General features: G+C 61.3%; 106 protein-coding genes and 3 tRNA genes (2 of these 109 only partly in view). 33 read left to right on the top strand and 76 right to left on the bottom strand.

The annotated features are described in order from the left end of the window. From HDEN_RS17340 to HDEN_RS17180, 33 genes are all read right to left on the bottom strand, one after another. A protein-coding gene (locus tag HDEN_RS17340; RefSeq protein ID WP_013217450.1) for an aminoglycoside phosphotransferase family protein crosses the window boundary here: on the bottom strand, positions 1–515 show its 5' portion. Its footprint begins 310 nt before the window's first position; only the first 515 of its 825 coding nucleotides appear in the window; it begins with the start codon at positions 513–515; the stop codon falls past the left edge of the window. A gap of 31 nt (positions 516–546) precedes the next feature. After that, the gene (gene truB / locus HDEN_RS17335) at positions 547–1,467 is read right to left on the bottom strand and encodes a tRNA pseudouridine(55) synthase TruB (protein ID WP_013217449.1); all 921 of its coding nucleotides are present in this window, start codon (positions 1,465–1,467) and stop codon (positions 547–549) included. A 5-nt stretch (positions 1,468–1,472) separates the two neighbouring features. Beyond that, positions 1,473–1,871, bottom strand: coding sequence for a 30S ribosome-binding factor RbfA (gene rbfA, locus HDEN_RS17330; protein WP_013217448.1), 399 nt, complete (start codon positions 1,869–1,871; stop codon positions 1,473–1,475). Between the two features lie 14 nt (positions 1,872–1,885). Continuing rightward, complete coding sequence (locus HDEN_RS17325) at positions 1,886–2,428, bottom strand: YcxB family protein (protein ID WP_013217447.1); 543 nt, start codon at positions 2,426–2,428, stop codon at positions 1,886–1,888. 152 nt (positions 2,429–2,580) lie between these two features. Next, on the bottom strand, positions 2,581–5,307 hold the full coding sequence (infB, locus tag HDEN_RS17320) for a translation initiation factor IF-2 (protein WP_013217446.1): 2,727 nt from the start codon (positions 5,305–5,307) through the stop codon (positions 2,581–2,583). Positions 5,308–5,318: 11 nt separating this feature from the next. Next, on the bottom strand, positions 5,319–5,999 hold the full coding sequence (locus tag HDEN_RS17315) for an RNA-binding protein (RefSeq protein ID WP_041921719.1): 681 nt from the start codon (positions 5,997–5,999) through the stop codon (positions 5,319–5,321). Between the two features lie 32 nt (positions 6,000–6,031). Continuing rightward, positions 6,032–7,663, bottom strand: a complete 1,632-nt coding sequence (gene nusA, locus HDEN_RS17310; RefSeq protein ID WP_013217444.1) for a transcription termination factor NusA — start codon at positions 7,661–7,663, stop codon at positions 6,032–6,034. A gap of 4 nt (positions 7,664–7,667) precedes the next feature. Beyond that, positions 7,668–8,309, bottom strand: coding sequence for a ribosome maturation factor RimP (gene rimP / locus HDEN_RS17305; protein ID WP_013217443.1), 642 nt, complete (start codon positions 8,307–8,309; stop codon positions 7,668–7,670). 126 nt (positions 8,310–8,435) lie between these two features. Next, the gene (gene trmB, locus HDEN_RS17300; protein WP_013217442.1) at positions 8,436–9,227 is read right to left on the bottom strand and encodes a tRNA (guanosine(46)-N7)-methyltransferase TrmB; all 792 of its coding nucleotides are present in this window, start codon (positions 9,225–9,227) and stop codon (positions 8,436–8,438) included. A gap of 84 nt (positions 9,228–9,311) precedes the next feature. After that, positions 9,312–10,529: a methionine adenosyltransferase gene (gene metK, locus HDEN_RS17295; protein ID WP_041921718.1), complete on the bottom strand. Its 1,218-nt coding sequence runs from the start codon at positions 10,527–10,529 to the stop codon at positions 9,312–9,314. A gap of 201 nt (positions 10,530–10,730) precedes the next feature. Further along, positions 10,731–11,195, bottom strand: coding sequence for a helix-turn-helix domain-containing protein (locus HDEN_RS17290; protein ID WP_013217440.1), 465 nt, complete (start codon positions 11,193–11,195; stop codon positions 10,731–10,733). A 111-nt stretch (positions 11,196–11,306) separates the two neighbouring features. Next, positions 11,307–12,950, bottom strand: a complete 1,644-nt coding sequence (lnt, locus tag HDEN_RS17285) for an apolipoprotein N-acyltransferase (RefSeq protein ID WP_013217439.1) — start codon at positions 12,948–12,950, stop codon at positions 11,307–11,309. After that, positions 12,950–13,975, bottom strand: coding sequence for a hemolysin family protein (locus HDEN_RS17280; RefSeq protein ID WP_244465977.1), 1,026 nt, complete (start codon positions 13,973–13,975; stop codon positions 12,950–12,952). Before HDEN_RS17280 ends, lnt begins: the two co-directional genes overlap by 1 nt. Positions 13,976–13,996: 21 nt before the next feature. Continuing rightward, the gene (gene ybeY, locus HDEN_RS17275; protein ID WP_013217437.1) at positions 13,997–14,512 is read right to left on the bottom strand and encodes an rRNA maturation RNase YbeY; all 516 of its coding nucleotides are present in this window, start codon (positions 14,510–14,512) and stop codon (positions 13,997–13,999) included. Continuing rightward, positions 14,512–15,513 (bottom strand): PhoH family protein, encoded by a 1,002-nt coding sequence (locus HDEN_RS17270; protein ID WP_013217436.1) that lies wholly within the window; start codon positions 15,511–15,513, stop codon positions 14,512–14,514. The genes ybeY and HDEN_RS17270 overlap by 1 nt, the downstream gene beginning before the upstream one ends. A gap of 125 nt (positions 15,514–15,638) precedes the next feature. Then, positions 15,639–16,988, bottom strand: a complete 1,350-nt coding sequence (gene miaB / locus HDEN_RS17265; protein WP_013217435.1) for a tRNA (N6-isopentenyl adenosine(37)-C2)-methylthiotransferase MiaB — start codon at positions 16,986–16,988, stop codon at positions 15,639–15,641. Positions 16,989–17,059: 71 nt separating this feature from the next. Beyond that, on the bottom strand, positions 17,060–17,941 hold the full coding sequence (olsA, locus tag HDEN_RS17260; RefSeq protein ID WP_245256678.1) for a lyso-ornithine lipid O-acyltransferase: 882 nt from the start codon (positions 17,939–17,941) through the stop codon (positions 17,060–17,062). Positions 17,942–17,946: 5 nt separating this feature from the next. Next, the gene (locus tag HDEN_RS17255; protein WP_013217433.1) at positions 17,947–18,405 is read right to left on the bottom strand and encodes a Fur family transcriptional regulator; all 459 of its coding nucleotides are present in this window, start codon (positions 18,403–18,405) and stop codon (positions 17,947–17,949) included. Between the two features lie 113 nt (positions 18,406–18,518). Continuing rightward, the gene (gene rimI, locus HDEN_RS17250) at positions 18,519–19,007 is read right to left on the bottom strand and encodes a ribosomal protein S18-alanine N-acetyltransferase (RefSeq protein ID WP_013217432.1); all 489 of its coding nucleotides are present in this window, start codon (positions 19,005–19,007) and stop codon (positions 18,519–18,521) included. Next, positions 19,004–19,702 (bottom strand): tRNA (adenosine(37)-N6)-threonylcarbamoyltransferase complex dimerization subunit type 1 TsaB, encoded by a 699-nt coding sequence (tsaB, locus tag HDEN_RS17245; protein WP_013217431.1) that lies wholly within the window; start codon positions 19,700–19,702, stop codon positions 19,004–19,006. Before tsaB ends, rimI begins: the two co-directional genes overlap by 4 nt. 11 nt (positions 19,703–19,713) lie before the next feature. Beyond that, entirely contained in the window at positions 19,714–20,304 is a 591-nt protein-coding gene (locus tag HDEN_RS17240) for a malonic semialdehyde reductase (RefSeq protein ID WP_013217430.1), read from the bottom strand. 74 nt (positions 20,305–20,378) lie between these two features. Beyond that, positions 20,379–20,933, bottom strand: a complete 555-nt coding sequence (locus tag HDEN_RS17235; RefSeq protein ID WP_013217429.1) for a NifU family protein — start codon at positions 20,931–20,933, stop codon at positions 20,379–20,381. A gap of 145 nt (positions 20,934–21,078) precedes the next feature. After that, positions 21,079–21,645 carry a universal stress protein gene (locus HDEN_RS17230; protein WP_013217428.1) on the bottom strand — a complete coding sequence of 189 codons (567 nt, stop codon included), beginning with the start codon at positions 21,643–21,645 and terminating at the stop codon, positions 21,079–21,081. Further along, complete coding sequence (gene trpS, locus HDEN_RS17225) at positions 21,645–22,682, bottom strand: tryptophan--tRNA ligase (RefSeq protein WP_013217427.1); 1,038 nt, start codon at positions 22,680–22,682, stop codon at positions 21,645–21,647. Before trpS ends, HDEN_RS17230 begins: the two co-directional genes overlap by 1 nt. 69 nt (positions 22,683–22,751) lie before the next feature. After that, positions 22,752–24,338, bottom strand: a complete 1,587-nt coding sequence (murJ, locus tag HDEN_RS17220) for a murein biosynthesis integral membrane protein MurJ (protein WP_013217426.1) — start codon at positions 24,336–24,338, stop codon at positions 22,752–22,754. A 102-nt stretch (positions 24,339–24,440) separates the two neighbouring features. Next, the gene (locus tag HDEN_RS17215; RefSeq protein ID WP_013217425.1) at positions 24,441–27,239 is read right to left on the bottom strand and encodes a [protein-PII] uridylyltransferase; all 2,799 of its coding nucleotides are present in this window, start codon (positions 27,237–27,239) and stop codon (positions 24,441–24,443) included. Continuing rightward, on the bottom strand, positions 27,236–30,076 hold the full coding sequence (gene mutS / locus HDEN_RS17210) for a DNA mismatch repair protein MutS (protein WP_013217424.1): 2,841 nt from the start codon (positions 30,074–30,076) through the stop codon (positions 27,236–27,238). The genes HDEN_RS17215 and mutS overlap by 4 nt, the downstream gene beginning before the upstream one ends. A gap of 246 nt (positions 30,077–30,322) precedes the next feature. Beyond that, positions 30,323–31,291 carry a l-ornithine N(alpha)-acyltransferase gene (gene olsB / locus HDEN_RS17205; RefSeq protein WP_013217423.1) on the bottom strand — a complete coding sequence of 323 codons (969 nt, stop codon included), beginning with the start codon at positions 31,289–31,291 and terminating at the stop codon, positions 30,323–30,325. 79 nt (positions 31,292–31,370) lie between these two features. Further along, positions 31,371–33,326 (bottom strand): PAS domain-containing hybrid sensor histidine kinase/response regulator, encoded by a 1,956-nt coding sequence (locus HDEN_RS17200; RefSeq protein ID WP_013217422.1) that lies wholly within the window; start codon positions 33,324–33,326, stop codon positions 31,371–31,373. A 158-nt stretch (positions 33,327–33,484) separates the two neighbouring features. Then, a complete protein-coding gene (locus HDEN_RS17195; RefSeq protein ID WP_013217421.1) occupies positions 33,485–33,712 on the bottom strand; it encodes a Trm112 family protein in 228 nt (75 codons plus the stop codon). A gap of 29 nt (positions 33,713–33,741) precedes the next feature. Beyond that, positions 33,742–34,425 carry an LON peptidase substrate-binding domain-containing protein gene (locus HDEN_RS17190; protein WP_041922131.1) on the bottom strand — a complete coding sequence of 228 codons (684 nt, stop codon included), beginning with the start codon at positions 34,423–34,425 and terminating at the stop codon, positions 33,742–33,744. A gap of 29 nt (positions 34,426–34,454) precedes the next feature. Next, positions 34,455–35,369 carry a thioredoxin gene (gene trxA / locus HDEN_RS17185; protein WP_013217419.1) on the bottom strand — a complete coding sequence of 305 codons (915 nt, stop codon included), beginning with the start codon at positions 35,367–35,369 and terminating at the stop codon, positions 34,455–34,457. A gap of 5 nt (positions 35,370–35,374) precedes the next feature. Next, on the bottom strand, positions 35,375–35,890 hold the full coding sequence (locus HDEN_RS17180; protein ID WP_041921716.1) for a prolyl-tRNA synthetase associated domain-containing protein: 516 nt from the start codon (positions 35,888–35,890) through the stop codon (positions 35,375–35,377). Positions 35,891–36,046: 156 nt separating this feature from the next. Here HDEN_RS17180 and HDEN_RS17175 point away from each other — a divergent pair. From HDEN_RS17175 to HDEN_RS17140, 8 genes are all read left to right on the top strand, one after another. Next, positions 36,047–36,121 (top strand) — tRNA-Gly (locus tag HDEN_RS17175). 302 nt (positions 36,122–36,423) lie between these two features. Next, a complete protein-coding gene (locus HDEN_RS17170) occupies positions 36,424–36,825 on the top strand; it encodes a hypothetical protein (protein ID WP_013217417.1) in 402 nt (133 codons plus the stop codon). 131 nt (positions 36,826–36,956) lie between these two features. Further along, positions 36,957–37,295, top strand: a complete 339-nt coding sequence (locus tag HDEN_RS17165) for a hypothetical protein (RefSeq protein WP_013217416.1) — start codon at positions 36,957–36,959, stop codon at positions 37,293–37,295. A 175-nt stretch (positions 37,296–37,470) separates the two neighbouring features. Beyond that, positions 37,471–37,683: a hypothetical protein gene (locus HDEN_RS17160; RefSeq protein WP_013217415.1), complete on the top strand. Its 213-nt coding sequence runs from the start codon at positions 37,471–37,473 to the stop codon at positions 37,681–37,683. 602 nt (positions 37,684–38,285) lie between these two features. Beyond that, positions 38,286–38,906, top strand: coding sequence for a LemA family protein (locus HDEN_RS17155; RefSeq protein WP_013217414.1), 621 nt, complete (start codon positions 38,286–38,288; stop codon positions 38,904–38,906). A gap of 36 nt (positions 38,907–38,942) precedes the next feature. Next, positions 38,943–39,785 (top strand): TPM domain-containing protein, encoded by an 843-nt coding sequence (locus HDEN_RS17150; protein ID WP_013217413.1) that lies wholly within the window; start codon positions 38,943–38,945, stop codon positions 39,783–39,785. Positions 39,786–39,787: 2 nt separating this feature from the next. After that, entirely contained in the window at positions 39,788–40,441 is a 654-nt protein-coding gene (locus HDEN_RS17145) for a TPM domain-containing protein (protein WP_245256677.1), read from the top strand. Positions 40,442–40,503: 62 nt separating this feature from the next. After that, on the top strand, positions 40,504–41,964 hold the full coding sequence (locus HDEN_RS17140) for an MFS transporter (RefSeq protein ID WP_013217411.1): 1,461 nt from the start codon (positions 40,504–40,506) through the stop codon (positions 41,962–41,964). 252 nt (positions 41,965–42,216) lie between these two features. On the opposite strand, the gene purH is transcribed toward HDEN_RS17140, so the two are convergent. From purH to htpX, 4 genes are all read right to left on the bottom strand, one after another. After that, positions 42,217–43,800 (bottom strand): bifunctional phosphoribosylaminoimidazolecarboxamide formyltransferase/IMP cyclohydrolase, encoded by a 1,584-nt coding sequence (gene purH, locus HDEN_RS17135; protein ID WP_013217410.1) that lies wholly within the window; start codon positions 43,798–43,800, stop codon positions 42,217–42,219. A gap of 122 nt (positions 43,801–43,922) precedes the next feature. Beyond that, complete coding sequence (locus tag HDEN_RS17130; RefSeq protein WP_013217409.1) at positions 43,923–45,620, bottom strand: heparinase II/III family protein; 1,698 nt, start codon at positions 45,618–45,620, stop codon at positions 43,923–43,925. Positions 45,621–45,701: 81 nt separating this feature from the next. Then, positions 45,702–47,108 (bottom strand): 16S rRNA (cytosine(967)-C(5))-methyltransferase RsmB, encoded by a 1,407-nt coding sequence (rsmB, locus tag HDEN_RS17125; RefSeq protein ID WP_013217408.1) that lies wholly within the window; start codon positions 47,106–47,108, stop codon positions 45,702–45,704. Position 47,109: 1 nt separating this feature from the next. Then, the gene (gene htpX / locus HDEN_RS17120; RefSeq protein WP_245256809.1) at positions 47,110–48,102 is read right to left on the bottom strand and encodes a zinc metalloprotease HtpX; all 993 of its coding nucleotides are present in this window, start codon (positions 48,100–48,102) and stop codon (positions 47,110–47,112) included. 133 nt (positions 48,103–48,235) lie between these two features. Here htpX and HDEN_RS17115 point away from each other — a divergent pair, with 133 nt between their 5' ends. Then, positions 48,236–48,457 (top strand): DUF1674 domain-containing protein, encoded by a 222-nt coding sequence (locus HDEN_RS17115; RefSeq protein WP_013217406.1) that lies wholly within the window; start codon positions 48,236–48,238, stop codon positions 48,455–48,457. On the opposite strand, the gene acs is transcribed toward HDEN_RS17115, so the two are convergent. From acs to tsaD, 5 genes are all read right to left on the bottom strand, one after another. Then, positions 48,454–50,403: an acetate--CoA ligase gene (acs, locus tag HDEN_RS17110; RefSeq protein ID WP_013217405.1), complete on the bottom strand. Its 1,950-nt coding sequence runs from the start codon at positions 50,401–50,403 to the stop codon at positions 48,454–48,456. The genes HDEN_RS17115 and acs overlap by 4 nt on opposite strands. Positions 50,404–50,515: 112 nt before the next feature. After that, positions 50,516–51,238: a class I SAM-dependent methyltransferase gene (locus HDEN_RS17105; RefSeq protein WP_210160332.1), complete on the bottom strand. Its 723-nt coding sequence runs from the start codon at positions 51,236–51,238 to the stop codon at positions 50,516–50,518. Beyond that, positions 51,184–51,621 (bottom strand): EVE domain-containing protein, encoded by a 438-nt coding sequence (locus tag HDEN_RS17100; protein ID WP_013217403.1) that lies wholly within the window; start codon positions 51,619–51,621, stop codon positions 51,184–51,186. The genes HDEN_RS17105 and HDEN_RS17100 overlap by 55 nt, the downstream gene beginning before the upstream one ends. 249 nt (positions 51,622–51,870) lie before the next feature. Further along, positions 51,871–52,866 carry an NAD(P)H-dependent glycerol-3-phosphate dehydrogenase gene (locus HDEN_RS17095; protein WP_041922129.1) on the bottom strand — a complete coding sequence of 332 codons (996 nt, stop codon included), beginning with the start codon at positions 52,864–52,866 and terminating at the stop codon, positions 51,871–51,873. Positions 52,867–52,929: 63 nt separating this feature from the next. Further along, positions 52,930–54,033: a tRNA (adenosine(37)-N6)-threonylcarbamoyltransferase complex transferase subunit TsaD gene (tsaD, locus tag HDEN_RS17090; RefSeq protein ID WP_013217401.1), complete on the bottom strand. Its 1,104-nt coding sequence runs from the start codon at positions 54,031–54,033 to the stop codon at positions 52,930–52,932. 111 nt (positions 54,034–54,144) lie between these two features. Between tsaD and hemC the strand changes: the two genes are divergently transcribed. The 7 genes from hemC (at position 54,145) to HDEN_RS18075 (ending at position 61,495) form a co-directional block, all read left to right on the top strand. Continuing rightward, positions 54,145–55,077 carry a hydroxymethylbilane synthase gene (gene hemC / locus HDEN_RS17085; protein WP_013217400.1) on the top strand — a complete coding sequence of 311 codons (933 nt, stop codon included), beginning with the start codon at positions 54,145–54,147 and terminating at the stop codon, positions 55,075–55,077. Further along, the gene (locus tag HDEN_RS17080; RefSeq protein WP_013217399.1) at positions 55,077–55,817 is read left to right on the top strand and encodes a uroporphyrinogen-III synthase; all 741 of its coding nucleotides are present in this window, start codon (positions 55,077–55,079) and stop codon (positions 55,815–55,817) included. Before hemC ends, HDEN_RS17080 begins: the two co-directional genes overlap by 1 nt. Positions 55,818–55,938: 121 nt before the next feature. Then, positions 55,939–57,663: a COG4223 family protein gene (locus tag HDEN_RS17075; protein WP_013217398.1), complete on the top strand. Its 1,725-nt coding sequence runs from the start codon at positions 55,939–55,941 to the stop codon at positions 57,661–57,663. A gap of 20 nt (positions 57,664–57,683) precedes the next feature. Then, positions 57,684–59,417, top strand: a complete 1,734-nt coding sequence (locus tag HDEN_RS17070; protein WP_013217397.1) for a heme biosynthesis protein HemY — start codon at positions 57,684–57,686, stop codon at positions 59,415–59,417. Between the two features lie 150 nt (positions 59,418–59,567). Further along, positions 59,568–59,643: transfer RNA gene (locus HDEN_RS17065), tRNA-Thr, on the top strand. Between the two features lie 473 nt (positions 59,644–60,116). Further along, positions 60,117–60,506: a TIR domain-containing protein gene (locus tag HDEN_RS17060; protein ID WP_013217396.1), complete on the top strand. Its 390-nt coding sequence runs from the start codon at positions 60,117–60,119 to the stop codon at positions 60,504–60,506. Further along, a complete protein-coding gene (locus HDEN_RS18075; RefSeq protein ID WP_013217395.1) occupies positions 60,506–61,495 on the top strand; it encodes a caspase family protein in 990 nt (329 codons plus the stop codon). Before HDEN_RS17060 ends, HDEN_RS18075 begins: the two co-directional genes overlap by 1 nt. 540 nt (positions 61,496–62,035) lie before the next feature. Here the strand turns inward: HDEN_RS18075 and HDEN_RS17050 are convergent. The 4 genes from HDEN_RS17050 to HDEN_RS17035 form a co-directional block, all read right to left on the bottom strand. Further along, positions 62,036–62,386: a hypothetical protein gene (locus HDEN_RS17050; protein ID WP_013217394.1), complete on the bottom strand. Its 351-nt coding sequence runs from the start codon at positions 62,384–62,386 to the stop codon at positions 62,036–62,038. 74 nt (positions 62,387–62,460) lie between these two features. Next, complete coding sequence (locus HDEN_RS17045; RefSeq protein ID WP_013217393.1) at positions 62,461–63,678, bottom strand: efflux RND transporter periplasmic adaptor subunit; 1,218 nt, start codon at positions 63,676–63,678, stop codon at positions 62,461–62,463. Continuing rightward, positions 63,668–66,850, bottom strand: a complete 3,183-nt coding sequence (locus tag HDEN_RS17040) for an efflux RND transporter permease subunit (protein WP_013217392.1) — start codon at positions 66,848–66,850, stop codon at positions 63,668–63,670. The genes HDEN_RS17045 and HDEN_RS17040 overlap by 11 nt, the downstream gene beginning before the upstream one ends. A gap of 265 nt (positions 66,851–67,115) precedes the next feature. Continuing rightward, positions 67,116–69,419 carry an ABC transporter substrate-binding protein gene (locus HDEN_RS17035; RefSeq protein ID WP_013217391.1) on the bottom strand — a complete coding sequence of 768 codons (2,304 nt, stop codon included), beginning with the start codon at positions 69,417–69,419 and terminating at the stop codon, positions 67,116–67,118. 276 nt (positions 69,420–69,695) lie between these two features. On the opposite strand from HDEN_RS17035, the gene HDEN_RS17030 reads away from it, so the two are divergent. Continuing rightward, positions 69,696–70,586 (top strand): SDR family NAD(P)-dependent oxidoreductase, encoded by an 891-nt coding sequence (locus tag HDEN_RS17030; RefSeq protein WP_041921713.1) that lies wholly within the window; start codon positions 69,696–69,698, stop codon positions 70,584–70,586. A 328-nt stretch (positions 70,587–70,914) separates the two neighbouring features. Beyond that, a complete protein-coding gene (locus tag HDEN_RS17025; RefSeq protein ID WP_013217389.1) occupies positions 70,915–72,027 on the top strand; it encodes a beta-ketoacyl-ACP synthase III in 1,113 nt (370 codons plus the stop codon). Between the two features lie 15 nt (positions 72,028–72,042). Here the strand turns inward: HDEN_RS17025 and HDEN_RS17020 are convergent, their stop codons facing one another. Together HDEN_RS17020 and HDEN_RS17015 are read right to left on the bottom strand one after the other, a co-directional pair. Next, complete coding sequence (locus HDEN_RS17020) at positions 72,043–73,911, bottom strand: PAS domain S-box protein (protein ID WP_013217388.1); 1,869 nt, start codon at positions 73,909–73,911, stop codon at positions 72,043–72,045. Positions 73,912–74,017: 106 nt separating this feature from the next. Next, complete coding sequence (locus HDEN_RS17015; RefSeq protein WP_013217387.1) at positions 74,018–74,725, bottom strand: DUF1345 domain-containing protein; 708 nt, start codon at positions 74,723–74,725, stop codon at positions 74,018–74,020. 245 nt (positions 74,726–74,970) lie between these two features. On the opposite strand from HDEN_RS17015, the gene HDEN_RS17010 reads away from it, so the two are divergent. Continuing rightward, positions 74,971–75,384 (top strand): response regulator, encoded by a 414-nt coding sequence (locus HDEN_RS17010; RefSeq protein ID WP_013217386.1) that lies wholly within the window; start codon positions 74,971–74,973, stop codon positions 75,382–75,384. A 39-nt stretch (positions 75,385–75,423) separates the two neighbouring features. On the opposite strand, the gene HDEN_RS17005 is transcribed toward HDEN_RS17010, so the two are convergent. Both HDEN_RS17005 and HDEN_RS17000 read right to left on the bottom strand, forming a co-directional pair. Continuing rightward, positions 75,424–76,083, bottom strand: coding sequence for a response regulator (locus HDEN_RS17005; protein WP_013217385.1), 660 nt, complete (start codon positions 76,081–76,083; stop codon positions 75,424–75,426). Between the two features lie 17 nt (positions 76,084–76,100). Continuing rightward, positions 76,101–78,449: a hybrid sensor histidine kinase/response regulator gene (locus HDEN_RS17000; RefSeq protein ID WP_041922126.1), complete on the bottom strand. Its 2,349-nt coding sequence runs from the start codon at positions 78,447–78,449 to the stop codon at positions 76,101–76,103. A 289-nt stretch (positions 78,450–78,738) separates the two neighbouring features. Here HDEN_RS17000 and HDEN_RS16995 point away from each other — a divergent pair, with 289 nt between their 5' ends. Next, a complete protein-coding gene (locus HDEN_RS16995; RefSeq protein ID WP_041921711.1) occupies positions 78,739–79,068 on the top strand; it encodes a helix-turn-helix domain-containing protein in 330 nt (109 codons plus the stop codon). A 159-nt stretch (positions 79,069–79,227) separates the two neighbouring features. Here HDEN_RS16995 and HDEN_RS16990 read toward each other — a convergent pair whose 3' ends face one another. Continuing rightward, on the bottom strand, positions 79,228–79,446 hold the full coding sequence (locus HDEN_RS16990) for a hypothetical protein (protein ID WP_013217383.1): 219 nt from the start codon (positions 79,444–79,446) through the stop codon (positions 79,228–79,230). A gap of 379 nt (positions 79,447–79,825) precedes the next feature. Between HDEN_RS16990 and HDEN_RS16985 the strand changes: the two genes are divergently transcribed. Then, the gene (locus HDEN_RS16985) at positions 79,826–80,269 is read left to right on the top strand and encodes a hypothetical protein (protein ID WP_013217382.1); all 444 of its coding nucleotides are present in this window, start codon (positions 79,826–79,828) and stop codon (positions 80,267–80,269) included. A gap of 92 nt (positions 80,270–80,361) precedes the next feature. Here the strand turns inward: HDEN_RS16985 and HDEN_RS16980 are convergent, their stop codons facing one another. The 4 genes from HDEN_RS16980 to HDEN_RS16965 form a co-directional block, all read right to left on the bottom strand. After that, positions 80,362–80,643, bottom strand: a complete 282-nt coding sequence (locus tag HDEN_RS16980) for a hypothetical protein (protein WP_013217381.1) — start codon at positions 80,641–80,643, stop codon at positions 80,362–80,364. A 185-nt stretch (positions 80,644–80,828) separates the two neighbouring features. After that, a complete protein-coding gene (locus tag HDEN_RS16975) occupies positions 80,829–81,866 on the bottom strand; it encodes a cysteine synthase A (protein ID WP_013217380.1) in 1,038 nt (345 codons plus the stop codon). Between the two features lie 104 nt (positions 81,867–81,970). Further along, the gene (locus HDEN_RS16970; protein WP_013217379.1) at positions 81,971–82,837 is read right to left on the bottom strand and encodes a sulfurtransferase; all 867 of its coding nucleotides are present in this window, start codon (positions 82,835–82,837) and stop codon (positions 81,971–81,973) included. 334 nt (positions 82,838–83,171) lie between these two features. Continuing rightward, complete coding sequence (locus HDEN_RS16965) at positions 83,172–83,609, bottom strand: DUF411 domain-containing protein (protein ID WP_013217378.1); 438 nt, start codon at positions 83,607–83,609, stop codon at positions 83,172–83,174. 698 nt (positions 83,610–84,307) lie between these two features. Here HDEN_RS16965 and HDEN_RS16960 point away from each other — a divergent pair. Next, positions 84,308–84,853 carry a PIN domain-containing protein gene (locus tag HDEN_RS16960; protein ID WP_049775356.1) on the top strand — a complete coding sequence of 182 codons (546 nt, stop codon included), beginning with the start codon at positions 84,308–84,310 and terminating at the stop codon, positions 84,851–84,853. Between the two features lie 428 nt (positions 84,854–85,281). On the opposite strand, the gene HDEN_RS16955 is transcribed toward HDEN_RS16960, so the two are convergent. The 3 genes from HDEN_RS16955 to HDEN_RS16945 all read right to left on the bottom strand — a co-directional run bounded on the left by HDEN_RS16955 (position 85,282) and on the right by HDEN_RS16945 (position 88,530). After that, positions 85,282–85,358: transfer RNA gene (locus tag HDEN_RS16955), tRNA-Arg, on the bottom strand. A gap of 169 nt (positions 85,359–85,527) precedes the next feature. Beyond that, positions 85,528–87,063 (bottom strand): sensor histidine kinase, encoded by a 1,536-nt coding sequence (locus HDEN_RS16950; protein WP_013217377.1) that lies wholly within the window; start codon positions 87,061–87,063, stop codon positions 85,528–85,530. Positions 87,064–87,075: 12 nt separating this feature from the next. Further along, complete coding sequence (locus HDEN_RS16945; protein WP_013217376.1) at positions 87,076–88,530, bottom strand: dihydrolipoyl dehydrogenase family protein; 1,455 nt, start codon at positions 88,528–88,530, stop codon at positions 87,076–87,078. Positions 88,531–88,875: 345 nt separating this feature from the next. Between HDEN_RS16945 and rpmH the strand changes: the two genes are divergently transcribed. The 4 genes from rpmH (at position 88,876) to yihA (ending at position 92,300) form a co-directional block, all read left to right on the top strand. Then, positions 88,876–89,010, top strand: a complete 135-nt coding sequence (gene rpmH, locus HDEN_RS18070) for a 50S ribosomal protein L34 (protein WP_081446250.1) — start codon at positions 88,876–88,878, stop codon at positions 89,008–89,010. 227 nt (positions 89,011–89,237) lie between these two features. Beyond that, complete coding sequence (rnpA, locus tag HDEN_RS16935) at positions 89,238–89,633, top strand: ribonuclease P protein component (RefSeq protein ID WP_245256675.1); 396 nt, start codon at positions 89,238–89,240, stop codon at positions 89,631–89,633. A 92-nt stretch (positions 89,634–89,725) separates the two neighbouring features. Beyond that, positions 89,726–91,600 (top strand): membrane protein insertase YidC, encoded by a 1,875-nt coding sequence (gene yidC, locus HDEN_RS16930; protein ID WP_013217374.1) that lies wholly within the window; start codon positions 89,726–89,728, stop codon positions 91,598–91,600. Between the two features lie 34 nt (positions 91,601–91,634). Further along, on the top strand, positions 91,635–92,300 hold the full coding sequence (gene yihA, locus HDEN_RS16925; protein ID WP_013217373.1) for a ribosome biogenesis GTP-binding protein YihA/YsxC: 666 nt from the start codon (positions 91,635–91,637) through the stop codon (positions 92,298–92,300). 29 nt (positions 92,301–92,329) lie between these two features. Here yihA and HDEN_RS16920 read toward each other — a convergent pair whose 3' ends face one another. Next, a complete protein-coding gene (locus tag HDEN_RS16920) occupies positions 92,330–94,183 on the bottom strand; it encodes a Clp protease N-terminal domain-containing protein (protein ID WP_013217372.1) in 1,854 nt (617 codons plus the stop codon). A 260-nt stretch (positions 94,184–94,443) separates the two neighbouring features. Here HDEN_RS16920 and argB point away from each other — a divergent pair, with 260 nt between their 5' ends. Further along, positions 94,444–95,397 (top strand): acetylglutamate kinase, encoded by a 954-nt coding sequence (gene argB, locus HDEN_RS16915; RefSeq protein WP_013217371.1) that lies wholly within the window; start codon positions 94,444–94,446, stop codon positions 95,395–95,397. Then, positions 95,397–96,155 (top strand): pyrimidine 5'-nucleotidase, encoded by a 759-nt coding sequence (locus HDEN_RS16910; RefSeq protein WP_013217370.1) that lies wholly within the window; start codon positions 95,397–95,399, stop codon positions 96,153–96,155. The genes argB and HDEN_RS16910 overlap by 1 nt, the downstream gene beginning before the upstream one ends. On the opposite strand, the gene HDEN_RS16905 is transcribed toward HDEN_RS16910, so the two are convergent. Continuing rightward, positions 96,139–96,897 (bottom strand): SDR family oxidoreductase, encoded by a 759-nt coding sequence (locus HDEN_RS16905; RefSeq protein WP_013217369.1) that lies wholly within the window; start codon positions 96,895–96,897, stop codon positions 96,139–96,141. The two genes, HDEN_RS16910 and HDEN_RS16905, sit on opposite strands and share 17 nt — an antisense overlap. 121 nt (positions 96,898–97,018) lie before the next feature. Between HDEN_RS16905 and HDEN_RS16900 the strand changes: the two genes are divergently transcribed. Next, entirely contained in the window at positions 97,019–97,822 is an 804-nt protein-coding gene (locus HDEN_RS16900; RefSeq protein WP_013217368.1) for a zinc ribbon domain-containing protein, read from the top strand. A 6-nt stretch (positions 97,823–97,828) separates the two neighbouring features. On the opposite strand, the gene HDEN_RS16895 is transcribed toward HDEN_RS16900, so the two are convergent. From HDEN_RS16895 to HDEN_RS16875, 5 genes are all read right to left on the bottom strand, one after another. After that, positions 97,829–98,758, bottom strand: a complete 930-nt coding sequence (locus HDEN_RS16895) for a 3-hydroxybutyryl-CoA dehydrogenase (RefSeq protein ID WP_013217367.1) — start codon at positions 98,756–98,758, stop codon at positions 97,829–97,831. Between the two features lie 36 nt (positions 98,759–98,794). Continuing rightward, complete coding sequence (locus tag HDEN_RS16890; protein WP_013217366.1) at positions 98,795–99,739, bottom strand: electron transfer flavoprotein subunit alpha/FixB family protein; 945 nt, start codon at positions 99,737–99,739, stop codon at positions 98,795–98,797. After that, positions 99,739–100,494 carry an electron transfer flavoprotein subunit beta/FixA family protein gene (locus HDEN_RS16885; RefSeq protein WP_013217365.1) on the bottom strand — a complete coding sequence of 252 codons (756 nt, stop codon included), beginning with the start codon at positions 100,492–100,494 and terminating at the stop codon, positions 99,739–99,741. The genes HDEN_RS16890 and HDEN_RS16885 overlap by 1 nt, the downstream gene beginning before the upstream one ends. A gap of 268 nt (positions 100,495–100,762) precedes the next feature. Beyond that, positions 100,763–101,344, bottom strand: coding sequence for a cob(I)yrinic acid a,c-diamide adenosyltransferase (locus HDEN_RS16880; RefSeq protein ID WP_013217364.1), 582 nt, complete (start codon positions 101,342–101,344; stop codon positions 100,763–100,765). Positions 101,345–101,417: 73 nt separating this feature from the next. Further along, positions 101,418–101,606 (bottom strand): twin transmembrane helix small protein, encoded by a 189-nt coding sequence (locus tag HDEN_RS16875; RefSeq protein WP_013217363.1) that lies wholly within the window; start codon positions 101,604–101,606, stop codon positions 101,418–101,420. Between the two features lie 350 nt (positions 101,607–101,956). On the opposite strand from HDEN_RS16875, the gene HDEN_RS16870 reads away from it, so the two are divergent. The 4 genes from HDEN_RS16870 to HDEN_RS16855 all read left to right on the top strand — a co-directional run bounded on the left by HDEN_RS16870 (position 101,957) and on the right by HDEN_RS16855 (position 106,193). Beyond that, positions 101,957–103,438, top strand: coding sequence for a murein hydrolase activator EnvC family protein (locus HDEN_RS16870; RefSeq protein ID WP_245256674.1), 1,482 nt, complete (start codon positions 101,957–101,959; stop codon positions 103,436–103,438). Continuing rightward, positions 103,438–104,868 carry a S41 family peptidase gene (locus HDEN_RS16865; RefSeq protein WP_013217361.1) on the top strand — a complete coding sequence of 477 codons (1,431 nt, stop codon included), beginning with the start codon at positions 103,438–103,440 and terminating at the stop codon, positions 104,866–104,868. Before HDEN_RS16870 ends, HDEN_RS16865 begins: the two co-directional genes overlap by 1 nt. A gap of 86 nt (positions 104,869–104,954) precedes the next feature. After that, entirely contained in the window at positions 104,955–105,488 is a 534-nt protein-coding gene (locus HDEN_RS16860; protein ID WP_013217360.1) for an RNA pyrophosphohydrolase, read from the top strand. Between the two features lie 183 nt (positions 105,489–105,671). Next, complete coding sequence (locus HDEN_RS16855; RefSeq protein WP_013217359.1) at positions 105,672–106,193, top strand: RNA pyrophosphohydrolase; 522 nt, start codon at positions 105,672–105,674, stop codon at positions 106,191–106,193. Positions 106,194–106,275: 82 nt separating this feature from the next. On the opposite strand, the gene HDEN_RS16850 is transcribed toward HDEN_RS16855, so the two are convergent. From HDEN_RS16850 to gluQRS, 11 genes are all read right to left on the bottom strand, one after another. Next, on the bottom strand, positions 106,276–106,674 hold the full coding sequence (locus HDEN_RS16850) for a F0F1 ATP synthase subunit epsilon (protein WP_013217358.1): 399 nt from the start codon (positions 106,672–106,674) through the stop codon (positions 106,276–106,278). 53 nt (positions 106,675–106,727) lie between these two features. Further along, positions 106,728–107,000 carry a hypothetical protein gene (locus HDEN_RS16845; RefSeq protein WP_013217357.1) on the bottom strand — a complete coding sequence of 91 codons (273 nt, stop codon included), beginning with the start codon at positions 106,998–107,000 and terminating at the stop codon, positions 106,728–106,730. A gap of 59 nt (positions 107,001–107,059) precedes the next feature. Beyond that, positions 107,060–108,493: a F0F1 ATP synthase subunit beta gene (atpD, locus tag HDEN_RS16840; protein WP_013217356.1), complete on the bottom strand. Its 1,434-nt coding sequence runs from the start codon at positions 108,491–108,493 to the stop codon at positions 107,060–107,062. A gap of 22 nt (positions 108,494–108,515) precedes the next feature. Beyond that, positions 108,516–108,920 carry an organic hydroperoxide resistance protein gene (locus tag HDEN_RS16835; RefSeq protein ID WP_013217355.1) on the bottom strand — a complete coding sequence of 135 codons (405 nt, stop codon included), beginning with the start codon at positions 108,918–108,920 and terminating at the stop codon, positions 108,516–108,518. A 16-nt stretch (positions 108,921–108,936) separates the two neighbouring features. Beyond that, complete coding sequence (locus HDEN_RS16830) at positions 108,937–109,827, bottom strand: F0F1 ATP synthase subunit gamma (RefSeq protein WP_013217354.1); 891 nt, start codon at positions 109,825–109,827, stop codon at positions 108,937–108,939. Positions 109,828–109,853: 26 nt separating this feature from the next. Further along, entirely contained in the window at positions 109,854–111,383 is a 1,530-nt protein-coding gene (gene atpA / locus HDEN_RS16825; protein WP_013217353.1) for a F0F1 ATP synthase subunit alpha, read from the bottom strand. Positions 111,384–111,510: 127 nt separating this feature from the next. Next, complete coding sequence (locus tag HDEN_RS16820; RefSeq protein ID WP_041922118.1) at positions 111,511–112,074, bottom strand: F0F1 ATP synthase subunit delta; 564 nt, start codon at positions 112,072–112,074, stop codon at positions 111,511–111,513. A gap of 453 nt (positions 112,075–112,527) precedes the next feature. Further along, positions 112,528–112,917, bottom strand: a complete 390-nt coding sequence (locus HDEN_RS16815; protein WP_013217351.1) for a YraN family protein — start codon at positions 112,915–112,917, stop codon at positions 112,528–112,530. Next, positions 112,914–113,855 (bottom strand): 16S rRNA (cytidine(1402)-2'-O)-methyltransferase, encoded by a 942-nt coding sequence (rsmI, locus tag HDEN_RS16810; RefSeq protein ID WP_013217350.1) that lies wholly within the window; start codon positions 113,853–113,855, stop codon positions 112,914–112,916. The genes HDEN_RS16815 and rsmI overlap by 4 nt, the downstream gene beginning before the upstream one ends. 102 nt (positions 113,856–113,957) lie before the next feature. After that, positions 113,958–114,359, bottom strand: coding sequence for a hypothetical protein (locus HDEN_RS16805; RefSeq protein WP_013217349.1), 402 nt, complete (start codon positions 114,357–114,359; stop codon positions 113,958–113,960). 292 nt (positions 114,360–114,651) lie between these two features. Then, positions 114,652–115,343 carry the 3' portion of a tRNA glutamyl-Q(34) synthetase GluQRS gene (gene gluQRS, locus HDEN_RS16800; protein WP_013217348.1) on the bottom strand. 172 nt of this gene lie beyond the right edge of the window, so only the last 692 of its 864 coding nucleotides appear in the window; its start codon lies beyond the right edge, outside the window; its stop codon occupies positions 114,652–114,654.

The raw sequence follows: 115,343 nt of genomic DNA, 5'->3' as shown, positions 1-115,343 counted from the left end.
TCGAGAACATTCTCGTGGTGGACGTCGCCATGCAGCGCCACGACGTCTTGCGGCTCGGCCAGTAGCTTTCGCGCCATTGCCGCCGAACGTGCGAGCTGATCGGTGAGGTGAGCAGAGGCAAGAAGCGGCTCGAACCATTCTTGCAACGACGTCAGCTGCGGCGCAGGCGCACGGCGCGACGCATGGAGTTCGGCAATCACGTCACAGAGAATGCGCGTAGCTTCGACGTCTTGCTCGCCTTGTGACATCGCGAGAAGGCTTCGCGCACCCGTCGCACGTTCGAGCAGGAGAGCCTTGTCATCGGCTGCAAAAACGCGCGCCGCACCTTGACCTTGCCACCAGAGCATCAACGCCGCGCCTTCGGCCGCCTCCGCCGTCAACGCGACGCGCAGCATTGCCGGATGATCACGGTGACGAACCGGAAGCAGCTTCGCGGTGCGCGTTAAAATCCCGGCGCCGTCCGGAGCAAGGTCCCATTCATGGAGATAATGCTGGAGGTCCGCATCTCCGCACAAACCAGGCAATCTCCTTTGGGGCGAGGATTATTCAGCCGAGATTAAACACGCGCGTCGGATGCAGCGCGCCTTTGGCAAGTTCACCGAGCGCGATCAGACGCCCTTTGGACGTTGCATAAGCCGGTCCCGAAAGGATCGGTGCGTCCCGTCCCCGGATCAACACCGTCTGCCCGCGTGCGAGACTTGCCGCGTCGCTTTGCGACACGAGCAGCTCCGGCAAATCGGCGAGCGCCGCTTCGACGGGTTGCAGAAAGCGCAACAACTGCTCGGGATCGTTTGCATCCGATGCCGCCTTCAAATCATCCATCGCAACCGCGATGGCTTCGTCGAACGGACCGACCTGCGTTCGCCGCAAAGCGATGACGTGACCGTAGCAGCCGAGCAGACGGCCCATGTCGCGCGCCAGCGCACGCACATACGTTCCCTTGCCGCAACGCGCCTCGAACACGCTCGTCGCCGCATCCGGCATATCGACGAGTTGCAGACTATCGATGAAAACCGGACGCGCATTGAGCACGACCGTTTCGCCGTCACGCGCGAGATCGTAAGCCCGCGCTCCGTCGACCTTGATCGCCGAATAGGCCGGCGGCACCTGCATGATCTCGCCGTGAAACTGCGGCAGCAATGCTTCGATGCTTGCCCGATCCGGACGCTGATCGCTGGTGTTCGCAATCGCGCCTTCGGTATCGTCCGTTTCGGTTTCAGCGCCCCAGCGCACCGTGAAGCGATACGCCTTCTCGCCATCGACCGCGAACGAAACGGTCTTCGTCGCCTCCCCGAGTGCGATCGGCAGAATGCCTGTGGCCAGCGGATCGAGCGTTCCCGAATGCCCTGCCTTCTGCGCATTGAAAACGCGCCGGACGATGCCGACGGCCTGCGTCGACGTCATGTTCTGAGGCTTGTCGAGCACCAGCCAGCCATGAACCGGTGATCCCTTTTTGCGGCGTCCCATCGATCTTATTTCCCCGTATCCCGTCGTACTTTTTCGCTATCGAGCAACCGGTCGATGCGCGTTGCCTCTTCGAACGTCTCGTCCTCGCGAAATCTGAGATCCGGCGCGTACCGAAGATTGAGCGTATGCGCGACCTCGGCGCGAATGTATTTCTTGTTGCGCGTCAGCGCCTCGATCACCGGCTTCACGTCGTTGCCGCCGAGCGGCATCACGTACACGGTTGCGAGTTTCAGATCAGGCGACAGCCGCACTTCCGGAATCGTGATGACGTGCGAGGCGAGCACGTCGTCGTGAATTTCGCCGCGCGACAGCATCTCGGCAATCTTGTGCCGGATGAGTTCGCCGACACGCAGCATGCGCTGCGACGGCGCTTTCGACGGAAGGGTTTTGTGTTTTGATCGCATGGCCAGATCCTTCTTCAAGCCTCGGCGCCGCGAGACAACCGCTCGGATAAATCGGCGAAGGCAGTCTTGTCGTCGCGCGATGCGAACGCCCTGAGCGGCACGATGAGCGCCGTTCGCGGCGTCAGACATAAAAAAACGTGATCCGCTGTCTCGATCACTTTCGCGATGAGAGCCCAGCCGAAATCTCGAACAGAAGCGCCGTTCGTGACCCGAAGTCCCGCTTCTGACACATCGATCCCGGTCTCGTCGGACGGCAGCTTTGCGCGCGCGATGCGCCAGTTCGTGCGCAGCGTCAACACCAGCGTAATCATGGCGTACGCTATGACCGCTGCCGCGACGACCAGCACGATATGGCGGTAGTCCGCCAATGATTGCGGAACAAGTGCGCCGAGTTCATCCTCGAACGCTCCAAGCGCGGCGCCCAAGACGAAAAACACGGCAAAAAACGCGAGCACGCTCCCTCGCGAAAACTCGCGCGGCAAGTTTTCGTACGCCGCGATATCAGCGCGCGTCAGCCGGAACGATAATTTGAGGGGTAACTCGATCGCTTCTGTCATCTTCCGACCGCCGCGGACTTGAACCACGCTCGGCCTCTTATCTCAGATCATACAAACTTCGGCGCGAATAGGCGACCGGCCGCTTCGCAAGCGACGCCCTCGCTGGGCAGGCCCGTGCGTTTCACAACGCACGGAATAGCCCGCGTGAGCGACTACAAACTTCTAGCGATCGTTTCGACCTGGAAGCACTCGATCTGATCGCCTTCGCGAATGTCCTGATAGTTCGCGAACGACATGCCGCATTCCTGGCCCGCGACGACTTCTTTCACGTCGTCCTTGAAGCGCTTCAGGATTGCAAGCGTGCCCTCGTGAATGACGACATTGTCGCGCAGCAGACGAACCTTGGCGCCGCGTTCGACCTTGCCCTCGGTGACCTGGCAGCCCGCGACCTTGCCGACCTTCGAAATGTTGAAGACCTGCTTGATGGACGCGTAGCCGAGGAACACCTCGCGCTTCGTCGGAGCGAGAAGACCCGACATCGCCGCTTTCACTTCATCGACGAGATCGTAGATGATGTTGTAGTACCGGATTTCGATGCCCTGGTTATCGGCCGCCTGTTTCGCCTGTGCATTGGCGCGGACGTTGAAGCCGATGACGACGGCCTTCGATGCCGCCGCAAGAGCGATATCCGACTCGGTGATGCCACCGACGCCCGAATGCACGAGGCGCGCTTCGACTTCGTCGTTGCCGACCTTGCGCAGCGCTCCCGCGATCGCTTCGACCGAACCCTGCACGTCGCCCTTGACGACAAGCGGGAATTCCTTGCGCTCGGCGTCCTTGAGCTGCTGCATCATCTGCTCGAGCGTGCTCTTCGAGCCCGCTGAACCCAGCGTCTCGCGGCGCTTGCGGACGCGATAATCCGTCAGCTCGCGCGCACGCGCTTCGTTCTCGACGACGGCGAATTGATCACCCGCTTCCGGAGCGGCGTCGAAGCCCAGCACCTCGACCGGCACCGACGGCCCGGCCGTATCGATGTTCGCGCCGTGATCGTCGAGCAGCGCTCTGACGCGGCCCCAAGCCGTACCGGCGACGATGATGTCGCCGACATGCAGCGTGCCGCGCTGAACGAGAACCGTGCCGACGGGACCACGTCCGCGCTCGAGCTTCGCTTCGATGACGATACCTTCGGCGGTGCGCGCCGCGTTCGCCTTGAGGTCGAGGATTTCGGCCTGCAGGTGAATGGCTTCTAGCAGCTTATCGAGGTTCGTCCGCTTCAGCGCCGACACCGGCACTTCGAGCGTTTCGCCACCCATGCTTTCGACAACGATTTCCTGCGAGAGGAGATCGGTACGCACGCGATTAGGATCGGCCTGCGGCTTGTCGATCTTGTTGATCGCAACGATGATCGGAACCTTCGCGGCCTTGGCGTGATTGATCGCCTCGACCGTCTGCGGCATGACGCCGTCGTCGGCCGCAACGACCAGAACGACGATGTCCGTCACCTTGGCGCCGCGCGCACGCATGGCGGTGAACGCTTCGTGGCCCGGCGTATCGATGAACGTGATCTTGTCGCCGTTCGAGGCTTTGACCTGATACGCGCCGATATGCTGCGTGATGCCGCCGGCTTCGCCCGCAACGACGTTTGCGGACCGGATCGCATCGAGCAGCGACGTCTTGCCGTGGTCGACGTGACCCATGATCGTGACGACGGGAGCACGCGACTCGAGCGCCGCATCGTCGGCATCGACATCGCCGACGAAACCGATTTCGACGTCGGCTTCCGAAACGCGCTTCGACGTATGGCCGAATTCCTGCACGATGAGTTCCGCCGTGTCGGCATCGAGCACGTCGGTAATTTTATGCATCGCGCCTTGCTGCATCAAATACTTGATGAGATCGACGGCGCGCTCCGCCATGCGGTTCGACAGTTCCTGGATCGTGATCGCTTCCGGAATGACGACCTCGCGAGCGATTTTCTCGCGCGGCTGCTGAATGCCCATGGCCTTCAGCTTTTCCTTCTCGCGCTTACGCTTCAGCGAGGCGAGCGAGCGAACCTGAGCTTCACGATCGAAGTTCGTGATCGTCAGCTTCTGGCGCTGGCGGCCATCGTCATTCGTCTTGACGGCAGGACGCGGCACCTTGGCGCCGCCGGGACCGCGCTTGCGGCTATCGTCTTCTTCCACCTGTTCGCGGGCGGCAACCACGGGCCGCGCCGGACGAACCGGCTTCTCGATCGTCGTCGCATCGGCGGGAGCCGCACCGCGGCGCGGTGGCACCGGCAGTTCGATCTCGCGCGGGCGTCCGGCCTCACGCGGCATGTAGGCCGTGTTGCCGGTCGGGCGAGCGCCCTGTCTTTGATAAGGCGGACGGCCGCCATCGCGCGACGACGGCGAATTGTTGTCACGACGCTCACGCGGCGCGGGAGGTGTCGTCTCGCGAGCGACAGGCGCAGGCGAAGCTTCAGCCGGCTTCGTTGCAGCAGGCGGCGCAGCAGCGGGCGGAGCGCTCTGTACTGGCGCTTCTTCGACGCGCGGCTCGGGCTCGGGCGGACGCACCGGTTCGAAACGAACGGGCTCTGCTTCGACACGCGTCGTGCTTTCCGCACGCGCAGCAGCGAGTGCGCGTTCGCGTGCCGCGCGCTCTTCGGTCGAAAGTGTGCGTGCCTGCGCTGGATTTGATGCTTGCTGTCGCGGCGCCGGAGCGGACGGCGCTCTTACCGGAGGCGGAGGTGCTTCAGCCGGCGCCGGACCCGGCGCAGCTTCACCTTCAGGCCCGGATCCGAAGCGCCGCGTCTTCTTCTTCTCGACGACGACAGACTTCGATCGCCCGTGGCTGAAGTTCTGCCGCACATGCCCAGACTCGACCGTTCGCTGCAGCGACAGCGGCTTGCGCGCTCCAACGCGAATGGTCTTATCGGTCTGGTCGTTCGAATCCGTCATGCGTTATCCGTTCAGCCTTCGCTTTGCGTTTCAGAAAATCCATTGCCGGTCTCTGTCGCCGAGGACCGGTAACGCGTCAGGCGCTCCGCTTCCTCGAGAAACCGATCCGACAGGCCTCCGGGTGTGAGGGCAGCATGTACCACACTTCCGCGGCCAATAGCCAAGCTCATTTGATCGATCGTCAGAACATCGACAATCGCTGCAGTGAGCCCCCGAGAACCTTGAATAGCCTTAAATTTCCGGTCGATCTTGGACCGCCCGTCTGCCGACGCCTCTGCCCCGTGCAGCACCACAGCCACAGGTCCCTTGTCCAAAGCCGCCGAGACTTTCTCGAAGCCCGACACCGCCAAACCCGCCTTATTTGCGAGCGAAAGCGTGCCCATGAGGCGCTTAACCATCAGGCCATCGACACGCTCGGCGAGGTCAGATGAAGCCTCGGCACGCGTCTTCAGGCTCTTCGCGAACGTATTGGCTTTGACGGCTTTTTCAACAAGCCGACGGTCGCAGCCGACCCAGACGCCGCGCCCGGGCAAGCGGCGTTCGAGATCGGGGACGACGGTGCTGTCAGGCGACAGCACGAACCGGATCAGAAAGCGCGGATCAAGGCTTTGCCGCGAGACGGCGCACATGCGCTCGGATCCGGTGGCGTTGTCGCCCCGGTCCGACGCTGGCTGGTCTTGCCGCTCTACCATCACGCGCGCTGTCTGCTCCTCCGAACATTCCCTTAGCCCTGAGAGCCGGCGTCTTCCGACGCGGCTTCAGGTTCGCCTTCCGCAGGCTTCTGCAGGTCTTCCGCCTTGATCCAGCCGGCATGAACGCGCGCCGCCATGATCATGTTCTCGACGTCGGTTCGCGACAGCTCGAAGCCATCGAGGAAGCCCTTGTGCTTGACGGGCTCGGTGTCCTTGTCCTTCTTGCGATCCGTCCAGCCGACGAGTTCGTCGGTTGCGCAGTCCGCGAAATCTTCGACGGTCTTGATGCCGTTCTCGCCGAGCGCCACCATCATCGCGGTGTTGATGCCGGGGATTTCCGCGAGCTCGTCCGCAACGCCGAGTTCGCGACGCTTCGCATCGCGCTCCGCTTCCTGCTGCTCGATGAATTCGCGTGCGCGGATCTGGATCTGCTCCGCCGTACCTTCGTCAAAACCTTCGATGTGGGCGATCTCCGAAATATCGACATAAGCAACTTCTTCGACGCTCGCGAAGCCTTCCGTCACCAGAAGCTGCGCGATGACTTCGTCGACGTCGAGCGCATCCATGAGAAGCTGCGTGCGTTCCGCGAATTCCTTCTGACGCCGCTCGCTCTCTTCCTGTTCCGTCAGGATGTCGATGTCCCAGCCCGTGAGCTGCGACGCAAGCCGCACGTTCTGGCCACGACGCCCGATCGCAAGCGATAGCTGCGCTTCCGGAACGACGACCTCGATGCGGTTGGAATCTTCGTCGAGGACGACCTTGGTGACTTCAGCAGGCGCCAGCGCGTTGACGATGAAGCTCGCCGCATCCGGGTTCCACTGGATGATGTCAACCTTCTCGCCCTGCAGCTCGTTGACGACCGCCTGCACGCGCGCGCCGCGCATACCGACGCAAGCGCCGACCGGATCGATCGATGAATCCTTCGAAATCACCGCGATTTTCGCGCGGCTTCCCGGATCGCGTGCGACCGACTTGATTTCGACGACGCCGTCGTAAATTTCCGGCACTTCCGCGCGGAACAGCGACGACATGAATTCCGGACGCGCACGCGTCAGGAAAATCTGCGGGCCGCGCTGCTCGCGACGCACGTCATAGATGAAAGCACGGATGCGATCGCCGAGACGGACGTTCTCGCGCGGGATCATTTCATCGCGGCGGATGATGCCTTCGGCGCGGCCGAGATCGACGATGACGTTGCCATATTCGACGCGTTTAACAGTGCCGTTCGTGGTGTCGCCGACGCGATCCTTGTACTCGGCGAACTGCCGGTCACGCTCGGCCTCGCGCACCTTCTGCACGATGACCTGCTTGGCGTTCTGCGCGGCGACGCGGCCGAACTCCAGCGGCGGCAGAGTCTCGGCGATCATGTCGCCGGCTTTGGCTTCCGGGTTGCGCTTCTTCGCGTCTTCGACCGTGATCTGCGTTGCATCGTTCTCGACGGCTTCGACAACGGCGAGCACGCGCGTCAGCTTCGCTTCGCCCGTCTTCGGATCGATCTCGCAGCGGATATCGTTCTCCGCGCCATAGCGCGACTTGGCGGCTTTCTGGATGGCATCTTCCATCGCCTCGATGACGATCTTCTTGTCGATCGTCTTCTCGCGCGCGACAGCGTCGGCAATTTGCAAAAGCTCAAGCCGGTTGGCGCTGATGCCTGCCATGGCCATGGGATCAATCCTCCAGATCGTCTTCGTCGAGTTCGGCGCCGTCGCCGGGCCGGTCAGAGTGTCGTTTCTTGGCGCGGGCGAGCGCTTCGCGGATGAGTTCATCCGTCAGCACCAGCCGCGCATCCGAGATCAAATGCACCGGCAGCCCGAGATGCTGGATGCCGTGCTCGCCCGTATCGGCTTCGATGCGAACTTCGCCATCCTCGAAGCCTTCGAGCATACCTTTGAATTTTCTGCGTCCGCCGACCGCTTCGGTCAATTCGATCTTGGCTTCGTGACCGGACCAGTCTTCGAAATCGCTCGGCCGAACGAGCGGACGATCGATACCGGGCGATGAGACTTCCAGGCGATAGGCACCCGAAACGGGATCGGCGACATCGAGCACCGGCGAAACCTGCTTCGAGATCGTCTCGCAGTCGTCAACGGTGATCGAGCCGTCGGGGCGCTCCGCCATCAACTGCACGATCTTGTCGGCCGTCGCACCGCCGCCCTGCACTTTCACGCGCACCAGGCGGAAGCCCAGATCTTCGAGCACCGGTTCGACGATTGCGGCGACCTCGGCTGCAACGCCCGTTTCGCGCAGAAAACGGCGCGTATCAGGGCCGCTGTCTTCAAGCGGTGCGTTGCTGGCGATCGGGTCTTGCAATGGCGATCCTGAGCTAAAGTTCGTTTGGAGCGGGCCCGGAGGTCCACTCTCAATTTGATCATCGAGTTATTGGAATGACTGCTAGATAGGCGAAGTCGAGCCAACGCGCAAGGCTCTCGAACGCCCTCAGGCCCTCAAAAAGCGGAAATAATAGCGTCGCCGCCCGGCCTCGGCGGCCTTGGATTCGTATTTGGTTTCGACCCAGTCGGCGGGTTGCACGCGCCAATCGTCGGGTCCTTCGGCCTGCCAAATAAAGCGCGGTTCATGCTGGAAAGCCTCGAGCATCGTCCGCGCATAATCGCCGATATCTGTCGCGATCCGAAGCTCGGCATTGGACTTCAGCACCCGCGCCAGCAGATCGAGCAACGAAGAATTAACCAGCCGCCGCTTTCGGTGCTTCCGCTTCGGCCACGGGTCCGGAAACAGAACGAACGCACGATCGAGCGAGCCCGGCGCCAGTTGACGCAGCACGTCGCGCACGTCGCCCATGTGAACGCGGATGTTTTTGAGGCCGTCGTCCTCGATGGCTGTCAGCACCTTGATGACGCCATCCTCATACGGCTCGCAGCCGATGAGCAGAGCCTGCGGATTGCGCCGCGCCTGCTCCAGCAAATGCTCGCCGCCGCCGAAGCCGATCTCGAGCCATGTATGAACTGCCTCGGGTAATGCCTGCGGATCGACAGCGACGCGCGGAAGCACGTCACGCAACAGCGCCGCCTGACGCGCGCTCGGCTTTCGCCCCCGGCGCCGCCCGTAGGATCGAAGCTCACGCTCGTGATCGTCGTTTTCGTCAACGTCGCCAGTCACGACCTGCGCCACCATTCCACCCACGTCATGGCCGCCCTTGAGGCGGCCATCCAGGGTTAAGTTATGAACGTTATCGCCTTGGCTCTGGATGGCCGGGCCACGCCCAGCCATGGAGTGAGGTCAATAGATCGACTGAGAACCAAGAAAAACGGCCGCTTTCGCAGCCGTTTCCGTTAAGCGAACTTACCGATGTCCTTAGCCGACGGCCTTGGCGATCTTCGGCGCGAGGTCGGTGCGCTCCCACGAGAAGCCGCCGTCCTTGTCAGCCGGACGTCCGAAATGACCGTAGGCCGACGTCCGTGCATAAATCGGCTTGTTGAGATCGAGATGCGCGCGAATGCCTCGCGGCGTCAGATCCATGACGTTGCCGAGAGCCGCTTCGATCACAGCTTCGTCGACTTTGCCGGTGCCATGCGTATCGACGTAGATCGACAGCGGCTTCGCGACACCGATCGCATAAGCGAGCTGGATCGTGCAGCGATCCGCGATCCCCGACGCAACGACGTTCTTCGCGAGATAGCGCGCAGCATATGCCGCCGAACGGTCGACCTTCGTCGGGTCCTTGCCAGAGAACGCACCGCCGCCGTGCGGAGCCGCGCCACCGTACGTATCGACGATGATCTTGCGCCCCGTGAGACCGGTGTCGCCGTCCGGACCGCCGATGAAAAACTTGCCCGTCGGGTTGATGTGCCAGATCGTATCCTTGCCGATCCAGCCCTCGGGCAGCGCCTTGTGAACGTAGGGCTCGACGATCTCGCGCACCTGACGCGAGCTGAGCTCTTCGTCGATGTGCTGGTGCGAGACGACGATCTGCGTCACGCCGACCGGCTTGCCGTCTTCGTAACGCACCGTCACCTGGCTCTTCGAATCCGGACCGAGCTTCGCGGCATCGCCGACTTTGCCCTTCCGCGCCGCTGCGAGATCGAAAAGAATTTTGTGCGCATAGTAGATCGGCGCCGGCATCAGCTCCGGCGTCTCGTTGCAGGCATATCCGAACATGATGCCCTGATCGCCCGCGCCTTCTTCCTGGTTCGTCGGCTGCTTGGCGTCGACGCCCTGTGCAATGTCGGACGACTGCGAATGCAGCAGGACTTCAATATTGCAGTTCGCCCAATGGAAGCCATCCTGCTCGTAGCCGATGTCCTTGATGGCGTTGCGTGTGATGGCTTCGATCGCCGCAACCGTCACGTCGCGCGGCCCGCGCGATTCACCGGCGATGATGACGCGATTGGTCGTCGTCATGGTCTCGCAGGCAGCGCGGATGCTCCACGGATCGAGGCCTTCTTTCTGGCCTTCGCGATAGAACGCATCGACGACTTCATCCGAGATACGGTCGCAGACTTTGTCCGGGTGGCCCTCGGAAACGGACTCGCTTGTGAAGAGGAAAGACTTTCGCGCCACTTTGGCCCCCATGTTGAAGGAACTTGCTTCCGATGTGCCTAACGGAAGGCAGAGCCGATGTAGCAGGTGCCGACCTTCGGAAAAGCGCCGGTTTGTCGCAGTCCTAGCTTTCGCGGTCAAGTTCACGGACCTGAAGCCGTTCGTCCGATCCACGACCGAATGCTATTCGCGAAATTCGCAAGCCGCGTCGCAATACCGGACGCGCGGCTTTGCTCAGCTCTCCTCGCCCGCGAGCGAACGCACGAGATCGACGATCGAGCGGCGAACCTTCGGATCGGAAATCCGCGCAAAAGCTTTGTTCAGTTCCAGCCCTTCGCGTGTCCCGAGGAAATCGACGACGTAGCTTTCGCCGGGCTGCTCCGCGAAGCCTGCAATCACATTGCCTGTCGTCTGCACACCCGACGGTGCTTCGTCATAGAAAAATTGCACGGGAACGCCGAGCACCTTCGCCAGATCGAAAAGACGACTGGCGCCAATGCGATTCACGCCCTTCTCGTATTTCTGAACCTGCTGGAATGTGAGACCCAGATGCTCGCCGAGCTTTTCCTGGCTCATTCCAAGCAACATGCGGCGCAGTCGGACGCGCGAGCCGACGTGAACGTCCATGGGGTTAGCACGGCGCGATCCGCGTGCAACTTCCTCGCTTGATTCTTCTACGATCAAAATGTCGTCCGCCATCGCTCTACAGCCAACAGTAAAACCCAAGATAGCTTGCACACTTCCTAGGTGTACGCATGACCAAGGTCAATCGCCGAGCGATGCCGTGACAAGTTGCCCGCAAATCCTTGATTAACGGCGCAATTTAGCGGAAATGGCCGCCATCATCGAAAATGCCGCAAGGACGAGCGCTAGCATCCAGTCTCCCGCCCTCGCGTAGACCGGCGGCGTCAATGCCTGCGGAAGGCCGCTATCGATGATGCCACGGACGTCGAGACCGAGCGTCTGCAGCGCCCGGCCGTAGGGATCGACGACAGCCGAAATCCCGTTATTGGCGGCGCGGATCAGCGGAACACCTTCTTCCACCGCGCGGATGCGGGATTGGTGGAAGTGCTGGTAAGGACCCGTCGACTGCCCGAACCAGCCGTCATTCGTGACGTTGAGGAGCACGCCCGGGCGTGCCGCACCCTGCACGACGTCGCCGCCGAACAATGCTTCATAACAGACGAGCCCCAGCGCTGGCGGCAGCCCGGGAATAGTCATCAGCGGCCGCGGCGTAACGCCCTCGCCAAACGCGCCGCGCCCGTGCGTCAGCTTCTCGATGCCGATGTGCGACAGCGCCGATTCCATGGGCACATATTCGCCGAACGGCACGAGCTTGATCTTGTCGTAGACGGCATCGACCTTCGCCGCCTCGTTGAATACGAGAATGCTGTTCAGAACGCGCGTCCCCGGAAGCAGACGCCGGTCGGACCCGAGCGGCGGATCGTGCCGGATCCCGCCCGTGATGAGCGTCGTGCCCTGCGGTAGCATCGCCGCGAGCATGTCGAGCGCTGCCGGCGTCTCCAGCGGAAAGAACGGCATCGCCGCTTCCGGCCAGACGAGATGCGTAATCCCCGCGAGCGAATCCGTTTCGCCCTTCGGGTTGGCGAGCGACAGCGCGATGTGATCGTTGAAGATACGGCGCTGGTACTCCGCCATCCATTTCTCGCGCTGTGGCACGCTCGGTTGAACGATGCGCAGCTTGACGTCGGGAACGAAGGCTTCCGGCGCTGAAAGCCGCCAAGCGCCGTAAAGGCAAAGCGCGGCGATCGGACCAACACCCACGGCGATCGCGCGTGCAACGTCCGCGAAACGCAGCCGCTCGTCCCGGTCCGCCATCATCACCAAAGGCGCTGGAAAGACGAAAGCGGCGATCGCGGTCAGCCCATAGGCTCCGAACAGCGCCGCGCTTTGCATCAGCGGCAGCGGGTACGTCAGCGCATAACCGAGCACGTTCCACGGAAACCCCGTCAGAACATGTCCGCGCAGCCATTCGACGACGCCGAGCGCAATCGCAAACACGAAAACCCGCGCCAGACCCGGCAGCCAGAATCTACGCGCCAGCGCCGCCGCTGCGGCCCAGAAGAGCGCGAGACCGGCGGGCAGCAGCGTCACCGCGAACGGCAGCAGCCACGCGAACTTATCCGCTTCGACGAGAAACGCTTCCCCGACCCAAAACAGATTGCAGAAGAAATAACCGAAGCCGAACAGCCATCCGGCGCTTGCGGCGCGCCGCCATCCGGAGCTTGCATCGATCAGCCAGACGAATACCGGAAGCGTCAGGAATAGCACCGGAAAGGCGAAGATCGGCGCGAACGCCAATGCCGAAAGCCCGCCCGCCGCAATCGCAACCGCCGCGCGCTTCCAGCCGCTGAGCCCCATCACGCGCGCGCGCAGAGCTGCCAAGGCCGTTCCCGGCGACGCCGCCAGCGCTGTCTGGCTCGGCGCCTCCATCACGCCTTCGGCGCTTCGGCTGATGCCTTCGTGCTTTGCGGCAGCGCGCGCGCCGGGTGAATTTTGACTTTCTTCACGCGCCGCGGATCGGCATCGAGAATTTCGAACTCGATGCCCGACGGATGATGGATCAGCTCGCCGCGCGCCGGAACACGGCCAAGCATCGAGAAGATCAGACCGCCGAGCGTATCGACGTCGCTTTCCTCATCTTCCGGCGTCAGCTTCAGCTTGAGATGCTTTTCAAGCTCCTCGATTTCCGTGCGTCCCGCTGCCACGACGCCGAGCTTCGGATCGGACACGATGTTGATTTCCTCATCGTCATCGTGCTCGTCCTCGATGTTTCCGACGACCTGCTCGACGAGGTCTTCGATCGTGACCAGCCCGTCCGTCCCGCCGTACTCGTCGACAACCAGCGCCATGTGAATGCGCGTCGACTGCATGCGGATCAGCAGGTCGACGGCGGGCATGGACGGCGGCACATAGAGGATCTGACGGCGGATTTTGACCGTCGTGATCGGCCGGTTGAGATCGATGTTCTGCAGTACGATTTTGCCCGCAACCGGAGCATCCTCCCCGCCCTCGATCTTGCCCGACCGCACCGGACGCCCTGAGGCTTCCGCCATGAACCACCGGAACAGGTCCTTAATGTGGATCATGCCGCGCGGATCATCGAGCGTTTCGCGGAACAGCGGAATGCGCGAGACGCCCGCTTCCTCGAAGGTTTCGAGAAGTTCGGCGATCGACTCGTTTTCATCAAGCGCCGTGATCTCGGCCCGCGGCACCATCAGCTCCACGACACGGCTCGACCCGAAACGCAGCAGGCGTTCCAGCATCTTGCGTTCGGTGTCGGTGAAGCTCGTCGACGCATCGGTCTTGAGCGCCCCTTCGAGCGCATCACGAACGCTCTGCGGAACGGCGAAACCGAGCTTCGCGCGGAGAATGTTCAGCCAGGTGGAAACGCTGGACTGACGACCTCCTTCGGAAAGGATGTCGGATGTCGATTTGTCGTGTGTTCGGTCAGTCATAGCCATGTATCGGGGGGATGGTCAGCCACTTGTACCGGTTTCCAGGGCGCCCGTGTAGGGATTTGCGACGCCAAGCTTTGAAAGAATAGAAATTTCAATGGCTTCCATGTGCTCGGCTTCATCCGCTGACATGTGATCGAAGCCAAAAAGATGCAGAATGCCGTGGACGACGAGATGTTGCAGATGGTGCTCGGGCGAAACGCCTTGCTCGTCGGCCTCGCGCCGAACCGTCTCCGCCGCCAGGATGACGTCGCCGATGAAATCGTCGGGCGCGCCCTCTCCCGCCGGGAACGAGAGGACGTTCGTCGGCTTCGGCTTGCCACGGAATTGCCCGTTCAAGACTTCGACGCTGGCGTCGGACGACAACGCGACGGCGACGAGGCCGGAACCATCACTGTCGCCCAGTTCCTGAGCGACGGCGGCAGCGGCGCGCGCGATCAGATCCGGCGCGTCAGGTAACGACGACCAGTCGCCATCGTCTTCGACGACATCAACCTCGATGACGCGAGGTATGCTCGGTTGTGGAGGTTCCGACATCAGCCGGTCTTCGGCTTTTCGTAGGCGTCGACGATCTTCGCGACGAGATCGCGGCGCACGATATCCTGAGCCTCGAACCGCACGATGGAGATATCGTCGACATTCGAGAGAAGGTCGACGGCTTCGACGAGCCCCGACTTCGTCCCGAACGGCAAATCGATCTGCGACGGGTCTCCCGTCACGACCATCTTCGAGCCTTCGCCGATACGCGTCAGGAACATTTTCATCTGCATGCTGGTCGTGTTCTGCGCTTCATCGAGGATCACGAACGCATTCGAAAGCGTGCGCCCGCGCATGAACGCCAGCGGGGCGATTTCGACGACGCCCGTCTCGATGTCCCGCTCGACCTTTTCCGGTGGCAGAACGTCATAAAGCGCGTCGTAAAGCGGCCTGAGGTAGGGATCGACCTTGTCGCGCATATCGCCCGGCAGAAAGCCCAGCCGCTCGCCCGCTTCGACCGCCGGTCGCGACAGGATGATGCGCTCAACCAGTCCGCGCTCAAGGCAATGCGCGGCGAATGCAACGGCGATGTAGGTCTTGCCCGTGCCTGCCGGGCCGAGACCGAAAACCAAGTCCTTTTTATCGATCGCCCGGATATAGGTGCTTTGCGTCGGCGTGCGCGCCTTGACGACCTTGCGCCGCGTCGCGACCTGCGCCTGCCCGTCGCTTGCCGTGTCCTCGGAACGCGAATGGCGGATCAACCCGTCGATGTCGCCGGCCCCGATCGTCTCGCCCTTGGCGATGCGGGCGTAAAGCTTTTCCAGGACGCCCCGCGCAATTTCGCAGGAGTTCGCCGGGCCCGTCAGAATGACGACGTTTCCGTGAGCGTGCGCGTTGATACCCAGGCGGTCTTCGATCAGTGCGAGATGGCTGTCGTATTCGCCCAGCAATTGCGTAAGCAGGCGATTGTCTTCAAAGGGTACGACGACGCGAGCGGTTTCCTGTTCCGGCTTGTTGGGCCGTCTCGACGCTGGCGCGGACGCCCCGCGAAATGCTGCCAATCCCGACACTCCTTTTGACGTCAATCGAATCGACCAAGCCCACCGACGTTACCATGCGCCCAGCGCGCCCGGCACCGGCTCCCTGTGGTTAACCCACCATATCAGGAGGCCGAACGGGAGTCATATTATGCCGCCGAAATGACACCCGAAAGGCTCGACCGGCGGGTTTCGTTGACGGCGACATTGGCTGTTTTTCCGATCAGATCGCCCTCCCCAGCGGCATGAACGAGCTGGAGATAGGGCGTCCGGCCGACAAATTCCCCGGCCTCGCGCCCCTTGCGCTCGAACAGGACCGGAACGACCCCGCCGAGGCTCTGGGCGTTGAACGAAACCTGCTGCGCATCGAGAACAGCCTGCAGCCGCAGCAGCCGCTCAGACTTCACCGCCTCGTCGAGCTGGTCGCCATGTCCAGCGGCGGGCGTTCCCGGCCGCGCGCTGTATTTGAACGAGAACGCCTGCGCGAAGCCCACCGCCTCGATCAACGCGATCGTGTCCTCGGCATCCTGCTCCGTCTCGCCGGGAAAGCCGACGATGAAATCGCTCGACAGCGCGATGTCGGGGCGCGCCTTGCGGATGCGCGCGATAAGATCGACGTACTCCGCCGCCGTGTGCTTGCGGTTCATTTTCGCGAGTATGCGATCGGACCCCGATTGCACCGGCAGATGCAAGAACGGCATCAGCTGCGGCACGTCCGCGTGCGCGGCGATCAGATCATCGCTCATGTCGCGCGGATGGCTGGTCATGTAGCGGATGCGTTCGACGCCTTCGATGGCAGCGAGCGTCCGGATCAGATCGGCGAGGCTCGCCGTTCGTCCATCCGCGCCTTCGCCATGATAAGCGTTGACGTTTTGGCCGAGGAGAACGAGCTCTTTCGCGCCTGCGCGGGCAAGCTCGTGCGCTTCCGCTTCGATTTTCGCAACCGATCGCGAATATTCCGAACCGCGCGTGTACGGCACGACGCAGAACGTGCAGAACTTATCGCAGCCTTCCTGGATCGTCAGAAACGCCGACGGCGACGAGATGCGGCGCGGCGCCTTCATGCGCGCGAACTTCTCGTCTCCCGGAAATTCCGTCTCGACGATGTGCTTGCGATCGACCGTCGTGCGCGTGATGAGTTCCGGCAACCGATGATAGCTCTGCGGCCCAATCACCAGATCGACGGCCGGCTGCCGCGCCGTGATCTCCGGCCCTTCGGCTTGCGCAACACAACCAGCAACCGCGATCACCGTATTCTTGCCATCCTTGGCGCGCTCGTTTTTCACGTCGCGGATGCGGCCGAGTTCCGAATAGACCTTCTCCGCCGCCTTCTCGCGGATATGGCAGGTATTGAGGATGACGAGATCGGCGCCATCGACGTCGGACGTTTCGCTATACCCGTCGCGCGCCAGCGTTTCCGCCATGCGCTCGCTGTCATAGACATTCATCTGACAGCCAAAGGTCTTCAGAAAATAGGTTTTGCGTTCGGGACGGTTCACGTCGTGAGATCAGCCGGCAAAAGGTTGCAACAGGAACGTTCGAACGACGCGCATAGCACAAAAGCGGCCATTCATGTCCATTTGTCGCTTTTTCGCACCGGCGCCGCGACTTTGGTGCGCCGGGCTTCCTCCGAAGGTTCGACCGGCACCAGTTCGTCACCATCCGGCCGCCCGCGCAGAATGGCCAGGACATCGCGGCGGATGGCGCGTTCGCTCTTCAGGGCGAGGTCCTTGCGATCCTTGAAATCCGTGAGCGGCACCGGCGGCCCGACCTTGATCGTGACCGTGATCGCCCCCGACTTCAAAACTCCCCAGGCGTGCGACGTCATTTCCATGTCGCCGTACCACCCGATCCGCGGCCGCTCCGCGCGCGTGACGGGGACGCCATGCATGTGCGTGTAAACGACCGCCGCCGTCTGCACGACGACCTGCTCGGCCGCCGGAACCGTCGCGCCCGCAACCGCGCCGAACAAAGACGTCTTGAACGGCAGCACGCGATTGCCGTCGCTCGACGTTCCTTCCGGGAACAGCACGATCGTATCGCCCTGCTGCAGCCGCATCGTGATCGCGTTGGCCGCATCCCCGGCCGCGAGCCGCCGCGTCCGGTCGACGAACACCGAGCGCTGCAGCCTCGCCAACGCGGACACGAACGGCCAGCTTCCGACTTCGAGCTTCGCGACGAACGACACCGGCGCCAGCGCCGACAGCACGGGAATATCGAGCCAGGATGTGTGATTGCAAACGAGCAGAACCGGCGCGCCTTTCGCGACGCTGCCCTCGATGTTGAGCTTCACGCCGAGAAGCCGGCACACCTGCCTGTGATACCAGTGCGGAAAACGGCGTGCGGCTCTGTCGGAAACCCGAAGCAATATCGCCTGCACCGGCATCAACGGAACCGTCAGCCCGAAAAAGGCGGCAAGCACGGCGGAAGCACGCAGCGATCCCGTTGCCATCGGCGTCATTCGCCCTTGCGGCCCGCCGTTTTCTTCTTCGCGATCGGCACGCCGTAAAGCTCGAGGCGATGCCCAACGAGTTCGAACCCGAGTTCGCGCGCGACGCGCTCCTGCAAGGCTTCGATTTCGGCGTTGGAGAATTCGATCACCTGCCCGGTTTCGACGTTGAGCAGATGATCATGATGATTGCCCATCGTCGTCTCGTAGCGGCCGCGTCCGTGCCCGAAGTCGTGCCGTTCGAGGATCCCCTTCGCCGCAAAAAGTTTCAGCGTCCGGTAAACGGTCGAAAGCGAAATGCGCGGATCGACGGCATGCGCACGCCGATGCACTTCCTCGACGTCGGGATGATCGGTCGCGGCCGAAAGCACCTGCGCGATCACGCGGCGTTGTCCCGTCATGCGCAGGCCATACTCGGCGCAGCGGGATTCAATAGGCGTAAGGCTTTTCGCGCGTCTCGCGGACATGGCATCCGGCATCGAAATGAGGCGGCTCTCAGTCTGTGAATCGCTGGGACTTCATCGCGTTATAGGCAGCCGCGGGGCGCCGCGTCTATACGGGGCTTGCCGGCCGGTCTTCGCTAAAGCGTCCAGGCGAGCGTCAGCGCATCGACAGGCTCCGCGCCAGCCCGATGATAATACCGTTTGCGCCGTCCGACCTCGGCAAATCCGAGCTTCTGATAAAGCGCCCGCGCCGCTTCGTTATCTTCCGCAACATCGAGAAAAATACGCTTCGCGTCGCCACGGCGCGCCGCACGCGCGAGCCCTTCGAGCAATCCGGCCGCAACGCCTGCGCGCTGCCAGTTCGGTGCCACGCCGATCGAAAGAATTTCCGCTTCGTCCGCCGCGAGCTGCCCGATAACGAATCCGATGACCGCTTTCGGCGACCCCGCAACGGCAATCAGCGACGTCGCCGCCGGATGCTCGAGCAATCCCTTGATCGCCGCCGTATCCCACGGCGGATCGAAGAGTTTCGCGTGCAGCGCCGCGATTTCTTCGGCCCGCTCCGGCGCAGCCCAAAGCATGCTCGCGTGTTTGACGTTGCGAAACGGCGTGACGTTGGAACTCATACCCCGGCTCCGATGAACGGACTGGGCGCCGGAGGCTTTGCGTCGGGCGGACGCAGATAAAGCGGGCTGACCGTCGCCGATGTCGGCATTTCGGCAGCCATGAACAGCAGATCGAATGCATCGGGCAAAAGCCCCGGCAGGATGGCGGTCGCTTCCACGCCCAACTGACGCGCTGCCGCGGCGAGCGCTTCGGCACCCGACCCCGCGATGACGATCGGCGACGATCCGAGCCCACGCGCGGCATCCTCGATGGCTGCGCACTGCGGTCCGCCGACGCTCTTCAGCGAGTGCCGGTCGAAGACCTCGAAATAGACTTCACCGCGCCGCGCATCGGTGGCGATCGCAACATGCCGCGTGGGTGCCGCAGGAATGAACGAACTCATCGCCATCAGTCGCAGGCTGGACACGGCGACGAACTCGGCTCCAGTCGCAAGCGCAAAGGCGCGCGCCGCCGAAACGCAAATGCGCGTGCCCGTGAATGTCCCAGGCCCACAGGTCACGGCGATACGGTCGAGCGCAGGGAACTCCAGGTTCGCCTCGCCCATGACGGTCTGCACCATGGGAAGCAGATGTTCCGCATGCCCCTTTTGCATCGCCTCGAATGCAAAGGAGATCGACGGAGTGAGCGTCCGCAGCCCCCTCCCGGCAGCCACCGAGCACGCATCAAAACAGGTATCGATTGAGAGAATATTCATCCTTAGACAGACTATAGGATCCTGGCGATTTCGTCGAAATTAAATCTTGGAGAGCGCGGATAGACGCCGGCCGGATCACCGTAACCAAGATTACAAAGAAAATTCGACCTTATTTCCGTTCCAGCAAAAAACTCGGCATCGACCCCGGCATTATTAAATCCCGACATCGGGCCGCAATCGAGCCCCAATGCACGCGCCGCCAGAATGAAATAGCCGCCCTGCAACGTGCCGTTGCGGAAGGCCGTCGTATCGGCATGCTCTTTCTTTCCGACAAACCAGCTTTTGGCATCTGCCGGCGGATATAGCCTAGGCAAATACTCATAGAACTTGAGATCGTAGGCGAGAATGGCCGTCGCCGGCGCCGCCATTGTTTTCGCGACGTTGCCTGCGCTGAGATGTGGCTTGAGGCGATCTTTCGCCTCTTTCGATTTGACGAAAACAATTCGAACCGGCGAGCAATTGGCGCTCGTCGGCGCCCATTTCATATGGTCGACGATTTGCGCCAGGAGTTCATCGGGCACCTCGCGCGGCAGCCATTTATTGTTCGTGCGCGCCTTGTCGAACAACTGATCGAGCGCCGCGCTATCCAGTGGCTCCGCCATCAAGCCGTCTCCATCGCAAAGCAGACATAAAGAACCCCGCCGGAGCGGGGTTGGAATGAAAGTCGCGTTCGGCTCTAAACCGCCTCCACCGAGGTGACCTCGGGACAGAAGTGCTTGAGCAGATTTTCGATGCCGTTGCGAAGCGTTGCCGTCGAACTCGGACAACCCGAGCACGCGCCGCGCATGTGCAGATAAACGACGCCATCGCGGAACCCGGAGAACGTGATGTCGCCGCCGTCCTGCGCAACGGCTGGGCGGACACGAGTCTCGAGCAGTTCTTTGATGGTCGTGACGGTCGCCTCGTCTTCCGGATCGTAGCTCTCGGCGCCTTCATCGTTGGAATCTTCTTCGTCGCTCACCGGAGCGCCGGACATGTAGTGTTCCATGATCGCGCCAAGCACCATCGGCTTCAGGTGCTGCCACTCGACGTTGCCTTTGGTCACCGAAATGAAATCGGAGCCCAAGAACACCCCATCCACGCCATCGATCGCGAACAGCCGGGTCGCGAGCGGCGAGGCGACAGCCTCGTTGCGCGTGCGGAAGTCGGCGGTGCCTCCGGCAAGCACATCCCTACCCGGAATGAACTTCAAGGTTGCCGGATTAGGCGTGGCTTCGGTCTGAATGAACATGGCATCTCGCTTCGGTTCAGCTCACGACGGCAGGATAGCAGCATCCGGCCAATCGTCTGTTAGAATTCCTCTAATATAGGAACGCCCAAAGCTCTGTCGAGCGCGGCTGATTCACCCTATACCAGCACTATATCTCAACACGATTTTAAGCCAACGCCTTGATCTCGGCGAGTGAGAGCTGTCCCGGAACCACGGTGACGGGCACCGGAAACCCGCCTGCGGCGCGGCCCGCTGCCAGAGACGCGACGAGCGGTCCCGGCCCCTTCGCATCGACCGATGCAGCCAGAACCAGCACTGCGATGTCCTCGTCCTCGGCGATCGCGTTGACCACTTCTTCCGCCAGCCGTCCCTCGCGAATGACGTCCTCGGTTTCGACGGTTTCGAAACCGGCCAGCGACAGCTTCCTGCGAAATAGACGAAACAGCGCCTTGGCCTTCGTCGTCTCTTCTTCGAGTTGCACCTGCCGCACGCCGGACCAGTGCTGCAACTCTCCCGGCTCGATCACGTAAAGCATGACGATCGATCCGAGCGATCGCTGCATCCGGCTCGCTGCGTAATAAAGCGCGCTTTCAACTTCCTGGCTCTCGTCAACGACGATCAGGAACTTGCGGCGATGGCCTTCTTCGAAAGAGCGGCGCGGTTTCATGTCGCGATGCTGCCACTCATTGCGCTTCGCCGCAACGCTCGCTCTCAGCGCACTTTCGCCACGCATCAGCTCCGGATGAAGCCGACGATATCCTTGACCTTCGCCATCACGGGCTCCGTCACGGCCCGCGCTCGCGCCGAACCGTCGGCCAGGATACGGTCGATCTCGGCCGGATCACCCATCAGCTTCGCGGCCTCTGCGCCGATGCGGCCGACTTTCTCGGTCGCAACTTCGGCAAGCGCCTTCTTGAACGACGAGAACTGCTGCCCGCCGTACTCCTTGAGCACATCCGCCACCGGCTGGCCGCTCAGCGCCGCGTAGATACCGACCAGATTTTCAGCCTCGGGACGGCCCTCGAAACCCTCCTCATCGCTAGGCAGCGGTTCCGGGTCCGTCTTCGCCTTCTGAATCTTTTTCGCGATCGTATCCGCGTCGTCCGTCATGTTGATGCGCGACAGATCGGAAGGATCGGACTTCGACATCTTCTTCGTACCGTCGCGCAGGCTCATGACGCGCGTCGCAGGTCCCGTGATGACAGGCTCCGGCAGCGGGAAGAAAATGCCGTCCTCGAAGCCCGCCGCAACGATCTCCTTGTTGAAGTCGTTGTTGAACTTTTGCGCGATGTCGCGCGCCAACTCGAGATGCTGCTTCTGGTCTTCACCGACCGGCACATGCGTCGCGCGATAAGCCAGAATGTCCGCCGCCATCAGGTTCGGATACGCGTATAGCCCGACGGACGCCTGCTCGCGATCCTTGCCGGCCTTCTCCTTGAACTGCGTCATGCGGTTCAGCCAGCCGAGCCGCGCCACGCAATTGAAAATCCAGGCAAGCTCCGCGTGCGCGCTGACCTGCGATTGATTGAACAGAATGCTTTTCTTCGGATCGAGTCCGGCGGCAATGTACGTTGCCGTCACCTGCCGGATCGCATGCCGAAGCTCGGCCGGCTCCTGCCAGACGGTGATCGCGTGCAGATCGACAACGCAATAGATGCAGCTGTGCGTCTTCTGCATCTCGATCCAATTGACCATCGCGCCGAGATAGTTGCCGAGATGCAGGCTTCCGGTCGGCTGCATGCCGGAAAAAACGAGCGGCGCGATTTTCATGGGAAAATACCGTGTTGCGAGGATTGGGCCGCCTTATCGCGTGCCGGGCGTCCGGAGGCAAGCCCGCTCTCAGGCTTTGCCGCGCCGTCGAACGAACGTCCCGAGCTGCCGGAGCGACATGACGCCAAAAGCCAGGATCAACAGGCCGAAAACTGAAATTCCGACGCCGATCTCGACCGCCAGCGCCGCCGTCTTTTCGAGAAATTTGGCATCGGCTCCGAGGTAGGGCGCCAACACATAGCTCGTCGACAATAGCGCGCCGACCATCGCAATGCTGGCGACGATGATCAGCGGCACGTTCCGTCGCAGTCGCGCATCGGCGATGAAATCATCGTGTTCGCGAAGTTTCGCCCACAGTAGATAAGCGTTGAGCCAGCCGCCGAGCGTCGTCGCGATCGCAATGCCGAGCTGGGGCATCATGCCGAGTTCACGCAGCACGAAAAACAGCACGATCGATCCGATCGTGTTGGCGGTCAGACTGATGACCGCATAGCGCATCGGCGTCTTCGTATCCTCTCGCGCGAAATAAATCGGCGAGAAAACCTTGATCATCACAAACGACGGCAAACCGAGCGCGAACATTGCCAGCAACGACGCCGTGTTTGCAGTGTCTTCAGGATGAAACGCGCCACGCTCGAAGAGCACGCGGACGATATCGTGCGGGATGACTGCGAGCGCCAGCGTCGCCGGCACCGTCAGCAGCATCGCAAATTCAAGCGAGCGGTTCTGGCTGTCCATGACGCCGGCCGTATCGCCGGCGCGCAACTGGCGGGCAACGTCCGGCAGCAACACGACGCCGACAGCGATGCCGACGATCGACAGCGGCAGTTCGTAAACGCGATCGGCATAATAAAGCTGCGATACGGCACCCGGCTGCAGCGATGCGATGACGGTTCCGATCGCGATGTTGATCTGCGTGACGCCGCCGGAAATAACACCCGGAATACCGAGTTTCACCAACCTGCGCATATCGTCCGTCATGCGCGGCCAGCGAAAGCCGAGGCGCATCCCGGCCTTATGCATGCCCCACATCAGCAGCGCGAGTTGCAGAAAACCGGCAACAAAAACCGCCCAGGCCTGGATGATGCCCGCTTCCGGCTCGCGCTTATAGCCGAGCCAAAGCGAGATCAGCGTCGCGACCGCCATGACGAGATTGAGCACGACCGAAACCGACGCGCTCTCGAAAAATCGTCCAACAGAATTCAACGCCCCCGACATCAACGCCACGAGCGACATGCAGAGCAGATATGGCATCGTGATGCGCGTCAGCAGCACGGAGAGTTCGAATTTGTCCGGCGTCGCATCGAACCCCGGCGCCAGGCCGTACATCAACAACGGCATCGTCAGTTCTGCGAAGATCGTGACGATCAGCAGAACGAAAAGCAGTCCTGCCATCGCTTCTTCGGCGAAGGTCCGCGCAGCCTCCGGCCCTTCGCCTTCGAGCTTTTTCGCAAAGATCGGAACGAACGCCGAGTTGAATGCGCCTTCGCCGAACAGACGCCGGAAAAGGTTCGGGAACCGAAACGCAACGACGAACGCGTCGGCCACCCAGCCGGAGCCGAGCGTGGCGGCAATGAGAATGTCGCGCACGAAGCCGAACACGCGGCTGAGCAGCGTCCATCCCCCGACGGTTGCGAACGACCGGTAAAGCTTCATGGGCGAAGCCGCGTATAGAGGTTCGATCCCGTATGCAAGCGCTAGCCCTTCCCCCTCGGCCGAAGCTCGGCCCGGCCTCTCTACAGCGGCCGCGCCCCCGTGTCAGCTCTGAGCGATCCGTTCCGGCGCGACAGAAGCGTCATTATCGAGCAGGATCGTCTGGAGCCTATCTCGTATCGTCCGCTGCCGGACTTCGCTGACGACCTGCTTGCCCGTGAGATCGGTGACATAGAACACGTCGACGGCTTTCTCCCCGAACGTCGTGACGTGCGCCGACGCGATATCGAGCGACAGATCCGAAAGCGCCGACGTCAATTCGTAAAGTAGACCCGGTCGGTCGCGCCCCGACACTTCGATGACGGTCAGCCGCTCTGAAAGCTCGTTATTGATAACGATCTCCGGTTCCACCGCGAACGCTTCGACGCCGCGCGCATTCGCTCTGCGCCGCTCGAGAAGCACCGGCAATCTCTCCTTGCCTTCGAGCAGCCGTTCGATCGTATCGGAAATTCGTTTCGCCCGGCGAAGCTCGTCCGCGTCGTCCTCGAACTCGCGATTGAGCAGAAACGTATCGAGCGCATACCCGTCACGCGTCGTCGTGATGTGCGCGCCCGCGATGTTCGCACCCGATGCCGCGCAGGCGCCCGCGAACAGCGACAGCAATCGCGCATGGTTCGGCGCGAAAACCGTCAACTCCGTAATGGCGGTGAACGCATCGGTCTTGACCGACGTCGTCAGCTTGGTACGCGACTTGATCGCATCGCGCACGACATGCGCGTGCGCGACCTGTGTCGCCGTATCCGTGCGCAGCCAGTAGTTCGGATAATTCCGTGCGATGAAATCATCGACATCGCTTTTCGGCCAATCCGCTAGCGCTTCGCGCAGCGCGCTCAACGCGGCATCGATACGCTGATCGCGCGGAATTTGCGTATGCCCTCCGGCGACCAGCGGCTCCGTCTCGTGATAGAGCGTGCGCAGCAGCTGCCCCTTCCAGCCGTTCCACACGCCCGGTCCGACCGCCATGATGTCGGCGCTTGTCAGCACCAGCAGCAGCTTCAATCGCTCCGGGCTCTGCACGATGTTGGCAAACGCGCGGATGGTGTCCGGATCAGAAACGTCACGCGAGTGCGCGAAATTGCTCATCGTCAGATGTTCTTCGATGAGCCAGGCCACGAGTTCCGTTTCCGCCGCCGTCATTCCGAGGCGCGGGCAGACCTTGCGTGCGATGCGCGCGCCGACGATCGAATGCGATTCCTTTCGACCCTTGCCGATGTCGTGCAGAAACGCGGCGACGAGCAAAGCCCGGCGGTTCTTGATCGACCGGAATATCGATGTCGACAGCGGCAATTCCGCGACGAGATCGCCGCGCTCGATCGCCGTGACGTTGCCAAGCGTGCGCAGCAGATGCTCATCGACCGTATAATGATGATACATGTTGAACTGCATCATCGCCACGATGCGGCCGAACTCGGGAAGAAACCGCGCCAGCACACCCGCTTCGTTCATATGCCGGAGCGACGCTTCCGGGTTCCCTTTCGCCGTGAGCAGCGACAGGAAAATCTGGTTCGCTTCCGGATCGGCGCGCAGCTTGTCGTCAATGAGACGAAGCGAGTTTCTCAGCAAACGAATGGCGCTCGGATGAAGATAGATCCCCATGCTCGCCGCTTGCGCGAAAAACCGGATGAGATTGACCGGATCGCGCGCGAAGACATCCGGGTCCGCAACGTTCAGCCGATCATTGTCGACCCTGAAATCCGTTCGCTGACGAATCTCGCGCCGCGTCTTCCAGTTGAGCGGACTGAGGAGCCTTTTGTACGTCGGCGCCGATTTCAGCTGCTGCATTTCGAGCGCGCCGCACAGGATCGTCGTTAAGTCGCCGACGTCCTTGGCGACAAGGAAATAGTGCTTCATGAAACGCTCGACGGCGCGCATTCCGCCGCGATCGGTGTAGCCGAGGCTTTGCGCCATCGCCGGCTGCACCGAGAACGACAGAACTTCTTCCGGCCGCCCCGTCATGAAATGCAGAAAGCACCTGACCCGCCAGAGAAAGTCCTCGCAGCGGCGGAACGTCTGCACTTCTTCCGGCGTAAAGATGCCCGCTTCGACAGCGGCCGAGCCGACATCCTGCCCGAAGATATATTTCGACAGCCACTGCAGCGTGTGAAGGTCGCGCAGCCCGCCCTTGCCGTCCTTGATGTTCGGCTCGACCTTGTAGCGGCTCTCCCACGACCGGCGCATGCGCTGATCGCGCTCGGCCATCTTGGCGTCGATGAATTGCCGCGCCGTCCCGCGAACGACCTCGGCGCGGAACCTGGTCTCGAACTCGGAGAAGAGCTGCTTGTCGCCGAGGATCAGCCGCGAGTCGAGGAGCGAGGTGCGGATGGTGATGTCGGAATAGCCGAGCTTGAGGCACTGTTCGACCGTGCGCGTCGCGTGTCCGACTTTGAAGCCCAGATCCCAGAGCAGATAGAGCATATATTCGGCGACGCTCTCGCCCCAGGGCGTCTGCTTGTACGGCAACAGAAACAAGAGATCGATATCCGACCCCGGCGCGAGCAGGCCGCGTCCATAACCGCCGGTCGCGACGATCGCCATGCGTTCCGCGTCAGACGGGTTGGTCGCGCGATAAACGTGCACGACGGTGTAATCGTAGATCAGCCGGATCAACTCGTCCTGAAACTCGCTGAGCCCCGCCGCGCACCGCCGTCCGTTGCCATCGACTTCGAGTGCCGTCCGCGCCGACTCCCGCGCGATCTTGACCAGACGCTTGAGGGTTTCGATGACCTTCGGCCGCGCTTCGACCGCCGACGTGCTGCTGTTGAAATGTTTCGTCAGCTCGTGACGCGCCGCGACCCCGTCGAAATAGGGCGGAGGCGTAAGCCTGGTCAGCGTCTCTTCGTTCAAGACTGCGCCTTCTTCTCGGTTTCAGCCAGCGCCTTCAGTTCGTAAATTTTCTCGAGCGCCGCTTTGGGCGACAATTCGTCAGGATGCATGGCTCGCAGCATCTTTTCAACGGCTGACGGCGCGCGCTCGTTAAGACCGCTTTTGGGTCGCACCGCCGAGAAAAGCGGCAAATCTTCGAGCCCATCATCACCGGTGCGCGGGCGGCGGTCCGCCTTTTCGAGCCGATCGAGCACTTCCCGCGCCCGGACGACGACGGCGCTCGGAAGACCTGCGAGTTTAGCGACCTGAATACCATAGGAGCGATCGGCCGCGCCTGCCTTAACCTTATGCAGGAAGACGATCGTATCGCGCCATTCGGTGACGTCCATCGTCACATTGGCGATCCCGTCGAGCTTGCGCGCGAGCGCCGTCAGCTCGTGATAGTGAGTTGCAAACAATGCGCGCGCTTTCGTGACGCCATGCAGATATTCGACCGTCGCCCACGCAATAGACAATCCATCAAACGTCGCGGTTCCACGTCCGATCTCGTCGAGAATGACAAGCGAGCGCTCGCTCGCCTGATTGAGGATCGCAGCCGTTTCGACCATCTCCACCATGAACGTCGAGCGACCGCGCGCCAGATCATCGGACGCGCCAACGCGCGAAAACAGCCTGTCGACCACGCCGATGTGCGCCGATCGCGCTGGAACGTAAGACCCCATCTGCGCCATCACGGTGATCAGCGCATTTTGCCGGAGAAACGTCGACTTGCCCGCCATGTTCGGCCCGGTGACCAGCCATATGCGCGCATCAGCGGTACGTGCGGCATCTGACGGAGTTTCGAGCGCCGCGCTACCGAGAACGCAGTCGTTCTCGATGAATGCCGGTGCACCGCTTTTCGCCAGCGCCTGCTGCACGACCGGATGCCGCCCGCCCCTGATCTCGAAAGCCATGCTCGCGTCGATTTGCGGCCGCGCGTAATCCTGTTCGAGCGAAAGCTGCGCCAGCGCCGCGAAGACATCGAGTTCGGCAAGCGCCGCGGCAGCCGCCCCCAGATCACCGGCAGCCGCACCGATGTGCGCCGAAAGATCGGTAAAAATCTCCTGTTCGAGATTGAGCGCTCGCTCGCTTGCCGAAGCGATCAGTCCTTCCGTTTCGAGAAGCTCTGCGGTCGCGAAGCGCACCGCATTGGCCATCGTTTGCCGATGCCGGAAGCGTTCGCTCAGCGGCGGCGAGAGAAGCGGCTTGGCGTTGAGCTGCGTCACCTCAATGAAAAAGCCGAGAATGTTGTTGTGGCGGACACGGAGCGTCTTAACGCCGGTTTCCTCGATGTAACGCGCTTCATGCTCGGCCATCACCTTGCGGCTGTCATCGCGCAAAGCCCGCGCCGCATCGAGATCGCCGCTAAATCCCGCTCGCACGAACGCGCCGTCGCGGCGAAGCAACGGCGGCTCCTCCACGAGCGCCGATTCCAGAGCCGTGCCGAGATCGGCAGGAATCTGTGCCAGACGCACACAGACAGACTTGAGGTCCGCCGGTAGACCGAGCGGCTGCGCAGACTGCTCGAGAAGCGCAGTTGCACGCCGCGCGACTCCGATCGCATCCCGCACGGCGGCAAGATCGCGAGGTCCGCCGCGTCCGAATCCAAGACGCGGTAATGCGCGCGCAAGATCGGGCGCGGAACGAAGGGTCGCGCGAAGCTCGTCTAGAAGCCGGCGATCATTCAACAGATACGCAACGGCATCGAGCCGCGCCTCGATCGCCGCCGGATCGGTCAACGGGCTGGACAATCGCGCCTGAAGCTCGCGCGATCCGGCCCCCGTCACCGTGCGATCCATCGCGGCAAGCAGCGTCGAGGATTTTTCCCCAGATGCCGCCCTGACGAGTTCGAGACTCGCCCGGCTCGCCGCGTCGATGAAGAGACGCGCTCCGGCCGTTTTTCGCGGCGGATTGATGAGCGGCTTCCGCCCCATTTGCGTGAGATCGACGTATTTCAGAACCGCCGCGATCGCCGCAAGCTCGGAACCCGAAAATGCCCCGAAAGCTGAAAGATCGGCAACACCGAGGCACGCTTTGAGATCGCGACCACCCGCACCGGAATTGAAATAGGCCACAGGAATGGGCGTCACCTTGCCGCCCGCATACTCGACCGCGCGAACGAAATTCTGATCGCCGAGCAAGCCGTCGGCAACGATCACCTCGCTCGGCGCCAACCGAATCAACTCGCCGACGAGGTCTGAGCCCGCGACGTCGCCGACCTCGAACTCGCCCGTCGAAATGTCGAGCGACGCCAGCGCCAATCGCGCGTCTGCGTCGGTCGTTCCGATCTCGTGCGGCGTTTCGCAATAGACCGCCGTCAGATAATTGCGCGCCTTGGCATCGAGCAGCGCTTCTTCCGTCACCGTCCCCGGCGTCACGAGACGAACGACATCGCGCTTGACGACGGCCTTGGCGCCGCGCTTGCGCGCTTCCGCCGGATCTTCAAGCTGCTCGCAAACGGCGACCCGATAGCCCTTCTTGATCAGCCGCTGCAGATATTCGTCCGCCCGATGCACGGGCACGCCGCACATCGGAATGTCTTGGCCCTGATGCTTGCCGCGCTTGGTCAGCACGATGGACAGCGCTTCCGATGCAGCGACCGCGTCCTCGAAAAACAGCTCGTAAAAATCGCCCATGCGATACCAGAGCAGGCTGCTCGGATTGGCGGCCTTGATCTCGAGGTACTGCGCCATCGACGGCGTCGCGTCGGCAACAACGGCTGCACGCACCGCTTCCGCGCTCGCGCCATCCTCCGGCGGCGCTGTCGGCGCGTCAGGTTCAACGTGCCGGTTACGGCGTTGCACGTCGGGTTTCGACATTCTGAAAAACGTTCCGGTTAGCCCTGAAGGCCACCCGGACGAATATGCCCACGATCCGGAATGACCCCGCGCTATGCATAGGTTGCGGCCGGTCGAACGGCAACAAGCCTGACCCCGGCTATCCAGAGCGCTCTCGCGCGTGTTTGGGCTGTGGAAACACCGCGGGAAGCGGCAAACGCCGAATTCACGCTGCCAAGGCCTGTTGCAGATTTGCGCGGCCGCCCGGCGAACTTTCGCCGCAGCCGCTCAGGCGTCGGCCGCAATCCGGCTCTTGGTCTCGGCCGGCGCTCCGTAATGCTCGAAATAACGAGGATCGATTTTCGCGACCGGCATGATGATCATGACGTCCGTCGTACCGAATTGCCGGTCGATCACCGCGCCATCGCCGACGTATGCGCCAAGCCGGAGATAGGCCTTGATCAGCGGCGGCATCGCCTTCAGCGCCGACTTCATATCGACGGAACTGATCGGCACGCGGTTCATGGGGATATAGAGTTCGTCGCGCGCACGGCAGCGCCATTCCTCTGGCGCCAACGCGTGATGATGCAGATAGCTGAGCGCGAGATCGTGCTCCTTGAGATCGACGCCCTCGAAGCTGGCGCAGCCGATCATCACGTCGATGCCGTTTTCGCGCACATAGGTCCAAAGGCCGTGCCAGAGCAGTTCGACCGAACGCTTGCTGCGATAGGGCGCGAGCACGCACGATCTGCCGAGTTCCATGAAGCGGTGCGTGCGCGATTTGGCGTTGAGCAACGCCGAAATGTCGTACTCGCTCGCCGAATAGAATCCGGGTCCGCGCTCCGCGACCTCCTGGCGAAGGATGCGGTACGTACCGACGACCTTCGGCCGCTCCGGCAATCCACCGCGCGCCGGTTTCGTCTGATCGAGATCGACGACCAGCAGATGATCGCAGATGGCGTCGTAGGCGTCCTCGTCACGACGGCGGAACTGCGCCAGCCGCGACGGCGTCGCTGACATCTCTTCGTAAAACACCTGATAGCGGAGCCGCTGAGCCAGCTTGATCTCGGACCACGTCCGCGCCAGCCGAACTTCGAGATTTCCAACGCGGCCGTAAACCTTGGGCTCGATGTTGCGGGACAAAGCCTTGATGCCTCGAGAAGAGCTCTTAAGCGCCTCGAGGGCTCCAAAACCCGCCAGAAACTTTACCGGCAATCCTGCGCGCCGCTTCTCGCGAGCCGCAATAGGCTGCCACATCGCCGCACCTTCCTCACCTGACTCCCGGCGTCGGAGCTAGCATGATTCCGTGACAGTTTTGAGATTTTTAACGAGCCGTCTAGGCCGCAGGCGACGCATTTTCGGCGCGCTGCGGCATCCAGCGCAACAGCACGTCGTGCAACTGGCAAGCTTCGAAGGGCTTGGCGAGATAGTCGTCCATTCCAGCGGCAAAGCAGCGCTCGCGGTCTTCCGCGAAAGCGTTGGCCGTGAGCGCCACGATCGGCGGACAAACGGCTCCCGAATGCCTCCGCTCGTGGAAGAGATCCTTGATCGCCCGCGCCGCCGTCAGGCCGTCGACGATGGGCATCAGAACATCCATCAGAACGAGATCGAACGCAGGCTGCCGGTTGAAAAGCGTCTCACGCATGGCGCCAATCGCGAGACGGCCGTTGCCGACGATCGTCGATGTTCCGCCCGCACGCGCAACGATCTTCCGCGCGAGCAGCGCGTTAATCGGATTGTCCTCGGCAATGAGCACGTTGAAACTGCCGCCAACGTTGAGCATCGGCGCAACATCCGTCGCGACGCTCCTGCTTTCCGCTCCGACAGGCAGTCGCGGGACGAGCGCTACAGGACTTTGAAATTCCGGCTGCTCGGCAATCCCAAACCGAAGGACAGCCGTGAAAGATGCGCCTCGATCGGCGCCGGACTCCGCGAGAATGTCGCCTCCCATCGCCTGCGCAAGACGTTTCGAGATCGCAAGCCCCAGCCCCGTACCGCCGGGATGACGTGCCATCGTGATCGAGCTTTGCTCGAACTCCTGGAACATATGCGAAATGAATTCGGCCGGTAGTCCGACGCCGGTATCGGTGACTTTGATCGCAATCTCGCAGTCGCCGCCGGATTTGCCGTTCTCCGGCGCCAGTGAAACACAGACACCAATGCCACCCGTTTCGGTGAACTTGATCGCGTTCGACAGCAAGTTGAGCACGATCTGACGGACGCGCATTTCATCGCCGATCACCCACTCCGGCACGTCGTTCGTCAGTGTAGATGTGAACGACAGACGTTTTGCTGCCGCACTCGGCGCCAGAAGCTGCATCGCTTGCGCCACGCACATCTTGAGCGAAAACGGCCTGCTTCCAAGCTCGAGCTTACCCGCTTCGATCTTGGAGAAATCCAGAATGTCGTCGACCAGATTAAGCAATGCTCGCGTGGAATCTTCGACGATGCGCGCGCACGTCCGTTGCTCGGCGTCGAGTTGCGTATCGCGCATGAGGCTGATCATTCCGAGGATGCCGTTCATCGGCGTGCGGATCTCATGGCTCATCGTCGCAAGAAATCGCGATTTGGCGCGGCTCGCCATCTCGGCCTGATTGCGCGCGTCCTTCAGCTCGCGTTCGACGCCGCGCTCGACCGTGATGTCTCGCCCGACGCCTTGAAATTCGACACTGCCTTCTTGGCCTTTGATTTCCTGAAAGTCCCACGCGATCCAGCGCTGGCCCTTCTGCGTATGGACGAGCTGCGCGCCACGGCAATCGTAAGCGACAGCCTCGGAGCAATCGTCCTCCGCCAGCACGGGCGGCTCGAACTTGGAGCCGAGGAGAGCTTCGCTGCGAACACCGAATGCTTCGCAAAAGGCCCGATTTGCAAACACCAAACGTCCATCAGCCGAACGGCGGACGACGAAATCGCGTTGCACGTCGAGGAGCTCACGATACTGCGAAGCGCGGTCCGCGAATTCCCAATGCGCATCCTGCGCATCTTCGAGAACGTCCGCTTCCTTTCCACTCAGATCGTCCGCGCGGCCAATGGCGCCGCGATCCATCTCAGCGGCTCGAACAAAGCCGCACATGGAGCTGAGCGAGAGGAGAATGACGCCGCCGATGATCAGCGGCATCCCTTCATCGAGCGCCACCCATTCGCGGGCGATACCCAAAATTGCAGCGACGACTCCCGTCGACGCGAAGGCCAGAGCGACGCGGCGAGAAGCAAGCGCGCCTTGTGCGAACGCGATCGCACGGCTGAGCGGCCGCCAATCATCAAAGCGCGTATGCAAAAGCTTTTGAAACAAAACCGCTGCCCCTCGGATGCAGTGCGGGACAGTCGGTGATCATGTTTTATGGAGTCTAAAGAGACTTGGTTAAGCGGCGAAAATGATCAAACTTTATGACCAATTTCTTTGAAATCGTAGCCGCAATCAGCGCGCTGCCGACATGAAGCCAACTTCGACTAGCGCTTTTGCAGATCGCGATCCGTCAACGGACGCGCCGCGTCCTCGATCATCAACGGAACGCCATTGCGAATTGGAAATGCGAGACCGGCCGCTTTGCTGATCAACTCTCGCGTGGAAGCATCATAGATCAGCCGCGTCTTCGTCAGAGGACAGACAAGAAGCTCGAGGAGCTTCGGATCGACTGCGCTCGCCTGCTCATCGTCGTTCTCTACATCCAAGGCCACGTCAGGCAACCTCGCGCGGTTCCAGTATCTTACTGCAGCGTCGATCCGCTGCTGCCGTTCGAAGCCAGATCGATTTCGGCGAGCGCGACCAGCACCTCGGCACGCGATTTCAAATCTTTCGCTTCGAGCAGCGCTTGTTTTTCTTCCGGCCCATAGGGGCACATCACCGACAGCGCGTTGATGAGAAACTCGTTCGAGGCGCGCTGGATCGTCGCCCAATCCGTCTTCAAACGGTTGACCTCGAGATAGGTCTTCAGCACACGCAGCAGGTTCTTCCGGTCGACAAGCTCTTCTCCGAGCCCTTCCGTCAAATCGCTGGCAAAGCGGTCATAGCTGACGCTCATGATGCGATACGGCTTATCCGTTTCGGCTTCCCCGACGCATTCGAACCGCGTGATGCCGGTCAGCGTGATGATCAGCCGGCCATCGTCGAGTTCCTGATACGACGTCACCCGCCCCGCACAGCCGACGGCGCGCAGCTTCGCAGCCTTGTCGAGCGGGCTTTCCTGATCTTCGTCATCCGCGAGCATCGGCTGCAGGATACCGATGACACGCGCGCTCGACATCGCGTCATCGATCATTTCGAGATAGCGCGGCTCGAAGATGTTGAGCGGCAAGGTTGCGCGTGGCAGCAGGATTGCGCCGCGAAGCGGAAAGATGGGAATCCTCGCCGGCAGATCCGCCGGCCGCGCGTAACGTTCAGTAAGCGTCAAATTCATCTCCGCAGGCACGCGTGCTCTTCTCAACGAAACAGGATGGACGACAATCTGCGGCGTCCGTCATTCACAAGCGGCTCTTTCGGACCCCAGGCATCGAAGAACTGCAAAAGTTGCTTGCGCGCCGCCTCCTCATTCCACTGGCTGTTCATCCTGACGAGATCAAGCAGAAGTTCAAGGGCTTCGCCGCGTTCGCCGTTGGCCGCAAGCCCGACGGCGAGGTCATAACGTACTTGATGATCCTCGGGATTTTCTGCAAGCCGTCGCTTGAGCGCCGAAAGATCGCCGGCTGACGAACCTTTCTCGGCGAGCAGCACCGCGGCTTCGACGCTGCGGACGGCTGCGACCTCACGCTTGTCGGGCGGCACCAGAGCCAGCGTCTGCTTCGCGCGAGTGGCATCGCCGCTGCGCAGATAACAGGACGCGAGCCCTGCCAGCGCTTCGGCATTGGCCCGGTCCTCCTGCAGAACGGTCGCGAAGATTTCCGCTGCCGCCTGCAGATCGCCTTGCTCCATAAGGTCTTCAGCGGACTTCAGGAGTTCACCAAGACCGAGGTCGGCATCGTCCGCGATCAGGCGATCGACGAACGCCTTGATGGCGCTCTCCGGCTGCGCACCGACGAACCCGTCGATCGGCTGGCCGTCCCGAAACGCCAAGACCGTCGGCAGCGACTGAACGCGAAGCTGCGCCGCAACTGCCTGGTTTTCGTCGACATTGACTTTCGCCAGCCGAACCTTGCCGCTGTAGCTGCGCACGACTTTTTCGATCAGCGGCGTCAGCTGCTTGCACGGGCCGCACCACGACGCCCAGAAATCGACGATCACCGGTACCGACTTGGACGCGTCGATCACATCCACCTTGAACGACGCCGTCGTCGTATCCTTGATGACGTCCCCGGCAGCAGCAGCTCCCGGGCCAGACTTTTTCGTGCCGAATTCCATAAGTCTCAACTCCTCGCCACAGCGTCTGCGGCGGTCAACGCCATGACGCGGGGCTCATGGCCAGTGGATCGAATGAACCGCAAAAGGTCTTCACAAGCAATGTTGGTCGTTGCCGTATTTTCCAGGGGGTGACAGTTGACGCTGTCATGCTCCATTAGCGTCTCATCCACGACCACGGTGACACGCCCCTCGACATCGTTTGCGACGGCGAACGCCGTGACCGACCCCGGCGTGACGCCCAGCGTACACATCAGCAGGTCGGGCTTTCCGAACGAAAAGCGCCCCATCCCTAAACGCTTGCCGAGCCCCTTGAGATCAACCACCGTCGCGCTTTTCGCGATGACGAGGACAAGACGGCTCCGATCGTCCTTGAGGAACAGGTTCTTCGTATGCGCCCCAGGCAACGGGATCTCGACCGTCTCGCTTTCCGCCACCGTGAAGACGGCCGGATGATCGATCGTGGTCGTCCTGATATCAAGATCGTTGAGGCGGAGCAGCAGCTCGTCGCGGGTGAGGGGCATATCGGCATTCTTCTTTCGCTGCAAAGCCGTTACCAGCCTCTCCGGAGGTCTGTCCTGCGGCGTGGTGGTCAGTCGCTTTCCGCCCCTTGCAATGGGTTGGCACTTGCGCCATAAGGCGTGTCTCTCGCCGCCGCAAGGCGTCGAGGACATGGATTTGCGGGTGTAGCTCAGGGGTAGAGCACGACCTTGCCAAGGTCGGGGTCGAGGGTTCGAATCCCTTCGCCCGCTCCATATTTTACAGGGACACCCCACCCTGTTGCCGGTATCGCAATTACCAAAACTCGCGTTTCGAAACCACAGCTCGCGGCGCTGTGCGTCAGCGTGCCCCCATCTGTCGATGGCAGGCCGAAGTCCCTGCGAGTCCTGGACACTCCGATCCAAGCCGATCGCGTTTTGGTGAGCCTCTACGCGCTGCTTCGATAGTTTCCGCAACCTTCGACAGAGCGCTGCGTTGCTCATGCACGAAGAGCCGGCGGACGACAGCAAGCGAAATCTGAAAATTCGAACTCGGCTCGGAAGCACAGAGGTTCACTATGAAAAAGTATGCAAGCGCATTGGCTGCACTTGGCGCAGCGTTGTCTTTGGCGGCTTTCGCTCCCGCGGCTTCAGCCGCGCAGTTTGGCGGCGGTCACGGCGGAGGAGGTGGCTTCTCCGGTGGTCACGGCGGTGGATTTTCCGGCGGTCATGGCGGCAGCTTCAGAGGCGGAAACTTCCGAGGCGGCAATTTCGGTGGCGCCCGCATGGCTCGCAACTTCGGCGACCGTCACGGCGGATGGCACGGCCGGGGTCACGGGCACGGCCATGGGCGTGGCGGCGCCTGGTTCGGCTGGGGCCCGGGCATCTACCTCGGCGACCCATATTACGATGACGACTATTACGACTACGACTATTCGGACTGCTATTGGCGCTACGGACGGCGCTACTGCAGCTACTAACCTGCAATTCGAATAGCATAGCAGAATGGCTTCGGATTTAACCGTCCGGAGCCATTCTTGCGCTTTGCCGGTCGAAGCTATTTATCTTCGCAGGCGGACGCCGCGCGCCAACTCCATTCGAAAGGCAGCACATGAAAACGAGCACGATCGCGTTTGCTACCGTGGCCGCCGCGTTGGCATGGCTTGCGAGTGGCGCGAACGCCAGCGCGGCCCATCACCGGCACGCGCATCATTCTTACAAACACCATTCACAGAAGGCGCACGTCGCGCACCGTCACAAACCTGTTGCGCAGAAGCGCAAAGGCTATTCGCGACGCGGCCCGCTTTATGGATACGGTTTCGGCTTTTCGACGTATGCCGGCGACCCATTCTATAAAGACGATTATTTCGACGGCCGCCGCTGTTACTATCTGCATCGCCAGGATTTCTGCCGCGGTCCGAAATCGCTCGAATGGCTCCGCTGGAAATAAACGGCTTTATGTCGGTGAATGCATAAGCCAGCATACGAAAATGTAAGCGTAGCGCGATCGCACAAGAACAGCGAAAACGCGCTACCTCACAAATCCGTATGGAGAAGCACGAAATCGCGATCGTTATAGTCGCTCCCGGCGTCAAGGCGGCGCCGCCAATCGAGGAGTCGACGTAATGAGGACGATACTGGGTATAGCAATTCTTGCTGTCACGATGGTGCTCGGTGCGGGATATGCGAGCGCTACCGTCAACGCAAACGTTCACGCTCTCAATCAGATTTCCAAGCAGGCATCGCAGACGCAGAACGTCTACTGGCGCCGCCGTTGGCATCATCGCCAGCGCCATTGCTGGTGGAGACATGGCCGCCGCTATTGCCGCTGGTGGTAACACTCGAACGTGTGCGGCCACGCAATTCGTGCGCCGCACATTCTTCTCTGCGCCGCAGATGCGCCAACCTCAAGCCACACTCGACAAGCAAAATGCACCCGCAATGTCACAGGAGGGTGCATTCGATTGAAGCACATCATTCAGGTCATGCAGGCTGCATTGGCATGTATGATTATGGTGGCCGTAGTTTTCAGTATCCCCGTATTCGCTTCGGCCTTCCCAATACGCATGGACGTGTCGCTATCGCGTTGGAAGCAGTTACTCCCAATTCATCCCCCCGCAAATAATCGGCTTCCGACTTAGCGCGAATTCTACGCAAATTGAAAAGGCCGCATTGGAGTGCGGCCTTTGCCGTCTGAAGCCGCGCCGTCTCGCTTGGCGCGGCCGTCAGCAGCGTGCGCTGTCTCAAGTTTCTCCTGGGGAGCATTCAGAAACGCGATCCGCATCAGAAAAGCGCACTATTCGTTGCGAAGACGGCGTCTTCTCCGCTTGCCTCACTTGAACGCCGTCTAGGAAACTCATAGGAAAGAGCGGGCCGTAAGGCCTTGCGAAGCTCACTGCGTGCGCGCCCGCGAGGCGCCAGAACAGGGACGACCCGCGTCATGACCGCCATCACCAGAATGTTCGTTATCCGGCCGCTCGCACTGTTCGCGATCATCGGAACTGCGCTCGCAATGGCGGGCTGCGGAATCAATACGATTCCTACATATGAGCAGCAGGCCAAAGCCAATTGGAGCGAGGTCCTGAACCAATATAAGCGCCGCAGCGACCTCATCCCGAATCTCGTCGAATCCGTGAAAGGTTTCGCGGATCAGGAAAAGACGGTGCTGACCGAAGTCACCGAAGCCCGCAAGCAGGCGACGAACATTCAGATCCCGCCGGACATCCTGACCAATCCGGATGCCATGAAGAAATTCCAGGATGCGCAGTCGACGCTCGGCGGCGCGCTCGGCCGGTTGATGGCCGTCGTCGAACGCTACCCCGACATCAAGTCGGGACAGAACTTCCTGGCGCTGCAGAGCGAGTTGGCCGGCACCGAGAACCGCATTGCCATCGCGCGGCGCGATTACATCGACGCCGTCCGCGCCTACAATACCGAAATCACCACCTTCCCCGGACGCCTATGGAAAACGGCGCTCTATCCTTCGGCCAAGGAGATGGCGGCGTTCGATATCCCGGCCGAAGAGCAGAAAGTGCCCAAAGTCGATTTCGGCAAATCGTAACGGCAGCGGTTTGAACTCCTTGGCGGAGTCCGTCCGATGACTGTCGCAGCAATCGCCGCTCGGTCCATGACGACACGTCGCGAGCCTTGGGGCAGCGTGCGCAACGCACTGCTGGCCCTGCTTGCGGCGTGCACAATTTTGATCGCGCCGGCTTTTGCCGCGCCGAACTATCCGGAGCTTGCCGGCCGCATCACCGACCAGGCTGGGCTGCTCTCGCCGCAGGACAAGGCAGACCTCGAAAGCACGCTCGCCGAACTCGAGCAGACCTCGACCGACCAGATCGCCATCGTCACGGTCAAGTCGCTGGATGGCTACGCGATCGAAGACTACGGCATCGGCCTCGCGCGCAAGTGGGGGATCGGCCAGAAGGGCAAGGACAACGGCATTCTGCTGATCGTCGCGCCCAACGACCGCAAGGTGCGCATCGAGGTCGGCCGCCGCCTCGAACCCTATATGACCGACACGATGTCGGCACTCATCATTCAGAATGCGATCCTGCCGAAGTTCCGGCGCGGCGACTACGCTGGCGGCATCAAGGACGGCGTTCGCGACATTCGAACCGTCGTTCTCGGCGACCCCGAAGAGGTGAAGCGCCGCGCGCAGGGCGGACACCCTCCGCCCGAGGACTCGGCGGAAATGTTTCAATTGCTGATCTTCCTGGCATTCGTCGCCTTCATCCTCTGGATCAACTACAACAGCGCACGATCGATGCAGACCGGCACACCCGACGGACGGCGCCGCCGCGGCGGCATCGTCATCATACCCGGCGGCTCCGGCGGCTGGGGCGGCGGAGGTGGCTGGTCGAGCGGTGGCGGAGGCGGCGGCTGGTCCGGTGGCGGCGGCGGCTTCGGCGGCGGCGGAGCATCGGGAAGCTGGTAGCAATGACGGCGAAAACAACGGAACGATTGCGATCGATGGGCTTCATCAGCAGCACAGACGCCGAGCGGATTTCCGAGGCGATCACCAACGCCGAACGCACGACGTCGGGCGAAATCGTCGCCGTCATCGCCGATCAAAGCAGCCGTTACGACCACATCCCACTGATGTGGGCGGCGCTGTTGGCGCTGATCGTTCCCTGGCCGCTCATCTACTTCACCTGGATGAAGGTCCAGATCATCTTCCTCATCCAGCTCGTCGTATTTCTCGCGCTGTTCTTCCTCGCGTGGCATCCGAAAGTCCGCATGGCTCTCGTGCCGCGCTCGATCCTGCGCGCCAACACCCGGCGGCGCGCCGCCGAGCAATTCCTCGCGCAGAACCTCCACACGACCACCGGACGGACGGGCGTTCTGATTTTCGTCTCGCTCGCCGAGCAGCGCGTCGACATCATCGCCGACAGCGGCATCGATCAGCGCGTACCGAAAGGAACATGGCAGTCGATCGTCGATGAATTCACGAGCGAGATCGGCGCCGGCAAAGCGACCGACGGTTTCGTCCACGCCATCGAGCGTATCGGCGTGCATCTCTCGGAGCATTTTCCGCCGGGATCGATCGATCCGAACGAGCTTCCCGACCATCTGATCGTGCTTCGCGACTGACAGCCGAAATCTGCTGAGATGCGCCGGACACGCGCAGGCAAGCACCGACGAAGGGGGACTTCATGGCGACAGGCGCTGCAGGCGAAGCCGCGAACGGAGCTTCGACGGCAACTCCGGGACCCGAACGCGCCCCATCGCGAGCCTTGGTGTCGTGGATGCTGTTCGATTGGGCGACACAGCCGCACTACACGCTCGTGCAGACATTCCTGTTCGCGCCCTACTTCGCCAACGCCATTGTCCAGAATCCGGTCTGCGGCACGCTCATCGCGGAAGGCAGCGAGAAGGCTGCCTGCGGCCAAGCGCTCTGGGGTTACGCGGCAGCCGTCGCCGGTTTGCTGATCGCCGTGCTGAGCCCGTTTCTCGGCGCGGCTGCTGACGGACGCGGCGCGCGCAAACCTTGGATGGCCGCGCTCTCGCTCGTCTTTCTCTCCGGCCTGAGCGCGCTCTGGCTCGGAACGCCCGGCGCACCGTTGACGACAATCCTGCTCGTGCTCGCAGGCTTCGTCGTAGCGACGTTGGCCGCCGAGTTGATGAGCGTCTTCTCGAACGCGATCATGACCGGCCTCGTGCCGCGAAGCGAACTCGGCCGTTTGTCAGGAACAGGCTGGGCCGTCGGATATTTCGGCGGCCTCGTCAGCTTGGCGCTTGTCGCGGGCTTCCTGGTTCCCATGCCAGGAGCAACGACAACGCTTCTCGGCTTAGATCCGCTGCTGAACCTCGACGCAGCTTCACATCAGAGCGACCGCATCACGGGCCCCTTCGCCGCGGTTTGGTTCGCGATCTTCATCATTCCGTTTTTCCTGTTCGTGCCCGACAGGAGAACGCCGCGCAGCCCGAACGAACCGCAGCATTCCGCGGCGACCGAACTCTGGCACACGATCAAGTCGCTGCCGTCGATGCCGAGCCTGATGATCTTCCTGATCGCACGCATGATCTTCACCGATGGCCTGACTGCCATCTTCGCCTTCGGCGGCATCTACGGAGCATCGGTCTTCGGCTGGGGACCGCTCGAACTTGGCATGTTCGGGATCGTTCTGACGCTCGTCGGCGCATTCGGCGCGCTGATCGGCGGCCGCCTCGACGATCGCTTCGGACCGAAGACGGTCATCATCGTCGCGCTGCTGGCGCTCGTCGCCGGAGCGGTCGGAATCCTCTCGGTCGACAAAACGCACATCCTGTTCACCACCGAGGTCGCGGAAAAGGTGACAGGATCAAAACCGTTCTCGGCAGCGGGCGAGCAGGTCTTCCTCGCCTTCGCCATTCTGGTAGGGCTGGTCGCAGCACCCGTTCAGGCCGCCAGCCGCTCGCTGCTCGCCCGCTTGGCACCGGCGGAAAAGATCACGCAATACTTCGGCCTGTTCGCTTTCTCGGGAAAGGTGACGGCTTTCCTCGCGCCGTTCGCCGTCGCATTCCTGACGCAACAAACCGGCAGCCAGCGAATCGGCATGTCCGCGATCCTCGCGTTTCTGCTGATCGGCGTCGTGCTGATGCTGTTCGTCCGCACGAAGTCGCACGCGAGCTAGCAAAGCATCTGTTCCCCTCCTCCTTCGCAGGTCAGATTCAAAGAACAGGCACAACAAATTCCGCTCCGCCTTGTGGGCAGGGCAAATAAGCGATCGCAGAGTCATTCCCTCTCCCCGTTCTTCACGGGGAGAGGGTTAGGGTGAGGGGCAGCCATGTACGTGAGCGCCAGCCTTCGGCACCGCCAACGCGCAACCCCACTGTTCCCCTCCCCCTTGCGGGGAGGGGTTAGGGGTGGGGGGTACGAGCCAGCATCAATGCCGGAAGTGGCGCACGCCGGTGAATACCATCGCGAGGCCGCGCTCGTCGGCGGCCTTGATCACCTCATCGTCGCGCATCGAGCCGCCCGGCTGAATGACCGCCGTGACGCCCGCATCCGCAGCCGTGATCAAACCATCGGCGAACGGAAAGAAGGCATCCGACGCAACCACCGACCCGATCGTCAGCGGCGCATCCAGGCCTTGCGCCTTTGCCGCTTCCGCCGCCTTCCAAGCAGCAATGCGCGCCGAGTCGACGCGGCTCATCTGACCGGCGCCGACGCCGACCGTCGCGCCGCCCTTGGCATAGACGATGGCGTTCGACTTGACGTGCTTCGCCACCTTGAACGCGAATTTCAAATCAGAAAGTTCGCTGGGTGACGGGGCGCGCTTGGTGACGACCTGCAAATCGAGATCATCGGAATTCTTGTTGTCGCGCGTCTGCACGAGAAAGCCGCCCGCGACCGACTTGACGAGCAAACCAGCCGCGCGGCTCTCTGCTAACCCGCCTGTCAGCAGCAGCCGCAGGTTTTTCTTCGCCGCGAAAATTGCCTTCGCCTCGTCGGTTGCATCCGGAGCAATGACGACCTCGGTGAAGATTTTCGTGATTTCTTCAGCAGCGCTTTTGTCGATCGCCTGATTGAGCGCCACGATGCCACCGAATGCACTAACGGAATCCGACGCCAGCGCTTTCAGATACGCATCCACAATCGATCCGCCGATCGCCACGCCGCACGGATTGGAATGCTTGATGATCGCAACCGCCGGAACGTTGGCATCGAACTCCGACACCAGTTCGAACGCCGCATCCGTGTCGTTGATATTGTTGTACGAGAGTTCCTTGCCCTGCAGTTGTCGCGACGTTGCGACGCCAGCGCGGCCACGATCCGAAATGTACAGCGCCGCCGACTGATGAGCGTTCTCGCCATAGCGCAGCGACTGCGCGAGCTTGCCGCCGAACGCGCGCCACTCCGGCGCAGGCGTTTCAAGCACACCCGCAAACCAATTGCTGATCGCAGCATCGTAGGCAGCCGAACGCGCGAAAGCCTTCGCTGCAAGCGCCTTGCGGAAAGCCAAGCTGGTCGCACCATCGTTTTCCGAAAGCTCGGTCAGCAGTCGCGCATAATCTTCAGTCTCGACGATGACCGCTACGCTGTCATGATTTTTCGCGGCCGCGCGGATCATCGCCGGACCGCCGACGTCGATGTTCTCGACGCAATCTTCATACGACGCGCCCTTCGCAACCGTCGCTTCGAACGGATAGAGATTGACGACCAGAAGATCGATCGGAAGGATGCCATGATCGCGCGCGGATTTTTCGTGCTCGGCGTTGCCGCGAATTCCGAGAAGACCGCCATGCACGCGCGGATGCAACGTCTTCACCCGGCCGTCCATCATTTCCGGGAAGCCGGTCAATTCCGAAACGTCGATGACGTTCAGTCCCGCCGCTTTCAAAGCTGACGCCGTCCCGCCGGTCGATACGATCTCAATACCCCGCTCGGCCAATGACTTAGCGAAGGCCAGAAGCCCCGTCTTGTCGGAAACCGAGAGCAGCGCGCGTCGTATTTTCGGATCGGCCATAGTCACCCCGCATGGTTGTGAGAGGCGGTTATCACGCTCTCACCCGCAAGGCCATCCTACTCAAAGTGAAACGCGCGATTGTGCCGCGTATACTTGCAAATTCGACCGATCAGCCGAGCATCTCAAGGCTCGCAACGCATCGACCAGTGAACGTCGGTTTCGCCGAACGTCGTTCCGCGCAGAACGATCTGCAGCGACGGCCTGGGACCCGCGCTGTCGACATAGAAAATACTTTCCTCGATCGTCAGCGTCGAGCCCTTGGCGCTGAACATCCAGATGCGTCCGTCAGGGAGCTTCACGCGGCAGAGGCTCGGCTCGTCGAGCGTGCAGCGGCAGTCGGGATGCAGATGAAAATGGATCGCGTAAGGTAAATCGGTCTTGAGCCGAAGCTGCCCTTTCGGCGGCCTCAGTGCATCGACGCCTTCGAGCGTATTGCCGTCGGCAGATAGCGACAGACGGCGCGAATGGATCAGCCCGAAGCGCTTCAGATAGCCATCGTGGCTGGTATTGATGAAGACCTGCCCGTCCTTTTCGCCGGCCGCCGAAAACACGTTATCCGGGCCTTTGATCGGCATTCCTCCGATCATCGCCTCGAGCTGCGGATGACGCACGAGGCGTGACGACGATGTTTCCGCGAGCGCGAGCGTGTTGTGGCTCGCCGTTGCGCGCGCGGCAGACACCCAGCTTTGATCGGCAGGTCCCGGAAAGCCGCCGTTCGCCAGCACCAGATATTGCCGCGACGACATTTCAAACGAAAGCGCACCGGCTTGCGCTTCCGTCGCCATTTCAAGCGGCGGCGGCGAGCCGACATCGACAACGATCGTCGTATCTCCACGCTCAAGACGGGCGTAACCGGATGCCTGCGCCGCAGACGGCAATTCGAGATCCGCTCCCGAATATCCGAGCACGGTTGCGACCGTCGCGGGCGAGCCCGTGCTGACGCCGTTGAAGCGCGCCAGCATGCCGTCGCCGAGACGCATGAAGCGCAAGAAGCCCAGGGATTTCTTGACCGACGCACTGATCTCTTCAGGCGGTTGCCGTCCGCGCGAATGGAAGCACTGACCGAGCGGCAGCAAATCAAGGATCAGATCTGCGAGCACGCTGGCGCTACGGCTCACGTGCCCGCCGTCCTCCAGTATTTGCCGCTGCAGTTCCTCGATGAGCGACTCTTGCGCATCCTTGAGCTGCCGGTCGTGACCGGAAACCGCGAGATCGGAAAGCACCAGCGCGATAAGGCAGGTCAGTCGCGGAATTCCATCCGGCGCGCTCCGCCACGTGGCTTTGAGCGTAACGATCTGCTGACCGATGCTGGACATCACCGCCGAATAAGACCGCGCATCGAGATCTTCGAGCAGCATGCCCGCTTGCGCGATCCACGAAATCAGCCGTCGTCCGACGATCTCCGGTTCATAAGCGATCCCGCTCGTCGCATTACGTAGCGAAATCCAGTCGAGCACGAGGTCGCGCGCCGCAGCGGCCGCTTCCTCTTCTTCCGTTGCCGCGAGATGGCGAAGCCAGCCGAAACCGTGCAGCTCGCGTGCCCAGGCCGGGCTCGGAGGTTTGACGCGAAACGGCGACGCACCCTTGAGATCGGCAATTTGCGAAGCGAGGCCGAAATGACCGTGCGCAACTTCGCTCCAGAAACTCGGATCGGCCGCACGCAATTCCTGCGGCACGATGAGGATCTGATCCGCGCCGGCTCCCGCATAGCGCCAGCGAAAAATCGGTGAGGACAACGTCCGCGTCAAAGCCCGCCGCCGCAGCCGCTCGACCGACAGCGAGCGTATTTTCAAACGCTCCGTGACGTTGAGGCTCGGCATGCGTTTCCCTGGCTGACGCGTGATGCCTTCCGAACTAGCCTTGCACCGGCGCGAAAACAAGGCGCGGCGCTCAGGTATCCGTTAACAATCGGCCTTGACCAGCATCGCCGCATAGAAGCCGTCGAGGCCGCGAAACCCCTCGGGAAGCTCTGAAAAATACGAGGGAAGCGTCCGGAGATCACCATCGGCCGTGCGCCACAGCAGCGGGATGACCGTCTCATCGAGGGCGATCGGCCGCCGCCGAAAATCGCGATGCTCGGACAGAAACGCCGCGATCTGTTCCTCGCCTTCTTCCGGTTCGAGCGAGCACGTGCAGTAGAGCAGCGTGCCGCCGGACTTCACGAGACCCGCCGCCTGCCGCAACAACTTGGCCTGCAAGGCCGCAAGCGCAGCGACATCCTCGGGACGCTTCAGATAAAGAATATCGGGATGGCGCCGGATCGTGCCCGTCGCGGTACACGGAGCATCGAGCAGCACGACATCGAACGCCGTCTCGCTGCTGAAGCTTTGCGCGTCCGCAACCGAAATCTCGGCCGAGAGACCGAGGCGCTGCAAGTTCTCCTGCAGCCGCGCCAATCGTCCCGCCGATTTATCGACCGCGACGACGCGTGCGCCGCCCGCAGCAAGTTGCGCCGTCTTGCCGCCAGGCGCAGCGCAAAGATCGAGCGCCGAGAGCCCGCTCACGTCGCCGAGAAGCTTGACCGGCAGCGCGGCGGCGGCGTCCTGAACCCACCATGCGCCGTCATTGTACCCGTCGAGCTCTTCGACGCGTCCGACATGCGAGCAGCGGATCGATCCCGTCGGCAACGCAACGCCGTTGAGGCGCGACGCCCACGCATCGGCATCGGATTTGACGGTAATGTCGAGCGACGGCTCCGAGAGCGAAGCGCGCGCGATCTGCCGGGCCTCGGCGGCGCCATACGTGCGGCTCCACCGAGCCATCAGCCAGTCCGGAAACGTCAGCATGACGTTGTCGAGCGACGCCAGGCGTCCGCTGCCGCTTTCGCTCAGCCGCCGCAACACGGCATTGACGAGATTACCGAACCGTTTGCCGACGCGATCCGCACGACACTGATCGACCGCGAGCGATATGGCTGCGTGCGGCGGCGTTTTGATCAGCAAAAGCTGCGCAGCCGCTGCGAGCAGGATTTGCTCCAGCCGCCCGAGATGCTCCGGCAATGGCTTTTCGAGATAGGTCCGAAGCACGGCTTGCAGCGAGCCGCGATTGCGCAGGACCGTCGTCGCGATCAGCCGCGCAAACGCACGATCGCGTGGCGCCAGATTTCGCGCCGCGGCGGCTTTCGCAAATACGTCGTCGAACGGCCGCTTCTCGACCAGCACCGAGAACAGCGCCGAAACGGCGACGTCGCGCGCTAGCAAGCCATCCGCGCTGGTCGGCGGCGCGGACGGATTCGGCGTGCTACGTTGACGCTCTGGAGGGCGCTTGCCATACCGGGCGCCACGGTCGTTCGTCACTGCCTTCGACACGTCAACCCCACGGGCTCGGAGGTTTCGTGTACTTCTGTCCGCCGATCCAGACTTCGCCGCGGCTGTCGTCCGACGCATTGGGCATCGCGTCCCAGTCTGTCGGCTCGGCTTCGCCGCGCGCCGCAGCCGACGTCACGCCCATCTCGCGGGCCATCGACTCGAGCGCAGCGATCCGGTTCTCGACGTTGGGATGCGTCGAGAAAAGATTGTCGACGCCATGCCCGTTGAGCGGATTGATGATGAACATGTGCGCCGCCGCCGGAACGGCTTCCGCTTCCGGATTTTCGACGCGCCGCGCCGAGCGGTCGATCTTTCTGAGTGCCGAGGCGAGCCACAGCGGATTTCCGCAGATCATCGCACCCATGCGATCGGCCTGATATTCGCGCGAGCGGCTGATGGCCATCTGCACGAGGCCGGCCGCCATCGGCGCGATGATCACCGCCGCCAGCGTACCGATGACGCCGAGTCCGCCGCGCTCGTCGCTGCGTCCGCCGCCGAACAGCATTCCGAATTGCAGGTACTGCGCAAACATCGATACCGCGCCGCCGATCGTGGCCGCGACAGCCATCGTCAGAGTATCGCGATTTTTGATGTGCGAAAGCTCGTGCGCCATGACGCCCGCAAGCTCGTCGCGGTTCAAAGTTTCGAGCAGCCCCGTCGACGCGCAGACCGCCGCGTTCGACGGGTTGCGTCCGGTCGCGAATGCATTGGGCTGCGGATTGTTCATGACATAGACGCGCGGCATCGGCAGTCCGGCGCGTTTCGCGAGATCACGAACGAGCTGCACGTATTCGGGCGCCGACCTGTCGTCGACTTCCTGCGCATTGAACATGCGCAACACGGCCGTGTCGGACTTCCACAGGCTGAACGCGTTCATGACCATCGCTGCGAAGAAGGCGAAGACCAGACCGGACTTACCGCCGACGGCAGCGCCGAGCGCCACGAAAATCGCGGTGAGCACAGCGAGAAGAAGCGCTGTCCTGGCATAGTTCATCGGCATTCGTGACGGATCCCATAAGCGACCACCGGCCATCATGCGGCCGACCGCAGCATATATATGGTCCCGTCAAGATCGTATAAAGACCTGAAGGAGCCGCCCTCCGGCCATAAATCAAGGTGCCGCTGTCGTGAACACCGATCCCGATCGAGAAAAAAACGCCGAAGCTTCAGAGTCGAATGGCGAACCCCGGCCGCTCACGCCGGAAGCGCAACGGGCGCTGGCGGAGGCCGAAGCACGCCGCCAGCAGGCCGCCAATCAAACACGACCGCCCGAAGTCGGCGGCCGTTCAGGACCCGAGCCGACCCGTTTCGGCGATTGGGAAACGGGCGGCATCGCGTCCGATTTCTAGGCGGCACCGCGCTTGTTCTGGCGGTTCGTGATCAGTTCGTCGACGACCGCCGGATCGGCAAGCGTCGAGGTATCACCGAGATTTCCGAAATCGTCCTCGGCGATCTTGCGCAGAATGCGGCGCATGATCTTGCCCGATCGCGTTTTCGGCAGGCCCGGCGAAAACTGGATGAGATCCGGAGACGCGATCGGCCCGATTTCACGGCGCACGTGCGCGACAAGATCTTTCTTCAGGCCGTCGTCGCCGTTCTCGCCAATGATGAGCGTGATGTAGCAGTAAATGCCCTGCCCCTTGAGATCGTGCGGATATCCGACGACGGCGGCTTCCGCCACCTTGGGATGCGAGACCAGCGCGCTCTCGACTTCCGCCGTTCCCATGCGGTGACCGGAAACGTTGATGACGTCGTCGACGCGGCCGGTGATCCAGTAATAGCCGTCGGCATCGCGCCGGCAGCCGTCGCCGCTGAAGTACATTCCGGGATAGGCCGAGAAGTACGTCTTTTCGAAACGATCGTGATCTTTGTAGATCGTCCGCGACTGGCCGGGCCAGCTATCGAGGATGACGAGGTTGCCCTGCGCTTCGCCCTCGAGCAATTGCCCCTTGTCGTCGACCAGCGCCGGCTGAACGCCGAAGAACGGCTTCGTCCCGGACCCCGGCTTCAAGTCGGTTGCGCCGGGAAGCGGCGAGATCATGATGCCGCCGGTTTCCGTCTGCCACCACGTATCGACGATCGGGCAACGGCCTTCGCCAACGACATTGTAATACCACTCCCACGCCTCCGGATTGATCGGCTCACCGACCGACCCGAGAAGCCGAAGCGAGGAACGGCTCGAGCGTTTGACGAGATCATCGCCCGCGCCCATCAGCGACCGGATCGCCGTCGGCGCCGTGTAGAAAATCGACACCTTCCACTTGTCGACAACGTCCCAGAAGCGCGACGCGCTCGGATATGTCGGAACGCCTTCGAACATCAATGTCGTCGCGCCGTTCGCAAGCGGGCCGTAGACGATGTAGCTGTGACCCGTCACCCAGCCGACGTCGGCGGTGCACCAGTAGATGTCGCCATCGTGGTAGTCGAAAACGTACTGGTGCGTCATGGACGCATAAAGCAGATAGCCGCCGGTCGTATGCACCACACCCTTCGGCTTGCCCGTCGATCCCGACGTATAAAGAACGAACAGCGGATCTTCCGCGCCGATTTCTTCCGGCGGGCATTCGCCGGAAACGGATTCGAGTTCCTCGTGCAGCCAAAGATCCCGCCCCGGCGTCCATGCCACCGGGTTGCCGGTGCGGCGCACGACGAGCATTTTTTTGTCGCCAGTACATTTGGCGAGCGCGGCATCGGCATTCTTTTTCAGAGGAACGGGTTTGCCGCCGCGCAGACCTTCATCCGCGGTGATGATGACCGACGACTCCGCATCTTCGATGCGGTTCTGCAAGCTGTCCGGCGAGAAGCCGCCGAAAACGATCGAATGCACCGCGCCGATGCGCGTGCAGGCGAGCATGGCGTAAGCTGCTTCCGGAATCATCGGCAGATAGATCGTGACGCGGTCGCCTTTCTTGACGCCGTGCTTCTTGAGCACGTTCGCGAACCGCTGCACGCGCTCGGAGAGTTGCCGGTAGGTGATCGTCTCGCTTTCGTTCGGGTTGTCGCCTTCCCAAATGATCGCCACCTGATCGCCGCGCGTTGCCAGATGCCGGTCGATGCAGTTCGCGGAGACGTTGAGCGTCCCGTCCTCGAACCAGCGGATGTCGACGTTGCCGGGTTGGAACGAGGTGTTCTTGGCGCGGCTGTAAGGTTTGATCCACTCGAGCCTCTTGCCGGCGTCCGACCAGAACCCCTCGGGATCGGAGACGGACCGCTCATACAATTCCCGGTATTGATCGGCGTTGATGTACGCGCGTTCCGCCCACTCAGCGGGAACGGGATAAACTTTGTCGGACATTTCGAACGTTCCTCCGGCTAGCCGTCTGGGAAGCGGCCATTAATTTCATCATTATGATGCGACAATCCGCCCGCCACAACATGCTCGAAGGTAGGACCGAAATTCGCAACCGTCAGGCACGCCAGACGGCTGTCCGCTTGATTTCCGCATCTTCGAGTTCGCGCGTTACGGGCACCTGGTATTCAATGAGTTTTTCGAAGCGTCCGCGCGGGAAATAGCTCCGTTGCGGGTCGCCGATGAGGACCGTGCATCCCGCCAATTTCGCGGCATCTATGAAGCCCAGCACCCGGTCGGCAAGCTCACGTTCATAGAAGAGATCCCCGACGATGACGACGCCTTCCTTAGGTCCAGACCGCGCCAGAAGATCCACCTCCGTGACGTCGATATGAACGTTATTAGCCTTACCGTTGAGGCCGCACGCAGCAAGGGCCAGGGCGTCGATGTCGGCGGCAAGAACGTGCGCCGCTCCGGTTTTGGCGGCTGCAATCGCGGAGATACCGGAACCTGATCCAAGGTCGAGCACGGGAAGCCCCCGGCAGATGTCTGGAGTGTCGAGCAGATAGCGCGCCGCGGCCTGCCCGCCAGCCCAGGCGAAAGCCCAAAAGGGCGGCGGCACGTTCATTTCTCCGAGCTGTTCTTCCGTCTTCTGCCAGATCGGCAGCGACTCCGCGGCCAGATGCAGCAGGATTTCCGGCACCAGAGGCGGCGCCAGCAGTTCGGTATTCGCTTTGATGAAATTCGCGAGCGATTGTGGGTCAGCGCGATCGAGACGTTCGCTGCTCACACCTTGAGCTTCCGCTGCTCGACTCCGCCCATGCGGCAGACTTCTTTCCATTCGTCGGCGGAGACCGGCTGCACCGAGAGGCGCGAATTGTTGACCAGCACCATGCCGTCGAGCTTCGGATTGGCTTTAATGGCTTCGAGCGTCACCGGGTTCGGCACCGGTGCGACGGCGGCAACGTCGACGCACTCCCATTTTCCGGTTTCGTCTTTCGCTTCCGGATGCGCCAGCGCGATGATGCGGCAAATACCGACGACGTTCTTCCCCTCATTCGAATGATAGAAGAATCCGAGATCGCCGACCTTCATCGCGCGCATGTTGTTGCGCGCCTGATAGTTGCGCACGCCATCCCAGGATTCGCCCTTCGCGCCGCGCGATACGAGCTCGTCCCACGAAAACGCGTCGGGCTCCGATTTCAATAGCCAGTAAGCGGGCATGCGAAGGGCCTTTGCAAAGCATCGAGGCGTTGCGTAGCGTGAAACGCGAGGCCGCTCAACCCGTGCCCAAAAATCAAAGACCCCACGCTCGGCGAGCATGGGGTCCTTGGACGCGACACGACAGGAGACGCTTCTTCAGCGTGGGGCCTGGACCTCAAGGGTCGCGGCCGCCGTTGAGGCCACATTGTCGAAACTGTCTTGAGATTCGGTAAAGGCGTCGCCATCCGTTACGGCGCTGCCGCGACGTCGTCAGTCCTCGGCCTTGAGCGGACGCTGCATCAGTCCGGCGATCGCCTCATCGACGCCAAGCCGCCCCTCGATGATTTCATGCACGGCCTCCGCAATCGGCATCTCGACAGCCTTGCTGCGCGCCAGGCCGACGAGCGCTGCCGCCGTGTAGACGCCTTCCGTCACGGCCGAGCGCCCCCCGAGGATTTCCGAAAGCGTGCGCCCCTCGCCCAATCCTCGTCCGAGCGACATATTGCGTGACTGCGCGCTGCCGCACGTCAGAATGAGATCGCCGAGGCCCGACAAGCCGAGCAGCGTTTCGGGCCGTGCGCCCATCACGTCTCCGAAGCGGCGCAGTTCGGCGAAGCCGCGCGTGACGATCGCCGCATGCGCACTGGTCCCTAGCCCGCGCCCTTCGACGATCCCGGCTGCAATCGCCAGCACGTTCTTGACGGAACCGCCAAGTTCCGCGCCGAGCACATCGCTCGACCAATAGAGCCGCATCTGCCGGGACGACAGCGACGCGGTCAGCGCACGCCCGACCGCTTCGTTGCGGCAGGCAAGCGTCAGCGCCGACGGCAATCCTCGCGCGACGTCGGCGGCAAAGCTCGGCCCGGACAGCACGGCGCGCGTCGCCTGCGGCACGACCTCTTCGAGCACGTCGCCCATGAACTTGCCTGTCGCCTGCTCGATCCCCTTCGAGCAGATGACGATTGGCACGCCAACAGGCAGGTGCCGCGCCAGATCGGAGAGGACGGCACGCAAATGCTGCGCCGGAGCGACCGCAAGGATCGCATCCGCCGTCGCAACCTTCGCGAGATCGCCCGTCGCGCGGATGGACGCGTTGAGATCCACGCCCGGCAGAAACACGCGATTGACGTGACGAGCATTGATATCTTCGACGATTTCAGGCTCACGCGCCCAGAGCGTCACGTTCGCATCGTTGTACGAAAGCGTCTGCGCGAGGGCTGTTCCCCACGCGCCACCGCCGATGATGCTGATTGATCGCAATTGCAAAGACGCGTCCCCCACTCCGATGCCGCCAAAGCTTAGCACGCCACAATGACGCGTGCGTCAGACTTATGCTTTGACTCCCGCACCTGTTGCTTTGACGGCGTCGGGATCGAGCGGCCAGCGCGGTCGAACCGGCGCCTGCAATCCGTCGGCAAGACCGAGCGCCAGCCGTTCTGCCCCGGCCCAGGCAATCATCGCACCATTGTCGGTGCAAAGCCCGAGCGGCGGCGCATGAAACGTAAATCCGAAATCCTCCGACACGCCAACAAGCGCCGTCCGCAGAACCTTGTTCGCCGCCACGCCGCCGGCAACGACAAACGGTTTTGGCCGATCTTCGGGAAGCGACGACAGAGTAACCCGCATCGCACGCCGCACGCGATCCGCAACACTTTCGCAAACCGCCGCCTGGAACGACGCACAAAGATCGGCGACATCCGTGGCCGACAGCGGCGCGATCTTCGCCGCCGCATGCCGGACCGCCGTTTTCAATCCAGCGAATGAAAAATGCGGGTCCTCACGACCGGCCATCGGACGTGGCAGATCAAACCGCTTGGGATTGCCGCTAAGCGCCGCTTTTTCGACGGACGGACCGCCCGGCATCGGCAGACCCAAAAGCTTCGCCGTCTTGTCGTAGGCTTCCCCCAGCGCATCGTCGATCGTCGTCGCAAGCCTGCGATAGCGGCCGACATCCTCGACCAGCAGCAGTTGCGTATGCCCGCCTGAGACGAGAAGCATCAGGTAGGGCGGCCGAACGCCGTCAGTCAAACCGACGGTCAGCGCGTGCGCCTCGAGATGGTTGATCGCGAGAAACGGTTTCCCCGTCGCAAGCGCCAGCGCCTTGCCCGTCGTCGCCCCGACGATGAGGCCACCGATCAGCCCCGGCCCCGACGCGGCCGCAATGCCGGAAAGATCGGAGAATCCGATTTTGGCTTCCGCCAAGGCGACCTGCACCAGCCGGTCCAGGCAATCGGTGTGGGCGCGCGCCGCAATTTCCGGAACTACGCCGCCGTAGATCGCGTGCTTGTCGAATTGCGATAAGACGACGTTGGAAAGAATGCGCCCCTGCCCGTCCGCACGCCGCTCGACGACGGCCACGGCTGTTTCGTCGCAGCTCGTTTCGATGCCGAGTACGAGTGAAGAACCTTGAGCGGAATCGGCGTGCGGCATCATCTCGTTAAGTTCTTGCTGGGCGAGGTTGGAATTCGCGTTCCTTTGGAGCATTAATGGCGCCCGAATTGGCCTGCGGGCCGAGTGCCCCGCCTAGCATCCGGAGAAACCTCTTTGCAAGCTGCCCGCATTCGTATCGGGACCCGTGGCTCGCCGTTGGCGCTGGCTCAGGCCCATGAAGTCCGCGATCGGCTCGCCAAGGCTCACGGACTGTCCGAGGACGCCATATCCATCACGATCATCAAGACGACCGGCGATCGCGTGACCGACCGCCCGCTCTCCGACATCGGCGGAAAAGGCCTGTTCACCAAGGAGATTGAAGACGCGCTCTTCGCCCGCGAGATCGACATCGCCGTGCATTCCATGAAGGACATGCAGACGGAATTGCCGGACGGGCTCGCCCTCGGCGCGGTCCTGCCGCGCGAAGACCCGCGCGATGCCTTCATCTCCCTGAAGCACGCCAATATCTCTGCGCTGCCCACAGGAGCGATCGTCGGAACCTCGTCGCTCCGGCGCAAATCGCAAGTGCTGAGCATCCGCCCCGATCTCAGCGTCATCGATTTTCGCGGCAACGTCGAAACGCGCTTGCGCAAGCTCAAGGACGGCATTGCCGAGGCGACGTTCCTCGCCGTCGCCGGATTGAACCGCCTTGGACTTTCCGACCGGATCACCGCGATTGTTCCGTCCGCCGACATGCTGCCCGCCGCCGCGCAGGGAGCGATCGGGCTTGAAATTCGCACCGGCGACAAGGAGGCCGAGGCTTTCGTTGCACCGCTGAATGACGTGAACTCGCAACGCGCTGTAACCGCGGAGCGCGCGTTTCTCGCGCGCCTTGAAGGCTCGTGCCGGACGCCGATCGCGGCTCATGCGACGATCGACGGCGAGCAGCTGTCGTTTCGCGGGCAGGTTCTTTCCCTCGACGGTCAGCAGAAATATGACGTCTCGCGCTCAGGCGCAGCGAACGCAAGCCGCGACATCGGCCTCGCTGCAGCCGACGAAGTCCTGAGCAAAGCCGATCCCGCCCTTCTTGTTCGCTCGAGCGCCTGATGCACGTTCTTGTCACGCGTCCCAAAGACGACGGCGAGACGCTGAAAGCAGAGCTTGAACAGCTCGGCTGCAAGGTGACGCTTGAGCCGCTGATCCGCATCGTTTCGAACGACATTCCCGCGACGGCCATCGACGAAACGTCGACGCTCATCATAACGAGCCGCAACGCCTTAAGAGCGCTGGCGAAGTCACCGGCTCTTACGCGCGCGTTGACCCGGCCGTTGCTTGCCGTCGGTCCCGGCACCGCCGCTCTCGCGCGCGAAATGGGGTTCACCGACATCTTCGAAGGACCCGGAACCGGCGCCGAGCTCGTTCCCGAAATTACCCGGCGATCGGAAGCCGGCGGCGGAGCGTTCGTTTACCTTTCGGCCGATCGCATGGCCTTCGATGTCCCGTCTGCTCTTGCCGAACGCGGCATAGCGATCCGGCGGGTCGTCGCCTATCGATCTGTTGCAGCGGAAACGTTGTCGCCACAGGTTGCCGATGCGCTTCGCGACGGCGCGATCAATGTCGTCGTTTTGATGTCGCCCAGAACGTCGGAAACCTGGGCGAAAATTGCCCCCGTCGCCGCAAAACCGAACGATCTTTCAGACATAAGCTACGTCTGCATTTCTGAAGCCGTCGCCAATGTCGTGAAATCGGAGCTCGGTCCGCAAGCCATCATAGTTGCCAACCGTCCTAACCACGAAGAAATACTTATCGTGCTGAAACGTCTCGCGGCACGTCCGGAAGCAGAGTAAGAAAGCGCAAGCAGGAGCGAATTCCGGGTCCGGCAGAAAGTTCAGCAAGCTCGACAAATCTCTTCAGGGATTTGGAAGTCGTGGAATTCGTTACGAGTTTCGTACGGAGTCGTGAGTACTGATGGCAGACGACAAATCGAGTAAGGGCTCGAGCGCGCCTCCCGGCGGCCCCGCCAAACGCCCCCATGCAACGCTCGACCTGAAAGCGACCGAGATCAAGATCACGCCCGTCGCGAAAGGCCCTGAGCCCTCGGCGTCGAAGAGCGCGTCACGCGCCATGCCGGATAAGCAAGTTCCCTTCCCCGCTGCAGCGTCGGCATACGCGACGTCGGAAAACGTACGCCCCCAATCGAACTCCGAGGCCAGGATGCAAGCCGAACCCCAAAAGTCCGAGCAAGCGAAGCCGGCACCTTCGACAACCGATAAATCGGCGAACCCGAAAGTCGTCGTCGAACGGCGCGGCGGCTTCTTCAGCCATCTCGTCGCCGGCGTCGTTGGCGGCGTGCTCTCGTTCCTGGCCCTGCAATGGGTTGTCCCGGAACTCGGCCTCGAAACGACATCGTCGCGCTTTGCCAATGACACGGCATCTTTGACCGAACGCCTCGGCGCGCTCGAACGAAAAGTCTCGAAGAATGCTCCGGCATCCGATCTCGCCGTCGTCACCAACCGCGTCGCCGATCTCGAGAAAACCGCGCAAACGATTCCGGCGCTCACCGACAGCCAGAAGCAGCTCATCGCCGAAACCAAAGCCGCGCTTGCGTCCGCCGCCTCCGACAGCGGCTCGACCCAGGTCATCGAGCGCGTCGGGAAAATCGAAGACAAGCTCAAGGCTCTGGCCGATGCCGGCGTCAACGATCCGAACCCGACGCGCATCGAGCAGCTCGCCGGTCTGACCGCGAAAATCGTCGATCTCGAAACCAGTCTGCCGACGCAGCTCGCCGCCTTGCGCGCCAACGTGACGAAGGACGTTGACAGCCGCGTGCAGGCCGCGACCGCCGCAGGCGAAACCGCTCAAGCCGGTACGCAGCGGCTCGACAAGGACGTCGCGAACCTCAAGACGGACGCCGCGCGCATCGAGGCCAACGTCGATGCCAACAAGAACGCGACCGCCCGCGTCGCCGCCGATCTCAGTACCGTTCAGGATCAGGCAACCCAGGTCGCAACAGCCCTCGAAACGCTGAAAGCGAACGTCGCCAAACCCGCCGACGTCGCCGCCGCCGTTGCACCGGTCGCCGAGCGCACCGCATCGCTCGAAAACAGCATCCAGCAGGTCGTGCAAAGCGAAAGCGCTCGTAAAAAGACCGCCGAACAGGTCGTTCTCGCGCTGCAGCTGCAGAACCTGAAACGCGTAATCGAGAGCGGCCAGAAATATGCGGCGCCGCTGAACGAGATCGAAAGCGCCGCCGGAGACTCGCTCGACCTCGGCGCGTTGAAAGACTTGCAGAACACCGGCGCGCCGACGCTCGCCGAGCTCAAGACTGAATTCCGTCCCGCAGCCAATGCCGCAATGGATGCCGAATCCGGCACTCAGAATTCCGGCGTTGTCGACCGCCTGTGGGCGGAGGCCAAATCCGTGGTTCGCGTCCGCCGCATTGATCTGAAGCCGGACGACAAGAGCACGGAAGCCGTGCTTGGCCGCATGCAGGTGGCTCTGAACGACGGCCGTATCGGCGACGTTCTCGAGCTGTCGAAAGACCTGCCGCAACCGGCACAGGACGCAGCCCGTCCCTTCCTCGATCGGTTGAACGCGCGTGTCGGCGTTGACAGCACGCTCGCCCAACTCGAAGCACAGCTCAAATCGTCGATTGCTCCGGGCTCCGCGCCCGCGGCCAAGTCAGCCCCTTAGTCCAGCGAAGGGTTTGCGTCATGGTGCGCCTCGTCGTCTATCTCGTCACAATCGCATTGATTGCGTCAGGCTTGGCCTGGCTCGCCGATCGCCCTGGAACGCTGCAGATCGCCTGGCAGGGATACGACATCGAAACGTCGGTGTTCCGCGCCGTGGTGCTTCTCGCGGCAGCCGTCGCCTCGATCGTCTTTCTCTGGTCGGTGTTTCGCGCGCTCTGGAACAGCCCGGCTGCGATCGGCGGCCGGCTGGTGCAGCGGCGTCAGCGCAAAGGTCTCGATGCCGTGTCGAGCGGCCTGATCGCGATCGGCGCCGGCGACAGCACGCTCGCATCGCGCTTCGCATTGCAGGCCCGCAAATCGCTGCCGCATGAGCCGCTGACGCATCTTCTGCGTGCGCAATCGGCAGAACTCTCCGGCGATCGCGCCACCGCGCGACGTATCTACGAAGCGATGCTGGCGTCGCCCGAAACCGAGCTGCTGGGCCTGCGCGGCCTCTTCCTCGAAGCCCAACACCAGGGTGCCGATGAAGCCGCCCGCCAGTTCGCCGACCGTGCGCTGAAAGCCAATCCGAAGCTCGGCTGGTCGGCGACGGCGCTCTTCGAACAGCAGTGCAAGCAGAAGGATTGGACCGGCGCTCTCGAAACGCTTCAGCACGCGCGCAAGAACGGACACATCGCCAAGGCTGATGCCGACCGCAAGCGCGCCGTCCTTCTCACCGCCAAGGCGCAGAATGTCGAGGAGGATTCCCCCGACCGGGCGCTGACGCTGGCGATGGAAGCGCACGCTCTGGCGCCCGATCTCGTGCCCGCGGCAGCGATTGCCGGACGCATCCTGGCGTCGCGCGGAAATACCGCCAAGGCCGCGAAAGTCTTGCAGAAGACATGGGCAAAGTCTCCGCATCCCGATCTCGCATCCGCCTATGCTTACGCCCGCGTCGGCGACAGCACGCGCGACCGCTTCGATCGCGAACGCCAGCTTGCAGCGCTCAATCCGCATTCGATCGAAAGCCCGATCGCCGTGGCGACCGCCGCGATCGAAGCACGCATGTACGACGAAGCCCGCCGCGTGCTCGAACCCTTGCTGCCAGAGCGTCTGACCCAGCGCGTCGCAACGTTGATGGCCCGCATCGAGGCTGGCGATAACGGCGATAAGGGCCGCGTCCGCGAATGGCTGGCGCGTGCGATGAACGCTGCGCGCGATCCGGCATGGATCGCCGACGGCGTCATCTCGGATCATTGGGAGCCGACATCGCCGGTCGACGGCCGACTCGATGCGTTCCAGTGGCGCGTTCCCGTCGAGACGCGCGACGCGACACGCAATGAAATCCTGGCGCGCCGCATCGAAGAGCTGATCGCCATCGAAGCGCCGACCGTGGCCCCGGAAGCTCCGAGCCGCGAGGCCGCCACTGAAGCGGGTGCCGACGTCATCGACGCCGAGCCCGTGACGGTAACCGCTAAACCGGCACCTCTCCCCGAAGAGAGAGCAGCGGCGCCAACCGCGACGACCCCCGAGAAGCCGGTCGAGCAGGCCGCGCCGGCTGTCGCGCCGAAACCTGCCGCCACGCCCGAGCGAACCGCTACGGCCGATGTGCCCGCGACGGCCGCGGCGCGCGAAGCCCGTCCCGCTCAGCCTGTGCACAAGGACGCCTCAAAGCTCTATGTCGCGCCGCGCGCACCCGACGATCCGGGAACGGAACCGCCCGCACCCGAGCCCGAACAGCCGATTGCCCGGCGCAGCTTCAGGGCGGTCAGCTAAGGCCCGTCGCGATAAGTCGCACATGCAGGCTTCCGGACCCGATTGGGTCGAAAACGCGTTCGAAACGGACGCACGCTGGAGGCTTGCAATTCTGAACCGGTGAGGGTATCCCTCGCGCCTTCCCGCTTGGTCCAATCCAGCGGGCGGTTTGCCGCTTTAGCTCAGCCGGTAGAGCACGTCATTCGTAATGACGGGGTCGGGTGTTCGAGTCACCCAAGCGGCACCACTAAATCAATCGGTTATCTCCGTCGCATCTCTAAAAGAATCCCACGGACACCGATTTAATCCCACCCTGATACCGCAGTTCTGCCGGTGCGATCTTCCCCATGTATCCGAATGGTCCCGTGCTCCACGTTCAATCGCGAGCTTGCTTCGCAAGCGTTGTCGCCTAGCGGCTCTCGCTCCTTCATTACGCATTCGCTCGCTACGCTCGCTCACGCCCCCGGCTGAGCTAAAGCGGCATAAATCGACAACCAGCTGACCGATAAACCTGAGCCGTGCGTGTGTGGAGATCCTAGCCTCAACGGCCAAAGCAGCTGGGAACGTCGGCCACCCATAGGGGGAGACGGGCCTCGATGAGCGTCAAGAATTACCCCTTTCAGATCGCTGATAGAAATTCAGGATTCGACGTCTATGGGGAATCGACCTACGCGGTGGTACGGATATACCGCAGAGAGCACAAAATTAATGGGGGCATAAATGTCGAAAACTCGAGTTTTCGTCAGCTTCGATTACGATCACGACGAAACGCTAAAAACTTTTTTGGTAGGCCAAGCTAAGCACGATGACAGTCCTTTTTTTCTTTCGGACTGGTCGATCAAAGAGCCAATTTCGGGTGACTGGAAGAGCCGAGCTGAAAGCCGGATAAGGGCCATCGACGTGATGGCGGTAATTTGCGGTCAGCATACTCATACAGCTACTGGCGTCAGCGCAGAAATTGAAATCGCGCAAAAAGTGGCAACGCCGTACTTCCTACTGAAGGGATATTCAAATCTTGACTGCACAAAGCCGACCGCGGCGTTATCAAGCGATAAAGTATATAACTGGACGTGGGACAATCTTAAGCGACTGATCGGGGGCGCTCGATAATGAAACGAGCGCTGGTGGTTGGCATTGACCACTATCCAACAAAGCCATTATCGGGCTGCGTTCATGACGCGCGCTCGATAGCGAACCTGCTCGAAAAGAATGGAGATGGTGCGCCCAATTTTTCGGTACGACTTTTAGCAAGCGATGAAATTGACGTTTCGTCGGCAAAGTTGGCTGAGGGGCTGGAGGACTTATTCAATGGCGAAGCTGATCTTGTCGTTCTGTTTTTTGCCGGGCATGGGTGCTTAAACACGGATATGAATTCCGGATATCTCGTGAGTCAGGATGGAAAAAGGGGTAGTCTCGGTATCTCCCTTTCGGACATCATGGGTTACGCGAACAATGCGCGTCCAAGAATAAAATCCACTGTGATTATTTTGGACAGCTGCCACTCGGGGTTCACTGGTGAACTGCCCGGACTTGGAAAGGATTCTCCATCCCCAATCGGCGATGGAGTTACAATCCTCACAGCATGCCACCGAGAAGGCTCGGCTGCGGAGAGTGATGGGCAGGGGCTGTTCACCAGCTTGTTGATCGACGGACTGAGCGGAAGTTCGGCCGACATATGCGGACGCATTACACCCGCTTCACTCTATTCTCATATTGATCAGACGCTTGGACCTTGGGAACAGCGTCCAATCTACAAAGCGAACGTTCAGACGTTTGTAGTTCTGCGCACAGTCGAGCCAAAGGTTCCTCTCGCGGTGCTCCGAAGAATTCCAGAGTATTTCCCCGATCCGGCCTACATTTTTCCGCTCGATCCCTCCTACGAACCGGATCGGCAAAATGTACCGGAGAGCATCAGACATCTACCGATCGATCCTGAGCACACTCGAATTTTCAAAGAGCTGCAAACCTGCAATCGCCATGGCTTAATAACTCCTGTTGACGCTGAACATATGTATTACGCAGCAATCAACTCAACGGGTTGCAAACTAACCGCCTTGGGTGCCCACTATAGAAGTCTCGCAATTCTACAGAGAATTTGATCCCACGTTGTATGCTGTGGACGACCCAGAGGCGGACATCCAAACACCCTCGTAACCAAGCCGGAACCACTCGGGCGTCGCTTACCACTGGCAAGCCGAGTTGCCTTTTTCTGAGCCAGCCCGAGAGCGGTGCATCAGCTATTTTCGGCTTACCTGGCCGCCTTGGTCTCTGATCGGTAAATCAACTCGCCGCCGAACCGTTCGATACGCGAGATTTATCGAAGCGCGGCGAGTCGTGACGTAGCCGCATCGATCGCGCGCGACAACAAGAAGCCCTGCCGTTTGATCGGCAGGGCTCACAGGCTCGCACCACCCTCACGCTTGCCGGTTTCGATCCCGCTCGTCCGACCTGACAAGCAGCGGCGCGCTCCCGATATCGCGAGGCGTAACCAATGCGATCGTCATGAACAAGTCACAATGGATGTAACTGAACGCAACAAAGATGAAGTGAAGCAAGGCACACTGATTGTTCTCAGAATTTTCGCACGCGTTCGAACGTCGGAAAATTTGTTTCGCAACGCTCTGAAACCCCGACCGCCGTTATTGCGCAGTCGCAGGTGGCTGCGTGGTTCCGCCAGGCAAACCCTGCGAGTCATCGGACTCGCGAGCGCCGCTCTTCGGCTGCCCAGGATCAGCAGGTAAATTGATCTCCGGCGGCGGCTGCTTGTGCGCGGGAATATCCGGCGAGGTCGGAGAGACCTGCGAATTCCTTTCGCTTCCGGGTCCAACCTTCCCCGGCTCGACGTGGTCGGCATCCGTCTTGGGAATAGTCTGATCGGGAGTTTGCCGATGTTGCTGCGCGGGTTCGTTGCCGGACGGCTCGGCATACGCAAGGGTCATCGGCGCTGTGATGAGCGCCACACCGGCGCCAGCTAGCAAAACGCCCCGCATTCGAAGCACGCTCCTCTTCAGTTGCGAAGAGAAAACGCGGGCACAGCCCCGGCGTTCCGAGAAAAGAAAAGACGTCAGCCTTTGTTGTTTGGATGCACCGCGTTCGTCGATGATGACGGTGCCGTCGCAGGCGTCGGCTGCTCCTTGACGTTGACCTTGTCGCCGTCGACGATGTCGTCGGGCGCACTTTCGATCACGCGATCCTCCGGCGCCAGTCCGGATGCGATCTCGACTTTGCTGCCAAGATCACGCCCGATCGTGATCGGCTTCATGACGACCCGGTCCTCGGAATTGAGGATCGCGACGCGCAGGCCGTCCTTATCAAAAATGACGGCACTCGCCGGAACGACCAGAACATCCTTTTGATCGCCGACCTTCAACCGCACGTTCGCATATGCGCCCGGCATCAGCTCCCCGGCGGCGTTGTCGACGACAAGCTGCATGCGCGTCGTCCCCGAAGCAACATCGACGGCGCCAGCGGACGCTTCGACCTTGGCTTCATACGATTTGCCGGGACGCTCAGGCACGGTCAGCACCGCCGTCGTTCCGTTCGTGACCATCGGTACGTAAGACTGAGGCACGTTCACATAAAGCCGGAGCTTGTGAATGTCCGCGACGACAAACATCTCCGAGCCCGTGGAGCTTCCCGTATTGATGAGATTGCCGACGTCGGTGTTGCGCACCGTCACGATGCCCTCGAACGGCGCCACGATGCGCTTGTATTCCGACAGCGCCTTCAGACGATCGACGTTGGCCTGCGCCGACGTGACGAGCGCCGTCTTCGCTTCGAAATCGGCAGCCTTCTCGTCTGCGCCCTGCCGCGTCACGTAATCTTTAGGCAGCAGCGCCTGATAGCGTTCGTTCGTGACCTTCGCCAAAGCTGCAGTCGCTTTGGCGTTGTTGAGTTCGGACTGCGCTTGAAACAGCTGTTGATCGAGATCCGGAGCGTCGATCTCGGCGAGGAGATCGCCGGCCTTGACGCGCGTGCCGATGTCCGCCTTCCGGCTCGCGACGTAACCGCTCACGCGTGCAAAAATCGCAGCCTGCGAATAGGCGTCAAGCCGTCCAGGAAGTTCGATAACGCCGACGCTCTTCTGCACGCTGGGCGTCGCGACCGCCACCGTCGGCACCGATCGCTCGGCCGATTTGACCCGGAGGCCGGCCAGCGTCTGCTCCCTGCATTGAATGCCGGTAAATCCGATGAACGACGTCGCACCGATGAACACCAGCGCAGCCATCGGCATCTTCCAGCGCGAGCGCGCCCGTGTTTCCTTGGGCAACTCAGGCGGCATTGAATTCTCCCGGAATAAAATCGGTCGGCGCGGCGGTTGCCTTGCGCCGGTGCATCAAACTGAAAACAAGGGGAACAACAAACAGGGTCGCGGCGGTCGCAAAAACGAGACCGCCGATGACAGCGCGGCCGAGCGGCGCGTTCTGCTCGCCGCCTTCGCCGAGACCAAGGGCCATCGGCGCCATGCCGATGATCATCGCCAGCGCCGTCATCAGAACCGGCCGGATACGCACATAGCCGGACTCGAGCGCTGCCACGATCGGGTCGCCATGCTCGGCAAGCCGCTCGCGCGCGAAGCTGACGACCAGAACCGCGTTCGCCGTCGCCACGCCCATGCACATGATCGCGCCGGTCAACGCCGGAACCGACAGCGTCGTACCCGTCGTGAAGAGCATCCAGATGATGCCGGCAAGCGCAGCCGGAAGAGCCATGATGATGACCAGCGGATCCGTCCACGATTGGAAGTTGACGACGATCAGCAGGTATATAAGCACGATCGCACCGAGAAGTCCGAACAGCATCCCCGAGTAAGCGCTGTTCATCGTTCGGACCTGACCCAGCAGAACCGCAGTCGCTCCCTTCGGCAGATCTGCTTTGGCTTCGTCCACGATCTTTTGAATATCGGCTGCAACAGCGCCGAGGTCGCGTCCCTCGGTGGTCGTCAGAATTTGCACCATCGACTGGATGTCATATTGCGAGACGACTGCATTGGACGTCTTGCGACCAAGATTGATGACACTGCCGAGAACCTGCGGCGCCGTCGCATCCGCGGCCGTGATCGGCAAATTCTGGAGCGATGCCAGACTGTCCAGCGAATACTGCGGCGTCTGCATGACGATCGGATACGACACACCGTTTCTTGGGTTCAGCCAGAAGACGGGCGAAACCTGCCCTGAACCGGAAAGGCTCGTGCCAAGACTGCTCGTGACGTCGCGCGCAGTGACGCCGACGTATTTCGCGCGCGACCGGTCGACGTCTATTTTGAACCCCGGATTGTCGCGCGATTGCTGTATGCGCGCATCGGCGACACCGGGAACCATCCGGATCTTTCGGAGAAGTTTGTTCGCGTAATTGAAGTTTTCGGTGAGGTTCGCACCGCGAATTTGCAGATCGATCGGCGTCGGTGCGCCGAAGTTCAGGATTTGGCTGACGATATCCGCAGGCAGGAATGAAAAAGTCGTTCCCGGAAAACGCTGCGGAAGCTCATCGCGCAAAAGACTGACGTACTCCGCCGTCGGCCGATGCCCCTCCTTGAGCGCGATCTGGATGTCTCCGTCCTGCGAGCCGATCATGCCGGTGTTGTTATAGGAGACGTTGATGCCGCTGATCGGCATGCCGATATTGTCGACGATCGCATCGAGCTCTTCCGCCGGAATGATCGCGCGAATGACGTCCTGGATTTCCGCGAACTTGCGTGAACTCTCTTCGACGCGGGTTCCGACTTCGAGCCGCGCATGTATCAGGATTTGCCCCGAATCGACGGCCGGGAAGAAATTCCGCCCCAGATACGGGACCAGATAGAACGACAGTCCGATGAAGCCGAACGAGAACAAAAGAAACAGCGCGCGTTGCGACAGTGCCCGATCGAGAAGACCGCGATAGCTCAAACGCAAAGCTTCGAAGCCATGCTCGAACTTACGCTGGAAACGCATGAACGGGTTACGGGTCGGCGTGTCGTGCGCATTCGGGTCATGCGGCTTCAACAGAAACTTCGCCATTGTCGGCACGAGCGTTCGCGACAGGATGAATGACGCGACCATCGCGAATACGACGGCCTCCGCCATCGGCACGAACAGAAACCTCGCAACGCCTTCCAGGAAAAACATCGGCACGAAAACGATGCAGATGCAGAGCATCGACACGAACGCAGGCGTCGCAATCTGATCGGCGCCGTCGAGGATCGCCGTTTCGACGTCCTTGCCCTGCTCCAGATGATAATTGATGTTCTCGATCGTCACCGTTGCTTCATCGACGAGAATACCCACGGCAAGCGCCAACCCGCCCAGCGTCATGATATTGAGCGTCTCGCCGAGCGCCGACAGCGTCGCAATCGATGCCAGCACGGCAAGCGGGATCGATGTCGCGATGATGATCGTAGACCTGATGCTTCCAAGGAATAACAGGATCATCAAGCTCGTCAGCGCCGCCGCTAGAACGCCTTCGTGGATGACGTTATTCACCGCGCCGCGCACGAATAGCGACTGATCGCCGAGGTACGAAATCGTCAAAGCATCCGGCAGACCCGGCTTGATTTCCTGGACCTTGTCCTTGATGCCTTGAATGATTTCAGGCGTCGAGATTGCGCCGCTCTTCAGTACCGAAAGAAGCACCGAGCGCGCACCGTTCACATGCACGACATTCTGCTGTGGCGGGCTGCCGTCGCGCACGCGCGCGACGTCCTTGACGTAGACCATGCCACCATTGACCGCCTTGATCGGCAGGTCGCCCAGCGCCGCGAGGTCTGACGGAGCGCTGTTCAGTTGCATCGTGTATTCGGTCGCGCCGATCTTTTGCGTACCGACCGGATTGATCAGATTTTGCGCGTCGAAGGCGCTCGCCACATCTTGCGCCGAGAGGCCTTTGGCATGCAGCGCGGCCGTATCGAGGTCGATTTGGATCTGTCTCTGCTTGCCGCCGTACGGATAGGGAATGGCCGCGCCGGGAACGGTGACCAGCCGGATGCGGACCTGGTTCATTCCGAGGTCGGCCAGGTTTTGCTCGTTCAAACCTTCGCCAGCGAGCGCAAGCTGCAGAATGGGTACGGTCGATGCACTGTAGTTGAGAATAAGAGGCGCGGTCGATCCGGGCGGCAATTGCCTCAACATCGTTTGCGCAATGGCGGTCACCTGCGCATTGGCGACACTGATGTTGACCTTCGGATGAAAGAAAATTTTGACGACGCCGATGCCACTATAGGAATTGGCTTCGATATGTTCGATGTCGTTGACGGTCGTCGTCAACGCACGCTGGAACGGCGTCACCATCCGCCCCGCCATGTCATCCGGCGGCAGGCCCTTGTATTGCCAAACCGTGGCAATGACGGGAATGCGAATTTCCGGGAAAATATCGACCGGCGTCCTGATCGCGGCCAGCCCACCGGCGATCAAAATCAGAAGCGCGAGAACGATGAACGTGTACGGCAACCGGAGCGCGATGCGTACAAGTGCAGCCATGAGTTAAAATTTCTCCGCCCGCTCGAAGGTCATTCAACCACGGAGCCCTCGCCGCTTAACGGCCGGCAAGCCTCGATCCGTCTCAGTCCCGCCGCAATTTGCCAGCGACAAAATCGCCGGCGAGGAGCGGCTCCTATAGGAGCCGCTCGCATCGCCATGCTGCATAACCAATTACGATGACGAAGAGCAGTCGTTAAATTCAGTTAACTCCGCGCTGGCATCATGGATGTCATGCGCGCGTCGCCGGACAGGCAGCCTCCGAAAGCTAGCGCAGGCTCAACTCGTAAACGTAGAACGCAAGCGCCGCCGTGGCGAGCGGCACCCCGGCGATGTGCAGGAAGCTCAGGGATTTCCGCAGCCAGCCAACCGGCTCGATCCATTTGTTCACGCGCGCGATCGTAATGGCGATGATGATACTCAGCATCAGATAGCTGAATAGGAACATCCGGTCCGACAGCGTCTCGACGTTGGCATCGAGCTTCGGCAGCGCCAGATAGAGCGCCACTGCGGAGAGCAGCGCCGTCACCTGGATCGTGACAATCGCCTCGAAATGATGGGTCGAGATGAAGATCGACAGATAGGCGATCATCAGGATGAAGCCGAGCGGCACGACAACGCGCAGGAAATAATCTGTTGTCTGCCGCTTCATCAGCCAGACGAAATTCGCTTTGTAGAACGGCACGACACTCGGCTGGAGCGTCTGCGCATCGACGGTACGCACGAAGTCTTCGTCGTATCCGACGTACTGATCCTTCGGCAGCCAGCCATCGACGTTGACGAGCCTGTCGCGCAAATTGTCCGGCGGCGGTTGCACGATGAACGGCGCATTGCTGTTCTTGGGCTGGATATCGATCGAAAATCTCTGGGTGTCGAAGGGATAGTCGAGCAGCTGCGGCTCGAACAGGAACTTACCGGACACACGATAGATCTTCATGTGATCCGGGAATGCTTCGCTTTTGCCGCCGTCATGAATCGGCCGGACGGTGATCTGCCGGTCGTTTGATCCCGGCTCCAGATACGCGTTCGAGAATTCGATCTGCTCGATCGACGCGCCGCCGCGATCGTTCATCGACAGATAGAAGTCGGCGAGAAACGTCTTCTCGTTGTCGTTGATGTGCTCGGCCCGAATGAGATCGATATCGGCGTAGAGCGTATCGATCCGCTGCATGCTGTTGTTGCGCAGATGCACGAATTGCAACGGTGCAAGCTGTGCGTGCCCGAGACCGCGCGGCAGCATGAGGATCATCGGCGTTCGCGCCGCGGCGCGCGACGCTTGCTGGAACGACCAGTTATCGAACCGACCCTGGAACGTCCCGCGCCCCAGCCCATAGGCAGATTGCAGCCGTTGAACGATCAGGCTGCGAAGGTCCGGCAGGCTGGTCGTCGCGTCCTTTCCTCGCGCCGCTTCCGCGATAAGCCCGACCATGTCGGCGTACTGCGTCCCAGCCGACAGGGCCCGCATGTTGTCCTCATCGACGACGCTGAGAGGAACATCTTCGTCGCGTGCTTTGCATTTGCCGCTTTTCCATCCCGGCGCGGCATTGTTCTTCGCGCCCTGGAAAATCCAGGCGCTCGGATCTGGGGAATCCGAGACAAGCTTGCGCAGCCGATCATTGTAAACGTCAGGAAATCCATCCCAAGCGAGCTGGAAGATGTCGTTGGGATAAGCGGCATCGCCTTCGAGTCCGAGCGATGTCAGCCGGCCAGTGACGAAAGCCGGTGGCGTCAGACCTTCGGCCTTGAACTTTTTCAGGACGTCGGCTGTCCGGCTGCCGCCGACACTGAGAAACACCATATCGATATTTTTGCTCTTGAGATCGGCAATCGTCGAAGCGAGTTCGCCCGGATCGAGGAGGTCGTCGCCGACCATATGCAAACGGTGATCGGCGGCCATGACGCCCGTCCCGAACAGCTTCGTCAGCGCATCGCCGAAATTGCTGCTCGCCAGCTGCCCGTCGAGACCGACGAACGCGGGTCGCTCAATCTTCATTTGCTTCACGAACTCAGCGATGACCGGCATGCGCTCTTCATCTTCGGAAGGCCGGGTCGTGAAGACGTTCGGATAATCGGCGATGAGAGCGGCGACCGAAATATCGGAAACGAAAGGAATGCCGGTCTTTTTGATATCCTTGCCGGAAGCGTCGAATGCAGCCTTCGCGCGCGTCGAATTCGACATGCCGATCATCGCCAGCGTTTGGGGATCGGAGAGCGCGAGGCCCATATTGGCCGCCGCTTTCTTTTCGTCGCGCTGATCGTCGAGGAACGTCAGCTGCAGTCGGCGACCGGCAACGCCGCCATTGCGGTTGATGCGACGCTGCTCCTGCACGGCAAGGCGCCTGATGGCGGCCACTTGACCGTTGTCGTAGCAAAGGTCGTCTCGCGACGATATGAAGATGGGAACGCTCAACGGCGGCCGTTGCGCGGCTTCGACATCATCGACCGCGTCGACGCTGACCGGCATGCTGGCACTGACGATGACCGTGAATATAGCGATCAGAATCGCGGTCGCCCGGCGCAGCAAAATGGACGCCGTGCCGCGCATGCGGTCCTTGAACAACTCGCGATCCACCTGATCCCACCCGACGATTGCTTCCGTGCCAGAAAAAGCCGAGAGCCAGCCTACCCCTTGACCCGCCGCGCTCCTTTTAGCAAAGCCGTGCCTTTAAAGAATGGAGAAATTAGGTTGCCGGCTGGACACCGCCGAAAACCGCGCACGAACGGCCCGGCCTGAATGAATATCCGGCCCCGCACCGCGATCCCTTCGGCCTAAAGGTGCACCACTCTTGCTGCCGCTAGGGCCTCCGCCTACGTTCCGTCCGGCTCGCCTGCCCCCTCTGGAGACCGCATGCCGTCCGATTTTGCCCGCTGGACCTCCCGATTGATGCCGTGGCGAGCGCCGGTCGACGAAAATGCCGTTCAGGCCGCGCGGACTGCGGTGGCACACCTGAAACCGGCGGTTGTCGTCACGGGTGGATCGCGGGGCATAGGACTGGCGCTTGCGAAGCGCTTCATCGAAACAGGCCACACCACCGTCATCGTGGCGCGCAATTCGCTGAGCCTCACAGAGGCCGTCGCCGATTTGAAGGCTGCAACCGGCGTCGAGCCCCTTTCGATCCTGTGCGATGTCACCGAACCCAACGCCGCGGACGTCATTTCATCCGCGCTCGCCGACGCGAATTTGTATCTCGACGTGCTGGTCAACAATGCCGCGATGGGCCTCGCCGGACCATTCCTTGAACAGACGCCGCAAGAAATTTCGCGCCTCGTTGCGCTGAATGTCGAAAGCGTGACGCGGCTCACACGTGCAGCACTACCCGACATGATCGCGCGCCGTCAGGGAGGCGTATTGAATGTCGCGTCCGTCGGCGCCTACGTGCCGGGTCCCAATCAGGCGGCCTACTACGCCAGCAAAGCCTACGTCCTCTCGCTGACCGAAGCGATCGCCAGCGAAGTCGCCGGCCACGGCGTTCGCGTCTCGGCATTGGCGCCGGGTCCAGTCGAAACCGGATTTCATCACGACATGGGCGCGGAAAATTCCCTCTATCGCATGATCGTTCCGTCGATGACGGCCGACCGCGTCGCGCAGAGCGCGTATCGCGGCTTCATGTTCGGTCAGCGCGTCATCGCGCCGGGCGTCTCCAACCTCGCATTCGTCGTTGCGTTAAAGGTTCTTCCACACATCGTGACGGTGCCGATCATGCGCATGCTGCTGAAGCGGGATTTCTTCCAGCGTTAAGCATCCGTTGGGTTCCCGTTTGCTTTATCGCAACCAATTTCGGTTTATGTAGCAGGAAACCTGGAGTGAGGTATCGCGTATCCGGGTACTCCTCGCGGCCGCGCTCTGCGGGCTCTTAAGGGCTCGGTAATTGCAGCGCGGCCGCGCCCCATTTCTCCGGCATCTGTGAACAGTATCTCGCCCGGCCGCTGCCGTGATCAGGTCAGCAAGCGACCGTGGCGAAAGCTTTGCACCCTCGGGACAGTGCGCTGTCGGCGTGCTATGTAGCCGCTCGACAAAAACAAGAGGCCGCTTGAACCGGCCTCGCCGGATCCTGGAAACACCCGCCGTGCCACAACCCGTAATTGCCGCAACCGGGCTTTACGTTCCGCCTCATAGCATCAGCAATCAGGAACTGGTCGACGCTTTCAACGCGTTCGTCGCATCGTTCAACATCGAGAATGCGGCCGCCATCGCCGACGGAACCGTCGCGCCGCTGCAGCCCTCGTCCGCCGAGTTCATCGAGAAAGCGTCGGGCATCAAATCGCGCCACGTGATGGACAAGACGGGCATTCTCGACCCCGCCGTCATGCGGCCAATCCTGCCAGAACGCCCGAACGATGAGATTTCGGTCCTCGCCGAAATGGCCGTCGCCGCCGCCAACGATGCGTTGGGCCGTTGGGGCGGAGACAAAAGCGACATCGGCGCCGTCATCTGCGCGGCATCCAACATGCAGCGCCCCTACCCCGCGATGGCCGTCGAAGTCCAAGACGCACTCGGGCTGAGCGGGTTCGCGTTCGATATGAACGTAGCTTGCTCATCAGCGACTTTCGGCTTGAAAACGGCCGCCGATTTCATCGCCAGCGGCTCGACGAAAGCCGTGCTGATGGTCAATCCGGAAATCTGCTCCGGGCACCTGAACTTTAGAGATCGCGACAGCCACTTCATCTTTGGCGACGTTGCAACCGCCGTCGTCGTATCCGGATCTGAAACGGCCGGTGCATGGCGCATTCTCGGCACGCGTCTCAAGACGCAATTCTCGAACAACATCCGCAACAACTTCGGATTTCTCAACCGCGCGGCACCCGAAGGGATCGGCAAACCCGACAAGCTGTTCGTTCAGGAAGGACGCAAGGTCTTCAAGGAAGTCGTTCCGATGGTGTCGGACATGATCCTGTCGCACGCGCGCGACATCGGCCTCGATCCGCGTAGCCTGAAGCGCCTTTGGCTGCATCAGGCCAACATCAATATGAATGAAATGATCGGCCGCAAAGTACTTGGCCGCGAGCCGCGCGCTGACGAGAACGTCATCATTCTCGATACGTTTGCGAACACGTCCTCAGCCGGCTCGATCATCGCATTCCATACTGCGAATAACGATTTTGCCGCCGGAGAGCGGGGCCTCATCTGCAGTTTCGGCGCGGGTTATTCCGCAGGCACCGTATTCGTCGAAAAGATTTGACCGCCGCGAACGCGCCTACGTCGTTTTCCGGAACGGGACGACGATATTGTCCTGGACGACCATCTCACGAACGACGTCGATCAGCCGCTGCCGTTGGAACGGTTTCCTGATCAGCGCCATCTGCTGATAAGCTTGTGGCAGCCCCTCACGACCGTAGCCGCTGACGAACGCGAACGGAATTCCTCGCCGGACAAGAACCGCGGCGAGTTCATCAACGGGATCACCCGCGAGATTGGCGTCCAGCAACGCGGCGTCGATGTCCTCGGTTTCGACCAGCGTCAACGCCTTTTGCAGCGTGGTCGCCGGGCCGACGATCTCGCAACCTTCGTCTTCCAGGCTCGCAACCATATCCATCGCAATCAACGGTTCGTCGTCGACGACGAGGATACGCTTACCCGCAACAGTATTCAGTTGCTGCGAAGACTTCAGTCCTTTCACGGCCTGGGGCCCCTCGGTCAGCGGCCTGTGATACGAACCGCCGATGCCCGTTTCCGTATCCGGAAGCGGCAGGATGATATCGCATGTAAGACCATCAGCCTCGTACCGGATTGACGTCACGCCGCCGTGCGCTTCGAGGCTTTTTTCGATGAGGGTCGTGCCAAAGCCGCGTGACTGCGGAACTGTTACGGTCGGCCCGCCGCGTTCCTGCCACTGCAGGACGAGCTTACGTTCGGTTTCGGTGCGAACCATCCAGCGGATGGAAAGTCGCCCGCGCCGCTCGGAGAGCGCACCGTGCTTGATGGCATTCGTCGCGAGCTCATGCAGGACGAGGCTCAAATGCAGCGCAGCTTGCGCATTGAGCATCACCAGCGGACCGGAACACGTAATCCGCTCGTCTTCGTTATCTCCAAACGGCAGCTGATCGCGGATGAGCTCTGAAAGCTCTGCGCCCTGCCACGTCGACTGAGTGAGAAGACTGTGGGTCTTCGCCAGCGATTGCAGCCTGCCGCCGAAGCTCGTTGCGAAATCACCGGGGCTCTTCGCACGATGGACCGTTTGATTGGCAATCGACTGAACCGTCGCCAGCGTATTCTTCACGCGATGATTGAGTTCGCCGATGAGTAACTTCTGCAACCCCTCGGCGTTCTTGCGTTCGGTGATATCCCTGCCGACTTTGGAGGCGCCGATCAAGTTATCGGACTTATCGCGCATGGGCGATATGGTCACCGAAACGTCGATGCGCCGGCCGTCCTTTGCGAGGCGCACGGTCTCGAAATGATCGATGTGCAGACCTCGTCGGATGCGCGCGAGAATCTCTTCTTCTTCGAAATGCAGTTCGGGTGGAATGATGCGCGTGATGTGTTGGCCGATGATTTCGTCGGCCGTATATCCGAAGATCTTTTCAGCACCCGCGTTCCAGCTTGTGATGATGCCGTCGAGGGTCTTGCTGACGATCGCATCGTCGGACGAAGCAACGATCGCCGCAAGCCGCGCGGCTTTCAGTTCGTTCTCACGCCGGACGGTGATATCGCGGGTAATTGCGAGTTGACCGGTCTGCCCATTGAGCAGGCGGATCGGGACGGCATGCGTTTCCATCCGCCGGCGCGTTCCGCGGAGCCCGATAATATCGAACGTCCACATCAGCCTCTCGCCGTTGCAGACACGCTCGTGATTGGCCTGCCAGGCGTCACGAAACTCCGGCGCGATAAGGGAAAGAACCATCGTCCCTTCGACCTTGGCGCCGGGCTCGGCTTCGACCATACGCATGCCGGACGGATTCATCTGAATGAGACGTCCATCGGGTGCTACAATTTTAATGCACTCCGGACTGGCCTCGAAAATAGCCTCGAGCAGCTGCCGATCGTTTTCGAAACGGCATCCCCCAATCTCGTCAGAACTTTGATTGGGATAGGAAATTCCCTCTGAAACGGGGTTGTCCTTCATAGTACGTATAACTGCCCCTGCGCGCTAAACCTGTCCGACAGACTGCACGGTTCATCCAAGTAGGATGCAACACTCGACGCCTGGAATTGGTTCCATTTCAGCCGGATCACGCAAGACTGGCTGCGAGGTTGATCGTCAGTGCCAAGACCATGGTGTTGAAAAAAAATGAAACAATGGCATGCAAGGTCGTCAGCCTTCGCATCGACTTCGAATTAATCATCACGTCAGACGTCTGCGACGCCGCTCCGAACGAGGTCGCAAAATAGAAGAAGTCCCAATAGTCGGGCTCCTTATCTTCAGGAAAATTAAGCGCTTGCGGCGCATCCTTGTCGACCGATCTGTGCGGCGCGTAGAACTCGTGAGCATAGTGCAGCGTGAACACCACCTGCGTCACGAGCCACGATATGACGATCGTCGCTGCGGCAAGTCCGACGAAAAAGAGCTTGCCGTCGGTCGAGGCGCCCTTAGCTTCGGCGATGATGCCAAAAATCGCGGAAAAGCTTGAGAAAATCGCGAGCAGCACCACAACGAGGATCACAATGGCGCTGTCATCCTGGCGTGCCGCTCGCCGCTTCAGCGCTTGTCCCGAGCAACTCGACATCACGCGAAAAGCCATGACGAGATAGACTCCGCCGCCGGCGCACCACGCCATCGCTTCGCGAACCGGGCCGCGAAACGAGTTTGGCAGGAGCATGAATACGGCGAAGCCGGCAATCGCGGCGGCGAAGGCGCGCGGCCGCAGGACGAGTGAACGCCAGACCGAATGCGGACTGTACCACGCGGCGCGCTTGTGAACCGTCGCTGAGCTGTTCATGGGTTTGCATGTATCCTGCCGGCGGGGAACTCCGAATAGACACACGCCCAAACGCGCCTGCAAGCCACAAGTTCGGCGGTCGCCCCCTTTAACAGAACCAGATTCATTCGAACGATCCCGGGCAATAAGTGTCAGCCCTGGGAGGCTAGGACTTGTGGCCTATGGCCTCCCGCTGAATAGCGAACCACGTCGATAAAGATGTCTCCTCAGTACGACGCACCCCGAAAGGTCAGGAGCCACTTACCATGGGACCTGCGCTCGCATCCGATACCAAACGATTGGCTTTGTCCGCGGAGTCACGGCCACTGGTTGCCGTCATTGAAGACGATTACAGGTCGTCACTCGCACTCACGATGCTCATCGACGACTGGGGTTATGCCTGCATTGCCGCCCGAAGCTCTCGCGAAGCCATTCGCACGCTCGGCGTACGCATGGATCAGATCGCCGCGATCGTCACGGATATCGAGATCGACGGTCAGATGCGCGGCGTCGTCGACGCGCTCGCCATTGCATCCACTTTGGGCCGCCCCATTCCAACGATCGTGACCACGGGCCACGGAGACTACGTAGCGGATTGCAAACCGTTTCCCGTCATTCGCAAACCGTTCGATCCCGATATCCTGCACGCTTGGCTTGTTCAGAAGCTCGGATATCGTTGAGCCCGATCGCCGGTCGCTCTTGCGCGAGCGGATCCGCAGTCAGCGCCGCGTCGCCAATTCGGTGCGGTTTCGGGCGCCGAAATGCGAAAAGAGAGCCGCCAGGTGAATCTTCACCGTGCCTTCCGCGATCTCGAGTTCGCGCGCGATTTCCTTATTCGAAAGGCCGCGCCGAACACATTCGAGGACATCGCGCTGACGCGGTGAAATCGGCTTCGAGGCAGTTGCGCTGCTGGCGCTCGCCTTCTCAGCCGGCTCAGGCAGCACGCGAGCCGCAACCGTCGAGCCTTGAGACGTCATGAACCTCGGCACATAGATACGCCCATCGAGGATATCCCGCAGTGCTGCAACGATTTCATCATCCTGCAACGACTTCGGCACATAGCCGCCAAGCCCGGTCGCGACGGCTTTTAAGACATCGCTGCGCTCTTCCGAACCTGAGACGATCGCCACGCGAACGTCCGGGTACGTCTCTTTGATGACTCCAAGACTTTCAGGACCGGAAACGCCCGGCATCGCCAGATCGAACAGCGCAAGCCCGATCCCATCAAGCTCCGACAAACGATCCAGCGCCGCATCGAAGGTCGCCGCCTCGACGACGGTGTTGAACCCCAGCCGGTCTTTCAACAGGTAGCTCAGGCCCGTGCGATAAAGACTGTGATCGTCAGCCACAAGCACGGCATCTCGTTTGGCATTCATCATGGGGCGACTCTGCGTTTTCAATCGGAACCAACATGCTCTTCGGCAGCGGGTTGGCGCGCTGCAGCTCTGCCTGCCTTTATGACCGCATGAAGCGTTGCAACAATCAGCTCCGGATCGGCCGGCTTCGTCAACCACGGCCTCCCGGATTTAGCAAGCGTCGCCAGCGTCACCGAATCCGTTCCGCCCGACAGTACAAGCGCCGGAATAAAACGGCCGGTTTCGTGAGACATCCGGCTAATGAATTCAAGACCCGTTTCTCGATCACGTAAATCGAAATCGAGTATCGCAACGTCGATTGTGAGGCCATCCGCGAAAGCCGCCTCCGCGTCTGCGGCACGCTGATAACCATACACCACGTTGCCGCGGTCTCTAAGATCGCGGCTCAGCGCCGCCACAATCAGTTCCTCGTCATCCAGAACCAGAATACGGAAGCCGTGAATCTCGGCTTCGTCCTTGGACGCACCGACAGCTGGCGGCATCGCTTCGATCACGCGTTGCGGCGGGAGAACGATGGTAAACCGCGAACCCTTTTGCCACCGCGAGCAGACGACGATCCGCATGCCCAGCAAATCGGCGTAGCGCCGCGCGATCGACAACCCGAGACCAAGCCCGTCGTTGGCGCCGCGTGCACGCTGATCGTTGCGAGAAAACTCTTCGAAGATTTTCTCGTGTTGCTCCGCCGACAGGCCTGGACCGCTATCGTAAACGTCGATCATGCGCTGACCATTCCTGCGCCGCGCAGCCAGAATGACACCGCCCTCATGCGTGAACTTCAGCGCGTTCGAAACCAGGTTTCGAATGATCGTCTCGAGCAGCGCCGGATCGGTCTCCAGCGTCCAGTTCTGGGAACGGCTCAAGAATTTCAGCCCGTTCTGTTCGGCCTCGACCTTGAAGCCGACCGACACGCGCTCGATGACGTCCGCAACCGACACAGCGACTTTTGTCGGCTCGATCAGCTTCGCATCGAGGCGCGAGACATTGAGCAACGCATCGAACATGCCTTTGAGGCCATGCAGGCCTTCTTCCATCTGCGCGACCAGGGTGGTCGCTTCGCCGCTCTGCACACGCCGCGACAGCGCTCTTGCGAACAGCGTGAGCGCGTACAGAGGTTGCCTGAGATCGTGGCTTGCCGCCGCGAGGAAGCGAGACTTGGCTTCGGTCGCCTGCTCGGCCTCGGCTTTGGCGCGCTCGAGCCCGATATTCTGCTCGGCGAGACGTTGCGTGCGCTCCCGCACCTGGCTTTCGAGCGTCTGGTTTGCCGCTGCGAGAGAAGCCCGTTGCGCTCCGAGTTCCGCGACCATCGAGCGGAGCGATTGCGCCAGGACGCGTGCCTCGTCGTAGCCATCGACCGCCGGAAAATCGACCTGACGCCCGCGGCGCAAGCCTTCCGCCGCATCCGCGAGCTGCAGCAAGGGCCGCGAGAGCTTTCCCGCGAGCATCCACGCGAGAATGGCCGCGAGCGCCGAAAACGCGATGCCCCAGAGAACAATATTCCGCTGCAGGCTTCTGACCGGCTCGAACGCCAGCGTCTGGCTTTCCCGGATGAGCACGATCCAATGCAGGCCCGGATACGACCGGTAGCCGTCGCTCTTGGAAAATCCGGTGACGTACGATTGCCCGTCCGGCCATTGTTCGACCGCGAAACTCGCAACACCCGCGCGCGCATCGTTGATGCTCGGAAGATCCAGCTTTTGGCCGGGGATATCGTCTGGACCGAATAGAATCTGCTTCTTATCGTTCAAAACGATGACATCGGCATGGATCGAATTCTTCATGCTGCCGAGCAGCGTGTCCTTGACCTCTTCGGCCCAGTCCGCGCTGAGCGTCGCCCCGAGCACACCCAGCGTTTCATCGTCATTGAACACGGGAACAGCAAGGTCGATGAAATCGGTCACGCGGCCAGAGGACGATTTCTCAGGACCGCTTTCGCCAACCTTCACGTCTCCGACGTAGGGTTCGTCGAGACCCTTTTTATACCACTCCTGATCTTTGACGTTCTGGCCTTCGCGCACGCCGCCGGTCGAGCTTTCGATCCGGCCTTCGCTGTTCACAAATCCGATCCAGGAATAGTCGGCATATGCCGTTTGAAAGCGTTCCAGCGCCGCACGTAAGGAAGCCGGCGTTTCGGTTTTAGAGGGGATCTTCGCAATCTCCGTCATGTCTTCGAGAGATTGCAGACGCTCGAACATCGCACGGTCGAGCTTGTCCTGCATTTCATCCGCGAGCAGCGCCAGAGACCGGCCGATCTGAAGTTCCAGACGCTTCACGGCATCGTGCGCGATGACGTAGGAAACCGCTGCCGTCAGCAGAAGCGAGACGACCGAAATCGCGGCCGCGATCAGCACTTTCAAGGAAACGCGTCGCATCGGGTGTCCGTCTTCCGCAGGACCGGCGGCAGCCTGAAACCCAATCGGGTCCGATATCAAGCCGGTTTGCATTAAATCTCGGTATGCTGACCGTTCGAGGCTCTGACTGCCTCGTCGCCGAGACGCCGAAAGCCCGTGCCGGGTAGACCGTCCGGCCTAATTGGCAAATTGCTTGTCTTAGACCGCACCGCTGAATGGTTTCCGAAGCGTATCGGGCGCAGTTAGCTGGTGCGCGCATGCTTGAACTTGATACCAGGCACCTCGTGCGCAAGCTTAGCAGGAGTTACCGATGCAAACCCCCCAGAATGTCGCCAAGCTGATACCCCTGAAAAGCAAGGAGCCGCCGCAGCAGCTCAAGTTCGCGCCGCATATCGGCAGGCTCGCCGCATTCCTTCAACATCACGAGCACCTGAACAGCCACGCGCGAGCCGAAGCCAACATCATCGAAGTCAGACGCTCGGATGCAGAGATCGCCTTCCATCTCGGCATCTCGATGGCGGCTCTGGAACAGTGCTTCAGTGAGTTGATACGCCAGAAGGTCATCCGGCTGCGCGGCGCGTTCCAGATCGAAATCCTGAACAGCACACGCTTGTCTGACTTGGCGCGATTGAAGCCCTAAAGCTCTCGCTCGCGCCGTCTCGTCTCCGAGAACCAGTCCTCGAAGACGCGCGCTTTTAACCCTCAAGCGCGCCACTTCGATAGAGGTCCAGCTCCCCCCGCTGGGCCTCTTACTATGTCGTAGGCGCGCGCACTCAAATACCGAAGCGCATTCCGCTACTCAGTGCTCTTTATCCGATGACAGATTCTGCTGCACGGGAATGTCGTGCCGGGCCATCAAATCGCGCCAGTCGGCAACGTGCTTTTCAAGCGCGTCGATAACAGACCGGGTAATGGTGTCGTCTTCGTAAGGCCCGTTCACCAGCCGAGCCACGCCCGACTTCCAGAATGCAAGTTGGCCTTCGAGCGTTGACAGCTCTCTGTTTGCCCATTCGATCATTGGCGAATGTCCCCGTAGATGTGCCCGCAATCAATTTACAGCAAATTTGATGGTTCTCGAAATCACGACACGAGCTTCTCGTGAAGTATCCCCAGCGCCGCACATGTCGCGCGCACCCGGGCGCGACCGCCGAAGACCTAGGAAAAAACCGAATGTGGCGCACGTAATACTTCGCAAATCTGGGCAGCATCGGGGCAACCGAACGCCCACCTTGTGAATTTGACACGCGAACGTCGTCGTCCTCGAGCAAACAGCATGAAGCCGTCACGAGATTATCCCAATATTTCGCTTCCTACCGGCCACGACGCAATTGCAGAAATTCGCCGAGTGCCTAACTAAGCACTCCTTTGTTTTCAACGCAGCCACCAGGACCACCGAGATGAAATCCACAAACACGCTGATCGCACTCGCATTGTTCGCCGTTCCGCTCGCGGCACACGCCGAGCCGAGCGGCAACGTCGAGATGGCGTTTGTTCCGAGCACGATGGACGTCACGCTGCTGAACGAAAACGGCAAGTTCGTCACCATCGACATGAAGAAAATCGCCAAAGGCGAAAAATGCCGGATGGATAAAGACTCCGTCATCATGAAGGTCGGGCCGGGCGCGACAGAAAACACCGTCCGCGTTCGTTATCTCGCGCCTCAGCTCAGCCATGGCGGCTGTCCGTTCATGACCGAGTTCGAGCTTTCCGACGCTGATTACACCTCGGCGCGCTCAGCCTTCACGGCAAAGACCGATGAGGCTTCCAAAAAGGTCGAGGATTTGAAGAAGCAGCTTGGCACGAAATGGAACGAGATCACAGGCAAGAAGGCCGATCAGTGATCTGAGCCGTCTTATCCGCCGAACAAAAACGAAGGCCGGAAGCATTCAGCTTCCGGCCTTCGACGCATGATCATCAGAACGAAGAAATCAGATCAGCATCCGCGGCTTTGCATGCAGCGCCCATAGCCCGGCTCGTCGACGCCCCATTGCCCGAAGCAGCTGTGCCGGGCTTCGCGGCAACGATCCTGCTGCGGATTATCTTGAGCGCCCGCCGTCGCAGCGCCTGTCATCGGAACATCGACGAATACGTTGAGACCGGGATTCCATCCCCAGCCAGGACCGCCAGGTCCATGTCCGCGTCCGGGACCCTCGCCCGCTATGGCTGAACCAGTCAATGCCGCCGCTGCGATGACGGCATACGCGAGGACTTTCATGGCCGCTCTCCCGCTGGCGATACCCGAAAATTTATTCCGAGCGAGCGTCGGCGCAAATGATTGCGGTCCGGTATACGGATGGCCCAATTCCAAGCTGAGGTTTCCGATCGCAAAATTTCCGCCCCATAGCGGAACGAACCACCCTCGCGCCGGCCGAGCGGGCCATCATCGACGCGACATGCGGCCTATACGAACACCGGCGGCGGCGTACTCGCGTTTTCAGGCGCAAGCCAGGCGGGGATCGGCAGATTTTTGGACGCCAGAAACGCCGGGTTGAACAGCTTCGATTGATAGCGCGTCCCGGAATCGCAGAGCATGGTCACGATGACATGCCCCGGCCCAAGCTCCCGCGCGAGCGCTACGGCACCCGCAATGTTCACGCCGCTGGACCCGCCGACACAGAGCCCCTCGTCCACCACCAGCTGATGCACGAGGGGAATCGACCGCGTATCGGGAATCTCGAATGAAAAGTCCGGCGCAAAACCTTCGAGATTTTTCGTAATGCGACCCTGGCCAATGCCTTCCGTCACCGACCCGCCGTGCGCTTCGAGAACGCCGCGCGCATAGAAGGAATGGAGCGATGCACCGGGCGGATCCGCAAGAGCGATCTTCACGGATTTGCTCCGCGCCCTGAGCCCAAGCGCAATTCCCGCCAGCGTTCCCCCTGTCCCGACGGCAGCGACGAAGCCGTCGACTTTGCCGTCGGTCTGCCGCCAGATTTCTTCCGCCGTCGTCCGCGCATGTCCATCGCGATTGGCGACGTTATCGAACTGGTTCGCCCAGACCGCGCCTTCGGGTTCCGTTTTCGCCAGCGCCTCGGCGAGACGTCGCGAATAATGCACGTAGTTGTTGGGATTTGCGTAAGGCACCGCCGGCACTTCGACGAGCTTCGCGCCGAGCGCGCGAACGGCATCCTTCTTCTCGATCGATTGCGTTTCGGGCATCACGATGACCGTGCGCAATCCGAACGCCGAGCCGAGCGCCGCCAAACCGATCCCGGTGTTGCCGGCCGTACCTTCGACGATCAACCCGCCGCGCTTGATCGCACCGCGTGACAGCGCATCCTCGATCAAGAACAGCGCCGCTCTGTCTTTCACCGACTGCGCGGGATTCATGAACTCGGCTTTGCCGAGGATCGTGCACCCCGTTTCTTCCGAGGCGCGCCGAAGCTTGATCAACGGCGTATTGCCGACGGCATGAATGAGAGTGTCGGCATAAGCCACGAATCGCGCCCCTTTTACCTATCAGCGATAAGAACAGGAGATGACTATGCCGCCGGCAACCTCGGCGTCAATCTGGGTGAATTACGCTCGGAATGCTAACCCGTTTACTTGCCGAGCCAGATCGTCCCGCTTTTGTTTGTCACCGGAACGCCGACGGCATTTCCATATTCCGTCCACGATCCATCGTAGTTGCGAACGTCGTATCCGAGGATGCGCTTCAACGCGAACCACGAATGGCTCGAACGTTCTCCGATCCGGCAATAGGTGACGACCGGTTGCGATCCATCGACGCCTTTCGCGGCATAGATGGCGCGGATTTCATCGACGGGTTTGAACGTGCCGTCGTCGTTCACGATCGTCCCCCACGGAACATTCTCGGCGCCGGGAATATGTCCAGCTCGAATCGAAAGCTCCTTCACACCCTCCGGCGCGAAAATCTTTCCGCTATATTCGTCAGGCGATCTGATATCGATGAGCTGCCCGGCGGTCCGCCCCTCAGCAATCGCAAGAACATCGACGAGGCGCGCACGCAAGCGGTCGTCGCGTGCCGGCAAGGCAATCGCCGTTTCCAGAAAGCTCGGAACGTCCGCTGTGACCGGAAGCGCACGCGCCTCCCAGAGCTTTCGGCCTCCATCGAGCAGCCGCACGTTCTCGCCGAGACCGTAGATCTCCAGAATCCATGCACCCCACGCCGCGAACCAATTGTTGTGATCGCCGTAGATCACGATCGTCGTATTTGGCGTGACGCCGGCTTTACGCAGACACGTCTGAAGTTTGTCCCGCGACGCGATATCCCGGTTCACGGTATCGACCAGATCGACATGCCAATCGAGATTGACCGCGCCGGGAATATGCGCGCGCTTATAAACGTCGGGATCGACGCTGACCTCGAATATCCTGACGTTCGGATTGTTCAGATTATCTTTGACCCAATCAGCCGTAACGAGAGGACTTGCGCCTGCCTTGACCATCGGAAATCTCCCTTTCGTTTTAAAGTGCGGATTTGCAAATCGTCCCGACATGGCCGCATGTCCGACGAAGATATTCTGAGCTCGGTCGATCGACTGCAGATCCTTGCCACCGGCCGATCGCAGCTTGAAAAAATTTCCCGGCTTTTCGCTCAGATCAGCAAAACAGTGCTTTAAGTTTTCGGAAACATCGGCGGTTCGCAGCCCGCAATTCAATTTTATACATCGTAATGCGATATAAAGAGAGACGCACATGCGCCATCGAGACGCAATCGTCGATTTTTATGCGGTTAGCTTGAAGCGACGGAAACGCAAGCCTGTGCGCGCAGCCGTCTAATCATTCCTTCATGTAGACCGGCGCTGGACCGGCCTCATCAGTGATCGAAAGAATTTCGAATGGCGCTTGCTTAGCCCCCGGCATGCCGGGAGAGCCTTGCGGCATGTTCGGAAGCGACAGGCCCTTGATGTCAGGCTTTTCGGCGAGCAGGCGCTTGATCGGGCCAACGGGGACATGCCCCTCGATCACATACTTGTCGATCGACGTCGAGTGACACCCCTGAAGCTCCTTACGCACAGATGACCGCGGCGGAGCATCCCGTATCTCGGCACGTGCATGCACCGTGACATCGAAACCGTTTTCGCGAAGATAATCCGCATACGCATCACAGCACGTGCAGCTCGGCTGCTTGTACAGCGTCGCAGCGATCTTGCCGTCCGCAGCCGCCAGCCCCGACATCGACGTCAACACGAGAACAACCAAAGCTAGACGTTTCACAGGCGGCTCCTTCTGACATCGGTCTATGCGTGCGCGCTCGATCGACGGCCAAAGTTATTGGCACTGATCGACCTCGACAACCCGAAAGCGCCAAGCCATCGGGACGAGCAGGTATACCAAATACCGCCCACCGGAAGTTGATCTGAGTTCTTGGAAATAATGGCGCGCCCGAAAGGATTCGAACCTCTGACCCCAGATTCGTAGTTTTGGGCAGAGCAGTCGGCCGTAGCATCTGGATTGGTCCACCCCGCCGTCGCCGCCAGCTATTGTGCCCAAGGGTACTGGCAACGTGGATAAGTTTATGATCTATTAAGCATAAGCCCCCTCGTTCAAGTAAAACTTACGCAATATGCTGCGCGGGGAGGTGGGGCCTTGACAAAGCGACCGAAACTTACCATACCATCAGCTATCGACGCTCGGGGTTCGTCCCCAGCACCCAGTCGGCACGATCCTTCTGGACCTACACATTCGAAGGTACTACCGGCATCCGAGGAACCTGCGGTTGCCATGCCCGCCAAGCGAAAGCTGAAGGCGGTTTTTATGTCGACGGCTTCAATTTATACCACGCCCTAGACGACCTTGGACAGCCACACTTGAAATGGCTGAACCTAAGAGAACTTGCGCTTCGACTAATTGATCACAACACGGAATACCTCGGCGGTATTTATTGGTGCTCGGCTAGAGATAGCGAAGGAGACATGGACAAGTATAAGCGCCATGTCGCTTATCAGAAAGCCCTGGAAAGCGTCGGCGTTGAAACCTTACTTGGGCATTTTGCTAACTCACCCATGAGATGCCAGCGTTGCTCGGAGCGCTATGAAAAAAGAACAGAGAAAGCGAGCGATGTGAACGTCGCTCTCTATGCGGTATCCGACGCGTTAGGCGGCCAAGTTGAAAGCATTTATTTGATCACAGCCGATACTGACCAAGCGGCTACGGCTACATTCCTTCATCAACATTGCAGCGACGTCAGACTGACGATTGTTGCCCCGCCTGGACGAATGCATAGCCAGCATCTGCTTGAATTTGCGCACGCAAAGCGAACTATAGAGGAGTCAACATTGATTGACTGCGTCTTTCCAAAAAACGTCACCAGAGGCGGAAAGCATGTTGTCGACAGACCAGATCGATACAATCTACCGCTTGGCTTTGTCACTGCAAAAGCTAAAGGCGCTGCTCAGCAGAGACGTCCCGTGGAAATCGAGATAAAAAAGAAGCGGCTGCCGAAATTAGCGAAATCATAGGGCGGCCATGCCATCTACCTATGAGAAATCGTCGGACTACGGCGGCCCAGCGCGCCCGGTCAGCCCCGCCTGATCGAGATGGCGCTGGCATCCGCGGCAGCAAGGGCTCCGACCTACCTGCTACTTTGCTAGCTGCCACAATAGGACATGCCGGGGCCGGACCTTGATCGCGCCACGTCGCGATCCCGCATGCCCCTGAGCGCTACGCAAACTCTCTTGGTCAGGAGTCCCTGCAACTTGGCGTCAGTCCGATCTAAGGCGCGCGCTTCAATCAACTGGACGGCAATGAATTGGGAAAGGTGTTGAAGATTTTGAACCGACGCGTGTCGAAGACGTGTCGAAAAGCGTCCAAGCGCCAAGAATTCGCGGCAAAATACCGATACCGCAACAGTCTATAAATATCAACGACTTCAGTACGTTACGTAACATGGCGCGCCCGAAAGGATTCGAACCTCTGACCCCCAGATTCGTAGTCTGGTGCTCTATCCAGCTGAGCTACGGGCGCATTTCGCTGCATCGGGGCCGATCGGCCCGCTCCCGGCAAAACCGGGCGGCGAAGCCCCCCTCTGTAGTGGGTCGCGAACGAGAGCGCAAGACCTCTCCGCCATGTCCCGATTGGTCAAATTCTCGCGGCCCTCGCCCCGGCACGAATTCAGGAATCACCCGTGGCTGCGTCAATCGCCGGTCCGATCCGGCAGCTCGATGCGAAAGCGCGCCCCTTTGGCGCTGTCGACCAACGTCAGCGTGCCGCCGTGAGCCTGCACGAGCTCGGCTGCGATCACCAGCCCAAGGCCCGTGCCCCCCTTTTTCGTCGACCCCTGGAAGGCCTTGAACAGATTTTCGCGCGCCTTCTGCGGAACGCCTGCGCCATTGTCGGTCACGTCGACGATCACCTTGCGCCCCTCGCGCCGCGCGACAACGCGGATCTCGCCGTCGGCTTTGCCCTCGACGCTTTCGATTGCCTGCATCGCGTTGCGCACGAGGTTGCTCAGCACGCGAAACAGGTGCTCATGGTCGGCGTCGATCAGCAGCGAGGCATCGATGTCATCGACGAAGGCAATGGCGCCCTCGCGGGGCAGACCCTGACTGTCCGCCACCTCTTCGACGAGCGGCTTCAAGGGCATCAGCTCGCGGCGCGGCGCGGCTTCGGAGACACCGCCGAACTGCAGCGATGAATTGCAGAAATGAATGGCGCGATCGAGCGAAGCAATGAGCTTCGGCACGAAGCGTTGCACGGTGGGATCGGGAATATCCACCAGACGGTCGGAAATGAGCTGCGCATTGGCGAGCATGTTGCGCAGGTCGTGATTGATTTTGGAAACCGCGAGACCCAACTGCGCCAGTCTGTTCTTCTGCGCCAGCAATCCCGAAAGCTGACGCTGCATGCTTGCAAGCTCGCGTTCGGCGACGCCGATCTCGTCGAGGCGTCCCGTCTCCGGCATGATGCGGCTCGCATCCTCGGGATTCTCGGCGAAGTGCAGCATATTCCTCGTCAGGCGCGTCAACGGCTTCACGAACAAACGGCTGAGAGCGAAATAGACGACGGCCGCCGTCAGCACCGACAGGATGATCGACAGCCAAAGAATATTGAGCCCGTAGCGCATCATCGCCGCGCGCAGCGGCGCTTCCGGTATGACGATCTCGATCAGATCGGCGTTATCCGGTCCGGCGTGTCCGACGACGCGAATGGTCCGCCCGCCATCGCCGAACATGGTCGTGATCGCATCCTTCATCTGCTGGAATTTGAGCCCGACCCCTTCCCAGAACGAGGCAGGTTCGCGCTGCAGATAGTAAACATAGTCGATCGTCATATCGGCTTGCGGAGCAAGCACTAGGCGGCGCTCGCCCTGCCGGCGCGATGCGATCGCGCGCACTTCGGCGGTTCGAAGAAGATCGGCGCGCAAGGCCGAGGGAATCTGTCCGCCCGGAAACGCATCGGAGGCGAGTGCCGCGAGCTGCGCTGCGGTCAGGCGCTCCTGCAGCCACGTCACGCGATAGTTCGCAATCGACGGCAGAAAGATCAGCGCTTCGGCGGCAAGCACGAAAACTGCAGTCAGCGCGATCAGCTTCGAGGGCAGACCGCGGCTCTCCCAAAATCGCTTCAAAGCGCGCCACGGTCCGGCGGAGGCCGACGACGGTCCCGCCTCGTCGCTCCCGTGTTGTCCGTCACCGTTGGAAATCGCGCGCTGCACCGATTTGAGAACTGCCATCACCCGAGTTGATTAGCCGAGCTTCGCCAGCAAAGCGATGACTTTACGTACATAAGGGTTGCTGGGAGATGTTGCAAAGTAACGGAAAGCGGCGCGTTTGTTAATTTCGGACAACGTCGGATAGGGCGAAATCCATTGCGTCATGGCTTTGATTTTCAAGCCCTGGGAAATGGCGAGCGACCACATCTGAATAAGCTCGCCGGCGTCCGCGCCGACGATTCCGGCGCCGAGGATTTCGCCGCGCTTGGAGGTCACGACCTTGATGTGCCCATCCGTGGTGCCTTCGGCCTGCGCCCGGTGATTTTCATGATAGGGCCAGCGCAGGACGTGAATTTTTCCGTGCTTCTCCCGCGCTTCCGATTCCGACAGCCCGACATGAGCGAATTCCGGTTCGGTGAACACGACGCGCGGAGACGCCCGGCCCGCAGCTTTTGCATGCGAGCGAAAGAGCGTTCGCCAAAGAACGACCTCGGCATGCTCCGCAGCCGTGTGCGAAGAAAGCGGACCGCCGATCACATCGCCGATCGCATAAACGCGGTGGTTACGCGTTCGAAGCCCGGCATTTACTTTGATGCCATCCTCACTCGTCCTGATACCCGCAGCTTCGAGACCGAGCGCGGCAACGTTGGCCGTTCGCCCGGCGATGACCAGCAGGTCGCTGCCCTCCACGCGCTCCGCACCGCGAGCCGTCTCGAATTCCACGATGACGCGCCCTGGCTCACCGGATACGCGCGTGATGCGCACGCCTTCGCGAATTGCGATTCCTTCGCTGGAAAGCTTGGTCAGCAGAACGGCGGCAAGCTCGGGATCTTCGTCGCCAAGCGCCTGCGCCGCATCGAGCACCGTCACCTGCGATCCAAGCCGGCGATAGGCCTGAGCAAGTTCAAGTCCCGTCGCGCCGGCGCCGATCACGATCAGATGCGGTAACGGCTTCGCATTCTCGAAAATCGTTTCGTTGGTGAAATACGGGACATCCTGCAGTCCCGATATCGCCGGAATAACCGGCGCCGAACCCGTCGCAATGACGAACCTGCGCGCCGTGATGCGAAAGTCCCCCGCAACGACCGTCGACTTGTCGACGAACTTGCCCGCCGCTGCGATGACGCGAACGCCGAGGCCGGCGAAACGCTCGGGCGATGCATTGGGTGCAGCATTCGCGATCGTGCGTTTGATGTGCTCGCGCACACCCGCAAAATCGATCAGTGGCTCGACACCACGAATGCCGAATGGCGACGCTGTCCGCATGGCGTTGGCGCGCTTTGCCGAAGCCAGCAAAGCCTTCGACGGCACGCTTCCGTAGTTCAGCGTGTCGCCGCCCATTTTGTGTTTTTCGATCAGGACGACGCGCTGGCCGAAGGCGGCCGCCGCCGCCGCGAGCGCTAAACCGCCCGATCCCGCGCCGATGATGCAGAAATCGGTTTCGATGGTCTGGCTGTCGGCTCCGCTTTCCGGGTTGTCCTTCGGCATCAACGGTTTCCAAGGTTGCAAGTAAAAGTTGCGCAACGCGGCGCGGCATCAATAGGGTTGACGCTAAAGCCGATCGCCGAAACAATCGAGAGCAGGCCCCGGGGAAGTTGTGCGCGAAGCCGAACTTGACCTTCGCCGCACGCGCTCCGGACCTAGCGAGACAGGCCCTTCAACGCGTTGACTTGCTCACGTGCCCAACTTATAAGAACCCGAATTCCGGAGAAATCGCGTCCCGCCTTGGCTTTTTGTCAGGCGATGCGGACTTTCTAAACATCGGAAAAAGCAACATTATTCGCTTCGCGCGTTACTGCGGCGGAAGCGAAATCTATTTGGACGGAGAGTTCCGTGAAGCGCACGTATCAACCGAGCCGCATCGTTCGCAAGCGGCGCCACGGCTTCCGTAAGCGTATGCTGACGGCCGGTGGCCAGAGAGTTCTCGCCCGCCGTCGCGCGAAGGGCCGCAAGCGCCTCTCCGCCTAGTTTCGGCGCGAACTTGCAGACATTGACCATTATGTACGCGCTGGAGATTGTTCCCGGCGCGTATATTTGCATGCGCGATCGCGACATCCTGCGTGCCGGCCACGCCATTCACCGCGCGCCGGAAGCATCCGTGATATAGTCGGCGCTGTTCGCGCATTTTGTCGCGGCTGCCGGCGGCCTTTGCGCGGCCGTCAGTTCTGGAGGCTCGAATTCCGACCCTGCAAACCTTGAAATCGCGCCCGGAATTCCTCGCCGTCCGAGGAGGACGCCGCTCCTCGACGCCCGCGTTTCTGATCGAAGTGCGCGAGCGCCCAGCAACGGAAAACGGCGGCACGGCGCGCTTTGGCTTCACGATTACGAAGAAGATCGGCAACGCCGTCACCCGCAACAGGATTCGCCGCCGGTTGAAGGCCGCGTTCGCGGCGACGGCTGAAGGCCGTGCCCGCCCATCCTGCGATTACGTCATCGTCGCCCGCCATGCCGCGCTCGACCGCCCGTTCGCGGCGCTGCTCGAAGACGTCGCACGCGCTTTCGCGGCATTGCATGACAATGCTAAGCGAAGCCGTTCCGGCGAAGCCCGCCCGAGACCCGGAAAAACCGTGGCCTCGAAAGGTTCGACGTGACGGGGTGCCCCCTTCCGTTTATGAGCAGTTCGCAACATTCCTATTTCCGGCTGAGACAGTCTCGCCAATGCCGGCGCTGACCCGAGGACTTAATGACTTCCCCGAGAGAACCTAAAGATCAAAACAACCTGATGTTCGCGGTTGCGCTGTCCATTCTTGTCCTCATGGGCTGGCAGTACTTCTTCGCGCGCCCGGAACTTCAGAATGAGCACGCGCGCCAGGAGTTCAATAAGAAGATCGAGGCGCAGAATAAGGATGGATCGTCCGAGACGCCGCCGAACGTCGCGAGCACACCCGTCGCGCCGCCGTCGACCGACGCGCCAACCGGTGCGCAAGCGCCCGCGACCGCGCCTGTCTCCCGCGAAGCCGCTCTGCAGGGGTCTCAGCGCCTCAAAATCGAAACGCCGTCTCTTGAAGGCTCCATCGATCTGAAAGGCGGCCGCCTCGACGATCTCGTGCTGATGAAGTATCGCGAGACCGTCGACCCGAATAGCGCGCGCGTCATTCTGCTTTCGCCTTCCGGCTCGCCCGAACCCTATTTCGCCGAATACGGCTGGGTTCCGCAAAGCGGCAGCGCCGTCAAGGTTCCGACCCGCGACTCGCTCTGGACCGTTGAAAGCGGCACGCGTCTGACGCCTGAAACGCCGGTCACGCTGATGTGGGACAACGGTGGCGGTCTCGTCTTCCACCGCACGGTCTCCGTCGACAACGACTACATGTTCAAGATCAAGGATGAGATCGAGAACAAGACCCAAGCCGAGGTAACGCTTCTCCCGTACGCACGTGTTCATCGCAGCGGCCACCCGCCGTCGCAGGCCTTCTACGTTCTGCATGAGGGCCTCGTCGGCGTCTCGGGCGATCATGGGCTTCAGGAATTCACCTTCGCCGACGCTTTGAAGAGTGGCGTGCCGACGACGTTCGACAACGTAACGGGCGGCTGGCTGGGCATCACCGATAAGTATTGGGCGACCGCGCTCGTTCCCGAGCAGAGCGAGCCTTATCGTGCGATGTATTCGGCGCTGAAGGCACGCGATCCGGCAGGCAAAGACGCCTTCCAGACCGACTATCTGCGCGGCGCGCTGAGTGTTCCGGCTGGCCTGCGCAAAGGCGTCGAAGGCCATCTTTTCGCAGGCGCCAAGCAGGCGTCGCTGATCGACGGCTACGAAAACGCGCTCGGAATTCTGCGCTTCGACCGCATGATCGACTGGGGCTGGTTCTACTTCATCACCCGCCCGCTGTTCCGCTTGATGGAATTCATCAACGGCCTCGTGCACAACTTCGGCATCACCATTCTGATCCTGACCGTGCTCGTGAAAGCGGCGTTCTATCCGCTCGCCAACAAACAATACGAGAGCATGGCGCGGATGAAGAAGCTGCAGCCGGAGATGCAGCGCATCAAGGAGCAGTACAAGGACGACACCCAGCGCCAGCAAAAAGAAATCTTCGAGCTTTACCGAACGCAGAAGATCAATCCGCTTGCGGGCTGTTGGCCCATCCTGCTGCAGATCCCAGTCTTCTTCGCGCTCTATAAAGTGCTGTTCGTGACCATCGACATGCGGCACGCGCCGTTCTTCGGTTGGATTCACGACCTGTCCGCGCCGGACCCGACATCGCTATTCAACCTGTTCGGGCTTCTGCCGTTCGACTCGCCGACGTTCCTGCACATCGGCGTCTGGCCGCTGATCATGGGCGTCACGATGTGGATGCAAATGCAGCTCAACCCGCCGCAGCCCGACCCCATCCAGCAGCAGATCTTCCAGTGGATGCCGGTCGTATTCACGTTCATGCTGGCGAGCTTCCCGGCTGGCCTCGTGATCTACTGGGCATGGAGCAACACGCTCTCGATCCTGCAGCAGGTCCGCATCAACAAGAAGAACGGCGCCGAGGTTCATCTCTTGGACAACATCAAGCGAACGTTCCGGCCACTTCTGAGACTCTTCGGCGCCGGCAGCGGACCTGGAAAATAATGGATCGCAGGAACGCGCAGAAGCGACCCACTGCATGAGCGCCATGCCCGACGCGGATGAGCACTCGGCGGAAGACATCGAAGCGGGCCGCCTGCTGTTCACGCGCGCCTGGACGTTTTCGCGCGGCTCGCCCGGCCTCGATCATCTGCCGCCGGACGACCGCCCGGAAATCGCGTTCGCGGGCCGTTCGAACGTCGGCAAGTCGAGCCTGATCAACGCGCTCGTCGGTCAGCGCACGTTGGCCCGCGCGTCGAACACGCCGGGCCGGACGCAGGAACTCAACTTCTTCACCGATCCGAACGCCGACCTCTATCTCGTCGACATGCCCGGCTACGGCTTTGCCGAAGCGCCGAAGGATAAAGTCGCTGCCTGGAATAAAACCCTGCGCAGCTTCCTCGCTGGCCGGCGCACGCTGCTCCGCGTCTTCGTCCTCGTCGATGCGCGACACGGATTGAAGCCGGTCGACGACGAGATCATGGCGCTGCTCGACGGCGCGGCAGTCTCGTACCAGGTGCTGCTGACGAAAGCCGACAAGATCAGCCGCACCGATCTCGAACGCGTCACCGCGAACACGACGAAATCGCTCGCGAAGCATCCGGCCGCCTATCCGCGCGTCCTCGCGACGTCGTCCGAAACAGGCATGGGCTTTGAGGATTTGCGCGCCGTCGTCGCCAAGCTCATTGACGCGCACGGCGGATAACGAGACGTCTGCGCCGCTTCACGCGCGGCCTACTGCATGAACTTTTCGAGCAGCGCCTTCGCGGTCGTCAGACCGGATTCACCGAACGTCGAGAGCGCACCGCCGACAATCGCTGCGACGCTCCAGCCGAACAATCGCGCAAACGTGCGCTTGAGATTGCGGCGAACCTTGACCTCGATGATCTGATCGGGAAGAGCGGTCTCGGCGGCGACGCCATCGGCGCCGATCGTCCGCGCCGAAACGACGATCTGCAATTGCGACCAGCCCCGCGCCTGCGGCGTGATCAGAAACCGCCAGCTCGCGAAGTCTTCCGCGCCGTATCCGAGATTGTTCTCGATCCATTGCGTTTCCGGCGACGCCGTCTCGATGAAAAAGCCGCCGTCCGGCGCACGCACGCGCACGGCCATCGCCTTCGTCACCGTAATCTGATGCTGCCAGGCGGCTCCGCCACCATCGAGGTTCTCCGCCAACGACTTGATCGACGCCTTGGCGATGCGCACTTCCACACGCTCGGTTTTGCCGACGCGCATGGTGCGGGGAATGTTCTCGGCAAGCTGGCCGGTCTCCACTTTCGCGTTTCTGCCACGTTTGCGGCCCGCGCTTTTCTCTTTCGATGGAGCGGATTGCGCAGGTGCAGGCCCGACCGGCGGCTGGTCTCCACGCGCCTCGGCCCTGAGACCGGAATCGGTCTGCATCGGGCTGGGCGGCACGCCCGGTACGGGAGCCGGCATGATTGGCCCAGGGAAAGGGATACGCATCCCCGGCGATCCCGGCGCGATCGGATCGGGAATGGGCGGCGGCGGTCCACCCATCGGGCGCGGACGCGGAAGTTCGCCGGGATAGCCCTGCCCGGGCGGCGACTGCGGCGGTTGCTGCCCGCGCATCGGCGGAGCCGGGACATGAGGCTGCCCCGGCAACGTCGCCCGCACCGATGGCTGCGCAACCGCCCGTTCGTGCAAATCCAGCGACGGCTCGAACGGCGGTTGTTGCGCCGGGTATGGCCGATCCTGCGGGCCGCCAGGCGCACCCTGCCCAGTGCTGTCCCCATCGCGGCCGCGCTGAGCCTGCGATCCGAATTGTGGGCTCGGCCGACCCTCCTGCGCAGGAGCGGGCCGTTGCGGAACTGCCGGGTTTGCATCCGTTGGCTGCGGTTCGAAACGCGGTGCCGGGGGCGGACTCGGTTCAAGTGTCGGTTCCGGCGCGGATGGCGCCACGGATGCCGGGGACGCTTCCGCTTCCGACCCGGGATGCACCTGCCCGCTCGCGCCCGGTGGCGCAGGCGGCGGCGTCGCCGGTTGCGGCATATCCTTCATGAGATCGCGCAACGATGGCGTCGATCGCGACTGCACACGTTCCCGCGCCCGCGCCAGAACATCATCGGCGACCGGAGGCTGAGCGGCGGGCGCGCGCTGTGGCACAGGTGCAGACGCCAGCGCCTGCTGGAGCGCGCGAATCGCGCTGTCGAACGTCAGGCCATGCGCCTGCAAAATATCCGCGGCAAGACTACGCCCATCGCCGACGATCGCAGCGAGAACGATGGCCCCGTTGATATCGCGCCGTCGGCTGCCACGCGCCGCCGCGGCAGCGGCTTCGAGAATGCGCCGCACGTCCGCTGACACGCCGAGGCTCGTCGGCGCCTGCTCCGGATCGAAGCCCGGCTGAGAAAACTGTCCCACCACATCGGATTTGAGCGCCGCAGTATTAACGTTGCTCGCGTCGAGCACCGCGATTGCGTCCGAATCGTCGCACAGCGCCGCCAGCAAATGCTCAAGCGCGACATCGGGCGCACCCGCGCCGGCCGCGAATTCGGCCCCGCGCGACAGCGTCGCGCCGAGATCCGGCGACATCGGAATTTGAGCAAGGTCAGCGGCGGTTACGCCCACGAGATCTCCAGGCCAGCAGTCAAAAACAGCGTCTAAACAAGCTCACCTGGCAACGCTACAGCATTGCCACGACGGTTGGCAGGCCGGAATGGTTTTCGTCCCCAACCCGTGTCCGCGGTGCGTCAGGACCGCCCCAAGCCCCTGTCGATGCCGGAAATCCGTTGAGGCTGCGGGCCGCCGCGCTATAAGACCGCCACGAGAGCGCCCGAAGCACCTGAAGCGCAATTATCCCACTGTCCTATGGCATTTTGGGGAATCCCGTGACGTCAACGAACAAACCTCACGAAAAAAGCGCCGGCGTCGTGGAAGACCGGCCAAGCGCCCATCTGCAAGCGCGCATTCTGGCCGAGGCCATCCCGCATCTCATCCGCTACGATGAGCAGACCGTCGTCGTGAAGTTCGGCGGCCACGCCATGGGCGACGAGCAGCTCTCGAACGCCTTCGCGCAGGACATCGTCTATCTCAAGCAGTCCGGCATCAATCCGATCGTCGTTCACGGCGGCGGCCCGCAGATCGCGAGCATGCTGAAAAAGCTCGAGATCAAATCCGATTTCGTCAACGGGCTGCGCGTCACCGACAAGCCGACGGTCGAAGTCGTCGAGATGGTGCTCGCCGGCAAGATCAACAAGGAGATCGTCTCGGCGATCAACCGTCAGGGCGGCAAGGCGGTCGGCATCTCGGGCAAAGATGCCAATCTGATGATCGCCAAGAAAATCACCGAGATGGCCGACCCGCAGTCGAACCTGATGAAGGCCGTCGACATCGGCTTCGTCGGCGATCCTCTCGAGGTCAATCCGCATATCGTCGAGGTCATTTCCAAGTCGGATCTGATCCCGGTCATCGCGCCGGTCGGCATCAGCCGCGACGGCGAGACGCTGAACATCAACGCCGACACGTTTGCTTCCGCGCTCGCGGCACGCATGCAGGCAAAACGCCTGCTGCTCCTGACGGACGTCGCGGGCGTGCTCGACAACGATAAGAAGCTCGTGCCCGAGCTGACGATCGATGACGCACACGCCATGATCAAGAGCGGCGCAATCTCCGGCGGCATGATCCCGAAGATCGAAGGCTGCATCGAAGTCGTCGAGGCCGGCGTCGAAGGCGTTGTCATCATCGATGGCCGCGTGCCGCACTGCGTCCTGCTCGAACTCTTTACCGAGCACGGCGTCGGCACGCTCGTGCGTCGCGCCGAACGCAAGAAGAGCAAAGGCTGATGGCAGCGACGGCCTCACTCTCCGCCACGGCCGCCGCGACCACGACGCGACGTGGCTTCGACCACGTCGATACCTGGATCTTCGATCTCGACAACACGCTCTATCCGGCGTCCTGCAATCTCTTCGCGCAGGTCGACCGGCGCATGAGCGAATATATCGCCAAGGCCATCGGCGTTCCGCGCGAGCACGCCCGGCATTTGCAGAAAGCCTATTATCGCCAGTTCGGAACGACGCTCGCAGGCCTGATGCAGGTGCATAAGCTGCAGCCGGGACCGTTCCTCGACTATGTGCACGACATCGACGTATCCGTCGTGCCCGAGTTGCCGGAGCTTGCCGCAGCCATCGCCCAGCTTCCAGGCCGCCGCCTCATCTTCACGAACGGTTCCCGCCGGCACGCGGAGAACGTCGCGAGCCGCCTCGGAGTGCTGCATCTCTTCGAAGACATTTGCGACATCGCCGCGCTCGAATACGTCCCGAAACCGGAGCGCGCCGCCTTCGACCAGATGCTGAAGCTGCACGGCGTCGCCCCGGCGCAATCGGCAATGTTCGAGGACATGCCGCACAACCTCGAAGTCGCGTCCGACATCGGCATGACGACAGTGCTCGTCCATTCCGATTACATCGACCATCCGGCGCAACTGAAAATCCGCGACTGGCGCGAGTTGCCCGGCCACATCCATTATCTGACGCGCGACTTGACCGGCTTTCTCAAAACCGACGCCGCTCCGAAAGACCTGCCGATCACCCGCGTCCGATAAACGGCATGGCGGTCGCCATCACGTTCATGAACTGCACGTTGGCTTCGAGCGGCAGATTGGCAATGTAAAGCACCGCGTCGGCGACGTGCGCGACATCGATGCGCGGCTCGCTCCGAACGCTTCCGTCAGCCTGCGGAACGCCGACCGCCATCTTTTTCGTGAAGTCGGTCGCCGCGTTCCCGATATCGATCTGCGAGCACGCGATGTTATGGGCCCGTCCATCGAGAGAGATGCTTTTCGTCAGCCCCGTCAGCGCATGTTTCGTCGCCGTATAGGGCGCTGAAAACGGACGCGGCGCCTGCGCTGAGATCGACCCGTTATTGATGATCCGGCCACCCTTCGGCGTTTGCGCTTTCATAATGCGAATGGCTTCGCGCGCGCAAAGAAACGGCCCGGTGAGATTGACTCCAACGACCCGCTGCCATTCTTCGAGCGAAAGCTCATCGAGCGGAACGCCCTTGGCGAACGTCCCGGCATTATTGAACAGGAGATCGAGGCGCCCGAAGCGCGCAAGCGTCTGGTCAAACACGGTTTTCACCGCAGCTTCGTCGGTCACGTCCGCCGGAAGCACGAGAAAGCTGCCGCCTCCGGAGCTGCCTTCAGCCGCCGTCTTCTCGAGCTCCGCCTCGCGACGGCCGACGAGCACGACGTCGTAGCCGGCACCCTGAAGCTTCAACGCGACCGCGCGCCCGATTCCCGATCCCGCGCCCGTGATCAACGCGACGCGCGGCAGTCCTGTCATGGCCTCATCCCTTGCAATCTCACCACAACGATTGGGATAACGCGGAACATCGGCGCGCGCCAGTTTCTGCGGCCACGCCGCCATGCTATGCCGGACCGCTTCACGAGGGAGGCTCGCGAACGTGGGGAACGCGGAAGAAGCTCAAGCAGGGTTCTGCACGAACTGCGGAACCGCCCTGGTCGGACCGTTCTGCGGCGGCTGCGGAAAGCCGTCGACGTCATCCGCTAAGCCACGAGCCGAAGGCTGGAGCGCGCTCACCAGCGAATTCATGAACGGCCCGAAACAGGTCGGAATGCACGCGGTCGCGTTGTCGTTCCTCGCGCATCCGGTCCGCACCATCCTGCGCCTGACCGACGATCCCGCATACCGTTCGCACTGGAGCTTTCTGACCGCCTGCGTCGGCGCCCAGCTGACGCTCGTCTACGTCATTCTTCCGCGCGTCTATTCCGCGTTGTTCAACGCGCCCGACGCCGCCGACAGCTCTGCGGTCATTACGAATGAGATCGTGCAATACGTCGGCATGGCGATCATGACGCCAATCCAATTTTACGTGTGCCGCGCGCTTGGATCGATCCCTCGATCGCCGATGTCCTACATCAAGCTTTGCGTGCTGAGCGTCAGCTATTGCACGCTGCTCGGCATCATCACGGCTTTCGCCTACTTCGGGATTGTCTTGGCCGACGCCAAGGCCGGCTCGGTTCTCGATCTCGGTGAAGTCTGGCAGGCGCTGACCGTCGCCAACATGGCTGCGATCCTGGTGTTCGTGACGCTCACGCACCGTCGGTTCTGGGGTCTGTCGTGGGTGCGCGCGACGGCCGTGACGATTGCGATCGCCATCATGTCGTGGGTCGTCGTCTACCCCGGACTGACGTCGCTGCTGGAAAAAGCGAATGTCGGAAAGACGCTGACGAGCCTGACGGGCTGAACCCGTCTAGCGCGTCGGAACGGGCTTCTCGCCGCGATAATCGTAGAAGCCGCGCTTCGTCTTGCGGCCGAGCCAACCGGCTTCGACGTACTTCACCAGAAGCGGGCACGGCCGGTATTTCGAATCCGACAGTCCTTCGTAAAGCACCTGCATGACGCTGAGGCAGGTATCGAGCCCGATGAAATCGGCAAGCTCCAGCGGTCCCATCGGATGATGCGCGCCGAGCCGCATCGCCTTGTCGATCGCCTCGACCGTGCCAACGCCCTCATAGAGCGTATAGACGGCCTCGTTGATCATTGGCAGCAGAATGCGGTTGACGATGAAGGCCGGAAAATCTTCCGCAACCGCCGTTTTCTTTCCGAGGCTTTCGACGAATGCCTTCGCCGTCGAGAACGTCTCGTCTTCGGTCGCGATCCCGCGAATGAGTTCGACGAGCTCCATCAGCGGCACCGGATTCATGAAGTGCATGCCGATGAAGTCTTCCGGCCGGTCGGTCGTCGCCGCCAGCCGCGTGATCGAAATCGACGACGTATTGGACGCAAGCATCGCCGTCGGTTTGAGATGCGGACAGAGCGCGGCGAAGATCTTGTGCTTCAGGGCTTCGTCTTCGGTCGCCGCTTCGATGACGAGATCGCAGTCGCCGAACGCCTCGAGGTTTGGCGCGTAGCTGATGCGCTCTAGAGCCTGATCGCGCTCGCTTTCCTGGATCGAACCTTTGGCGATCTGCCGCGCTAGGTTCTTACTGACCGCTTCGAGACCTTTGTCGAACGCCTCTTTCTTGAGGTCGTTGATCGCCACGTTGTAGCCCGACAGCGCGACGACGTGAGCGATACCGCTGCCCATCTGGCCCGCGCCGATGATCCCGACCTTGCTGATGACCCGCGCAGGCCGGATGCCGGCTTTGCTTTTTTCCATCAGCTTCTGGGTCTGCACCATGAATGGATATCCTCTAGAGGTCCCAAGGCGCTGCGTTCAACGGCCGGCTTTCTGCAGCTCCGCATCGAGTTCCGGCAAAGCTTGAAAGAGATCGGCGACCAGACCGTAATCCGCAACCTGGAAAATAGGCGCTTCCGGATCCTTGTTGATTGCGACGATCACCTTCGAATCTTTCATGCCCGCGAGATGCTGGATCGCGCCGGAGATGCCGACCGCAACGTAAAGATCAGGGGCGACGACCTTACCGGTCTGCCCGACCTGCCAGTCGTTCGGGACGAAGCCCGCATCGACCGCCGCGCGCGAGGCACCCATCGCAGCGCCGAGCCGATCCGCGACAGGCTCAATATATTTGGTGAAGTTTTCGCCGTTTGCCATACCGCGGCCACCGGAAATGATGATCCGTGCGGACGTGAGTTCCGGCCGGTCCGACTTCGTGAGTTCCGCGTGCTCGAACGTCGAAACGCCGATAGCGGACGGTGCCGCGACGGTTTCGATCACAGCCGATCCACCTTCGCCGACAGGCTGAAAGGCAGCCGTGCGAACCGTGATGATTTTCGTCTTCTCCGACGACTGCACCGTCTGGATGGCGTTGCCGGCATAGATCGGCCGCTCGAACGTATCGGGCGACACGACTTTGATGATGTCGGAAATCTGCATCACGTCGAGCTTGGCTGCAACGCGCGGCAGAATGTTTTTGCCATAAGCCGTCGCCGCCGCGACGATCGCCGAATAATTACCGGCGATCGATACGATCAGCGCCGTGACTTCTTCGGCGAGGCCATTCGCAAGCTGCGGCGCATCCGCGAGCAGAACCTTGGCGACGCCATCGAGCTTGGCAGCCGACTCGGCCGCGGCTTTGGCGTCCGCTCCCGCAACGAGAACATGAACGTCGCCGCCGAGTTGCTTGGCAGCGGTCAGGGCTTTCGCCGTGGCAGGCGCCAGCGCGCCGTTTGCGACTTCGGCAAGAAGAAGTGTCGACATTACAGAATCCCCGCTTCGGTTTTGAGCTTCTGAACAAGCTCGGCAACGCTGCCGACCTTGACGCCGGCCTTGCGCGTCGGGGGTTCAGTTGTCTTGAGAACTTTGAGGCGCGGACTGACGTCGACGCCGAAATCTTCCGGCTTCTTGACGTCGAGCGGCTTTTTCTTCGCCTTCATGATGTTGGGCAGCGAAGGATAGCGCGGCTCGTTCAAGCGCAGGTCCGTCGTGACGACTGCGGGCAGCTTGAGCTTGATCGTCTCGAGACCGCCGTCGACCTCGCGCGTGACCGTGACGCTTCCCGCGTCCGTGACGACCTTCGACGCGAACGTGCCCTGCGGCCAGTCGAGGAGGCTCGCGAGCATCTGGCCCGTCTGGTTGCTGTCGTCGTCGATCGCCTGCTTGCCGAGAATGACGAGATCGGGCTTTTCGGCCTCAACCACGGCCTTCAGAAGCTTGGCGACCGCCAGCGGCTCGACGTTCGTGCCGTCCGCCGTTTCGATGAGGATGGCGCGATCGGCGCCGATCGCGAGGGCCGTACGCAGCGTTTCCTGCGCTTTCGCCGGGCCGATGGAAACGACGACGACTTCCTGAGCGCCGCTTTTCTCTTTCAACCGAACCGCTTCTTCGACGGCGATTTCGTCAAAGGGGTTCATCGACATCTTGACGTTCGCCAGGTCGATCCCAGAACCATCCGGTTTGACGCGAATTTTGACGTTGTAATCGACGACGCGCTTGACCGGCACAACGATTTTCATGCCATCCGCCAGCTCACTGGCGCTCCCAATATTGTTGTTACCGGCGCTTAGACTGCCGCCGGCTTTTGCGGCGCCACACGCCGCGAACAGATGTTCGGACTGCTGAACTTTACCTGCCGGACAGACCTAAAGCCTCTCGGCAGCATCGGTTCTCGCAACTGCGAAGACCGAAAATTAGGGGCCGCTTCCGTGCAAGTCAATCGCCGCCTCGTCGCGGCGCACACCCTGTCGGGTCCAGGGTAAATGGGACCCGGAAGGCGTGCTCGGCCTACCGGTTCTTGCCAGGCACCCACAGGATGTCGCCCTTGCCCCGCTCGTTGACGTAGCGGCTGGCGACGAACAGGAAATCCGAGAGACGGTTGATGTACTTGAGCACCGGCGCGCTGACCGGCTCTCCCGGAATGGCCGCCAGTTCGACGATCATGCGTTCGGCACGCCGCGAGACGGTCCGCGCCACATGCAGGGCTGCCGCCGTCGCGCTGCCGCCCGGCAGAATGAACGAGCGGAGCGGCGTCAGCGAACCATTCATCAGGTCGATTTCCTCCTCGAGGCGCTTGACCTGCGCATCCGCGACCCGCAGCGGCTCATAGGGCAGCTTTTCGCCGCGATCCGGCACGCAGAGATCGGCGCCGAGATCGAAGAGATCGTTCTGAACGCGCAGCAGCATCGCATCGACGTCAGGATCGGCGTTCGCCAGGTGAACGCGCGCCACGCCGATGTGGGCGTTCGTTTCATCGACGGTGCCGTAAGCGGCGATGCGCGGCGATGTTTTCGGCACCCGTTCGCCTGAGCCGAGCGCAGTCGTCCCCGCGTCTCCGGTTTTCGTATAGATCTTGTTGAGGACCACCATCGGTCAAAGGCTCCTGGCATTGATATTCGGGACGAAGTTTCGGGTCGCACGCCGCTTTGAGCCGTCGCGGCCTTTAGCGGGACACAAATGCATAGGCAAGAATGATCAGAATGGCGAGAAACTGCAGCGCGATACGCCAGCGCATCAGCTTTTGGCTGAGGTTCGAATTATCGCCTTTCATCAACGTGCGCAGGCCGTAGAGCAGTACGGCGAGTACAGCGAGCGTCGCGACGGTCGTGGCATGGTAGAGAAACGTTTGCATCCGGCTTATCCGCCTCCAGTATTCCGGATTGGCTTAAGCCTATGGACACGCGGCGGCAATTGCCAAGACTACGCGGAAACGACGCGGCACGCGAAGTTCTTCGCTGAAATCGCCCCGAATAGGGCTCGCATTACGCATTTGAAATTTGCGCTCCTCGGCAAATGTCTTAATCCTTGCGACGCATCATATTTGGCTCCGGCCCCGAGGCGGATTTCCCCTCACTCCCCGGCCCCATGCGCTTTTCGACCTGAGGCCCAGTGAACAACCAGTTGTCGGCATGTCGGAACACTTGGCGGCGGCGCCCCGGCGCTGGCCCGAGCCTCCGCGTTCTTGCGGCCGCAGCGCTGTCGATGGCAGCAGTCGCGCCGCTCGCGGCACAGGATGCTGTTCCGACGGATCCCGACACGGCCCGCAAGGTTCTCGATCAGAAGCGCCAGCAGCTCAATGAAAACGCCGCCAAGGAACTCACGATCCGTTCCGATGTCGCGGAACTGGATGCCGAGCGCGAACGGCTGAACTCGCGCCTCATCGAAACGGCGCACCTGATCCAGCGCGGCGAAGCGAAGATGACGGCAATCGAAGGCCGCCTCTCCGAACTGGGCGAGCAGGAAAAAATGGTTCGCGGTTCGCTCGAGCAGCGGCACGCCCAGATCGCATCGCTCCTTGCGGCCTTGCAGCGGATCGGACGCAATCCGCCGCCGGTTCTCGTCACCCGTCGCGAGGACGCACTCAAGATGGTGCGCAGCGCGATGCTGCTCTCCTCGGCCTTTCCGGAATTGAAAGATCAGGCCGTCACCCTCTCGGCGAGACTTAGCGAGCTGCAGAACGTGATGGCGAGCATCCGCACCGAAGGCGCACACCTTCGTGCCGAAACCGATCGCCTGAATGAGACGCGCACGCGCCTCGCGAGCCTGATGGAAGCTAAAAAGCTGTCGCTGGCCGACCGCCAGACCGAGTTGGCCGAGGTGCGCGTCGCGGCGGGCGAGATCACGAAAAACGTCGGCAACCTGACCGAACTCATTACGCGCCTCGATCATACCGTCACCGAAAAGACCGGCCTCGGCGCTTACAACAGCCAGCTGAAAAACGACCAGCGCGCCGCCGCGCCGCAAGCACCGGCGTCGTCCGGACCGCAGATCATCACGCCGCCGCCGGAAGCGCCCGAAATTGCGAGCGCCGCCGCCGATGCGGCAGCTGCGAAAACGCCACCCTCCGCGACTCCCGCCGCTGCCGCCCCCGTCGCCGCAGCATCCGGCGCAGCGGCGGAAGCGGTCGCGCCTCCGGCCAAGGTCGCCATATTGACGCCACCGCCTTCACCCAAGCAGGCGATGGTCGAGCTGGCTCCGTCCGGCACGTCACTCATTCCGGGCAATGCCGGCCGGATCAAACCCGCGATCCCCTTCGCATCGGCGCAAGGCAAGCTGCCGCTTCCGGCGCAAGGCCGCCGCGCCTTGTCGTTCGGCGATCGCACACAATACGGCGGCCAGTCGAAAGGCACTGTTATCGAAACGCGTTACGCGGCGCAGATTACGTCACCCTGTGACGGTTGGGTCGTTTACGCAGGTGAATTCCGCAGCTACGGGCAACTCTTGATCATCAACGCGGGCGGCGGCTATCATGTCCTGCTCGCTGGCCTCTCGCAGATCGACGTCCGGTCCGGTCAGTTCGTATTGGCCGCAGAGCCCGTCGGTACAATGAGTGGCGGTCAGAAGAATACGCCGTCTTCGGCGCAAATAAGCGGACCCGTTTTGTACGTTGAATTTCGTAAGGACGGGCGTCCCATCGACCCCGGTCCCTGGTGGGCATCAGGTCAGCAGAAGGTACAAGGCTAATGCGCAAGACTGATTATGCTTTCTGGACATTCCTGCTGATGACAGGCTTGGCCGGGGCGACGACACTCCTCAACGTCACGCAGACATACTCCGCGACGTCATCGCAAAATTCCGAGCTCTATAAGCAGCTCGATCTTTTCGGCGACGTTCTTGAACGCGTGCGCTCCGACTACGTGGAGAAGCCCGACGACACGCAGCTCATCGAGTCGGCGATCAACGGCATGCTGTCGTCGCTCGATCCGCACTCGTCCTACATGAGCCCGAAAAACTTCCGCGATATGCAGGTGCAGACGCGCGGTGAGTTCGGCGGTCTTGGCATCGAAGTCACGATGGAGAACGGCGTCATCAAGGTCGTCTCTCCGATCGACGACACGCCGGCTGCGAAAGCCGGCCTGATGGCGAACGACTTGATCACGCATCTCGATAACGAAGCGATTTCCGGCCTGACGCTTGAGCAGGCCGTCGAGAAAATGCGCGGTCCCGTCAACACGCCGATCATGTTGACCGTCGTGCGCAAGGGCAAGGACGATCCGTTCGACGTCAAGGTCGTGCGCGACGTCATTCGCATCAATCCGGTTAAGTCGCGTGCCGAAGGCGATATCGGCTACATCAAGGTTTCGACCTTCAACGAGCAGACACACGCCAATCTCGTGAAGGCCGTGGAAACGCTCGACAAGCAGATCGGCCCGAACCTCAAGGGCTGGGTCATCGATCTGCGCAACAACCCCGGCGGTCTCCTCGACCAGGCCATCGCCGTTTCCGACGACTTCCTCGAGCAGGGCGCGATCGTTCTGACCAAAGGCCGCAACAACGAGGAAACGCAGCGCGCCAACGCCCGTCCGGGCGACATTTCGGACGGCAAGAAGATCGTCGTGCTGATCAACGGCGGCTCGGCCTCGGCATCCGAAATCGTTGCCGGCGCGCTTCAGGATCAGAAACGCGCAACGATCATCGGCACGCGTTCGTTCGGCAAGGGCTCGGTCCAGACGATCATTCCGCTCGGCGCCAATGGTGCGATCCGCCTGACCACGGCGCGCTACTACACGCCGTCGAACCGTTCGATCCAAGCCAAGGGCATCGAGCCGGATATCGTCATCGACGAGGCGATCCCGGACGATCTGAAGGACAAGATCGGCGCTGACAAGCCGCGTGGCGAGGCGAGCCTTCGCGGTCACCTGAAAAACCCCGACGGCAGCGCCAAGGAAGGCAAGGATGAAGAATCCGGCTCGTCGTCATACGTTGCCAAGGATGCCGACAAGGATACGCAGCTTCAGTATGCGCTAAGCTTCCTGCACGGCACCGCCAAAGGTCCGGAAGCGGCGAACAACGCCTCTACCGCTCCGGCAGCGCCCACGACCCCTCCGGCGGCAAACAGCAGCGGCACCACCACGCCGACGCCGCCGGAAGAGAAGAAGACGACGCCGAACTGACATCGCGCCGTCAAACACCCAAGCTTTGAAGGGCGCCCTCGCGGCGCCCTTCGTTTGCGCAGAACTTGCCAGGAAGGCCCGAACCGATGACCGAGAACTCTGAGAAACTGGTAGATCCCAACAGCCTGCCGTACCGCCCCTGCGTCGGGCAGATGGTGGTCAACTGGAACGGGCATGTCTGGATCGGCCGCCGCGCCGGCTCGCAGAACGACTCGGAGGGCAAAGGCACATGGTGGCAGATGCCACAGGGCGGCATCGATCCCGGCGAAGAGCCAGCCGCCGCCGCGCGACGCGAACTCTTTGAGGAAACAGCGATCCGCTCGGTGGACCCGATCGCTGAGCTTCCACGCTGGCTGACCTACGATCTCCCACCCGAATTGATCGGCAAGGCCTGGGGTGGCCGCTATCGCGGACAGAAGCAGCGCTGGTTCGCGTATCGCTTCCTCGGCGATGATAGCGAAATCAACATCACGCCACCGCCCGGACACGACGCTGAGTTCATCGAATGGCGCTGGAGTCCGGCAACCGAACTCCTTGATCTGATTGTGCCTTTCAAACGCGACGTCTATCGCGACGTGCTCGCCGCGTTCGTGCCGCTGGCTAAGCCGCTGGCGCGATAAGGGCCTCGAAGCTCACACTCCAGATCGTACCGGCCGCTCGCGCGCAGCAACGCGCGACGGCGCCTGTGAATTGTCTGCGCTGTTCCAAATGTGACAGCGTAATGTCATACGGCTGCTATCTTTTTCTGGACAATGACGAATCATGCCATCCATTTGTCCACAGGTTATGCACGGACTGTCCATATGACGTTGCTGCCCAACCCGTCGGAACTATCGCGCGCCGTCCTGCCCTTCCGGTCGTGCGTCGGCATCATGCTGCTCAATCGGGATGGACTGGTCTGGGTCGGGCGCCGCCGTCCCAAATGGGCGAGCGATCACATGGCCCACATCTGGCAGATGCCGCAGGGCGGGATCGACAAATATGAGCCGCCGCGCATCGCGGCACTTCGTGAGCTGCGTGAGGAAACAGGCGTCACCAGCGTCGAGGTTATCGGCGAACATGCCGATTGGCTGACCTACGAGCTTCCCGAGAACCTGCTCGGCATCGCCCTCAAAGGCCGTTACCGCGGACAGCGGCAGAAGTGGTTCGCGATGCGCTTTCTGGGCGACGACAGCGAGATCGACATTGCACCGAAAGGCGCTACGAAAGCAGAGTTCAACGCTTGGCGATGGGCACCGATCGAAAGCGTGCCGAAGCTGATCATCCCGTTCAAACGCGACGTCTACGAACGCGTCACGTCCGCATTCGGACATCTCACAGGCTGACGGCTCTGCAGCACTTGCAGCCAAACAAAAAGCCGGACGCAAGGTCCGGCTTTTGTTTAATCCAGAAATTCCGAACGAACGACTAGGCGGCCTTCGTCGACAAACGCTTCAGTTCGTTGACGAGCGTATCCGCCATGCGCTTGGCATTGTCGTCTTTCGCAGCAGCCAATTCGGCTTCTGCCAACTTCAGCTCTTCCGCGATCGCCGAAGCCGAAAGTTCTTCGACGTCATAAGCCTTCTCGGCCAGAACCGTCAGACGAGACGGATCGACCTCAGCGAAGCCCGACTTCACGAACAGCCGGCGCTTGCTGCCGCCCGCCGTCACGTCGAGAACGCCCGGACGGAGCGTCGCGATCACCGGCGCATGACCGGCGAGAACGGCAAACTCCCCATCGGAGCCCGGCACGACGACTTGATCGGCGTCGATCGAAAGCAGCACCCGCTCTGGCGAGACGAGTTCGAATTTGAATGTACCTGCCATGTCGTGTCCGTTGTTCCCGGAACCCTAATTCATTTCTCGAGACGCAGAGCGGCTTAAGCGCTCTTCGTCTCCTCGTCGTCGTCGCCTTCCGCTCCGGCCTTGGCGCGAACCTCTTCCGGCGTCTGCAGCTTGGTTCCGCAGAACGGGCAGAAGAAAAGCGGATGGTCGACGAGACCCGGCTCTTCTTCCTCGAGATCGACCAGCCCGACAGTCATGTAGATCACGCTGTCGGGTCCAACCGTAATCAGGGGTTCGAAATCGCCGCCTTCGAGAGCCTCTTTCAGCTCCTCGCAGCAGCTTCCGAACGATGTCGCGGCATCCGCCATGTATTCAATCTCCTGGGCCCGCGACGATGCGGGCTGTTCGCCCGCAGCGCTTGCCGGTTTTAAGCGGCTTCTGCGAGCTTCTCGGCCTTCGCGATCGCCTCGTCGATAGTACCAACCATGTAGAAGGCCGGTTCCGGAAGGTGATCGAATTCGCCGTCGCAAAGACCCTTGAACGCCTTGATCGTATCCGGCAGCGAGACGAGCTTGCCCGGCGAACCGGTGAAGACTTCGGCCACGTGGAACGGCTGCGACATGAAACGCTCGATCTTACGTGCGCGGGCGACCGTCAGCTTATCTTCTTCGCTGAGCTCGTCCATGCCAAGGATCGCGATGATGTCCTGCAGCGACTTGTACTTCTGGAGGATCGCCTGGACCTTACGAGCGACCTGATAGTGCTCTTCGCCAACGATGCGCGGGTCGAGCATGCGCGACGTCGAGTCGAGCGGATCGACGGCCGGGTAGATGCCCTTTTCTGCGATCGAACGCGAAAGAACGGTCGTTGCGTCCAAGTGGGCGAACGAAGCGGCGGGAGCAGGGTCGGTCAAGTCGTCGGCCGGCACGTAAATGGCCTGCACCGAGGTGATCGAACCCTTCTGCGTCGTGGTGATGCGTTCCTGCAGCGCGCCCATGTCGGTCGCGAGCGTCGGCTGATAACCGACCGCCGAAGGAATACGGCCGAGAAGCGCCGACACTTCCGAACCCGCCTGCGTGAAGCGGAAGATGTTGTCGACGAAGAACAGCACGTCCTGACCCTGGTCGCGGAAGTGCTCGGCGACCGTCAGACCCGAAAGCGCGACGCGCGCACGTGCGCCCGGCGGCTCGTTCATCTGGCCGTACACGAGAGCGCACTTCGAGCCCTTCGCCGAACCATTGTTCTTCTTCGGGTCGAGGTTCACCTTCGACTCGATCATTTCGTAATAGAGGTCGTTGCCCTCACGCGTACGCTCGCCGACGCCGGCGAACACCGAGTAGCCGCCGTGAGCCTTCGCGACGTTGTTGATGAGTTCCATGATCAGAACGGTCTTGCCGACGCCGGCGCCGCCGAACAGGCCGATCTTGCCGCCTTTCGCATAAGGCGCCAGCAGGTCGACGACCTTGATGCCCGTAACGAGGATCTGCGCTTCCGTAGCCTGATCGGCGAACGTCGGCGACGGCTGATGGATGGCGCGGACGCTCGGAGTTTTGATCGGACCGGCTTCGTCGACCGGCTCGCCGATGACGTTCATGATGCGGCCGAGCGTTTCATCGCCGACCGGCACCGAAATCGGTGCGCCCGTGTCGACGACTTCTTGCCCGCGAACAAGACCTTCCGTCGAGTCCATGGCGATCGTGCGAACCGTGTTCTCGCCGAGATGCTGCGCAACTTCGAGCACCAGGCGATTGCCGTGGTTCTTCGTCTCGAGAGCGTTCAGAATTTCCGGCAACTGACCCTCGAAATGCACGTCGATGACGGCACCCGTGACCTGTTGAATCTTCCCTACGTTCTTAGCCATTTTAATCTCCAGCGGAATGTGATCAGGCGACGGTCAGCGTCACGGGGATGTTGTTGCGCGTCGCCTTGGAATACGGACAAATCTGATGGGCTTCTTCGATCAGCGCCTGAAGCTTGGTCTTGTCGGCGCCGGGAATTGACAGAGTGAGTTCGGCCTTCAGGGCAAAGCTCGTTTCGTCCTTGTCGAGTTCGACCTTGCAGCCGACTCGTGCAGCCTGACCGTCGAGCCCATGCTTCTTTGCCAGAAGCAGGACGGCCTGACCGAAGCAGGACGACCAGCCGAGGGCGAAAAGCTGCTCGGGATTGTGTCCCTCGCCCGAGCCGCCCAAGTCTTTCGGCAGCGCCATCGCAAGCGCCAGCTTTCCGTCATCGAGAACGGCACGGCCGTCACGGCCGCCTTTTGTCGTCGCATGCGTAACATATGCCATGAGACTAGCCTCCAGATCAGAGCGCTTCCGCGCCCGAAATGATCTCGATCAGTTCCTTCGTGATGTTCGCCTGACGCTGGCGGTTGTACTTGATCGTCAGCTTGTTGATCATGTCGCCGGCGTTGCGCGTTGCGTTGTCCATCGCCGACATGCGCGCGCCTTGCTCGGACGCCGCGTTCTCGAGAAGACCCCGGAAGATCTGCGTCGAGATATTGCGCGACAGGAGGAAGCCAAGAACTTCCTCTTCGCCCGGCTCGTATTCGTGGATCGCGGTTGCAGCGCTGCTCTTCGCAGCTTCACTGCTTTCTTCGTCCACCTTGGCGGGGATGAGCTGCAGCGCCGTCGGCTTCTGCGCGATGACCGATTTGAATTCCGAGAAATAGAGCGTCGCGACGTCGAATTCGCCAGCTTCAAACATTTCAAGCACGCGGTTCGCAACACCTTCGGCATGACCGAAGTTGAGCTGACGCACGCCCTGGAAATCCTTGCGCTCAGTGATGTTCTTGCCGAGGTCGCGGCGCAGGTTGTCGGCGCCTTTGCGCCCAACCGTCATGATCTTGACGGTCTTGCCGCTGGCAATCAGCCGCTGTGCATCGGCACGTGCAAGCTTCGAGATATTCGAGTTGAAGCCGCCGCAGAGACCGCGCTCCGCCGTCATGACGATCAGCAGGTGAACCTGGTCCTTGCCGTTGCCGACGAGCAGCGGCGAAGCGCCGTTCTTGTCGGCGACCTTGGAAGCGAGGCTTCCGAGCACGGTCGCCATGCGTTCCGCATAGGGACGCGCAGCCTGAGCAGCTTCCTGGGCGCGGCGCAGTTTCGCCGCGGCCACCATCTGCATCGCCTTGGTAATTTTCCGCGTCGCCTTAACTGAGGCGATGCGGTTGCGCATATCTTTTAAGCTCGCCATCGGGCGCTCTCCTCAAGAGGTCCCGATTAAGCCGTGAAGCTCTTCGAAAACTTGTCGAGGAATTCGACGAGCTTCTTCTCGGTATCGGCCGACAGCGCCTTCTCTTTCGCGATCGCTTCGAAGATCGACTTTTCCGAACGCAGTCCGGAAAGAACGCCCTGCTCGAACTTGCCAACCGCCGCAACCGGGATCGAGTCGAGATAACCGCGCGTACCCGCGAAGATCACCGCAACCTGCTCTTCCATCTTGAGCGGCGAGAACTGCGGCTGCTTCAGAAGCTCCGTCAGACGCGCGCCGCGTGCGAGCAGCTTCTGCGTCGCAGCGTCGAGGTCCGAACCGAACTGAGCGAAGGCCGCCATTTCGCGGTACTGGGCCAGCTCGCCTTTGATCTTGCCGGCGACCTGCTTCATGGCTTTCGTCTGCGCCGACGATCCGACGCGCGACACCGAGAGACCGACGTTCACGGCCGGACGGATGCCCTGATAGAAGAGATCCGATTCAAGGAAGATCTGGCCGTCGGTGATCGAAATCACGTTCGTCGGAATGTAGGCCGAAACGTCGTTCGCCTGCGTTTCGATGACCGGCAGCGCCGTCAGCGAACCATTGCCGGATGCGTCGCCGAGCTTCGCGGCGCGCTCGAGCAAGCGAGAGTGAAGATAGAACACGTCGCCCGGATAGGCTTCGCGGCCCGGCGGACGGCGAAGCAGCAGCGACATCTGACGATACGCAACGGCCTGCTTGGAAAGATCGTCATACGCGATCACGGCATGCATGCCGTTGTCGCGGAAGTATTCGCCCATCGTGCAGCCGGTGAACGGCGCGAGGTACTGCATCGGCGCCGGATCGGACGCGGTTGCCGCGACGACGATCGAATACTCAAGCGCGCCGCGCTCTTCGAGAACCTTGACGAACTGCGCCACCGTCGAGCGCTTCTGACCGACCGCGACGTACACGCAATAGAGCTTTGCGCCTTCGTCGTTTCCGGCGTTCAGCGATTTCTGGTTGAGGAAGGTGTCGAGAATGACCGCCGTCTTGCCGGTCTGACGGTCGCCGATGACGAGCTCGCGCTGGCCGCGGCCGATCGGGATCAGCGAGTCGATGGCCTTGAGGCCCGTCGCCATCGGCTCATGCACCGACTTGCGGGGCAGAATGCCAGGCGCCTTGACGTCGACGCGCATCTTCTTGTCGGCCTTGATCGGGCCTTTGCCGTCGATCGGGTTGCCGAGGCCGTCAACGACGCGGCCGAGCAGGCCCTTGCCGACCGGGACTTCCACGATGGCGCCGGTTCGCTTGACGGTGTCGCCTTCCTTGATGGTGCGGTCGTCGCCGAAAATAACGACGCCGACGTTGTCGGCTTCGAGGTTCAGCGCCATGCCGCGAATGCCGCCCGGAAACTCGACCATCTCGCCCGCCTGGACGTTGTCGAGCCCGTAGACGCGGGCGATGCCGTCACCGACCGAGAGCACTTGGCCGATTTCGGAGACCTCGGCTTCCTTACCGAAGTTCTTGATCTGATCCTTGAGGATCGACGATATTTCTGCGGCCCGGATTTCCATAGACGTAAGACCCTCTTCCCTGGTCGTTTCGTTGGCGGAGCCTCGAAGCGGCTCCCTGTTCAATTCTCGGCTATGTCAACGAAAATGCCGCCCGGTTCGCCCGCACGGCATTTTGAATTCTGATGCGTCAGGTGCTGGCTTCGGTCAAAGCCAGTTTGATGTTCTGCAGCTTGGTCTTGAGCGACGAATCGATCATCCGGCTGCCGAGCTTGACGATAAGACCACCAAGCAGGCTCGGATCGACGCGCGACTGCAGCGTCACGTCCTTGCCGACCGATGCTTTCAGCGTTTCTTTAAGCGCTGCGATCTGTTCGTCATTGAGCGCAACGGCGCTCGTGACCTCGGCCGAGACTTCGCCACGCGCCTTGGCGGCGAGCGCGCGATAGGCCTTGATGATGTCCTGAACGACGAACAGACGGCGATTGCTCGCAACGAGCTTCAGGAAGTTCGCGGCGAGACCGCTGATTCCGACTTTCTCGAGAAGCGCGGAGATGGCGCGGCTCTGATCGTCCGCTGCGATCACGGGGCTCCGGACGAGCCGAACGAGATCTGGACTTTCGTCCAAGAGACTTTGAAACTTTCTAAGGTCGCCTTCGACGTCGGCAACCTTGGAGCTTTCGCTCGCGAGATCAAAAAGAGCCGAGGCATAGCGCCCGGCCACGCCTTCAACGATGGTATCGTCAGTAGCCACGTCGCTCACACCGTCGCGCCTGGGCGCATAAGGGGCTGGGCACAAAAAGCCCGAGACTACGCCCGCTTCAAGGAAAAGCCTTCGCTAAAATAAAGGCGCAAGGGGCTAGAAACCACCAGCCGCCCTTCGAAAGCCGCGGTTCCCTTAACATGCGCTCATGCCGCCTTCAACCGGCCGTTTTAGGGGCGCGTTGCCGCATAACAGTGGGCGGAGAAGCACGAATATCGGCGCGGCAAAAGAGCGACCGGCATTCAACGCGCCCGCGCGCCGCCCCGAAAGATGAACGTTTGCTGCAAGGCCCGTTCAAATCGCGTTCAGCCGCCAGAGTTTAAACCTTATTTCGATCGGTCGTTTCCGATCGGTTTGCAATTTTACGTCTTTGCACTCGCCTCTCTGGACTTGGGCCCGCTTCAACGGGCCCAATTTTTTTGCCCAGGCTCTATTTGCTCAGATTCAGAGCGCGTCCCGCATCACGATCGGGAACCGCCACGGCAGGACGAAGACGAGGTCAAATCCGACGTCATGACTTTGGTATTGCGGATTGCGCGCCAGCCATAGGTCGGCGGCGCGCCGCACGCGGCGGCGCATGGTGAGCGTGATGGCGTCCTCAGCCTCCTCGGACGAGGCCCGCCGCTTCACTTCGACGAACGCCACGCGCCGGCCCTTGATCGCAATGAGATCGATCTCTCCGACCGGCGTCTTGAACCGGCGTCCGAGAATACGATGCCCGAGCGCCATGTAGACAGCCGCGACGACCATCTCCGCATTGAGCCCGCTGCGATAGCGTCGACGCCGGATGTCGGAGAGCGGCCGGGCTTGATCGTCATTGGCATTCGAACTCACGGACTTTCATCCTTCGCCTTGACGCCCAACGCATAGACCCGCGACTTCGGCACACCAAGTTCGCCGGCGATCGTTTTCGCGGCATCCTTGAGGCTCATCGCGCCGAGCACTTCATCGAGCCGCGTGCTGATCGCATCGTCGCTGACAACCTGCGGTTCCGCCGGTCCGATGACGATGACGATCTCACCCTTCAAGACCGAGCCCGCGAAGTCATCCGCAAGCGCGCTCAGCGTGCCCCGCGCAATCGTTTCGTGCAGCTTCGTCAGTTCCCGGGCGACGACCGCGGCGCGATTGCCCAGCACGTCCGCCATGTCGGCAAGCGCCTCCTGGACGCGATGCGGTGCTTCGAAAATCACGAGAGAACTGGGAATATTTGCGATTTCAGCAAGCCGCGTGCGCCGCGCCGCCTGCTTCGGCGGCAGGAAGCCTGCGAAGAAAAACGCGTCCGTCGGCAACCCGCTCGTCGTCAGCGCCGTGAGCACCGCCGACGCGCCAGGTATCGAGGTGACACGAATTCCGCGCGACGCGGCCGTCCGGACAAGCCGAAAGCCGGGATCCGAAAGCAACGGCGTTCCGGCATCGGAAATGATCGCGATGCGCTTGCCGGCCTCCGCTTCGCTTAAGACGCGCTCGATCTCACGATCTTCGTTGTGTTCGTGCAGCGGCAGCGTCTTCGCCGCGATGCTGTAATGCTGAAGCAGCTTCGCCGAATGGCGCGTGTCCTCGCAGTAGACAATATCGGCGCGCGATAAAACAGCCAGCGCTCTGAGCGTGATGTCGGCGAGATTCCCAATTGGCGTTGCGACGAGATAAATCCCCGACGCAAGCGGCGCTCCGGCGAGGTCCTCAAGCGCCTCGCGCGCGCGATCCGCGACCTTTGACGTCTGCGCCGGGTTTTGCTGCCTGTCTGCCGGTTTTGGATCTCTGGACACAAGCATGCCTTTGCCGCCGCGAAGAGCGCAACAATAGCAAAAATAGTCTGAGGCGCGAAAGCTCTCGCATGGCCCGCCTCGACGGCGGCAAAAACCGTGGGGCTGCCTTTAAGCCGCGATGGCGTCGCCGAACGGGCGCGGTGCGAACGGCGGCGGCTGCAGATCGAGCATGTGAACGCTGGCAGGCCGGCGGCGTCCGCCCATATCCATTACCGCCGAAAGCTCATCGACCAGCGACGCCAGGGCATATTGGGCCAGATCGAGTTGTAGAGCCGCCGACGTGTGGCAGCGCGTCGCCTCTTCGGCACGCGAAAGCGCACCTTTGACCGTGTCTGAGAGACAGGCCCATTGCTCGACGAATGTCAGACGGCGCGGCTCGACATACCGGGCAATCTCGGCCTTTTGCGGTTTCGCGACCGGCCATATCTGGCGCGCGTGGCGAATCCAGGCCGAAATCCGCGATAAAAGGGCCGAATCCCCGACAAGCCTATTTGTCGATGTATAGAGCATGATTCCCAAGGATGTAGGGAAAAGATAAGCGGGCCGTTAAAATTTGAGGTGATTTGTCAAAATACACAAGTAGAGGCGCCGCCATTATTTCAATTTATTTCTAATGAGCGTGAATCCCTGGAATCACACCAAATGACGGGAATCGCAAATAAGGCCCTGATTGGTAATATCCAACTTCGGTGCGCGAGCGAGAAGCGAAGGGCTTTATCTGCTTGTTCGCTGGCGGCCAGAAGAGCTGCTGAGAATAATCAAAGAGTCAAATCGAGCATATGCGCGCCGGAATCAATTCCGGTCACGCCAATCCAATGACCTTTCGGATATCAGCAGGCGTCGCGCCTTCGTCCCGCAATGCGCGCAATCCCATATCCTGATTTGATTTCGAAAGCTTTCGTCCATCCGCCCAGCAAATCACGCGGTGATGCGAATAGAGAGGCTCCGGCAAATCCAGAAGCTCTTGCAATAACCGCTGCAAATCGGTCGCTGCAAAAAGATCGCGGCCGCGCGTGACGTGCGTGACGCCCTGGCGCGCATCGTCCACCACCACCGAAAGATGATAGCTCGCCGGAACATCCTTGCGCACGATGATGGCATCGCCCCAGCGATGCGGTTCGGCGGCAATCGTCTGCGCTGTCCCGTCTTCACCGATCTCCGTGAACGTCAGAGGTTTGTCGCCAAGCTTGGCGCGCAACACGTCCAATGCCGCATCCATATTGAGCCGCAGTGCTGGCGTATCTCCGGCTGCCATGCGCTCGCCGATCTGTTCGGCCGACGCGCCTTTCCAAAGCCCCGGATAGCGCGGCGCGCCATCTGGGTCAGCCGTTTCCGGATCAGCGGCGGCTGCGATTTCGCTGCGCGTCGCAAAACACGGATAGAGAAGCCCCATTCCGATCAGCTTGTCCGCCGCCGCGAGATATTCGTTGAAATGCTCCGACTGGACGAGCACCGGCTCTTCCCATGCAAGCCCAAGCCAACGCAGATCCTCGA

Source organism: Hyphomicrobium denitrificans ATCC 51888, assembly GCF_000143145.1.
GTDB classification, from domain to species: domain Bacteria; phylum Pseudomonadota; class Alphaproteobacteria; order Rhizobiales; family Hyphomicrobiaceae; genus Hyphomicrobium_B; species Hyphomicrobium_B denitrificans.
Note: the sequence above shows the minus strand (reverse complement) of the source record. Positions and strands in the feature narration are given on the sequence as shown.

Bases quoted from the DNA above. Each gene is read 5' to 3' on its own strand.
- HDEN_RS17235 (WP_013217429.1), bottom strand. From the start codon at position 20,933: ATGTTCATTCAGACCGAAGCCACGCCTAATCCGGCAACCTTGAAGTTC.
- HDEN_RS17015 (WP_013217387.1), bottom strand. From the start codon at position 74,725: ATGAACAGCTCAGCGACGGTTCACAAGCGCGCCGCGTGGTACAGTCCG.
- HDEN_RS17080 (WP_013217399.1), top strand. From the start codon at position 55,077: ATGCACGTTCTTGTCACGCGTCCCAAAGACGACGGCGAGACGCTGAAA.
- HDEN_RS17325 (WP_013217447.1), bottom strand. From the start codon at position 2,428: ATGACAGAAGCGATCGAGTTACCCCTCAAATTATCGTTCCGGCTGACG.
- HDEN_RS17315 (WP_041921719.1), bottom strand. From the start codon at position 5,999: ATGGTAGAGCGGCAAGACCAGCCAGCGTCGGACCGGGGCGACAACGCC.
- rimI (WP_013217432.1), bottom strand. From the start codon at position 19,007: ATGAGTTCCAACGTCACGCCGTTTCGCAACGTCAAACACGCGAGCATG.
- HDEN_RS16830 (WP_013217354.1), bottom strand. From the start codon at position 109,827: ATGGCGAGCTTAAAAGATATGCGCAACCGCATCGCCTCAGTTAAGGCG.
- HDEN_RS17155 (WP_013217414.1), top strand. From the start codon at position 38,286: ATGACCGCCATCACCAGAATGTTCGTTATCCGGCCGCTCGCACTGTTC.
- HDEN_RS16990 (WP_013217383.1), bottom strand. From the start codon at position 79,446: ATGATCGAATGGGCAAACAGAGAGCTGTCAACGCTCGAAGGCCAACTT.
- HDEN_RS16950 (WP_013217377.1), bottom strand. From the start codon at position 87,063: ATGGCAGTTCTCAAATCGGTGCAGCGCGCGATTTCCAACGGTGACGGA.
- metK (WP_041921718.1), bottom strand. From the start codon at position 10,529: ATGGGGGCCAAAGTGGCGCGAAAGTCTTTCCTCTTCACAAGCGAGTCC.
- HDEN_RS17060 (WP_013217396.1), top strand. From the start codon at position 60,117: ATGTCGAAAACTCGAGTTTTCGTCAGCTTCGATTACGATCACGACGAA.
- olsA (WP_245256678.1), bottom strand. From the start codon at position 17,941: ATGGCAACGGGATCGCTGCGTGCTTCCGCCGTGCTTGCCGCCTTTTTC.
- HDEN_RS16960 (WP_049775356.1), top strand. From the start codon at position 84,308: ATGGACAAGTATAAGCGCCATGTCGCTTATCAGAAAGCCCTGGAAAGC.
- HDEN_RS16885 (WP_013217365.1), bottom strand. From the start codon at position 100,494: ATGAAAATCGTTGTGCCGGTCAAGCGCGTCGTCGATTACAACGTCAAA.
- tsaD (WP_013217401.1), bottom strand. From the start codon at position 54,033: ATGATGCCGCACGCCGATTCCGCTCAAGGTTCTTCACTCGTACTCGGC.
- rsmI (WP_013217350.1), bottom strand. From the start codon at position 113,855: ATGCTTGTGTCCAGAGATCCAAAACCGGCAGACAGGCAGCAAAACCCG.
- tsaB (WP_013217431.1), bottom strand. From the start codon at position 19,702: ATGAATATTCTCTCAATCGATACCTGTTTTGATGCGTGCTCGGTGGCT.
- atpA (WP_013217353.1), bottom strand. From the start codon at position 111,383: ATGGAAATCCGGGCCGCAGAAATATCGTCGATCCTCAAGGATCAGATC.
- HDEN_RS16890 (WP_013217366.1), bottom strand. From the start codon at position 99,739: ATGTCGACACTTCTTCTTGCCGAAGTCGCAAACGGCGCGCTGGCGCCT.
- HDEN_RS17010 (WP_013217386.1), top strand. From the start codon at position 74,971: ATGGGACCTGCGCTCGCATCCGATACCAAACGATTGGCTTTGTCCGCG.
- trmB (WP_013217442.1), bottom strand. From the start codon at position 9,227: ATGGCTGGGCGTGGCCCGGCCATCCAGAGCCAAGGCGATAACGTTCAT.
- HDEN_RS17180 (WP_041921716.1), bottom strand. From the start codon at position 35,890: ATGCCCCTCACCCGCGACGAGCTGCTGCTCCGCCTCAACGATCTTGAT.
- HDEN_RS17040 (WP_013217392.1), bottom strand. From the start codon at position 66,850: ATGGCTGCACTTGTACGCATCGCGCTCCGGTTGCCGTACACGTTCATC.
- HDEN_RS17020 (WP_013217388.1), bottom strand. From the start codon at position 73,911: ATGAAGGACAACCCCGTTTCAGAGGGAATTTCCTATCCCAATCAAAGT.
- trpS (WP_013217427.1), bottom strand. From the start codon at position 22,682: ATGAAAATCGCGCCGCTCGTTTTTTCCGGCATGCAGCCGACCGGAAGC.
- HDEN_RS17150 (WP_013217413.1), top strand. From the start codon at position 38,943: ATGACTGTCGCAGCAATCGCCGCTCGGTCCATGACGACACGTCGCGAG.
- htpX (WP_245256809.1), bottom strand. From the start codon at position 48,102: ATGAACTATGCCAGGACAGCGCTTCTTCTCGCTGTGCTCACCGCGATT.
- HDEN_RS17075 (WP_013217398.1), top strand. From the start codon at position 55,939: ATGGCAGACGACAAATCGAGTAAGGGCTCGAGCGCGCCTCCCGGCGGC.
- HDEN_RS16805 (WP_013217349.1), bottom strand. From the start codon at position 114,359: ATGCTCTATACATCGACAAATAGGCTTGTCGGGGATTCGGCCCTTTTA.
- HDEN_RS17045 (WP_013217393.1), bottom strand. From the start codon at position 63,678: ATGCCGCCTGAGTTGCCCAAGGAAACACGGGCGCGCTCGCGCTGGAAG.
- HDEN_RS16910 (WP_013217370.1), top strand. From the start codon at position 95,397: ATGGCAGCGACGGCCTCACTCTCCGCCACGGCCGCCGCGACCACGACG.
- HDEN_RS16865 (WP_013217361.1), top strand. From the start codon at position 103,438: ATGCGCAAGACTGATTATGCTTTCTGGACATTCCTGCTGATGACAGGC.
- HDEN_RS17145 (WP_245256677.1), top strand. From the start codon at position 39,788: ATGACGGCGAAAACAACGGAACGATTGCGATCGATGGGCTTCATCAGC.
- HDEN_RS17050 (WP_013217394.1), bottom strand. From the start codon at position 62,386: ATGCGGGGCGTTTTGCTAGCTGGCGCCGGTGTGGCGCTCATCACAGCG.
- nusA (WP_013217444.1), bottom strand. From the start codon at position 7,663: ATGGCCATGGCAGGCATCAGCGCCAACCGGCTTGAGCTTTTGCAAATT.
- HDEN_RS16870 (WP_245256674.1), top strand. From the start codon at position 101,957: ATGGCAGCAGTCGCGCCGCTCGCGGCACAGGATGCTGTTCCGACGGAT.
- HDEN_RS16855 (WP_013217359.1), top strand. From the start codon at position 105,672: ATGACGTTGCTGCCCAACCCGTCGGAACTATCGCGCGCCGTCCTGCCC.
- HDEN_RS17030 (WP_041921713.1), top strand. From the start codon at position 69,696: ATGCCGTCCGATTTTGCCCGCTGGACCTCCCGATTGATGCCGTGGCGA.
- yidC (WP_013217374.1), top strand. From the start codon at position 89,726: ATGACTTCCCCGAGAGAACCTAAAGATCAAAACAACCTGATGTTCGCG.
- HDEN_RS17255 (WP_013217433.1), bottom strand. From the start codon at position 18,405: ATGTCCGCGAGACGCGCGAAAAGCCTTACGCCTATTGAATCCCGCTGC.
- HDEN_RS16985 (WP_013217382.1), top strand. From the start codon at position 79,826: ATGAAATCCACAAACACGCTGATCGCACTCGCATTGTTCGCCGTTCCG.
- HDEN_RS16905 (WP_013217369.1), bottom strand. From the start codon at position 96,897: ATGACAGGACTGCCGCGCGTCGCGTTGATCACGGGCGCGGGATCGGGA.
- truB (WP_013217449.1), bottom strand. From the start codon at position 1,467: ATGGGACGCCGCAAAAAGGGATCACCGGTTCATGGCTGGCTGGTGCTC.
- ybeY (WP_013217437.1), bottom strand. From the start codon at position 14,512: ATGTCGGAACCTCCACAACCGAGCATACCTCGCGTCATCGAGGTTGAT.
- HDEN_RS16850 (WP_013217358.1), bottom strand. From the start codon at position 106,674: ATGGCAGGTACATTCAAATTCGAACTCGTCTCGCCAGAGCGGGTGCTG.
- HDEN_RS16970 (WP_013217379.1), bottom strand. From the start codon at position 82,837: ATGGTCAAGGCAGGCGCAAGTCCTCTCGTTACGGCTGATTGGGTCAAA.
- HDEN_RS17100 (WP_013217403.1), bottom strand. From the start codon at position 51,621: ATGCCCGCTTACTGGCTATTGAAATCGGAGCCCGACGCGTTTTCGTGG.
- HDEN_RS18075 (WP_013217395.1), top strand. From the start codon at position 60,506: ATGAAACGAGCGCTGGTGGTTGGCATTGACCACTATCCAACAAAGCCA.
- purH (WP_013217410.1), bottom strand. From the start codon at position 43,800: ATGGCCGATCCGAAAATACGACGCGCGCTGCTCTCGGTTTCCGACAAG.
- HDEN_RS16995 (WP_041921711.1), top strand. From the start codon at position 78,739: ATGCAAACCCCCCAGAATGTCGCCAAGCTGATACCCCTGAAAAGCAAG.
- atpD (WP_013217356.1), bottom strand. From the start codon at position 108,493: ATGGCTAAGAACGTAGGGAAGATTCAACAGGTCACGGGTGCCGTCATC.
- HDEN_RS17280 (WP_244465977.1), bottom strand. From the start codon at position 13,975: ATGACTGACCGAACACACGACAAATCGACATCCGACATCCTTTCCGAA.
- HDEN_RS16860 (WP_013217360.1), top strand. From the start codon at position 104,955: ATGACCGAGAACTCTGAGAAACTGGTAGATCCCAACAGCCTGCCGTAC.
- HDEN_RS17170 (WP_013217417.1), top strand. From the start codon at position 36,424: ATGAAAAAGTATGCAAGCGCATTGGCTGCACTTGGCGCAGCGTTGTCT.
- infB (WP_013217446.1), bottom strand. From the start codon at position 5,307: ATGACGGATTCGAACGACCAGACCGATAAGACCATTCGCGTTGGAGCG.
- HDEN_RS17160 (WP_013217415.1), top strand. From the start codon at position 37,471: ATGAGGACGATACTGGGTATAGCAATTCTTGCTGTCACGATGGTGCTC.
- rbfA (WP_013217448.1), bottom strand. From the start codon at position 1,871: ATGCGATCAAAACACAAAACCCTTCCGTCGAAAGCGCCGTCGCAGCGC.
- HDEN_RS16875 (WP_013217363.1), bottom strand. From the start codon at position 101,606: ATGCAAACGTTTCTCTACCATGCCACGACCGTCGCGACGCTCGCTGTA.
- HDEN_RS16845 (WP_013217357.1), bottom strand. From the start codon at position 107,000: ATGGCGGATGCCGCGACATCGTTCGGAAGCTGCTGCGAGGAGCTGAAA.
- HDEN_RS16980 (WP_013217381.1), bottom strand. From the start codon at position 80,643: ATGAAAGTCCTCGCGTATGCCGTCATCGCAGCGGCGGCATTGACTGGT.
- HDEN_RS17240 (WP_013217430.1), bottom strand. From the start codon at position 20,304: ATGGCGGAGCCACTGGATAGCGCGGCGCTCGATCAGTTGTTCGACAAG.
- yihA (WP_013217373.1), top strand. From the start codon at position 91,635: ATGAGCGCCATGCCCGACGCGGATGAGCACTCGGCGGAAGACATCGAA.
- HDEN_RS16895 (WP_013217367.1), bottom strand. From the start codon at position 98,758: ATGGTGCAGACCCAGAAGCTGATGGAAAAAAGCAAAGCCGGCATCCGG.
- HDEN_RS17000 (WP_041922126.1), bottom strand. From the start codon at position 78,449: ATGCGACGCGTTTCCTTGAAAGTGCTGATCGCGGCCGCGATTTCGGTC.
- lnt (WP_013217439.1), bottom strand. From the start codon at position 12,950: ATGGAGGCGCCGAGCCAGACAGCGCTGGCGGCGTCGCCGGGAACGGCC.
- HDEN_RS17290 (WP_013217440.1), bottom strand. From the start codon at position 11,195: ATGGCGGACGACATTTTGATCGTAGAAGAATCAAGCGAGGAAGTTGCA.
- HDEN_RS16880 (WP_013217364.1), bottom strand. From the start codon at position 101,344: ATGGTGGTCCTCAACAAGATCTATACGAAAACCGGAGACGCGGGGACG.
- HDEN_RS17070 (WP_013217397.1), top strand. From the start codon at position 57,684: ATGGTGCGCCTCGTCGTCTATCTCGTCACAATCGCATTGATTGCGTCA.
- olsB (WP_013217423.1), bottom strand. From the start codon at position 31,291: ATGTGGCAGCCTATTGCGGCTCGCGAGAAGCGGCGCGCAGGATTGCCG.
- HDEN_RS16945 (WP_013217376.1), bottom strand. From the start codon at position 88,530: ATGCCGAAGGACAACCCGGAAAGCGGAGCCGACAGCCAGACCATCGAA.
- mutS (WP_013217424.1), bottom strand. From the start codon at position 30,076: ATGTCGAAACCCGACGTGCAACGCCGTAACCGGCACGTTGAACCTGAC.
- HDEN_RS17165 (WP_013217416.1), top strand. From the start codon at position 36,957: ATGAAAACGAGCACGATCGCGTTTGCTACCGTGGCCGCCGCGTTGGCA.
- HDEN_RS16835 (WP_013217355.1), bottom strand. From the start codon at position 108,920: ATGGCATATGTTACGCATGCGACGACAAAAGGCGGCCGTGACGGCCGT.
- trxA (WP_013217419.1), bottom strand. From the start codon at position 35,369: ATGGAATTCGGCACGAAAAAGTCTGGCCCGGGAGCTGCTGCTGCCGGG.
- HDEN_RS17105 (WP_210160332.1), bottom strand. From the start codon at position 51,238: ATGGAAAGAAGTCTGCCGCATGGGCGGAGTCGAGCAGCGGAAGCTCAA.
- HDEN_RS17130 (WP_013217409.1), bottom strand. From the start codon at position 45,620: ATGCCGAGCCTCAACGTCACGGAGCGTTTGAAAATACGCTCGCTGTCG.
- HDEN_RS17230 (WP_013217428.1), bottom strand. From the start codon at position 21,645: ATGCGTGGCGAAAGTGCGCTGAGAGCGAGCGTTGCGGCGAAGCGCAAT.
- murJ (WP_013217426.1), bottom strand. From the start codon at position 24,338: ATGAAGCTTTACCGGTCGTTCGCAACCGTCGGGGGATGGACGCTGCTC.
- acs (WP_013217405.1), bottom strand. From the start codon at position 50,403: ATGTCCGACAAAGTTTATCCCGTTCCCGCTGAGTGGGCGGAACGCGCG.
- HDEN_RS17140 (WP_013217411.1), top strand. From the start codon at position 40,504: ATGGCGACAGGCGCTGCAGGCGAAGCCGCGAACGGAGCTTCGACGGCA.
- HDEN_RS17005 (WP_013217385.1), bottom strand. From the start codon at position 76,083: ATGATGAATGCCAAACGAGATGCCGTGCTTGTGGCTGACGATCACAGT.